The sequence below is a fragment of the Paraburkholderia sp. BL6669N2 genome, from assembly GCF_003387275.1.
Taxonomy (GTDB): domain Bacteria; phylum Pseudomonadota; class Gammaproteobacteria; order Burkholderiales; family Burkholderiaceae; genus Paraburkholderia.
In genome coordinates, this window is sequence record NZ_QUNA01000002.1 from 3,963,086 (window position 1) to 4,076,781 (window position 113,696).

Genomic DNA, 113,696 nt, shown 5'->3' on the forward strand with positions numbered 1-113,696 from the left:
CCGGCGATCAAGGGCGTGAGCGTCGAGCAGGCGCCCGCGCACAGCCAGGACGTGCTGAAGAAATACGGCCGGCCGGAGTACGCGAAGCTGCTGGCCGAGCGTCCGCACGTATTGCCGCTGAATGCCGCGGCGATGGTCGCGGCTTTCAAGAAATGGGACACCGAGGTCGGGGCGCAGAAGACCAAGTAGCCTCCGCACCGGCCATGCACGCACGCAAGCCGTCTCGATCCCCACGTGATCGATGACGGCGCACGCATCGCGCGTATCAGGAAATCGCCATGAAGCATCACTTTGAGCAGTTGCGGCTCGACTCGGTGAGCCGCAGTTTCACGAATGCGGAAGGCCAGGCGATCGCGGCACTGCGGGGACTCGATCTGACCATCCAGCGTGGCGAGTTCATCGCGTTGCTGGGGCCGTCGGGTTGCGGCAAATCGACGGCGCTCAATTGCATCGCCGGATTGCAGCCGTTGAGCAGCGGCGGCATCTGGCTCGACGACAAACGCATCGACGTGCTTCCGCCGGAGAAGCGCGGCTTCGGCATGGTGTTTCAGAACTACGCGCTGTTTCCGCATATGAGCGTGCTCGACAACGTCGGCTTTGGTTTGAAGATGCGCGGCATCGGCAAGAGCGAAGCTGTGCGCCGGGTGCGCGAAGCGTTGCAACTCGTGCAACTCGTCGGGCACGAGCGCAAACTGCCTGGACAACTGTCCGGGGGCCAGCAGCAACGTGTCGCGATTGCGCGCGCGATCGTGATCGAGCCGCCGCTGATCCTGATGGACGAACCGCTGTCGAATCTCGACACCAAGCTGCGCATCGAAATGCGCGCGGAGATTCGTCGCATCCACAGCCAGCTCGAACGCGCGACGCTTTACGTGACGCACGATCAGGACGAGGCGCTGTCCATGGCCGATCGCATCGTCGTGATGAGGGAGGGCGTGGTGCAGCAGGTCGCCACGCCGAAAGAGGTCTATACGCGGCCGCAGAATCTGCACGTCGCGCGCTTCATGGGCTATCGCAACGTGGCCGAGTTCGAACTCGAAGGCACGCAAGGCGAAGGCGTGCTGGTGAGCGCGAACGGTGTGCGTCTGCTTGGCACGCCAATGGCCGGCTTCAACAGCAAACGCGTGAGCGTCGCGCTGCGTCCCGAGGATATGGAGCGCGCCGTGCCCGGCGCGGAGAATGCCTTCGATGCGTTGGTGACGACCGTCGAATACGGCGGCCGCGATTCGCTGCTGCGCGTGAAGACGGCGTTCGGCGATATCTGGGCGCGCGTCGGCGGAGAATTCGAAGAGGGCGAGCGAATCAGCTTGCGGGTGCCGCCGTCGCGCACGCTCGTCTACGACGCGGAGACGGCATGAACACGCCCACGCTGTCGCCGCCGCTCGCGCCGCGCGACGCCAAGGCGTGGCTCGTCGCGCCGGCGTTGCTGTTCATCGTCGCGTTGTTCATCTATCCGTTCGCGTACGGCCTGGTGCTGTCGTTCCGGCCGATGAACGGCGGTGGCCTCTGGGCCAACTATCTGGCCTTTTTCACCGACACGTCGATGTGGCCGACGATCTTCGTCACGCTCAAGCTCTCGGTGCCGGCCACGCTGATCAACGTCGGTGTCTCTGTGCCGGTGGCGTTCGCGCTGCGCCGCTACTCGCGCTATCAGAAGTTCGTCACGACGCTGCTGGTGATTCCCGTGACCCTCGGCACCGTGTTGATCGCCGACGGCATGCTCACGTACTTCGGCCCGAACGGCTGGTTTCCGCAGGCGCTCCACGGCCTGCATCTCTATACGCGCGAAGTGCGCCTCACGCATAACTTCTGGGGCGTGCTGATTTCACTGATCGTGTCGGGCTTTCCGTTTGCGTTTCTGTTGACGCTGTCGTACGTGACCGGTATCGACCCGACGCTCGCGGCCGCGGCCGCGACGCTCGGCGCGAGTCCGTGGCAGCAGTTTCGCCGCATCTATCTGCCGCTGCTGGTTCCGGGGTTGACGATGGCGGCGTGTCTGTCGTTCGTGCAGGCGTTTTCGGTATTTCCGTCGGCGGTGCTGCTCGGCGCGCCAGCCGGGCCGACGCGCGTGATGTCGATCGCCGCCGCCGAAGCCGCGTTCGAAAGTTACGACTATTCGCTGGCGTCCGCGATCGCGATGGTGATGGGCTTCGTGCAGTTGCTGGTGGTTGCCGCGCTGCTCGGCGCGCGCCGCTTCTTCTACAGCGGTCCGGCCACCGGAGGCAAAGGCTGATGACGACCGATCATCGCGCGGCGCAGCCTTCGTGGTCCGCGTCGGCATCAAAGGATCACGACGACGGTGCGCGCGAGCCGGATAAGCGCACCGGTCACACCCGGCAGCGCACCAGCGTGCCAGGTCGCGTCTGGAGCGTGCTGGTGTGGGGCGCGATGGTGTTCTTCCTCGTCAACGTGGTGCTGCTGATCGCGACCGTGGCGGTCAATTCGGTGGCGACGCGCTGGTTCGGCACCTTGTTGCCGCAAGGCTTCACGCTGCATTGGTATGCGCAGGCGTGGAGCGACTTCCAGTTGGCGAGCGTGTTGTGGGTGACCGTCGAGGTAGTCGGCGCAGTCGTGCTGCTGTCGGTGCTGCTCGGCGTACCGGCGGCGTATGCGCTCGCGCGTGTGCAATTTCCGGGCAAGCACATCGCGATGCTGGTCTTTTTGTTGCCGCTGATGGTGCCGCCCGTCACCTACGGCATTCCCATGGCGACGGTGATGTACAAGGTCGGTCTGGCCGGCACGCTGAGCGGCGTGATTCTGGCCAACCTGGTCCCGGCGCTGCCGTTCGTGATTCTCGTGATGACGCCCTTCATCGAACAGATCGATCCGAATCTCGAATCGGCGGCACGTATTTTCGGCGCCAACACGTTCCGCTATTTCCGCTATGTGCTGCTGCCGCTGCTCGTGCCCGGCATGCTGGCGGCGGGCTTGCTGGTGCTGGTGCGCACCATCGGCATGTTCGAGCTGACTTTTTTCACAGCGGGTCCCGCGACGCAAACGCTCGTGGTCGCGCTGTACTACGCTGTATTTTCAACCGGCGTGCGCGCGCCGCAATCGATCGATGCGATGGCGATGATCTACATGGCGATCACGCTGATCTGGGTGCTGATCGCACTGCAATTCGTGAGCCCGACGCAGATCGTGTCGCGCGTGAAGGAACAGAAGCGCTGAACGAAGTCCCCTTCGGGATACGGCGAAAGACATCGTGGAGCTGACGTTGACGAAGAGAAAGAAACCTGAAGAACTGCGCAGCCATCGCTGGTACGGCGTGAACGATCTGCGCTCGTTCGGCCACCGTTCGCGCACCGCGCAAATGGGCTACGACCGCGAGGAATATGCCGGCAAACCGGTCATCGCGATTCTCAACACCTGGAGCGAGATCAACGCGTGCCACACGCACTTCAAGCAGCGCGTGGAGGAAGTAAAGCGCGGCATCTGGCAGGCCGGCGGCTTTCCGGTCGAACTGCCGGTGCAGACGCTTTCCGAGCCGTTCCAGAAGCCCACCACGATGCTGTATCGCAACTTCCTCGCCATGGAAGCCGAAGAAACGCTGCGATCCTATCCTGCCGACGGCGTCGTGCTGATGGGCGGCTGCGACAAGACCACGCCCGCGTTACTGATGGGCGCGATCTCGATGGACCTGCCGGCGATCTTTCTGCCCGCCGGCCCGATGCTGCGCGGGAACTGGAACGGCACGACGCTCGGCTCCGGTTCCGACGTCTGGAAGTACTGGGCGGAGTTGCGCGCGGGCACGATCACGCAGGACGACTGGCAAGGCCTCGAAGGCGGCATTGCGCGCTCGCCGGGGCACTGCATGACCATGGGCACTGCGTCGACCATGACGAGCGCGGCTGAAGCGCTCGGCTTCACGCTGCCCGGTTTCGCGTCGATTCCCGCGGCGGATTCCCGTCATGCGCAGATGGCGGCGAAAACCGGCATGCGCATCGTCGAGATGGTGTGGGAGGACCTCAAGCCCTCCGATCTGCTCACCACGGGTTCTGTCGACAACGCCGTGACCACGTGCCTCGCGCTGTCCGGTTCGACCAACGCGATCGTGCACATGATCGCGCTTGCGCGCCGCGCCGGCATCGAGTTGACGCTCGATCGCTACGACGACATCTCGCGCCACACGCCGGTGCTGGCGAACGTTCGTCCGACCGGTGCGTATCTGATGGAGGACTTTTTCTATGCGGGTGGGTTGCGGGCCTTGCTCGCCGAATTAGGCGAGTTGATCGACCGTTCGCAGAAAACCGTCAACGGCCGCACGCTCGGTGAGAATCTGGAAGGCGCGGAAATTTTCAACGACGACGTGATCCGCCGGCGCGACAAGCCGCTGCTGCCCAATAGCGGACTCGCGGTGCTACGCGGCAATATCGCGCCCGACGGTGCAGTGATCAAACCCGGCGCCGCCGAACCGCATCTGCTCGTGCACACCGGCCGCGCGGTAGTGTTCAAGGACTATAACGACATGGCCGCGCGCATCGACGACGAGACGCTCGACATCGACGAGAACAGTGTAATCGTGCTTCAGCACGCGGGACCGGTCGGCGCCCCGGGGATGCCTGAATGGGGGCAATTACCCATCCCGCGAAAACTGCTGCAGAAAGGCGTGCGCGATATGGTGCGCATATCGGATGCGCGGATGAGCGGGACGAGTTACGGCGCGTGCGTGCTGCATGTCGCGCCGGAGTCGTTCATTGGCGGGCCGCTTGCGTTAGTGGAGAGCGGCGACATGATCGAGCTCGACGTGCCGCAACGCAAACTCAACCTGCTGGTGACGGATGATGAACTCGCGCGTCGCAAGGCCGCGTGGGTCAAGCCGGCGCCGCGCTTCACGCGCGGCTACGGCGCGATGCATCAGGTGCATGTGATGCAGGCGAATCAAGGCTGCGATTTCGATTTTCTGCAACGCGGCGGCGCGCAAGCGGCCCCGGATGCGGACGCCGCGAACAACACGGGCGAGCCGGAGATTCACTGAATCGACGAGGGGCCGCTTGGAGCGTGAAACGGCCGCTGCGGAGCGGCGCCAACGCGCAGAGAAGGCGCGATGCGGCTCAAGCGCATCGCGTGAATCCTTCATTTCAATAGCCGACGCGATACACGCGGCCCGTCTGCGCGCCTTCCACGCTGCGCAGATAAGCCATCGCCGCGCGCTGCGCCGTCACCGGCTCGAAGCCGCGGAAGTAGGGCGCATAAGCGTCCATCGCTTCGGTGAGCACGGTCGGGCTCACCAGGTTGATGCGAATGCCGCGCGGCAATTCGATCGCCGCGCCGCGCACGAAACCTTCGAGTGCCAGATTGACGGTAGTCGCGCTCGCGCCTTGCAGAATCGGTTCGTCAGCGAGGATGCCGCTTGTCAGCGTAAACGAGCCGCCATCGTTCACATATTGCTGACCCGCGAGCACCACGTTGATCTGGCCCATCAGCTTGTCGCGCAGGCCGACCCAGAACTGTTCGACGCTCATCTCGGGCAGCGGACCGAAATGCACCTTGCCGGTCGCAGTGACAACGCCGTCCACTTTGCCGATCTCGTGAAAGAGCCGCTCGACGCTTGCCGGGTCGGTGCTGTCGACGTGGTATTGCCCGCGCGTCGCGCCCACTTCGATCACTTCATGGCGCGCTTTCAGTTCCGCGCTCACCGCCTGGCCCAGCGTGCCGGTGGCGCCGATCACGACGATCTTTTTCATCTGCTGCTCCGTTGAAGGTTGACGTGCAGTCGATTCTGCCGATGTTTGGCAGAGGGAAACAGCCTCGTCCACGCGCAGGTCCTGCAACCCTGAGTTTCTAATCGAAGTAAAAGCGCGCACCGCGAATCAAACGGTGCGCGCTTCGCAATACACGGATTAATTAGGGTCCGCGCGAGAATTCAAACGCGCAGGCAAATGTGAAGACTGCGCGAATGTTTATTTCACCCGATGTAATTCGATCAGCCTGGTAGGGCGCAAATGATTAAGGGCGTAATGAATGCGGCCGCGGTCCTGCCGGCTGCCGACAGGCCGCGGATCGTCGTATAGATGATCCGCCGAATACGCGCCCTGCGGCGCGACCATGCCTTTGTCGATCACCGTGTAGCCCGGTTCGAGCGCGAGCAGCAGATGATTGCCGCCAACCCGGCTGTCGAAGCCGGCCATGCCGTCGAGCGACTCGGGCACGCTGTTCGTGAGGGTCGCATTGCTGGTGGTGATTTCGTCGGGCGAGATGGGGCTGTGACCCGCTATGCGTGCGGCTTCGAGGTTTTTGCCGTCGGTGTCGACGGTGCTGTCGTGGGTGCGGTCGTTGTGCAATTCCGCGGTGTTCTTGCGGCTCGTGGCCGCCGGTTGTGTCGCGGTTGCTGGCTTGTTGATATCGCTGTTCATCATGCATTCTCCTTTGAAGAGGACATGGTGTGACATGCAGCAAAACCCGTTCCGCCTCGCGCAAACCCTGATTCACCTGCTTTCATTGCGCTTTGTCCGCGGTTGCATGGCGCGGTGGCGAGTGAGGTATTCGGCTGGCGATTGCGTCCGCGATTCTTTTCGATTTTTTTAATGGACGCGTATTTTCTACAGAGTATGATCTTACTCCGACGAGCGAAGCGCGGTTAAATTGGAAGACATTCGGTCCGGCTATATCTTGATGGCCGGCAGCACCGTCTGCGCGCCACTCAAAACATTTTACGGGGCCGTCAGGGCGGGTGACACATGCACTTCGATGCTGCATTCACACATCGCGGCTATTTGCTAAATTGCGCACCCGCGCGCGCGAGCGATGGCACTTGGCAACCTTACGTAGTCATCTCCCGTTCGAGCGACGGCGAACTGGTCGCCAATCGTTTTTTTCCCACCGAATTGCGCTTTCGCGAGGAAGCGGCCGCCATCGCCCATGCGCGCGATTGGGCGGTGCGCTGGATCGACGCGAGCAGCGTGACCATCTGAGCACGCCTCCCGGCGGGTCATGGCGCGTAGGCTCCGCCGTCGAGCAGGGCTGCACGAGCCGCGGCAAAACGCGGTAATCTCTCGGCATAATCACTTCGAACCGTGCACCCGCGCGGCGCTGTCCTTTTATGCCTAACGTGCCTACCCAGAACTGGGGCCTCGAACAGATCGTCGCGGACTTGCGCGCGTCGCGTGAACAACTCCATCGCACGCGGCATCCGCTCGGCATTCGCGAGTTGCCGTCGCGCGAAGCGGTGATCAACATCGTCGCCGGACTGCGCGCGGCGCTGTTTCCCACGCATTACGGCGCGCCCGATCTGACCGACGAGACCGTCGACTATTACGTCGGCCATACGCTTGAAAGCACGCTGCGGCTGCTCGCGGAACAGATTCGCCGCGCCCTGCGTTTTTTGCCGGAGTTCGGCGAAACACCGGACGCCGATTTGCAGGCGCGCGCGTTCGGCATCGCGCGTGAATTCGGCACGCAATTGCCGGGCATCCGCGCATTGCTGGTCAGCGACATTCAGGCGGCTTTCACCGGCGATCCGGCCGCGCAGCACATCACCGAAATCCTGCTTTGCTATCCGGGCGTGTGGGCGATGACGCATCATCGCCTCGCACATGCGCTGCATCGCCTGGGTGTGCCGTTGCTGGCGCGTTTCATCAACGAGATCGCGCACTCGGCAACCGGCATCGACATTCACCCGGGCGCGACGATCGGGCCGAGCTTCTTTATCGACCATGGCACGGGTGTCGTGATCGGCGAGACGGCGATCATCGGCGAACGCGTGCGCGTGTATCAGGCCGTGACGCTTGGCGCGAAGAGTTTCGCCGCGGACCTCGACGGCACGCTCGTCAAGGGCAACGCGCGCCATCCGATCGTCGAGGACGACGTCGTGATCTATGCCGGTGCGACGATTCTCGGGCGCGTGACGATCGGCCGCGGCTCGGTGATCGGCGGCAACGTGTGGCTCACGCACAGCGTGCCGCCGGGCAGCAGTGTGTCGCAAGGCAAGATCCGCGAGGGCGAGCGGTCCGACGAGGGGCGGCAGTGATACGCGGCCTGGGTCGCGCGTGGCCGCGTGTCCTCATGCAAAGGCGAGCGTGCCGACAACTGGCGGCGGTGATGCACGACCCGGCTTGCGAACCGTCGCGTGTGCCGATGCGCGAACGTCTTTTTAGCTGCTAAAGGATGACCATGCCGCGCGGCCGCGTCCATATGCCTCGCTGCGCGATTGGCGGCGTCGAAGCCACGGTGGCCGAGACGGCGCATGCGTTTCCGCGTCACTCGCACGACCGTTTCGGCGTCGGCGTGATCGTCAGCGGCGGGCATCGGTCGGCGAGCGGACGTGGGCTCGTTGAAGCGCGGGCCAACGACGCGATCATGGTCAATCCCGGAGAAGTGCACGACGGCAGTCCGCTCGACGAACGCGGGCGCGCGTGGCGCATGTTGTATTTCGAACCGTCGATGCTCGTCACGGCCGCAAGCGAGCTGACCGGCGCCGCGGCGCGCGAGCTCGAACTCACGCAGCCGGTCGCGCACGATCCTTTGCTGAAGCGTCTGTTCGAGCGGCTGTTCGTTGTCGCGGTGGAAGCGCCTATCGTGCCGGACGATCTGGCGCGCGAGGAGGCGTTGCTCGAACTGCTTGGGCACGTCGTGCGCGTTCATGCGACGCGGCCATCACGCTCCCGGTCGACTGATGCATCGGGTCCGATTGCGCGAGCAAAGGCACGCATCGACGACGACCCTTCTTCGCCACTCACGCTGGCCGATCTCGCCGCCGACACCGGCATGAGCCGTTTCCAGTTGTTGCGCGGTTTCGCGCATGAAATGGGTCTGCCGCCGCACGCGTACCGAATGCAGCGTCGCGTGGTGCTCGCCAGACAATGGATCGCGCGGGGCGCGACGCTTGCCGATGCGGCTGCCGCGGCGGGCTTTGCCGATCAGAGTCATATGACGCGCGCGTTCGTGCGCCTGCTCGGCGTAACGCCCGCCAACTACGCGGCTGCGCTGCGCTGAGGTTCAGCCGATCCGCAAATGCTGGAGCAAGGCCGCGCCGTGCACGCCATGCAACCAGACGTGCTGCCCGATAAACCACGCCGCCGCCCACGAAGCCGCCACCACGATCAGATCGCAGTGGCCGCTATTCCAGAGATTCAACGAGTGCCGCCCGGCAATCCATGGCAGGCCTAATGGATTCGGCCAATCGGCGAACAGATGCATCAGGCCTCCGCAGGCGAATCCGAACGCCGGCGCGGCATAGAGCGAATGCCCAAGCCAGTGATACGACACCGCGAGCAACGCGAGCCATCCCACGCCCCAATGCGTCAGCGTGCGATGCGTGATCCACAGACGCCGCGCGCGCGACCACCACGCGACTTCCAGCCAGTCCGGTGCCGTACTGCCGATCACGCCGGTGATGAAACTCAACACCACGCCGACATGAAATGAACCGCCGCCGCCGATGCGCGCGACGATCGCCGCCGCGATGACGCCGGCCGCAAAACCGGTGGCGTGATGTGCTTTGCTGGATGCCATCGCAACTTACGGCAGAGCGCCGCTTCAGGAACAGAGGGCGGCTATGTTCGCAGATGCGCGGATAAAAAAATAGCCGGCACGCGAGTTAAAAAAATCGCGCGTCGGCGTACCTTCGGATCGCAAGCGTGTGGCTGAAGCTCACGTCGAGCAACGTGCAATATCGAAGCGCATTTCCGGTTCCGGCGGATCGTCCGGCGCGTTGGCAGGATGCATCACCTTGATGACCGAGCCGGCATTCGACGGCGTCAGCGTCACGAAATACGAGTTGTTCGAATCGGAGCCGACGGCGATCTCCGTCGTGCCGCCGACGTGCGACGTGCGCACGCGTGACAAACGGCTTTCGAGGCAATCGGCGACATAGGCGGGGGCGCGTTGCGAAGACACGTATATCATCGGCAGGGATGCGTCGCGGGCTGGGCCGCTGGAAGAGCCGCAGCCGGCGAGGGCAGCGAGCGCGGCGGCAGCGGGGGCAAGCAGGAGAAGTCTTTTCATGGTCCGATCGTCGGCGTCCCCGGTCGTACGCGGGAACTTGGGGCGCGGGCGAAGCGCAACGCGATAGAGCGCAACGTCATGCTTCGCGACGAAGCCGCCGTTCAACCGCAACGGCATCGCAACATTGCAACGTTGCGGCAAGGAAGGCAGCCGGGCCCAGTATACCCATCGGGTGCACGCGTCGTCACTATCCGTGGCGGTCGGCATTGTGTCCAAACGTAAAGTCATAAAACCCGCGACGTGAGCGAGAGGTGGCGCCGCTTGTTCGGACAGGGTCCCGAGATTTTTAAGTGGAATTGTTGGGGCAATCAAGCTGCCGATTTTATCGCTGGCAGCGTGGCGAAGTATGCTTCATCCGGCGTCTGATCGGCCAGCCTCGAATGAGGCCGATTCTGGTTATACCAGTTCAGGTAATTGCCGATTGAGCGACGCGCGTGGCCTACCGAGTCGTACGCTTTCAAATAAACCTCTTCATATTTGACGCTGCGCCACACCCGTTCGACGAACACGTTGTCACGCCAGGCGCCTTTTCCGTCCATCGACAGGAGAACCTTCCGGCCGAGAACCGCGTCGGTGAATTCGGTTGCGGTGAACTGGCTTCCTTGATCCGTGTTGACGATCTCAGGCGGCCCGTATTTCGCAAACGCTTCCTCCAGCGCCTCGACAGCATGGCAGCTCTCTCTAGTGTGATCGCCACCCGGTGCGCCAACACCCGGCGGCTCGCCCAGTCCACGACGGCCGTCAGATAGACGAAGCCCCGCGCCATCGGGATATAGCTCGTATCGAGCGCCCAGACCTGATTGGCCCGATCGATTTTCCGGTTGCGCAGCAGGTACGGCCAGATCCTGTGGGCTGCATGCTTGCGGCTCGTGTTTGGCTTGCGATACAACGCCTCGACGCCCATGCGCTTCATCAAGGTGCCAACGTGCCTGCGTCCGACTGTGATACTTTCGCGACGCAGTAGACGTGCCAACATTCGCGCCCCGGCAAATGGATGGTCGAGGTGAAGCTCGTCAATCCGGCGCATCAATTTCAGATCCGCTTCGCTGACCTCACGCGGCTGATAATAGGCACTCGAGCGGCTTATGCCTAACAGCCGGGCCTGCTGCGTCACCGGCAGGGCGTGATCACGATCGATCATCGCTTTACGCCCAGCAGTCCCGCCTTGCTGAGCGCGCTTTCTAAAAAATCATTCTCCAACGTCAACTGTCCGATCTTCGCGTGCAACACCCTCACGTCGATTGGCGGTGCAGCTGGGGGCGCGTTGCCCGCGTCGAACACATCGGCAACCCGCTCCTGCAACTGCTTCTTCCAGTCCGTGATCTGGTTCGGATGGACATCAAATTGCTGGGCCAACTCTGCCAGCGTCTTGTCGCCCTTGAGCGCCGCTAGTGCCACCTTTGCCTTGAATGCCGGTGAGTGTGTCCGTCGGTTTCGTTTCGTCATCTTCTGGTTCCTTGTCGCCGGCCATTATGACCGACTCACGCCCCAGCTTTTCCACTCAATGAACTGTCCGAATTTCCGGAGCCACCTCTGCGTGTCACGCGCGGGTTGTGTGCGCAGCGAATCGAATCATTCGCTCCGCAGGCATCAACTGAAAATACTTAGAAGCGGTGACGCAAGCCGACTGCTGCCGCCACCTGATTGCCGTTCGACGACGGCGCGAGCGTATTGATCGCCGCAACGTTCGAACCGAAGTTGCCGAGTTCGCCCGAGGCATGCTGATACACGCCTTCCACGTACACGTCGGTGCGTTTGCTCAGCGAGTAGTCGCCTTGCAGAGACACCGTGTGCCACTTCGGATCGCCCGAGCCATTCGAGCCGGACATCTTGCCGTCGGTGAACGTATACGAGGCCGCGAGGCTCAGTGCCGGCGTGAGCGCATAGCGGCCGTTCACTTCGTAGTTGTCCAGGTGCAGGTTGGTGCCGGCGACGCCAGGCAGCGTCGTGCCGCCGACGTCCACGCCGGTGATGCCGTCGAGCTGCGTATGCGTATAGACGAAACCGACCGTTGCCGGACCGTACGTGTAGTTGATGCCCGCGCCGTACGTGCGTTGCAGATTGGCCGCGACCGCCGCGGTGCCGTCGCCTTGCGACACTGCGCCGCTCAGGTTCGAACTGCCGGATTGGTTCAGTTGCAGGTAAGCGGCGGCAACGCTCAACGGACCGTTGTCATACGAAGCGCCGACGCTCCATGCGCGGTTGTTGGAGAAATCACCGGCCGAGTTGCTGAAACCGTACAGACCGCCGAACTTCAGACCCGCGTAGTTCGCGCTCGTGTACTTGACAGCGTTCTTGATCGAGAACGAGTTGTCGAGGTTGTCGTTATCGAGCGGGTGCGCCGCGAGGTTATTGCCGTAGCCCGCGCCTGCTTCGGACAGCGGCGCCAGGTAGTCGACCACGGAATCGTACTGGCGGCCGAGCGTCAGCGCACCGTACTGATCGCTCTTCAGACCGACGAAAGCCTGACGGTTGAACATCGTGTTGCTTTCCGTGTCCTGGCCGTTATTCAGGTTGAAGCCGCTCTCCAACGTAAAAATCGCATGCAGGCCATCGCCGAGGTCTTCGCTGCCGCGCAGGCCGAAGTAGGTGTCCGACGCCGAGCCGCTGCCTTGTTGCCAGTTGCTATGGCCGCCCTGGTTATTCGAGTAGACGAGGCCGGCGTCCAGCGTGCCGTATAAGGTGACGCTGCTCTGGGCATGAGCGCTGATGGCAACCGCGCTGAGGACGCCTGCGATGAGGGTTTTTTTCATGGTTAGATAGCTCCGAAACAGTGCATAGGGAATCGCATTCGAGTGCTCACCGCCAATTACGCCGGCGGCCTGACGATCCGCTGCGAAGTGTATTCCTGCTATTCGTGTCTTTAATTGCGGATGGCACAACAATGATTTTTCTAATTCGTAATAGCGAATGGGGAATTGTTTAAGTATGGATAAATAAAGGAAAAATCTATTTGACGATGGATTCGTGGAGGCCGTGTCAACAGCGTATTGTTGCCGGATCGCGACGACTTGCCGCAAGCCATTGGCAGTATGGGTTGGTGTCTATTTTGAGATATTTAGTCGATCTATTCTGTTTCCCGCAATGCACTCTTTCAATTTTCCGGATCTATCTCATTGAATTACGGTTTTACAATTCGTCTCACCCCTTGACCAAGGGTGTCTTTTTCATTTTTATGCGCGGCCTTCGGGCCGCGTTTTTTATGTGTTTTTATGGTCGGTTTATAAGTTCTCGCAAATGCGGAAATAGATTATTTCGATTGCGGTTGCGATTGCCGCGGCTTGTCCGTTCGTCAGAGGGCCGCATCCGCCGTGAGCGGGGCGGGTAGAATTGCGCGCTTGAGATGTGTTTCCGCCCCCGCGAACGTGAGTGAACCTGCAATGACCGATCTACCCCTTCCATCGTCCGACACCGCTGAAGATCTCACGACGGAAGGCGCGTCCGAATTGGGCGAAACCGTGCATGAAGCACGTCTGTGGCGCGACGACGGCTGGACCGCGCGCGTCATCAAGAATGAGGACGACGAAGGCTGGGCCGTCGCGATGATCAAGGACGGCGAAGCGGAACCCGCGCTCGTCGGTCCGTGGACGATGGGCCGCAACAAGAAGGATCCGAAGCCGCTGGACACCTCGGCATTCAACACGCTGGTGAAGACGGCGTCTGAAGTGCTGCGGCGTCATGAGCAGCAACTGCGCGCGCAACTGCATAAGGAAGTGCGCGTGGCGAGCGCGGACGGCAACGACGAACTCGACATCACGCTCGACATCGTTCCCGACGAAGACGAGCCATATGCATTGCTGACCGCGCTCGACACATTCGGCGAGCAACTCGCGCAAGTGCAGGTCGCGGCTAACTTCAAGCTCAGCAAGGCAAGCGCGGCGGCGTGGGTCGAGAACGAGTTTCGCCGTCCGGGTTAGAAGCCGCGCCGCTGCGGCGCGCGGCAGGCTCCGGGGCTCGCCGGCGTCGTCTCTCGACGGCTCGGGTTTAAATTACTAAAGCCTGTCAATATACTTTCATATTCGCTTCATAGAATCCTCGCGTCATAGCGGCGCGAGCGTGAACCATGTGGTTTGGGTCTGAGTGCGTGCCGGCTGTGCATTCACTCACGCTACCCAAACACTGGATCACGACAACATGGCAGAGCCGCTCGACCTTTCCCGCCGCAAGGCCCTGAAACTTCTCGTGGGCGCGCCGATGCTGCCGCTCGGCGGACTCGCCACGGCCTCCATGCTGACCGCTTGCGGCGGCAGCGACGAGCTGGCGACGCCCGCCAAACCGGTCGCCAACTTCGTCTCCGCGGCGTTCGCGAGCATGGCCGCGCCGACGCTGGCCGACCCCGCCGCCATGGCGAAGACCACAGTCGGCTCGACCTTGACGGTACAACTGAGCGACGGCAGCAGCCGCGCGTTCAAGCTGGCGTATCAGCCGTTCTTCGTCACCGGCGACAGCGTGCCGAACGTAAAGGGCGGGACGATTCTTGCCGGCGGCTATTTCGACATCAACAATCAGCCGATCGTCGATAAATCGGTGGCGGGCAAGGAGCGCCAGTTCTACTCGGACTGCCCGGACGGCAGTTCGCTGATCCGCCTCGACAATCCCACGGTGAAGGGCCTCAAGGGCAACGCGGTATTCGCCGTCGTGCAGTTCGAATACACCACGCGCGATCAGAGTCTGGTCTCGATGTACGGCCAGTTGCCGTCGCCGATCGCCGTGCTCACGCTCGACCAGGACCCGGTCACCGGCAAGCTCACGCTGGCGGGCTATTCGAACGTCGATACATCGAAGGCCCATGGCTTGTGGATCACCTGCGGCGCGAGCCTGTCGCCGTGGAACACGCATCTGTCGAGTGAAGAGTACGAGCCGGACGCCACCACGATCGCCAGCAACAGCCAGTTCAAGGGCTTCAGCCGCAGTTTGTATGGCGATGAAATCACCGCCAACCCGTATCACTACGGGCATCTGCCGGAAGTCACCGTGAATCCGGACGGCACCGGCACGATCAAAAAGCACTACTGCCTTGGCCGTATCTCGCACGAACTGATTCAGGTGATGCCGGACAAGCGCACGGTTCTGATGGGCGACGATGCGACCAACGGCGGCCTGTTCATGTTCATCGCGGATCGCGAAGCCGATCTGTCGGCAGGCAAGCTGTACGTCGCGAAGTGGACGCAGGTGTCGGCGAGCGGCGCGGGCGCGGCCACGCTGTCGTGGATCAACCTGGGCCACGCGACCAGCGACGAAATCGAGGCGCTCGCCAATCAGCTGCGCGCCAGCGACATCATGGACGTCGCGACCAAAGATCCGCTCGATCCGGCCTACACGAAGATCAACTACAACGGCACGTTCAACTGGGTGCGCGTCAAGCCCGGCATGACGCGGGCGGCAACGTTCCTCGAGACGCATCGCTATGCGGCGCTGGCCGGCGGCAGCATGGGCTTCACCAAGCTCGAAGGCACGACGGTCAATATCAAGGACAAGGTGCTTTATTCGGCGATGTCGCGTATCGAGAAGTCGATGGTGCGCGGCAATGCCGCATCCACCGACGTAGCCGTCGATAAGACAATCAGCGCCGGCGCGGTCTACGCGCTGAACATGAAGGGCGGCCAGCGCGACCGCGGCGGCGCCGCGATCAACAGCGAATGGGTGCCGGTGGACATGGCCGCGCCTGCAGCGCTGGTCGGCGAGGATCTGTCGACGGCCGACGCGCTCGGCAACACCGCGAATCCCGAGCGCATTGCCAACCCGGACAACCTCAAGTTCTCGGAGAAGCTGCGCACGCTCTTTATCGGCGAGGACAGCGGCATGCACGTGAACAACTTTCTGTGGGCGTACAACGTCGACACGAAGACGCTTGCGCGCGTGCTTTCATGCCCGGCGGGCGCCGAATCGACGGGCCTGCACGCGGTCGATGAAATCAACGGCTGGACTTACGTGATGAGCAACTTTCAGCACGTCGGCGACTGGGAAAGTCCGCTGCACGACAAGATCAAATCGACGCTCGATCCGCTTGTGCGGGCGAACTATAAAGACCGCTTCGGGGCGACGGTGGGGTATCTGACGGCGGAGCCGGCGGGGATTAAGTTGTAGGCCGAACGCGTCGAAGTCGCCTGTCTTAGGCCTTCTGGCTGAGGAGTCAGCGAGGGGGAATCTCGCGATAATTCGCGGTTTCCCCTTTGGCTGGCGTATGCAGTGGATTTCGATTTTGCGACGAGGCTATATCGACGTGGCAAGCGTGCGATATGGCCTTTCGCATCTCGTCGCCAGCTTCTTTACCCTCGCCATTCCCGCTTCGGGGAAGTTTGCTGCGACAACCGCAACCGTCCATGTCGAATACACGTCGCATTGCGTGTCGGTCGGACCGGGTGCGCAAAGCCCGTTGGATTTCGAGGCGCTTGGTAGTGGTCGCAGAATTTTTGACCACCGGCAGGTGGCTCGCGCATTCTGCGCCGACCGGCACCGCTGGTCGCTTCGACTGCCAGCGATCGTTGCCGAACTCGGTGAACGGCGTTGCTATTTCACGGGCCATTCGAACTGGCTCGTGATTGAGGACATCACGGATCGCGGCGAGCCAGTTGAGTACGAAGTGTTTTTTCGTCTTCGCCGCATGGGGGCAAGCGCGCTGCGGCTTGTGATCGAAAGTGCGTATGTGCGCGACGTGACTAGGGGGAAGGCGGGGACTCCGCGCAACCGGCGAAGCATTGTGCGGTTTCGTGTGATGGCGGCAAAGATATTGAGGGGCGAGTCGATTCGCGATCCGAGTCTCAACCGCCGCTAGCCGATGTGGCATCCGCACATAACTGGCTGATTCCGACCTCAAAAACAGGTGAGGCCCCACAAGGGGGCCTCATAACTTCGCGGGTGCGCTTGATCGGCGTGAGCCGACGTAACCAGCACGGCTGGATCCTGTTTCACCAGGAGGCAGATAGACGCCTTTGCAGGCCCCGGAAAATCCATCTGCCGCAATTATAACGCGTAAAACGTCGTCTTCCTATCTGCCCATCGGCCATTCCAGCAGGCAGAGCGGCTGGTCGTGCCGCCTCAACTCCGCTTGCAAAAAATCGCCGTAATCAGCGGCGCTACGCGGTGCACGATCGCCGTGCTGCCGGTGCCGGCAATCGCGTTCCGCACTTTGGCCTCGCTGCCGAACACCACGACGCCGTAGGCCGAACGCGCGACCGGTTCGCCGTCGCCGACACGGAACATGGGGTCGTCTTTTTCGTAGCCGACCACCGCGAACACCCGAAAGCCATATGCCGTCAAATCCGCACCGGACGTCGGCGAAAAGGCGTTGATCGAGTTGCTCTCCACACGCGTGGGCTTCGGGTCGATCAGCTGTTGGTCCGCGAGGTCGGCAATGAACTGATGGCCGCTTTCATTGCAGGCGAGCGGCGCATCGAGCGCGGTGGCGTAACTGGTGAGCGGCAGCGCGGCGGCTGCCAGAGCAAGGAGTACAGACGAAAGAAAGCGTTTCATAAGCGTGGACGGCCACCTGAATCGATGTAGTGTGTTCGCAACGGGCGGTGGCGTGGACTCGAGACCCGAAAAGACGTTGCGCATCGAAGTCATACCCTTGACAGGCGCAACTGGTTTGTACTTTATCGCGATTCGGCAAATCTTGCTTCGCAGGCAGCACGGATCGGGAACCAACGGCGCCTTATGAAACGTACGGGAAGAAAGCAATCTTTTGCGATCCCGTATATATTTCCGGGTTATGAATTCGCGACCCGAAACTCCAATTAACGTTCCGCCGCCCAGAACATGGGACGCGCGGCTCGCCCGCCGGCTCGTGACTCCGCTTGTGAACACGTGGGTCACCCCGAACCATCTGACCACGCTGCGCCTCCTGATCGGGCTGGCAGGTGCGCTCTGCCTCGCTCACGGCGGGTTCGCGTGGGCCAATGCCGGCGCCTTCCTGATCGTGCTGTCGAACTTCGTCGACCACACGGACGGCGAACTCGCGCGCATCAGTGGCAAGTCGAGCCGGATCGGTCATTTTTACGACCTCGCTTGCGACGCGCTCGTGACCGTCATGTTGTTCGTCGGCATGGGTATGGGAGCGGGCGCCTCGCATATCGCGGGCTTGAAAATCGCGCCGGGTGTGCTCGGCGCGGTGGCCGGCGTAGCGATCGCGCTGATTTTCTTCCTGCGCATGCGCATCGAGGAAATGGCGGGCAAGGCGGGCACGAAGCAGGCCTCCGTCGGCGGTTTCGAAACTGAAGATGTTTTGTATCTGCTGCCGATCGTCACGCTGACTAGCGTCGTCTTGCCCTTCGTCGTGGTTGCGTCGATCGGCGCGCCGCTTTTCGCTGTTTGGGTGGTGGTCGACTACTGGCGCGTTGCGCGCCGTGCCGCCAGCCCGGCGCCGGCTGCCGCCGGTACGTCCGAAACCCGTCAAATGTGGGCCAGCGAATGAGTACGCAGGCCGAAAACGACGTGATCGCGTCAGTTCCGTTAGAACGTTCGCCGGCTGCATCGCCCGCGCCGAATGCCGACCGCGCGGTCGCGAGCCGCACGCGCGGGTTCGACAACCCGCGTCTGCGCAAGGATTTCGCGGAGCAGGGCGCGTTTCTTTATCTGGAAGACTTTCTCGCGCCCGAAGTCACGGCGCAGCTCGTGCATAGCGCGCGTTCGCTGCTCGACGAGGTGAACCGCAACTATCTGCCGGGTCACAAGCAGGGCGGCAGTGTCAGCCGTCATACGATCGACCGCCTCGCGCCGTTCATCGCCGAGCTGTACCGCTCGAAGGAATTGATCGGCTGGCTGGAGCAACTGAGCGGCGACAAACTCCAGCTTTCGCCCGCCGACGATCCGCATGCGTACGCGCTTTACTACTACACGCGCCAAGGCGACCACATCGGCTGGCACTACGATACTTCGTACTATGACGGCCGCCGCTATACGTTGCTGCTCGGCGTGATCGACGAATCGTCTTGCCGGCTCGACTACGAACTCCACACGCGCAATCCGGATGTCGCGGATCAGCCGGGGTCGGTGCAGATTCCGCCGGGCGGCCTCGTGTTCTTCGACGGCGACAAGCTGCGGCATCGCATCACACCCGCCGGCGCGAACGAAATGCGCGTGTCGCTCACTTTCGAATACGTCACCGATCCGAACATGCGGCCGTGGCGCCGCTTCATCTCGAACATGAAGGATGCGATTGCGTACTTCGGCTTCCGCCAGGTTTTTCGCCAGATGACCCAACGCGGGAAGGACCGCGCATGAGCCGCGCGGCCCTGATCCTGCTGTCGATCGGGACAGCGCTGTTTGTCGGCCTGCTCGCGTGGCAGGGCTTCGGCTCGGTTGCTTCGACACTGCTTACCGCTGGCTGGGGACTCGCGCTCGTCGCGGCGTTCCACCTCGTGCCGGTGCTTCTCGATGCCGGCGCGATCTCGGTGTTGTTCCATTCTCGTCGCGACGGCATTCATCACGATCTGACATGGCGCGACGCGCTGTTCGCGCGCTGGATCGGCGAGTCGGTGAATAGCCTGCTGCCGGCCGGCCAGATCGGCGGACCCGTGGTCATGGTGCGGCAACTGTCCCAGCGTGGCATGCGTATGCGCGATGCCGCCGCGGCGATCACGGTGAGCACGACCGCGCAGGCGCTCGCGCAAATCATCTTCGCGCTGGGCGGACTTTTGCTGTTCGGCGCTTACGCAGCGCACGGCGCGCTGCACGACCTGCGGACCGCCACGCTGATCGCGACCGGCGTGCTGGGCGCGATGATCGTCGGGTTTTACTATGCGCAGCGGTGCGGTCTGTTTGGGCGCTTGCTCGGCGTGATCTCCAAGGTTTTCGGCAAGCGCGACTGGTCTTCGCTGATGACGCGCGCCGAAGCCGTCGACGCCGCCGTGCAGGCCATGTATCGCGAACGCGGCCGCGTGGCGGCAAGCTTCGCCATGAGTCTTGTGGGCTGGATCGTCGGCACGGTGGAAGTGTGGCTCGCGCTGCGCTTTCTCGGCCATCCGGTCGACTGGGTCGACGCGTTGTTGCTCGAAAGCCTGGGCCAGGCGATTCGCGGCGCGGCGTTCATGATTCCCGGCTCGCTAGGCGTGCAGGAAGGCGGCTATCTGCTGCTCGCGCCGCTGGTTGGTTTGCCGCCGGACGCGGCCTTGGCCTTGTCGCTCGCCAAGCGTGCCCGCGAAATCCTGCTAGGCTTGCCGGGTCTGCTGGTTCTGCACTTCAGCGAACGAAGCTGGCAACGGCGCCGCGCGACAGGGCGCGTGCCGGTTGTCGATTAAACTCCGTATTTTTTCAAAGGACCGCGCATGCGTGCCATCATCCTCGCTGCGGGCCTCGGCCTGCGTCTCCAGCAACCGCCGGAAGCTCAGTTCCCGAAGTGTCTGTTGCAATTCGACGGCATGAGCCTGCTCGAACGGCATCTGCAAATGCTCGAAACCGCCGGCGTGACTGAAGTCGTGCTGGCGCTCGGCTTTCAGCCGGAATCGGTGCAGGCGGAACTGGAGCGCATCAACTGGCCGCACAAGGTGGAAACCGTGCTGAACACGCGTTACGACCTGGGCAGCGTGCTGACGGTGCACACGGTGGCCGAGGCGCTGACGCGCGGCGGCGACGTGCTGTTGATGGACGCCGACGTGCTTTACGACGAGCGCATTCTGGCTGCTCTGGTGGCGGGCGAGACGGTCAACCGCCTGTTGATCGACCGTGATTTCGAAGCTGGCGACGAACCCGTCAAGCTGTGCCTGAAAGACGGCGTGCCGGTCGAGTTGCGCAAGCAGCTCGCGGTCAATCTCGAGTACGACACGATCGGCGAATCGGTCGGGTTCTTCCGCTTCCGGCAGGAAACCGCGCAACGCTTCGCGCAGATCGTGGCCGGTTATGTGGACAGCGGCCGGGCCAACCTGCCGCACGAAGAAGCGGTACGCGATCTGCTGCTGGAGCGCAGCCAGGTGTTCGATACCGCGGACGTGACCGGCGCGCCCTGGATCGAAATCGACTTCCCGAACGACGTGGCTCGCGCAAGCACCGAGATCCTGCCGCAACTGCAGCCGTTGGTCAGCGCATCGCGCTAAGTCATCCGTCTGCCTGTTCGCTGACGTATCGAAGGTTGAGCCGGCTGGATGCCGGCTCAACCTTTTTGCGTTCACGTAAGTTGACGGCTCGCACACTCGCGTTGCGACGCTGCGTGGTTGCGCGTTCAACCATACGTGTCTATCCGAGTGAAAAGACCTCGCGCAACAACATCTGTTGCCGATGCGATGCCATAATCGACGCTTTACACCGGCGGCCTTGCAACCCGTCGCCATGCCAATGCCTCTCGCTTTAGGCACTTTCATTGTTCCGCTGATCGTCGCGTGTGCGATGTTCATGGAAAACGTGGACGGCACGGTCATCGTGACGTCGCTGCCGGTTCTGGCGCGCGATCTCGGCCAGGACCCCATCACCCTCAAGCTTGCCGTGACGGCTTATGTCATCGGCCTCGGCGTCTTCATTCCAATCTGCGGCTGGGTCGCTGACCGCTTCGGTTCGCGCACGGTGTTTCGCGCGGCGATCGGCGTTTTCATGGCCGGCTCGCTGATGTGCGCGGCTTCCACATCGCTCGGCACGTTCGTGGTTGCGCGATTCGTGCAAGGCCTCGGCGGCGCGATGATGGTGCCGGTGGGCCGCATCATTATTTTCCGTTCTGTGCCGAAGTCCGACTTTATCCGTGCAGTCAACTATCTGACGGTGCCGGCTTTGCTCGGACCGGTGGTCGGGCCGCCGCTGGGTGGTTTCATCACCACTTATCTGCACTGGCGTCTGATCTTTTTCATCAACATTCCAATTGGCCTGCTGGGCATCTGGCTCGCGAATAAACACATCGCCAACGTGCGCGAAGCGCATCCGGGCCGGCTCGACTGGACCGGTTTCTTTTTGTCCGCGAGCGGGGCGTCGCTGTTCATGCTGGGGCTCTCGCTAGTGGGCGGCGAGTTGGTGTCGAACCCGGTGTCGGTCGGCATGTGCGTGATCGGCGTGGTGTTGCTGACGCTGTATGTGCTGTACGCGAGCCGCGTCGAATTGCCTGTGCTCGATCTTCGGCTGCTGCGCATTCCGAGTTTTCACGCGAGCGTGGTGGGTGGCTCGCTGTTTCGCATCGGCCTCGGGGCGGTGCCGTTTCTGTTGCCCCTTGCATTGCAGGAAGGCCTTGGCATGACGGCGTTCAAGTCGGGGTCGATTACCTGTGCGTCCGCGTTCGGCTCGATCTTCATGAAGGCGGCCGCGTCGCGCATTCTCGAGCGTTTCGGTTTCCGCACGGTGCTGATGTTCAACGCCTGCTGCGCGGGCCTCGCCATCGCGGTCTACGGTCTGTTCTTTCCTGGCACGCCGCATTGGCTGATCTGGTGCGTCGTGCTGTTCGGCGGTTTCTTTCCGTCGCTGCAGTTCACGTCGTTGAACACTCTGGCATACGCCGATATTCCGAGCCGCGACGTGGGTCGCGCGACGAGTGTCGCAAGCGTGATCCAGCAGATTTCGTTGGGCCTCGGCGTGACGATCGCGGGTATCGTGCTGCAGATTTCGCATAACGTGCAGGGTCATTCGACCATTGTTTTCTCCGATTTCTGGCCGGCTTTCCTGGTGGTCGGGCTGTTCTCATTCATGTCGATTCCGATTACCGCTCGACTGCCACATAACGCCGGCGATGAGATTGCGCGCGGCAGTCGCGGACGCGCGTAAAGCGCTGTACCGCGCGGCATGCCGCATGCCGAAGACGCCTGTCCCGGCTGTTTCGACGAGCGCTTCTCTGCGCCGTCCAACCGGTTTTTTTGTGTGCCGCAGCATGAACCCTACGACATCTGGCGGCTTCGCAAGCGAGTAGTTCACATGTTATAAACCCTCGAGACATCTGTATTCATCGGATAAAAGTCGTCTTGGGGGATATGCAATGAAGTTGTTCCGCAACGTTAAATCGTCGGCCAGCGGATTCGCGCTGGTCGCACTCGTCTCAGTTTCCACCGGCTTTCTCGAAGCCACGCCGGCAATCGCCAAGCCGCCCGCGAAAGCCCAACCGGCTGTCCTCACCGCCTCCGCCATCGCGGTCGCGGACAAGTTCAGCGCCGACGCCGCCGAGCAGATCTTCAAGGAAGGCGGCAACGCCGTCGACGCAGCCGTAGCAATCGCCTTCACGCTTGCCGTGACGTATCCGGAAGCGGGCAACATCGGCGGCGGCGGTTTCATGACGCTCTATGTCGACGGCAAGCCCTACTTCCTCGACTATCGCGAGCGAGCGCCGCTGGCCGCAACCAGAAACATGTATCTCGACGACAAGGGCGAAGTCATCAAAGGCATGAGCCTGTACGGCTACCGCGCGGTCGGCGTGCCGGGCACCGTCGACGGCATGTGGCAGGCGCAGCGCCGCTTCGGCAAGCTCAAGTGGAAGCAGGTGCTCGCGCCGGCCATCCACTACGCGCGCGATGGTTTCGAGGTCAGCCAGCAATTGCAGGAACGCCGCGACGATGCCGCGAAAGAGTTCGCCGGCAAGACCAACTTCGATACCTACTTCGGCAATCTGAAGCAGGGCGTCAACTTCAAGCAGCCGGATCTGGCCGCTGTATTGCAGCGCATTTCAGATCAGGGCGCCAAAGACTTCTATCAGGGCAAGACGGCCGATCTGATCGCGGCGTCCATGCGCGGTCACGGTCTGATCACCAAGGCCGATCTGCAGCAGTACAAAGCAGTGTGGCGTGAACCGATCCAGGCCGACTGGAACGGCTATCGCGTCTACACGGCGCCGCCTCCGAGCTCGGGCGGTATCGGTCTCGTGCAGTTGCTGAAAATGAAGGCCGACATTGCGCCCGACTTCAAGGACGTCACGCCCAATTCCGCTCAATACGTGCACCTGATCGCGGAAATAGAGAAGCGCGTGTTCGCCGACCGCGCGCAATACCTCGGCGATCCTGACTTCTATAAGGTGCCGGTCGCGCAATTGACGGACGACGCGTATATCGCCAGGCGCGCCGGCGAAGTGAATCCGAATGCGCCTTCGGACACGAAGAGCATTCAGGCCGGCCTCGGCACGTCGATGCCGGAGAAAGCGGAAACCACGCACTTCTCGGTGATCGACAAGTGGGGTAACGCCGTGTCGAATACGTACACCATCAACGGCTATTTCGGTTCGGGTGTGGTGGCGGACCGCACGGGCATCGTGCTGAACGACGAGATGGACGACTTCTCCGCGAAGCCGGGCGTTGCGAATATGTTCGGCGTGGTGGGCAGCGACGCGAACGCGATCGAACCGAAGAAGCGGCCGCTCTCCTCGATGAGCCCGACGATCCTGACGAAGGACGGCAAAGTATCGCTCGTGATCGGCACGCCGGGTGGCTCGCGCATCTTCACGTCGATCTTCCAGGTGATCAATAACGTCTACGACTACAACATGCCGCTGCAGCAGGCTGTCGCCGCGATGCGTTTCCATCATCAGTTGCTGCCGCCGAACACGATCTTCTGGGAGCCGTATAAGCCGATCGACGGCGAACTCGCCAAGCAGATCGAAGCCAAGGGTTACACGCTGAAGGGGCAGGATTTCAGCGGCGATATCCAGGCGATCAAGATCAATGGCGATACGCCGGAAGCCGCGGCCGATCCGCGCGGCCGGGGTGTGACGCGCGTGATCCAGTAAGCGTTTTATTGCGGGGCATTGGGCAGTGCATCTTGAGTTGAGATGCGTGGCTTTCTAGCAGAAAGAGAAAGCCTCGCGTTCGTTCGAACGCGAGGCTTTTTTGTGCTCGCAGAACATGCACGCCGCTGTGGTCTCAGCTAACCTGCTCGACCGGCGTCAACGTCAATTCGAGCCGCTGCGCGCCGCGCAACACCGTCACATTGACCGGTCTGTCAATGCGCGATGCGTCGAGCGTGCGCTGCAAACTGTCCACATCCTGCACGGCCTGCGTATCGATCGCGATGATCGTATCGTCGGTGCGCAGGCCGCCGAGCGCGGCTGGGCTGCCTTTGACGATCTCCATGACATGTACGCCGCTTTCCGAGCTCAGGCCGAAATAGCGCTGCACGCGGCGCGACAGCGGCCTGGTGGTGCCCGCCACGCCGATATAGGCGCGCCGCACGCGGCCATGCGCGAAAATCTGCATGATGACCCACTTGGCGGTGTCGATCGCGGTGGCAAAGCAGATGGCTTGCGCGCCGGGAATGATCGCGGTATTCACGCCGACCACCTGGCCCGCCGAATTGATCAGCGGACCGCCCGAATTGCCGGGATTGAGCGCGGCGTCGGTCTGGATCACGTCGTAGATCATGCGCCCCGAATTCGAGCGTAGCGAGCGGCCGAGCGCCGACACCACGCCGGTCGTGACCGTTTGCGCGAGGCCGAGCGGATTCCCGACCGCAATCGCAATCTGCCCGACACGCAGCTTCGACGACTCGCCGAGTTCGACATGCGGCAGCGGCTCGGGCGAGCCGATCCGCAAGACGGCCAGATCGCTGCCGGGGTCGTCACCGACCAGGTCGGCGTCGAATTTCGCGCCGTCGGCGAGCGTCACGGTGATGTGGGTGGCGCCGTGCACGACGTGACTATTGGTGAGCAGGTAACCGTCGGGCGTGAACAGAAAACCCGAGCCGGTACCGCCGCGCGAACCGCGGCCGGACGGCTCGCCGGGCAGGCGCCGTTCGACGGCAATGAAGGCGACGGCTTGCTGAACGCGTTCCAGCGCGCCGATCACGGTGCGGGAATAGGCGTCGAGCAGGGCGTCGTCGGAAAAAGGATTGAGTGTCTCGGGCCCGGGGGCGTCGGATGCGGCGCGCGACAGGTCATCGACGAAGCGTGGGCGGCTTCCCATGGCGATGCTCCGGATAAACGGAATGGGAGATGCGGGGCGCCGCGAAGGTTTTCAAGTGGCCGCGAGGCGCGCCGCGGCGGCGCGCCCTGTGAGACACTTTGCGAGGCCAGCGAGCGCCACAGCCACAGCCACAGCCACAGCCACGGCATGCACCGTGCTGGGCAGATGACACGTCTGGCATGCCAAGGAGAGAGCCGCCATGAACTCAGCCGCCACATCAGCCTCGTCGAGCCGGCCCACGGAACCGCAAATCGAATCGATCAGCGCCATCACGCTCGCCACCCGCGATATGCCGCGCGCCGTGCTGTTTTATGAAGCACTCGGGTTTCCGATGAAATTCGGCGGTCCGCAGGAGGCTTTTACATCGTTTGCGTTCGGCGGTTCGTATCTGAACCTGATCGTCGATACGCGCGCGCCGGTCGCCTGGTGGGGCCGCGTGATCATCTATGTCTCCGACGTCGACGCGCTCTATCGCAAAGCGCTGGCGGCCGGGCTGAAGCCTTCGCTCGAACCGTCCGACGCGCCTTGGGGTGAGCGCTATTTCCACATCACCGATCCGGACGGCCACGAACTCAGCTTCGCAAAGCCGTTGCGCTAGCGCCGGGCGGCCGGGCAAACTCGCTATCATGGGCGTCGAGAAGGCGCGCAGCCGCAGTGGTAACACGGTTGACACCTGACGCTTCGATAATCGAGCGCGTCCGCGTCGCGTTTGCCGCCGCGCGCCTAACCATTTCCGTTGCCAGGAGAGCCGCAATGAAAGAGCAGGATCCGAGACCTGAAGCCGAATTGATGGCCGAGCGGCAGCGCCGTTTCGAAGAAGACCTGATCGACGCCTACGACGAAGAACTCGAGATGGAGGTCGACGACCGCATCATCGACGGCGCGGAGGGCTTCACGGCCGAGCATCGCGAGGCGCGCAAGATGTACTTCCGCGAGCTGTTCCGCTTGCAGGGCGAACTCGTCAAACTTCAGGACTGGATCGTACAGACCGGCCACCGCCTCGTGGTGATTTTCGAGGGGCGCGATGCCGCCGGCAAGGGTGGCGCGATCAAACGCATCACGCAACGGCTCAATCCGCGGGTGTGCCGCGTGGCGGCGCTGCCGGCGCCGAATAACCGCGAACGCACGCAATGGTATTTTCAGCGGTACGTCTCGCATCTGCCGGCCGGCGGCGAAATGGTGCTGTTCGATCGCAGCTGGTACAACCGCGCGGGCGTCGAACGCGTGATGAATTTTTGCAGCGACGAAGAATACGAAGAGTTTTTCCGTTCGGTGCCGGAATTCGAAAAGATGCTGGCGCGCAGCGGCGTGCAGATTCTCAAATACTGGTTTTCGATTACCGACGAAGAGCAGGAAATCCGCTTCCAGAACCGCATTCACGACCCGCTGAAGCAGTGGAAACTGAGTCCCATGGACCTCGAAAGCCGTCGCCGCTGGGAAGCCTATACGCAGGCCAAGGAAGTGATGCTGCAGCGTTCGCACATTCCCGAAGCGCCGTGGTGGGTCGTGCAGGCGGTCGACAAGAAGCGCGCGCGCCTGAACTGCATTAATCACTTGCTGAGCCAGGTGCCGTATCACGAGATCGAGCATTCGCAGATCGAACTGCCCGCTCGCGTCTATCACGACGAGTACAGCCGTCAGCCGGTGCCGGCTTCGATGATTGTGCCCGAGGTGTACTGATCGGCGAGAAAGTACGGTGCGGTGAAATGAAAAAGCGCGGAACGAGCCGCGCTTTTTTCATGCCTTTTTCAGAAGCGGCGACCGGTTGAGGAACCGGCCGCCGCGTGAACTCAAAACACCGCCCGGAACACCCAGTACAAGCCGGCTGCCAGCGCGATCGAAACCGGCAACGTCAGCACCCAGGCCAGGACCAGGCTGCGCACCGTGCCCCATTGCAGGCCTGAACCATTGGCCGCCATCGTGCCCGCCACGCCCGAGGACAGCACGTGCGTCGTGGAGACCGGCAGGCCGTACATGTCGGCCGCGCCGATCGTGAGCATCGCCACCAGTTCAGCCGATGCACCCTGGCCGTATGTCAGATGCTGCTTGCCGATCTTTTCGCCGACCGTCACGACGATGCGCTTCCATCCCACCATCGTGCCGAGACCCAGCGCGATCGCCACCGCGACCTTCACCCACGTGGGAATGAATTTGGTGGCGTGATCGGTTTGCGTCTTGAAGTTGCCGATCGTTTTGGCGTCCTCCGGCGAGAACGCCGGCTGCTTGTTTTTGGCCATCAGGCGAATCGCTTCAGAGGCTACGTACATGTTGTTGCGCACGTTATCGACGATGCCTTGCGGCACCGCCGCCATCGAGCCCGACTTGCCGACCTGGCCGGCAATGAGGTCGGTCAACTGCTGCAAGGCCGGCAGGGTGGCGGGCGTCAACTGGTGCGTGCGCACGTACGCTTCGACATCGGCGCGCGGATTGGCCGAGGGCGTGGCGCCCTGGGTGTACTTGGCGAGCGTCGCCGAGGTTTCGTGCGCGACGGCGAGGAAGGTCTGCGTTTCCGCGGGCGTCACCGCCTTGTTCAGCGCATAGGCCGTCGGCACCGTGCCGATCAGGATCAGCATGATGAGGCCCATGCCTTTCTGGCCGTCGTTCGAGCCGTGCGCGAACGACACGCCCGTGCAGGTCAGGATCAGCAGGCAGCGGATCCAGAACGGCGGCGGCTCCTTGCCCTTGGGTTCGGCATACAGCGCGGGAACGCGCACCACCGCTTTCAGGATCAGCAGCAACAAACCCGCTGCGAGAAAACCGACCAGTGGCGAGAGCAGCAACGATTTGCCGACGCCAAGGGCCTGATTCCAGTCCACGCCGCTCGTGCCGTCGGTGCCGTGCATCAGCTGGTTCATCAGGCCGACGCCGATGATCGAGCCGATCAGCGTGTGCGAGCTCGACGACGGCAGTCCGAACCACCACGTGCCGAGATTCCAGATGATCGCGGCGATCAGCAAGGCGAACACCATCGCGAAGCCGGCGCTGCTGCCGACCTGCAGGATCAGTTCGACGGGCAGCAGTTGCAGCACGCCGAAAGCCACCGCGCCGCTCGACGTCAACACGCCGAGAAAATTCCAGCTGCCGGACCACACCACGGCGAAGTTCGGCGCAAGCGAATGCGTGTAGATCACGGTCGCGACCGCATTGGCCGTGTCGTGAAAGCCGTTGACGAACTCAAAACCCAGCGCGATCAACAGTGCAATGCCGAGTAGCACGTAAGGCAGAACCGAGCTTTCGCGAACGGGTTGCAGATCGTCCAGTAAGTGCACAGCGCAATACACCGCGCCCACCAGAATCACTGCGAGGAAAATGACGAGGCTGATGTTGCGCCCCTTTCCGGCAGCAGTGCCTGGCTGTGGATACGAAAGTTCCGGCATGACGTGAGCCCCAGGGAGTTTGTCGGGAGTTTCCGATCCTGCGGGGCGTGTGTGTCGTAATGATGACAGTGGCGTGACGCAGCGCTGCGCCGTCGTGGCGCGCGAGCAGGGGCGCGGCCACTGGCGGTGCGTCGCCTTCAGAGTACGGGTTACAGGTTGTCGGATGAGGATGCTCAGATGTCCGAAAAGGCCTGGCCCGCACGATCCGTCATGAGGCGGAGATCACTTCGCCGCTCGCGCCGCCACCGAGACTGCGTTTGTAGGCCTGCGCTACCAAGGCAACTGGCACGCCTTGCGACGGATCGCGGCCCATCGACTCGAGTGTCTCGGCGACCCAGCCCGGGCTGACCACGTTCACGCGGGCTTTGCCGCGCAGTTCGAGCGCCGCCGAACGTGCGAACGCTTCCACGCCGGCATTCACGACGCTGACGGCCGCGCTGCCTTCCATCGGCTGCTGCGCGAGCGTACCGCTCGTCAGCGTGAAGCACGCGCCTTGCGACACGTGTGCCGCGCCGCAGCGCACCAGATTGACCTGGCCCATCAACTTGTTGGCAAGACTGAACGAGAAATCGTCGTCGGAGAGCGAGGCGAGCGGGGCGAACTTCGCTGCGCCCGCCGTGCAGACAACCGCGTCGAGTTTGCCGGCTTGCTGGTACATCGATTCGATGCTGGCTTTGTTCGACAGATCCACGTGAAGATCGGAACCCTTGCGGCTCGCGGTGACGATGTCGTGTTCGGCGGCGAGCAGCTTGACCACCTCGCCGCCGATCAGACCTGTTGCACCGACAATCAGTATTCGCATACCAAGCTCCTGAAAGCTGTTCGTGTTTGCGCCGATCTGGGTTGCGGCGCCAGTGCGCGGCCGAACGGCCTCGCGTCAGTTAAAGATAGTCGCTTCGTGGTCGCGATGTCGACGAACACAGAAAAAAGACCATGCTCGCTGCGAGGCGAGCGAGGCTTGCGTTGGATCATGCGTGCGGCCCGTCGAAGCGACACAGTCGTCACGTCAATTTTAGTTGGGCGCTTTTTTTGCTACTGTGTTGATAGGGTGTTCTCAAAGGGGCTTTGATGAAGCGCGAAAATCCGAAAGGCGAGAAACAACCCGTCGACAGCGACCCCGCGGTTAAAGCGCGCTCCGCGCAAGAGGCCTTCGCGTCGTATGCGGCGCCTCTTGTCGATCACGCGATCGAATACGCCAACGCGGTGCACGAAGACCCGTCGCCGGAAGCGCTGCACAAATTGCGTGTCTCGCTGCGGCGTTTGCGCTCTTTGTGGTGGGCCTTCGAACCCTTGCTGGAGAAAGGCGAAAACACCCGGCAACGGGCGCTCTATAAGTACCTGGCCACGGCCGCCGGCAAAACGCGCGACTGGGACATTCTGATCGAATTGCTGACGCGCGACGATAACGGCGCACGCAGCGGCGCGAGCGAAATAGCGCCCAAACTCAAGGACGCTCGCGGCGCCGCGTTGACGACGAGCCGCGAGACGCTCTCGAACGCCGACGTCAAGCATCTGCTGCGCGAAGCCTTGTCCAGCGCGTCCAAAGAACTGAATACCGCACATGAACGCATGCCGCTGCAAAAATTCGCGGACCAACGCGTGGCCGCTTCAGAGCGCTCGTTGAAGAAGCGGTTAAAACGAGCGCGACGTGCGAAGCGCTCCAACTACATTGCCTTCCACAATGTGAGGAAGGCGGGCAAGAAACTGCGCTATCTGCTCGAGTTTTTCGAGCCCGTCCTGAGTGGTGGCCGCAAACGCACCCTCAAACGTTTGAAGCAGATCCAGAAACGTTTCGGTACGCTGAACGATGTGGTCGCAAGTGAGATGTTGCTGCGCGACAATACGACCTTGCTCGCCGGCGTCGGCGATCCTGAAGCGGCGCTTCACTGGCTCGGCAAGGAGCGCAAGCGCCGGATGCGTTCGGCGGCCGGACTGCTGCGCAAGCTGTAATACAGCTACGGCGGCGAGAAGGTCGCTGTGATCGTGCCGGCTCAGCTGCCTTGCGTGCCGCGCGGCGCGAACCCGCGCAACGTGATCGCCCCGAGCGCTTCGCCGCGCGATGCCGACGCGCGGCCGGCGGTGCCCGGCTCGTCGATCAAGGCAAGCGGTTCGACCGGAAAGCCGCGCCGCTGCCAGGCATCGAGGCCGCCTCGCAGCGCGCGAATCCGCGTGTAGCCGTTATCGCGCATGCGTTGCGTGATTTCGAACGCGGTGGCGCTGTCCGGGCAAATGCAGTAGATCACCATGTCGTGCGCCCGCAGCGCCCCGTCAATCTGCTCCCGCGAATGCGGATCGAGCGCGAGCGCGCCGGGAATGCGGCACGGCGCTTCGAGCGAGGGCGCCTGCGGACGGGCATCGAGCACCTTGGGCGGTGGCGCGAGCCGGCGCCAGCCGTCGGCGGCCGCTTGTGCCGCCGCGGCGTCCCTGAAGCGGCGGCGTTCGCGTCGTCGTTGCTCCAGACGGAAGACCAGATAGAGCAGTGCGGTGGCCAGCAAAATGTCGATGACTGTGCCGCCACGCGCTTTGACGAATTCGAGCAGCATATGCAGCTGCCGTTCCGCCGCAGCGCCGCCTAGCAGCCAGAAGGCTGCCCACGCGAGGGCGCCGGCGAAATCCCAGACCGCATAGATGCGGACGTCGACGGCGGTCGTACCCATCAGCGGCGGGGTGACGAGCGCGAGTCCGGGGACGAATTTCGAGATCGACACGAGCGGCACACCGAAGCGCTCGAACAGCGCGCGCGCCTTGTCCACTCTTGAATCGACGGCGGGCGAGAGCCGCCCTAGCGCCGCGATCAGCTTGCGGCCATACAGGCGGCCGGCCGTAAACCATGCGCCGTCGCCGATCAGCGCGCCGAGCACGGCGGCGCCGAGGACCGGCCAGAACGACAGCGTGCCGGCGGCAATCGCGGATCCCGCGAACAGCAGCATGGGCACTGCCGGGATCGGCACGCCGAGGCGCGTCAACAGAACGTTGAGGAACACGACCGCGCCGCCCCAGGTCGACACCGCCGAAGACGGAAATGCTACCAATTGAGGAGCTCCTGTTTTTTGCGGTTGAGCCGGCGTGCTTCCGGGGTTTCTACAGACGGTTGCAAAGCGTGTACCCGAACGGCCTGCCGGCGGCTGCCACGTGAGCGGCGCTCCGTTCGCTCAGGATACTCGATGGATTTGCCGCCGGGCCAGCATTGACGGCGTCGTCGTGAGCGAGCTGACCTGGTTCATTGACTCGCTTTTTGACTTGCCCCGTTTTGCAATTTCGTTCAAGACCGCCACTTGTCGTGCCTTTACTCTGCGTGCTCGATCCAACCAACAGGACAGCACCATGAACTCGCGGTATGCCGGATATCTGTTTTGCGCGCTGGCGATGGTCGGCGTCGGCAGCACGGTGGTGGTCAGCAAATCCATCGCGGCCGGACTGCCGCCATTCAGCGCGACCGCGTTGCGCTTCGCGATTGCCTTTCCGCTGTTCGTGCTGGCGATGCGCTGGCGAGGCGTGCGCTGGCCGCGTCTGGACCGGCGCGATACGCTGCTCGTGATCGCCCAGGCGGGCGCGGGGAGCGTCGGCTATACGGTATTGCTGATCAGCGGGATGAAACTCGCCTCGGCTGCCGACGCCGGGGTGATTGCCGGCACCTTGCCCGCCGTGTCGGCCGGCGTTGCCATGCTCGCGCTCGGCGAGCGCCCCGCGCCCGCGTTGATCGGCGCGATCCTGCTAGCGACGGCGGGCGTGCTGGCCTGCACCGTGCACACCGTGCATCCCGGCGATTTTGCCGCGCCGCATATGGCCAGTTCGCTGGCGGGCAACGCGCTGGTGTTTCTCGCGATCGTCTGCGAGGCGTTGTTCATTCTGCTCAATCGCAAGCTGCGCACGGCGGTGGCGCCGTTGCCGCTGTCGGCGCTGATGTGCGGCATCGGTTTCGCGGTGGCGATCGTGCCGGCCTGCTTCGAAAAGCCGTGGACCTTGCCGGTGGATGCGAGCGCACTCGGCGGCGTGCTGTATTACGCGCTGGTGCCGACCGTGCTGGGCTTCGTGCTCTGGTATGCGGGCGCCGCTCGGTTGAGCGGCGCCGAAGCGGGATTGATGACCGCGCTCGTGCCGGTGAGCGCGGTGGCATTGGCTGCGATGGTGTTGGGCGAGTCGGTCAGTGCGGCGCAACTGGCCGGTGTCGCGTGCGTGCTGGGCGCGGTGTTGCTGGCCACTTTCGGCCAGCTGCGCGTGAGGCGGAGCGTGGCATGAGGCAGGCATGCCCCGCTTGCGCGCAACCTGGGTCTAGGTATTGGCGACCGCCATCACGCCCGGATTGCCGACGATCGACAGAAACTCGCGACGTGTCGACGGATCCGTGCGGAACGTGCCGAGCATGCGTGAGGTGACCATTGTCACGCCGGCCTTGTGCACGCCGCGCGTCGACATGCATTGATGCGCGGCTTCGAGAATCACGCCGACGCCCGCCGGTTGCAGCACTTCGTTCAAGGTGTCGGCGATCTGCACCGTCATCTTTTCCTGGATCTGCAAGCGTTTGGCGAACGCATCGACCAGCCGCGCCAGCTTGGAGATGCCGACCACGCGATGCCCCGGCAGATACGCCACGTGCGCGCGTCCGATGATCGGCACCATGTGATGTTCGCAGTAACTTTCGAAGCGGATGTCTTTCAGCACGATCATTTCGTCGTAGCCGTCCACTTCGGAGAAGGTGCGGGCGAGGATCTCGCGCGGGTCGACCTGATAGCCCGCGTAAAACTCCTCATAGGACCGCACCACGCGCGCCGGCGTGTCGATCAGGCCTTCACGCGCCGGGTCGTCGCCGGCCCAACGCAACAGCACGCGAACCGCTGCTTCAGCTTCTTCGCGGCTCGGGCGCTCGGTTGCGGTTATCGGTTTGGTTTTCTTCGCCTTGCTACTGGTCATCCGTCGCTCCTACGGGATCGCGCGTCGACTCTGTACGGAGCGCGCGGGTTCAATGAGTGCGGCCATTGTTCCATGTTTTGCAACGTGTCGTGCCGATGTCCCTGTGTGCCGTCAGGGCAGCTCATTTGGGCCATTCGTCCAGCGCGTCGTTAAACAGTTCGGCCACCACGCTGCGCAGCCAGCTTCCACGCGGATCGTTATGAAACTTGCGATGCCAATGCTGGCGCAGATCGAAATGCGGCAGCGGTAAAGGCGGCTCGACCAGCGTGATCGACGCATGCTCCGACACGTACGCGAAGCCGATCGCATGCGGCACGGTGGCGAGCAGATCGGTGCGCGCGAGGATGAACGGCAGGCTCATGAAGTGAGGCGTTTCGAGCACGGCGCGGCGCTTGATGCGCTTCTTCTCCAGGTACTGCTCGAGCACTTCCTGGCTGCGTCCTTCCGCGCGCACCACGGCGTGACCCGACGCCACGTACTGCGCCAGCGTGAGCGGCGCCTTCGCCAGTGGATGTTGCGCGCGCATCAGGCAGATGAAGCGATGCGTGAAAAGACGCTGCTGGAAGAAGTTATTGCCCGCCAGGTCGGGGAAATAGCCGATCGCCAGATCGACGTCGCCCGATTCGAGCCCGCGTTCCACCTGCGACGGCGAGACCGTCACCGAGCGCAGGTTCGCAAACGGCGCGCGTTCGGCGAACAGTTGCAGGAGCCGCGGCAGAAACACGATCTCGCCGACGTCGGAGAGCGCGATGGAGAACGTATGGGTGCTGGTGGCCGGGTCGAATTCCTGCACGTCGAGCATGCCTTTCTCGATGCGCGAAAGCGCGTCGCGCGCGGCGGGCAGGATGGCGAGCGCGCGCGGCGTCGGCTCCATGCCTTTGGACGTGCGCACGAACAGCGGATCGTCGAAGTACTCCCGCAGCTTGCCTAGCGCGGTGCTCACGCGCGGCTGGCTGACGCCGAGCTGCTCGGCCGCGCGGCTGACATTGCGCGTGTCTTCCATCGCGACGAGGTAGGGGATCAGGTTCAGATCCAGGTTTGTTTCAGACATGCTCGATGACCTGCCGCGCGGAAAGCGTATTCGATAAGTGGATAGAGGTTAGCCCAATAATCTCCTGTTTGGATAGTGCCGCTCTTCGCCCCGACCGGCCGACGCCAACAACAAACCGCCATGTCAGGCAGCAAGAACCTATGATTAAGGGGAATTCCCTGCCTTGACAACCTGCACGATGGACTACCATAATCGCCTCAGCGTTCGCTAAACGAATCCATGTTCATACAACGAACAAATTTGAAGCGAGCAAACCAACGGCGCCAGCTTCGCATCGCACTTGGCGAGCCGCCGCCAGCATTGGCCGGAGACCGTCCCGCTCAAGCCCTGCCCGCATGGCAGCAAGGTTGACGGCACGCAGCGCCTTCAAAGGAAATTCGACATGATCAACAAGATTTTCGAGTCACTTCAATCGGCGGTCGCCGATGTCAACGACGGCGCAACCGTCATGATCGGCGGCTTCGGCACGGCCGGCATGCCGTCGGAGCTGATCGACGCGCTGATCGAACAGGGCGCGCGCGAACTCACCATCGTCAACAATAACGCCGGTAACGGCGATATCGGCCTCGCCGCGTTGCTCAAAGCCAAACGCGTGCGCAAGATCATCTGCTCGTTTCCGCGCCAAAGCGATTCGTACGTGTTCGACGCGTTGTATCGCGCTGGCGAACTCGAACTCGAACTGGTGCCGCAGGGCAATCTGGCGGAGCGTATTCGCGCGGCGGGCGCGGGCATCGGCGGCTTTTTCACGCCGACCGGCTATGGCACCAAGCTCGCCGAAGGCAAGGAAACCCGTCTGATCGACGGCCGGCATTACGTGCTGGAGGCGCCGCTGCATGCGGACTTCGCGCTGATCAAGGCGTATAAGGCCGATCGCTGGGGCAATCTCACGTATCGAAAGACGGCTCGGAACTTTGGACCGATCATGGCCAGTGCGGCAAAAACCGCGATCGTGCAGGTGTCGCAAGTCGTACCGCTCGGCGAACTCGATCCGGAAAACATCGTGACGCCCGGCATTTTCGTGCAGCGCGTGATCGAAGTGCCGCAAGCGGCCCACGCCCCGATGCCCAATCCTCACGACGCTGCCGCCTGATTCGGAGACCGACATGAAAAAACTGACCCGCGATGAAATGGCCAAGCGCGTTGCGCTGGATATCCCCGAAGGCGCGTACGTCAACCTCGGCATCGGCGTGCCGACGCTGGTGGCCAACCACCTCGCCGCAGACAAGGAAATCTTTCTGCACAGCGAAAACGGCCTGCTCGGCATGGGCCCGGCGCCCGCCAAAGGCGAGGAAGACGACGAACTGATCAACGCCGGCAAGCAGCACGTCACGTTGCTCAAGGGCGGCGCATACTTCCACCACGCGGATTCGTTCGCGATGATGCGCGGCGGCCATCTGGATTTCTGCGTGCTCGGCGCCTTCCAGGTGTCGGCGAGGGGCGATCTGGCAAACTGGCACACTGGTGCACCCGATGCGATTCCGGCAGTCGGCGGCGCGATGGATCTGGCGATCGGCGCGAAGCAGGTGTATGTGATGATGGAGCACCTGACCAAGCAGGGCGAGAGCAAGATCGCCGCTGAATGCTCATACCCGGTGACGGGCGTGGGTTGCGTCAACCGTATCTATACGGATCTGGCGATGATCGATGTGACCGACAAGGGCCTCGTGGTGCGCGAGATTTTCTCGGACATCGATTTCGACGCATTGCACAAGCTGACCGGTGTGCCGCTGATCGACGGCACGCAAGCGGCTTAACGCGCCCGCAACGCGCCGCGCGACGCTGGCCCAGGAGCCGGCGTCGCCGCGGCGCGAACTTCACTTCCGACACCCTCGATCATCGACGTCATCATGCTCGACTCCAGCGCCCGTCTCACCGGACTTCTTTGCGGCACGCAGCCGATGAACGACATCTGGGCGCCGCGCGCCACGCTGCAACGGATGCTCGACGTGGAAGCGGCGCTCGCGCGCGCTTCGGCCGCGCACCAAGTGATTCCGCAAACGGCGGTGGCCGCGATCGAAGCCGCTTGCCAAGCCGACCAACTCGACGCCGACGCACTCGCACGCGACGCCGCGCTCGGTGGCAATCTCGCGATTCCGCTCGTCAAGCAACTCACCGCGTGCGTCAAGGCCGCCGACGCCGAAGCATCGAAATACGTGCATTGGGGCGCCACGAGCCAGGACATCATCGACACGGCGACGGTGCTGCAACTGCGCGACACCTTCGATCTGCTCGACAACAGTTTGCAAGCCACCTGCGACGCCGTGGCGAAACTCGCGGCCACGCATCGCGCCACGCCGATGATCGGCCGCACCTGGTTGCAGCAGGCGCTGCCCATCACGCTCGGCCTGAAATTCGCGCAATGGCTCGACGCACTGCTGCGTCATCGTGAGCGGCTCGATGCGTTGCGCGCGCGCGTGCTGGTGCTGCAATTCGGCGGCGCGGCGGGCACGCTGGCGAGCCTGCGCGATGCGGCGCCGCAAGTCACGCACTCGCTCGCTGAAGAACTCGGCCTTGCCGTGCCGACGCTGCCGTGGCATACGCAGCGCGATCGGATTGCCGACACGGCGTCGATGTTCGGCATGCTGATCGGCACACTCGGCAAGATCGCGCGCGACATCTCGCTGCAGATGCAAACCGAAATCGACGAACTCGCCGAACCGGCCGCGGCCGGCAAGGGCGGTTCGTCGACCATGCCGCACAAGCGCAATCCGGTCGGTTGCGCCGCCGTGCTGACGGCCGCCACGCGAGCGCCGGGGCTGGTCGCCACGGTATTCGCCGGCATGGTGCAGGAGCACGAACGCGCGCTCGGCGGCTGGCAAGCCGAGTGGGACGCGCTGCCGGATCTCGCGCGTCTCGCGGGCGGCGCGCTCGCCAACATCGAGCAGATCGCAACGGGGCTGAACGTCAACGTGCCGCGCCTTGCCGCCAATCTCGACGTCACGCATGGCCTGATTCTCGGCGAAGCGGTGATGCTCGCGCTCGGCGACAGCATCGGCCGGCTCGACGCGCATCATCTGGCGGAGCGCGCGTCGAAAGCCGCGATCCGCGACGGCCAGACGCTGTTCGACGTGCTCGCAGCGGACCCGGCCGTCACCACGCATCTTCCGCTCGAGCGCCTGAAGCAACTGCTCGATCCGGCCCAATACGTCGGCCAGGCGCACGCTTATGTGGACGCCGCGCTGGCACTTCACACCACGCGCTCGCAGCGCGACCATTCCAGGGAGTAACCGGCATGCCTTACGCCGCAGTCAATGGGACCGAGCTTCACTATCGGATCGACGGCGACCGTCACGGCAACGCGCCGTGGATCGTGTTGTCGAATTCGCTCGGCACGGATCTGTCCATGTGGGCGCCGCAAGTCGCGGCGCTGTCGAAACATTTTCGCGTGCTGCGCTACGACACGCGCGGTCATGGCCATTCGGAAGCGCCGAAGGGCCCGTACACGATCGAACAACTGACCGGCGACGTGCTCGGCCTGATGGATACGCTGAAGATCGCCCGCGCACATTTCTGCGGAATTTCCATGGGCGGCCTGACCGGCGTTGCGTTGGCAGCGCGTCACGGCAACCGGTTGGAACGCGTCGTGCTGTGCAATACGGCGGCGCGCATCGGTTCACCTGAAGTGTGGATCCCGCGCGCCGCGAGAGCGCGCACCGAAGGCATGCGCGCGCTCGCCGATGCCGTGCTGCCGCGCTGGTTCACGGCTGACTACGTCGAGCGCGAGCCGGTGGTGCTCGCCCTGATTCGCGACGTCTTCGTGCATACCGACAAGGAAGGCTACGCGTCGAATTGCGACGCCATCGACGCGGCCGACCTGCGCCCTGAAGCGCCGGGCATCAAGGTGCCGGCGCTGGTGATCAGCGGCACGCACGATCTGGCCGCGACACCGGCGCAAGGGCGCGAACTGGCGCAGTCGATTTCCGGCGCGCGCTACGTGGAGCTGGACGCCTCGCACATTTCCAACATCGAGAAAGCCGACGCTTTCACGAAGACTGTGATCGACTTCCTGACGGAGCAGAAATGAACGACGAAGATCGCTACGAAGCCGGCCTCGATGTGCGCCGCGCGGTGCTGGGCAGTGCGCACGTCGACCGGTCGCTTGCGAACCGCAATGAGTTGACGGAAGAGTTTCAGAATTTCATCACCCGCTATGCGTGGGGCGAAATCTGGACGCGTGACGGCTTGCCGCGCCACACGCGCAGCCTGCTGACCATCGCGATGATGGTAGCGCTCAATCGCAGCGAGGAACTCGCACTGCATCTGCGCGCCGCGAAGAACAACGGCGTGACGCGCGAGCAGATCAAGGAAGTGCTAATGCAAACCGCGATCTATTGCGGCGTGCCGGCGGCGAATTCGGCGTTTCATCTGGCGGATAAGCTGTTCCGCGAAGACGACGCAGCGGCAGCTCAGCCGTAGGCATGTAATCGCGATGGCGCGTCAGGCAGCGTGCGAATGCACGCTGCTTCTGAACATCGACGATGTCTGATTTCATCCAGCCTGCAATGGGCTGTGATAAGAATGCCAGGTATTCCATGGCGTTCGACCTGCGCGCCGCGCAGCGTGGGATCTGACCGTAGATCTCACAAGTCTGTATCTCTTGTCGAATTCCCTGACGTTTTAGGGCGTGCGTTCCTACAAGAGTTCCGCATATTCCTACCTGAATGCCATCCCTTTCGTAGAGTTTTTCCGCTGCGTTGGCTTTAACATGAACGGCAATCCGCGTCGGATAAAATATTCCAAATACATTTCGGATTCCTATAGGTGAGGACCTTTTTATAAAGACGCTTCCATAATCTTGTCGGGCCATCAAATGAAGAAGGTTGCGGTAATTTGCGGAGCGCTGGCGTTCAGTCCGACTAGGGTGCGGCCATGAACTCGCGTGCGCCAATCGGCGCACAGGGCAGCGGCTTGATCTATTTCTCTTCGGTCCCGTTCGACAGTTACGCCCAGCGTCCACATTTCATGGCGTCGGCGTTCGCCGATCACGGTTTCGACAAAGTAATGTGGATCGACCCGTACCCAACCCGTTTGCCAACTTTCGCCGACTTCAGCCGGCTAGGCACACGCCCACCGGCGCCGTCGCATGCCAACGACTCGCGCATTCTGGTACTACGTCCATCCGCGCTTCCGATCGAACCGCTTCCCATGGCCGGCCTTATCAATCGCATCGTTGCGTGGAGGCCAGTGCTTGTGCAAGTGATCGAGTTCGCACGCGGGACGGAGCATTGCGTGCTCGCGATCGGGCGTCCTAGCAAACTCGCGGAATGGGCGCTGACTCACGTTCCGCACCAACGATCGTTCGCCGACATTCTGGACAATTTTCCAGCGTTTTATCGGGGAATTTCCCGCTGCGCGATGCGCATTCGGATGCGGGCGATCTGCCGGAAAGTCACCGATGTGTATTGCTCCTCGTCACAACTAGCGCTCGATTTGAGCCCGATAAGACGGGACGCCCTAGTGGTTTTGAACGGCTATCGTACGGACAACCTGCCTCTGCCGTCCCCATCAGGAAAACGGAAATACATCGGCTACGTCGGCACGATCGGCGAGTGGTTCGATTGGCCGCTTGTGCGCTCGCTGGCAGCAGCCTTGCCGGATGTGCCAATACGGCTAATTGGCCCGGAATTTGTCGCTCGCCCGGCCGATTTGCCGGCAAATATCGAATGCCTGGGCGAACGGCCACAAGATGAGATCGCCGCGCTCGTAGGCGAATTCGCAGTGGGATTGATTCCATTTCGGATCAACGATCTGACTGCGGGCGTAGATCCCATCAAGTTCTACGAATATCGTTGCATGGGAGTCCCTGTCTGGTCGACTCGGTTCGGCGAAATGCGCACGAGAACCGCTGCGGACGGCGTCCATCACATCGCCCACGATTCGCTCTGGCAGCATCTCTGGGACGCCGCGAATCGGAGCGATCACGGTTTTCCGGGGCTTGCGGAATTTCGCGCAAATGTATCCTGGAGCAAGCGGTTCGAGCCAATTCTTGCGCGCGCCCGCATGGCTTCGGCAGAGCGCGACGCCGCGCAACCTTTTGTACACGGCGGGTTTCCGGTCACGCGTGACAGCCACTCGACCCAGACCTCTCATCTAACTCGACAACACAATGGCAGAGAGTAGTTTTATAAAAAACGGGGTGGAGTTCACTCATCAGACGGCTCCGCGTGCGGTTGTCGCCGATCTGTTCGCGCACCGCCATTTACTGTTTCAACTTGTGCGCCGTGACATAGAAGGTCGTTATCGAGGTTCGCTATTCGGCATCTTTTGGGCGTTTCTCAATCCGTTGCTGATGTTGTCGGTCTATACGATCGTGTTCGGCGTGTTCCTTCACACACGCTGGGCCGGTACGTCCAGCAGCCTACAGTTTTCGGTCGTCCTGTTCGCTGGCCTGGTCGTGTTTAACTTCTTTTCCGAATGTGTGAATCGCGCGCCCGCATTGATTCCCAGTAACGTCAACTTCGTGAAGAAAGTGGTATTTCCGCTCGAGCTTCTGCCATGGGTGATCGTTGGCACGGCACTCTTCCACGCCTGTATCAGTCTGGCAGTGTGGACGGTGTTTTCGGCTTTCGTGTATGGCACGGTCCATTGGACGCTGGTGTTATTGCCGCTGATTTTCGTACCGCTTATTTTTTTGGTGCTGGGATTCAGTTGGATCATTAGTTCGCTCAGCGTCTACTTGCGCGACATCGGCCAGGTGATAGGCGTGTTGACTTCGGTCGTCATGTTTTTATCGCCGATCTTCTATGCAATCGAGTCATTGCCCAAAGCATTTCAGACGTTGTTGCACGCTAATCCGCTGACCTTCATCGTCGAGCAGGCGCGTCAGGTCATGATTCAAGGCGGCCTGCCAGATTTCGCTTCTCTAGCAATGTTTACCGCCGTCAGCGCCGTATTCGCGTGGCTGTCACTGCGTTGGTTCCAGAAAGCAAGGGACGGATTCGCGGATGTACTCTGAACCCACCATCACACCTATGCAGAGGCCGGATGGCGAGGTTGCTATCCACATCGAAGACTTGTCGAAGCGCTTCGGCGTCTACCATTCGCCGCTGGAACGCCTGAAACACATCGTTTCGCCACGCAGGACAAAAGGCTTCAGCGAATTCTGGGCACTCAGCCATGTCGACCTGACTATCGCCCGCGGCGAAACGTGCGCGATCATCGGCCGCAATGGTTCAGGGAAGTCCACGCTGCTGCAGATTCTCTGCGGCACGTCGCGCGGCACCTCCGGACGTGTCGCTGTAAACGGCCGGGTGGCCGCCCTTCTGGAGCTAGGCGCCGGCTTCAACACCGATTTCACAGGGCGTGAGAATGTCTATGTCAACGGCGCCGTACTCGGACTCTCGCATGCTGAGATCGATGAGCGCTTCGCTGACATCGAAGCTTTCGCAGAAATCGGCGATTTCATCGATCAGCCCGTCAAGACCTATTCGAGTGGCATGTACGTGCGTCTGGCGTTTGCCATTGCGATTCACGTCGATCCGCAGATTCTGATCGTCGACGAAGCACTCGCTGTCGGCGACGCGCGTTTTCAGGCGAAATGTCTGAACCGAATCAAGAAAATGCAAGCCGATGGCGTCACGCTCCTGTTCGTGTCCCATGACATCGGCGCCGTTCGCACGCTATGCGAACGGGCGCTGTGGCTCGATCAAGGCAAGGTGCGGATGCTTGCCGACGCGTTTTCGGTGACGGCGCAATATAGCCAGTTTCTTTTCGAGGGCGCGGATGGTGCCGCCGACTTGACGGGCATTGAAAGCAGGCAGGAACCCTCTGTGGAGGGCAAAAGCGAGGCCTCGCAGCATGTGCTCGAACCAACCTCATTTCGCGAACCGGTACAGCCACATACCAACGTCAGCAGCGACGAACTGATGTTAGCGAAGCGGCCAATCAATCACTGGGGCAGCCACATTGGCTCGATTATCGAGGCGGGCATTTACAACTGCCGGGGCGAGCGGGCATCTGTTTTTCTTGATCGCGAGTTGATCGAAGTGAGGGTGAAATTCTGTCCGCCTTTGAACGCCGATTTGAGCACCATGAGCGTTGCTTTCTCGCTGAAGGATTTGCGCGGCACGGATCTGATCGTGTCGACGACGTGGGATCAGCGGCGGTTGAACTTCGACCAGGCAGGCGGCGCGGCGTGCGTAACATTCCGATTTCAGAATCGGTTGAACAAGGGCAGCTATTTACTGGCGGTTGCGCTGGAGGACCGGGCTGGCGTCACACCTCAATATTACGAGTACATCGAAGGCGCGCAATATTTTGCGTCTTTTGTCGAGGAGAACGTCTTCGGATCGTTCCTCGTCGACGTTGAGCAGACGCTTAAGCCGTCACGTAACGCCCATTCAGAAAAACGAGCATTTGTATGAGACAGGACACGATCAATAGCAATGCATATTGGGATCAACGTTTTAGCCACGATTGGGAAAGTAACGGTGGCCAGGAGCAAAGCCGTTTCTTCGCCGAAGTCGCGATCGAGGCGATGCCTCAGTGGCTTTCAAACGAGATCAAATGGAACAAGCTAACCGTTTGCGACTGGGGATGCGCGCAGGGTGATGGCACGGAAGCCTTGGCACAATCCTTATGTTGGGACGTGACCGGCATCGATTTCTCCGGACCGGCAATCGAGACGGCACAACAACGCTATAGCCGCGCCAGGTTCTTGCAGGAGAACTTGCTAGATAATCCCACGCGGCCACGATTCGACGTGGTCTTCTCTTCGAACACGCTTGAACACTTCGCCAATCCTTGGAGGGTGTTCGATCAGATAGCGGAGTACGCGTCGCGGTTCGTCGTTTTGCTGCTGCCCTATCGGGAGTTCAACCGGCATGCCGAGCATGAGGTCACTTTCGACGGGCGCAATATTCCGGTCGCTCCCAATCCTGCATGGTCTTTGGTGTATCACTCAGTAGTCGATACGCGGCTTCGCGAACCGAGCTATTGGCTCGGCGAACAAATATTGCTGGTCTTCGCCCGCACCGAATGGCTCGCGGCACGCCACTTCTCGCTGGCGGACCTGACGTTATACGAGACGCGCGAGGCGGCCCGCGCATGGGCCCTCGATTCGCGAAGAAGCCTCGAACATCCGTTTGCAATGGCCGAAGTGCATGCAGAGCGTGTCGGGGAGCAACTGCGCACCGTGCTTGCGGCCAAAGAGGCGCGGCATGCCAGAGAACTCGAAATTGCCTGTGAGGAATTGAAGCGAGAACAGGCGCGCGCCGGCGAGCTGGACGCTCAACTCATTGGCGAGCGAAGCCGCGCCACAGTGGCGGAACAGCGCGTTGTGGTGGAGGAAGAGCGTGCGGCGCAGTTACACCTTGAGATAAATATGCTGCGGGCGCAACTGGAAACGACGCGCGCGCAGGTTGAAAAAGCGAAGTCGGCGGCTTCCCTGCAAGATTCGCTTGACGACGAGCGCGACAAGACGCGTCAGTTGTCGGAGGAAAACGCGACACATCTCGCGAAGGCGCATCAACTGGAAGAGCGCTTACATTTTCTTCAGTATCGCGAGCGAGCGTTAGCGACCGAAATCAGCACTTTGCTCGCAACAAAAAGCTGGCGAATGACGGCGCCACTGCGCGCACTTCGCGGTTCCCCGGACTGGATGAAGCGGCGTTTACGCGATGTGAATTACGCCTATGTCCACGGCGGTGCGCGCAACGTGCTTTACCGGTCTGCCGGCTGTTTCGCCAAGCATCTTAAGCGATCGCGACAACAGCCCGCTGTCGTTTTGCCAGCCGCCTCATCCGCTGTCACGATGGCGACGCCCGTTACCACTGCCTCCGGCCCTGCGTCGGTAGTGGCGAGATCCTCCCCGCGCGCGCTGGCGGATGTCTTTGTATTCAGTATTATCGACTGGCACTTCCGGATTCAACGCCCTCAGCATCTTGCCCGGGAATTTGCGCGGGCCGGGCACCGCGTGTACTTCTTCTCGAATCATTTCGAGGATGCGAAGGAACCCGGTTTCTCGGTTGAGCAACTCGACGAGACGCTACCGCTCTATCAGATCAAACTCAAGGTCGACCAAGCCCCGGCTATCTATTTTTCCGTGCCCGCGCCAAAGGTTATCGAACAAATTCTGGAAGGGCTTCGGTTGTTTCGGCAATGGAGCGGCACCACGCGGTCGTATGCCCTGGTCCAACACGGATACTGGGCGCCGGTCGCCACACGCCTGCAGGCCGAATGTGTGGCCTATGACTGCATGGATCATCACGAGGGCTTCGGCAATGTGCCGCGTGAGCTGCTCGATCTGGAAGAAACGATGATGAGACGCGCCGACTTACTCGTGGCCACGTCTTCGTGGCTAGAAGACCACGCTCGTCAATACAATCCTCATGTCGAGGTGATCCGCAACGCCGGGCAGTACCAGGATTTCTGTCATCCACCGGTTGACCGCTTTGTGGACCGGCGCGGTCGCCGCGTGATCGGCTATTACGGCGCGATTGCCGAATGGTTTGATGCAGAACTCGTGGCACGCGTCGCCGAGGAGTTTCCTGATGCGCTGATTTTGCTGGTCGGGGCCGATACAGCCGGCGTCGCGGCCCGACTTAGCGTATTCACCAATGTGGAAATGGTCGGCGAAGTGCCCTATGCACGGCTTCCGTACTACCTGTACGCCTTTGACGTCTGCATGCTGCCGTTCAAGGTGATGCCGCTCACACTCGCGACCAACCCGGTCAAGATTTATGAGTATCTCGGTGCGGGCAGTTCGGTTGTTTCGATCGATCTGCCGGAGATGAAGCAGTTCGGCGACCTGGTGAGAATCGCAGCGACGCATGACGAGTTTCTGGAGCAAATCAGGCGCGCCGTCACCGCGTTGCCCGATGCGAAACGGATTGTGGACCAGCGCAAGGCATTTGCGGCCGGTCAGACGTGGGCCCACCGGGTCGAAAGCTTCCGCCGTGCTATCGACGCATTGCCGCGAGCCAAGGTCAGCGCGATCGTTCTGACCTATAACAATCTGCCACTAACAAAAGATTGTCTGGAAAGCCTTGAACAGCAGGACAGCGGCGTCGATCTGGAAATTGTTGTCGTCGACAACGCGTCAACCGACGGATCGGCCGACTACCTCGTGTCGTGGGCGGCGTCGCGACCGAACGCAAAGCTCATCCTGAATGCGGAGAATCGTGGTTTTGCGGGCGGTAACAACGTGGGTCTTGCCGCGGCCACCGGCGATTATCTGGTAATTCTGAACAACGACACCGTCGTCACTCGCGGCTGGGCACGGCGCATGGTCAATCATTTTAGAAATCATCCTCGGCTCGGGATCCTTGGTCCGCTGACGAACAATATCGGCAACGAGGCCCGAGTCGAGACGAACTACGTTGATCTGCCGTCGATGCATCCCGAGGCCGCCGTGCTCACCGAGCCTAATCTCGGTATGTTGTTCGAACTCGACACGGTCGCATTTTTCTGTGCGATGCTGCCGCGCTCGACCTTTGAGCTGTGCGGTCCGCTATGTGAGGACTACGGTCTCGGTTTCTTCGAAGACGACGACTACTGCCGGCGCGTGCAGGCGGCAGGGCTGGTTGTCGGTTGCGCGGAGGACGTCTTCATCCACCATCATCTGTCGGCGTCGTTCAATCAGTTGGGGGCGGAGCGGAAGCGGCAACTGCTGGAAACCAATCGCGCAATCTATGAATCGAAATGGGGCCCTTGGACGCCGCACCAGTATCGGCGTCACGGTGCTAAACGTGCATGGCGTACATTCGCATAACAGCAACAATTGAATGCTTACTGGATGAAGGGTATCGGCAGATACCCTGAACTCAAAATCGGAACGTCAGCATCACTCGCGCTAAACCTCGCTCCTCTGACCAGGCTCGTCCACCGCGCCGGCCGCGGCCTCCACCGGCAGACCCGACCGCACCGCCCGCAACACCGTGTCCTTGATAACCTCGCGCCAATGGTCGAGCGACGCCTTGTCCATCAAAGGCTCGCCGAGAAACGCGCCCAGCGTGTACTGATTGGCGTTATAGAAATAACCGAGCGACGCGATCATCAAATACACGTCGCGCGCTTTCACGTCGGCACGAAACACCTGTTGTGTCTGACCCGCATCCAGTAACTTCTGCACCACCGAAATCGCATAGCCGGAAATCTCCTTCAGCTTCAGCGATTTCTTCGCGTGCTTGCCCTGGTGCAGATTCTCGCTGGAGAGCAGCGTGACGAACTCGGGATGATCGAGGTAATACTGCCAGACGAATTCGACCATCTGTTCGAGTCCGTGCACGGGATCGTCCAGATCGAGATCGAGTTTGCTTTCCGCCTCGTTGAATTGCGTATAGATCGTTTCAAGAACTTCGACGAACAACTGCTCCTTGCTGCCGAAGTAGTAATAGATCATGCGGTCATGCGAGCGCGCGGCCTTCGAAATACTTTCCACGCGTCCGCTCGCATAGCCCTGCTTGGCAAAGACCTTGATGGCCGCTTTCAGAATCTTGGCGCGCGTGTCCTGCGCCTGTTTCGCACGGATGCCGGTAGCGCCCCGTTTGCGGGCGGCGGTGGGACTCATGGCGGTCTCGGATCTCTTGTTAGCGTCGGGTTGAACGGCATGCGCCGCGGCCGGCCAGGCGGGAGCACGCCTTCATCATACAGCCCGCACGGACTGCTGCGGCATGCGCTGCGCGATCATTCACTACGGCGTAGATTCAAGCTTGACGAGCTATCAACAAAGCGGCTATGTCGCATTGCACCAATCACGCGCACGCCTGTAAACACGTTGCGCAGACTAAATTGATCGAGTAGATTTCTAACGAGTTTGGTGTAGCGGATACTACACGAACGGTGAGTGACCGCAACATGGAAATCGGCGGATCACGCGAAAGTGCCTGCAAACAGGCACTATTCGTCAGCCGGAGCGGGACCGATTGTAATGTCGTCGCATGGGAACCCCACCATGACAGAACATACGAAGGTCGATTTCGGTGCGGACAGCGTCGACGGCGAAACCGCCTCGACGCCGGGTCCGACCGTGCTCGAGAAGGCCGCGCCGCGCAGCGAGCGCATGGCGTCGAACAAGATCGAATGCAATGCCTGCCCGGTGCTGTGTCAGATTTCCGAAGGACGCACCGGCGCGTGCGATCGTTATGCGAATGCGGACGGGCGGCTGATTCGCGTCGATCCGGTGGTGTTTTTGTCGCGCGCGTCTTCATCTTCAACGTCAGAAGCGAATGCCGCGATCGAATTTGGTACGTCTTCTGAAGTGCGCGATCGTACCGCTGCGGAACAGGCGTTGTTCGTGACCGGCGTCGGCGCGTCCTCCACTTATCCCGACTACAAACCCGCGCCTTTTATCGTTGCCTCGAAGCTCGACGACGTCGACATGATCACGGTCGTCACGGAAGGCATTTTCAGCTATTGCAGTTTCAAGGTGAAGATCGACACCGACCGCTTCCTCGGGCCGGAGCAATCGAACGTGCGATGCCACGGCGAGATTGTCGGCCATGTGACGACGGCGGAATACGGCTCGCAGATGCTGAGTCTCGGCGGCGTGCATCATCTGACCGGCGGCAGCAAGAAGGAAGGCCGCGTGACGTGCGACATGATGCTCGCGCTCGGCAACAAGGAAGCAGTGGAGTTGAGCATCGACGGCGGCGCGAGTCTCGTGATTCGCGCGGGCGCGGCGCCGATCGTCGACGGCGTCGAGGAACAGCGCATGCGCGTCGGCTGCGGCTCGGCCACCATTGGCATCTTCGCGAAGCAATGGTTCGGTCACGCCGACGAAGTGGTGGTCGTCGACGACCACATCACCGGCGTGCTCACCGAACATCAGGCCGGGCGTTGTCTCGGCATGACACGCTCAGGTGTGAAGATTCGCGGACGCAAGTCGACACCCGGCCGCTATTTTCAGGTGGCGAACCCGGGCACGGGCTGGGGCGGCACGGACATTCAGGACCCGCTCGCGATTGTCGAGGGCTTCGACCCCGCCGTCGCCAAACCCGGTATGCGCTTATTGATGGTGTCGACCACCGGCGAACACGCGCAGTGGTACGAACTGGATCACAACCTCGTACCGCGCGTCGCGGCGATGCCGGATACGGTGCGCCGCACGGTCGAGCGGATCGGCGAGAACTGCGAGCCGTCGCTTGCCACCGTGCTGTTTCTCGGCGGCGCGGGCGGCAGTCTGCGAGCGGGCGCCACGGAGAATCCCGTGCTGCTTACGCGTGCGATCAAACAGAAGCTGGTCAACGTGACCTGCGGCGGCGCGCCGGCTTATGTGTGGCCGGGCGGCGGGATCACCGTGATGGTCGATGTCGCGCGCATGCCGGACCATTCGTTCGGCACGGTGCCGACGCCCGCGATCGTCGCGCCGATCGAATTCACCATGACGTACGACGCGTATCGCGATCTCGGCGGCCATCTCGATGCGGTGCGTTCGTTGGAGAGCGTGCTCGCCAACGGGCCGGAACATACGGAAGGCGCGCCGCTCGCGCGCCGCACGCTGGCGCGCAATCCCGACAACCCGTGGCCGCCCGCCATGCCGCCGATGCTCGGCTGACCACGCGGACAGCGCTAACGCAGCCAACGCAAAAACCAACGCAAAAACCAACGCAACGGACACGATGAACCCCACCCGCACCCGACTCGATGCGACCCGCTGGCACTGGCAGCATGGGCCGATCGATCTGATCCTCAGCGCGGACGGCACGCCCTCGGCGGTGCAGGCCGCGTATGAGGCGTGCTGGGCGCGCTTTGTCGACGTGCTGCCAGAACTGGTGGGTGAACTGAAGCGGCTCAAGCAGCCTGTTCCCCCGCCGGCCGCATTGAACGATACCGCACTGCAAGGCCCGGTTGCCCGCCGTATGTGGTCGGCCTGCCATCCTCACCGCGCGCGCTACATCACGCCGATGGCGGCCGTCGCGGGCAGTGTTGCCGATGAGCTGATCACCGCATTCGCACGCGAAGGCGTCTCGCGCGCCTTCGTCAACAATGGCGGCGACATCGCGTTGTATCTGACCGAAGGGCAGCAATACCGCGTCGGCGTGTTCGCGGACCTGGCGTCGTTTTCAGCCGTGCGGCTGCCGCTTGATCACGCGCTCGACGCCAATCTGACGCTCGACGCCGGCATGGCCGTTCGCGGCATCGCGACGAGCGGCTGGCGTGGCCGCAGCTTCAGCCTCGGTATCGCCGACAGCGTCACGGTGCTGGCGCGCAACGCCGCCGCCGCCGACGCCGCCGCAACCGTTGTCGCCAACGCGGTCAATCTGGAACATGAGGGTATTCTGCGGCGTCCGGCTTCGTCGTTGAAAGACGACAGCGACCTGGGCGATATGCTCGTCACTGTCGACGTGCCGTCCTTGCCGCAACCGCTGATTGATCTCGCGCTGGCACGTGGTGTCGAAACTGCGCGGCGTCTGCTCGACCAAGGCTTGATCGAAGGCGCCGCGCTTTTCCTGCAAGGGCGGGTGCGCGTCGCCGGCATTCATGACGCAAGCGGTCTGCTCTCGCAGAACGCGCAAACTAAAACGGAGGCTCCGTGTTCGAAATACGTCGCGTGCTGACGCACGTCGAAGATATCTTCCACGAGTTCGGCCCCGCGCCCGCGCAGCCGCTTAGGCGTGGCGCGATTGCCGCGGTGATGACGAACCCGTTCGCCGGCCGTTACGAAGCGAAAATCGAGCACGCGATGGAAGCGCTCAAGCCGATCGGTTTCGATATGGCACAACGGCTGCTGGCGGCGATGGCGGTGCCGCATGCGTCGATCGAGAGTTACGGCAAGGGCGCGATTGTCGGCGCACGCGGCGAACTCGAGCATGGCGCGTTGTGGCATGTTCCCGGCGGCTATGCGATGCGTGAGTTGCTGGAGAAAAACGGCGTGCCCACCAACGCCATCGTGCCGTCGACGAAGAAAGTCGGCGCGCCGTCCACCGCGCTCGACGTGCCGCTCACGCACGTCAACGCGAGCTACGTGCGCAGCCATTTCGATGCGATCGAAGTGCGCGTGCCCGGCGCGCCCGCCGCGGACGAGCTGGTGTACATCCTCGTGATGAGCACCGGGCAGCGCGTGCATGCGCGCGTCGGCGGGCTCGCGAAAGAGGCGATCGTGGGCAAGGACGGTTTGCGCTGAAGCATTGAAACGAAGCAGAGCAGGCATCGAAACTCGGAGAGCGAAATGGCAATCAAGCTTCGCAAGCTGGTCGTGCAAGTGGATGAAACACGCATTGAGATGGGTCAGGCGGTCGAGCCGCCGGCACGCCGCGCGGTTGCGATTGCGGTGATCGATAATCCCTACGCCGGCCGTTATGAAGCCAAACTCGACGCGCTGATCGAAGCCGGCGAAGAGTTGGGCGCGTTGCTCGGCAACAAGTGCGTTCAAGCGCTGGGCATCGCGCCGGGCGAGGCGCAAAGCTATGGCAAGGCCGCCATAGTCGGCGAGGCGGGCGAACTGGAACACGCGGCGGCGATTCTGCATCCCAGGCTCGGCGCGCCACTGCGGGTCGCAGTCGAAAAGGGCGCGGCGCTGGTGCCGTCGGCGAAAAAGATGGGTACGCTCGGCACCGCGATCGACGTGCCGCTCGGCCATAAAGACGCCGCCTTCGTGCGCAGCCATTTCGATGCGATCGAAGCGCGCGTATCGGACGCGCCGCGTGCGAACGAAATCGTCGTGGCCGTCGCGGTGACGGCCTCGGGGCGGCCGCTGCCGCGCATCGGCGGCTTGCAGGTGAGCGAGATCAAAGGCGAAGACGGTTTGCGCTGAGGCGTTTGCATTCGGCGTTTTCGCCGGCGCCCGAAGGGATTTTCATCGGGGGTATTGTATTGTCCTGCCGTTGACGCGTGCGCGCATGGTGCCGCACGCGCTGCAATGTCTGCCGGTCGTGTCGAATGCGCCTAAGCCGCGCCTTCGCTGTTCGGCAAGCTGCCAAGGGTCGCGATGCTTTCGAATTTGCTGGTACAGCTGGTCAACGGACTCGCCGACGCGTCGACGCTGTTTCTTGTCGCCGCCGGTTTGTCATTGATCTTCGGTGTGACGCGCATTGTCAACTTTGCGCACGGCTCGTTCTATATGTTCGGCATCTATGTCGCGTACAGCATCGCGAGCCGCTTCGGACATACGACGGGCGGCTTCTGGTTGTCGGTGCTGGCGGCGGCGCTGGTGGTCGCCGTGCTGGGCGCGCTGGTCGAGATGGTGGTTCTGCGGCGCATCTATCAGGCGCCCGAGCTGTTTCATCTGCTCGCCACGTTTGCGCTGGTGCTGATCTTTCGCGATGCCGCGCTATGGCTGTGGGGTCCGGAAGACCTGTTCGGACCGCGTGCGCCGCATCTGGCGGGCGCGGTCGATTTCCTCGGCCATCCGTTGCCGACCTACGATATCGCGTTGATCGTGATCGGGCCGGTGGTATTGCTGCTGCTCTGGTATGCGCTGACGCGCACGCGCTGGGGCACGCTGGTGCGCGCCGCGACGCAGGATCGTGAGATGCTCGGCGCGCTCGGGATCAATCAGGCGTGGCTGTTTACCGGCGTGTTTTTTGTCGGTGCGTTTCTCGCGGGATTGGGCGGCGCGTTGCAAGGGCCGCGCATGTCGGCGAATCTGTCACTGGATCTGGAGACGATCGGCAATGCGTTTGTCGTGGTGGTGGTCGGCGGGATGGGGTCGATTCCGGGGGCGTTCATCGCCGCGCTGATCATCGCGGAGATCAAGGCGCTGTGCATCGGCATGGGTCACGTGACGATCCTCGGTGTCGGGTTGTCGTTGAGCCGCTTTACCTTGGTGGCTGAATTCGTCGTGATGGCCGTCGTACTGGTGGTGCGTCCGTGGGGTTTGCTCGGCCGCGCGAGCGCTGCGGTGCGTGGCATGGCGGCGCCGGAAACCCCTTTGCGTCCGGCGGGCAAGCGCCTCAAGTGGCTGGCCGCGATGGCGTTGCTGGTGCTCGTGCTTGCGCCGTTGGCGGCCAACTCGTTTCCGTATATGCCGGTGCTGCTGGTCGAGATACTGATCGCCGTGCTGTTCGCCACGAGCTTGCACTTCATCATGGGACCGGGCGGCATGCACTCGTTCGGCCATGCGGCGTACTTCGGCCTGGGCGCATACGGCGCCGCGCTGTTCCTCAAGGTACTGAATCTGCCGATGGAAGCCGCCTTGCTGCTCGGCCCGCTTTTGGCGGTAGCCGGCGCGCTGGTGTTCGGCTGGTTCTGCGTGCGCCTGTCCGGCGTGTATCTCGCGATGCTGACGTTGGCGTTCGCGCAGATCGTCTGGTCGGTCGTGTTCCAGTGGGACGACGTGACGGGCGGCAGCAACGGCATTCTCGGCTTGTGGCCGTCGAACTGGTTGTCCTCGCCAGTGGCCTTTTACTACGTGACGCTCGTCTGCGGCGTGGTCGGCGTATGGCTGTTGCGCAAGATGCTGTTCTCGCCGTTGGGTTACGCGATGCGCGCGTCACGTGATTCGGTGCTGCGCGCCGAAGCGATCGGCATCGACGCGAAGCGCGTGCAGTGGGCCGCGTTCGTGATCGCGTCGCTGTTCTGCGGGCTTGCCGGATCGTTGTATGCCTTCTCCAAGGGCACGATTTCGCCGGAAGTGATCAGCGTGAGCCGTTCCGTGGACGGCCTCGTGATGGTGCTGCTCGGCGGCTTGCAGACGCTCACCGGGCCGATCGTGGGCGCGGCCGTGTTCACGTGGCTGCAAGACACGGTCGCGCGCCAGACCGATTATTGGCAGGCGTTGCTAGGCTTCGCGATCCTGCTGCTGGTGATCGCGTTTCCGCAGGGGATCGTCGGCTTCATTCGCGAGCGCTTCGGCGACGACAGCGCCGATCAGGCGGAAAAGAGCGCTCTCTCGCCTTCCCAACGCGCCGCGATCAAGGAGGGGCTATGAGCTTGCTGCGTGTCGCCGGTCTCTCCAAATCGTTCGGCGGCCTCAAGGCGGTCGACGATGTCTCATTCGATCTCGAAGCGGGCCAGTTGCTCGCCTTGCTCGGTCCGAACGGCGCGGGCAAGTCGACCTGTTTCAACATGGTCAACGGGCAGTTGCCGCCTTCATCGGGTTCGATCCGTCTCGACGGTCAGGAACTGGTCGGCATGCGTCCACGCGACATCTGGCGTCTTGGCGTGGGCCGTACCTTTCAGATCGCCGCGACCTTCAATTCCATGACCGTGATCGAGAACGTGCAGATGGCGCTGGTCTCGCGCGAACGCAAAACCTTCGGGCTATGGAAACCCGCCGGCTCGCGCTACGCCGACGAAGCCCTCGCGCTGCTCGACCAGGTGGGCATGGCCGCGGACGCGAACCGCGCTTGCGGCGTGCTCGCTTATGGCGATGTGAAGCGCGTCGAACTCGCGATCGCGCTGGCCAATCGTCCGAGGCTGCTGCTGATGGACGAACCGACCGCCGGCATGGCGCCGAAGGAGCGCAACGAACTGATGGCGCTGACCAAACGCCTCGTCACCGAACACAAGATCGGCGTGCTGTTTACCGAGCACAGCATGGACGTCGTATTCGCCTACGCCGATCGGCTGATCGTGCTCGCGCGCGGCAAGCTGATCGCCGAGGGCGACGCCGACACGATCCGCAACGACCCGCGCGTGCAGGAAGTCTATTTCGGCACCGGTAAGACCTTCCAGCCGCACGCGCCATTGCATGAAGCGGCTGGTGGCCAACAGGGACAAGGAGCGCTGCAATGAGCGAGCCGATGCTGAAAGTCTCCGGCCTCAACGCGTTTTATGGCCGCGCGCATATTCTGTTCGACGTGGGTCTTGAAGTTGGGCGCGGCGAAGTCGTCGCGCTGATGGGCCGCAACGGCGCGGGCAAATCCACCACGATGAAAGCGGTGATGGGTTTGCTGCCACGCCGTCAGGGCGAAGTGAGTTTTCGCGGACAGAACATCACGGCGCTGCCGCCGTACAAGATCGCTCGCATGGGCATGGGCTTCGTGCCCGAGGACCGGCGCGTGTTCGCGGATCTGACCGTGATGGAAAACCTCGCCACCGGCCGCCAGCCGCCGCGTGACGGCGCACCGCAATGGACGCCGGAAAAGCTGTTCCGCCTCTTTCCCAACCTCGGCGAAATGCCGCAACGTCCGGGCGGGCAGATGAGCGGCGGCGAACAGCAGATGCTCACCGTGTCGCGCACGCTGATGGGCAATCCGTATCTGGTGCTGCTCGACGAACCGTCCGAAGGCGTGGCGCCCGTGATTGTCGAACAGATGGCCAACATGATTCTCGAACTCAAGCGCGAAGGGCTGTCGATTCTGTTGTCCGAACAGAACCTGCACTTCGCCGAGCTGGTTAGCGACCGCGCCTATGTGCTCGAAAAAGGGCAGATCCGTTTTAGCGGCACGATCGGCGAACTCGCACAAAACGAAACAGTGAGGCGCGCTTATCTGAGCGTGTGATTCCTTCCATCGGCGCGCGCGAAGTGCACGCTGTGGCACTTCGTGGGCGCCGGGCAGTCGTTGCGAAAGGAGAGGCAGATGGCAGCAGAAACGTTGACAGGCTTGTCGGGCAAGGTCGCGGTAACGAACATCGGGCTGCTGTTATCCGGCGACATCGATCAGCCGATTCTCGACGCCGACACGCTCGTGATCGACGACGGCTTGATCGTCGAAGTCGGCCGGGAAAAGGACTGCAATCTCGAAGGCGCGCGCACGACGGTCGATTGCAAAGGCACGACGGTCGCGCCCGGCCTGATCGACTCGCATGTGCATCCCGTGTTCGGCGACTGGACGCCGCGCCAGAATCAGATGGGCTGGATCGAATCGAATCTGAACGGCGGCGTCACCACGATGATTTCTGCCGGCGAAGTGCATTTGCCCGGCCGCCCGAAAGACGTGATCGGCGTGAAAGCGCTCGCGATTACCGCGCAACGTTCGTTCGAAGGCATGCGCGGCGCGGGCGTCGGCGGCGGCGTGAAGGTCATTGCGGGCGCGCCGGTGATCGAGAAGGGCATGGTCGAAGAGGACTTCAAGGAGCTTTCGGAAGCGGGCGTGAAACTGCTCGGCGAAGTCGGCCTCGGCAGCGTGAAAGGCGGCGAGGAAGCCGCGCAGATGGTCGCGTGGGCGCGCAAGTACGGCATTCAGAGCACGATCCATACAGGCGGCCCGTCGATTCCCGGCTCGGGTCTGATCGATCGCGATGTGGTGCTCGCCGCCGATGCGGACGTGATCGGCCACATCAACGGCGGGCATACCTCGCTCTCGTACCGGCATGTTTGCGATCTGTGCGAGCAGTCGAGCCGCGCGCTGGAGATCGTCCACAACGGCAACGAACGGATCGCCTTGCTGACCGCGCGTCATGCGATTGAATTGAAGTGCCCGCACCGGATCATTCTCGGCACCGATAGTCCCGCGGGTTCCGGCGTGCAGCCGCTCGGCATCTTGCGCATGATCGCGCTGATTTCCAGTCTCGCCGATGTGCCCGCCGAAATCGCCTTCTGCTTCGCGACGGGCAACACCGCGCGTCAACGTAACCTGCGCCAGGGGCTGATCGAAGTGGGCCGCCCCGCGGACCTCGTGTTCATGGACCGCGCGCAACACACGGCGGCCGACACGCTGCTCGAAAGCGTGCAGCTCGGCGATATTCCCGGCGTGGGCATGGTGATGATCGACGGGCTGATCCGCTGCCGGCGCAGCCGCAATACGCCGCCGGCTACCGAAGTGCCGGTGGTGCTGTGAGTACGTGTTGCATCGCCACGCCGGCACAATCATGAACCGTCCCGCGCCTCTTCTGCTGCATGTGAACGGCGCGATGCATCTCGTCAGCGCCGACGCCGACACGCCGCTGCTCTATCTGCTGCGTAACGACCTCGCGCTGAACGGTCCGAAATTCGGCTGCGGACTCGGCGAATGCGGTGCGTGCACTGTGTTGCTCGACGGCATGCCGACGCGCGCGTGCGTCACGACCGCGAAGGTCGCCCTGGGCCGCGAAATCACCACGCTAGAAGGACTGGGCACGCGCGCCGCATTGCATCCGGTGCAGCAGGCGTTTATCGAAGAACAGGCCGCGCAATGCGGCTATTGCCTGAACGGCATGATCATGACGGCCAAGGCGCTGCTCGATCGCGACCCGCACCCGAGCGTTGAGACGATCCGGCGCGAGTTGTCGCGCAATCTGTGCCGCTGCGGCACGCATGTCGAGATCGTGCGCGCGGTGCGACGCGCCGCTGAATTGCTTGCCGCGCAACCGGCTGCGCAATCCGCGGTGCACGAAGGAGAGCGCGCATGACCGGGCCGGATTTCAGCGTGGATCGACGCGCCGCGCCATCGTCCCGGCAACAGCTTTACGATGCGCAGAGCGTGCTGATCGTCACGCGTGCGCCGCAAGCGCCGGTCAAGCCGGCGATCGGTCAGCCGGGCTCGCGTTCGTCGTTCGTGCCGACTGAGGCGGATATGTTCCTCGTGGTGCGTGACGACGGCAGCGTAGTCGCGTTCAACGGTCACGTCGATTTGGGCACGGGCATCGGCACGGCGCTCGCGCAGATCGTCGCGGAAGAACTGGATGTGCCGTTGACGCGCGTGTCGATCGTGCTCGGCCATACGCGTGAAGCACCGAATCAGGGGCCGACGATTGCCAGCGCGACGATTCAGATTTCGGCGGTGCCATTGAGGCACGCTGCGGCGCAAGCGCGGCAATTTTTGCTAAAGGAAGCGGCGGCGCGCTTCAATGTGGGCGTCGAGCAACTCGATGTGCGTGATGGCACCGTTTATCAACGTGACGGCAGCGCGTCTGCGAAGGGCATTGGCTACGGCGAGCTGATCAGCGGAAAACGCGTCGAATTGCAGCTCGCCACCGATGCGCCGTTGAAGTCGCCGGACACGTACAAGATCGTCGGCAAGAGCGCGCCGCGCGTCGACATTCCCGCGAAGGCGACCGGCGAGTTGAGTTTCGTGCATGACGTGCGCGTGCCCGGCATGTTGCATGGACGCGTGGTGCGGCCGCCGTATGCCGGAGTCGCGCAAGGCGACTTCATGGGCAATAGTCTGCTGCGGGTGGATGAAGACTCCATTAGCGAATTGCCCGGCATCGTCAAGGTGGTGGTGATTCGCGATTTCGTCGGCATCGTGGCTGAGCGCGAGGAAGTCGCGCAGCAGGCCGTGAAGCGGCTTCGCGTGCAATGGAAAGCGGTCGCAGGGTTGCCGTCGCTCGAAACCAGCGAGGAAGTGGAAGCGGCGTTGCGCGCGAACCCCGCCGCAAGACGCGATCTGGTGATCGAAGGCGATGTGGACGCGGCGCTCGCACAAGACTCCGCTCGCACGCTGGAACGCACCTACGTATGGCCGTTTCAGATGCATGCGTCGATCGGACCGTCATGCGCGGTGGCCGACTATCGCGAGGGCGCGCTGAAGGTCTGGTCGGGTACGCAGAACCCGCATTCGCTGCGCGCCGATCTCGCTTTGCTGATGGGTATGGACGAAGCGCACATCGAAATCGTGCGAATGGAGGCTGCGGGCTGCTACGGCCGCAATTGCGCGGACGATGTCGCCGCCGATGCCGCATTGCTTTCGCGTGCCACCGGCAGTCCGGTGCGCGTGCAACTCTCGCGTGAAGACGAGCACGCGTGGGAACCGAAAGGCGCCGCGCAATTGATGGACGTGCGCGGCGCGCTGAATGCCGAGGGCGAACTGGCGGCGTACGACTTTGCGACGCGCTATCCGTCCAACGACGCGCCGACGTTGGCATTGCTGTTGACCGGCACGATCTCCGCGCAGCCGCAGGTGTTCGAAATGGGCGACCGCACGGCGGTGCCGCCGTACGACTACCGCACCATGCGCATTGTTTGCGACGACACGCCGCCGATCGTGCGGGCGTCGTGGTTGCGCGGCGTATCTGCGTTGCCGAACACGTTCGCGCACGAGTCCTTCATCGACGAACTCGCGGCGGAAGCGGGTGTCGATCCAGTCGAGTTTCGTCTGAAGCATCTGACCGATCCGCGCGCGATTGACCTGGTCAAAGCCGTGGCGGAAAAGGCCGGCTGGGAGCCGCGTAATACGGAGCGCAAAGAAGAAGACGACATCGCGCGCGGACGCGGCATCGCTTATGCCCGCTACGTGCACAGCAGATTTCCCGGCTTCGGCGCGGCATGGTCCGCTTGGGTAGCCGACGTCGAAGTCAATCGCAAGAGTGGCGAACTTGCGGTGACGCGCGTGGTGGTCGGCCAGGATACCGGCACGATGGTGAATCCCGACGGCGTGCGTCATCAGATACACGGCAACGTGATCCAGGCAACCAGCCGTGCGGTGAAAGAGCGCGTGACGTTCGGCGAGAACGCGGTAACGAGTCAGGAGTGGGGCGCGTATCCGATCCTGACTTTCCGCGAAGTACCCGTGATCGATGTGGTGATGATGCCGCGTCACGGCGAGCCGCCAATGGGCGCCGGCGAATCCGCGTCGCTGCCCGGTGCGGCCGCGATTGCCAATGCGCTTTTCGATGCCACGGGCGTGCGTTTTCGGCGGCCGCCATTCACGCCGGAAACGATCCGCGCCGCGCTCGCCGATGCGCAAGCCGAGGACAAGGCGGCGCGTAAAAAGAAGCGCTGGCGGCTGGGTTTTCTAGGCACTTTCGCGGCAGGCGCGGTGGGTTGGCTCGGCGCGTTGTCGCTCGCGCCGCACGCTATCGCGCCGATCACGCCGCCGCTCGCGAGCGCGCTTGCGCCGGATCTCGTGGCGCGCGGCAAGCTGCTGGCATCGCTCGGCAATTGCGCGGTTTGCCATACCGCGCACAATGGCGTGCCGAACGCCGGCGGCAAACCGCTCGATACGCCGTTCGGCACCGTGTACAGCACCAACATCACGCCGGACGGTCAGACCGGCATCGGCAACTGGTCGCTCGAAGCCTTCGTGCGGGCGATGCGCCAAGGCATCAGCCGCGATGGCCATCGCCTCTATCCGGCCTTTCCATACACATCGTTTCAGAACACGTCCGACGACGATCTGAAAGCGCTCTACGCCTACCTGATGGCGCAAACGCCAGTGCGCTCGCGTCCGCCGGAAACGAAGCTGGCGTATCCGTTCAGCGTGCGTCCGCTGATGGCCGTCTGGAACGCTTTGTTTCTCGGACGCACGACGTTCACGGCCAGCGCGACGCAAAGCGCGCAATGGAATCGCGGCGCGTATCTGGTGAACGGGCTCGGCCATTGCAGAGCATGCCACACGCCGCGCAATGCGTTTGGCGCCGAAAAAACCGGCACGGCATTCATGGGCGGCGGCATGGCGGACGGCTGGGAAGGGCCGGCGTTGTCGACGCTCTCGAACGCGCCCGTGCCGTGGAGCGAGGGCGAACTCTTCAGCTATCTGCGCAACGGGCACGCGCCGCTGCACGGTGTCGCGGCGGGGCCGATGGCGCCGGTCGTCGGCGATCTGGCGGCGCTGCCCGACAGCGATATCCGCGCGATGGCCACGTATCTCGCGTCGCTCAATCCGTTGGAACCCAATGCCGATCCGGCTGCGGTGGCGCGTCAGTACGAACAGGCCAGCGCGATTTCCGGTGCGCCCGCTGGACTCGGCGCGCGACTCTTCGACGGTGCGTGCGCCGCCTGTCATCACACGGGCAGCGGGCCGCAACTGTTCGGCGCGCATCCTTCGCTGGCGCTTAACACGAATCTGCACAGCGCGACGCCCGATAATCTGATTCGCGTGATTCTCGACGGCATCGGCTCGCCTGCACGGCCTGAACTCGGTACGATGCCGGCTTACCGCGACAGTTTCAACGACGCCCAGGTTGCCGAACTCGTGTCTTACCTGCGTCGGCAATTCGCCGGTGGCAAGCCGGCATGGCAGGACGTCACGGCGAGCGTCGCCCGGATTCGCGCGACGCCGCCGAGAGCCGACTGAAGCGCGAACTGCTTTCGAAACACCCGATAACAACGACCGCATTCCCGCAATCCTTTTGATAACGGAGAAACGCATGACCACGCGCGCAGGATGGATCTCTCGCCTCATGGTGCCCACGGTGCTGTCGCTCGCCGCGTTGAGCGCGAGCGCACAGCAGACCATCAAGATCGGCGAGATCAACAGCTACAAGGCGCAGCCCGCCTTTCTCGGGCCTTACAAGAACGGCTGGAATCTCGCGCTCGACCAGGTGAACGCCGCGGGCGGCGTGCTCGGCAAACAGCTCGAAGTGGTGTCGCGCGACGACAACGCGAATCCGGGTGACTCGATTCGCGTCGCGCAGGAGTTGATTGCGCGTGAACAGGTGCAGTTGCTGTTTGGCGGCTTTCTGTCTAACACCGGCCTCGCGCTGACGGACTTCGCGAAGCAGAAGAAGATTTTCTTCCTCGCCGCTGAACCGTTGACCGACAAGATCGTCTGGGCCGACGGCAACAAATATACATACCGTCTGCGGCCGTCCACGTATATGCAGGTGGCAATGCTGGTGCCCGAAGCGGCCAAGCTGAAGAAGAAACGTTGGGCGCTCGTGTATCCGAACTACGAGTACGGGCAATCGGCGGTGGCGACCTTCAAGAAGCTGCTGACGGCGGCGCAGCCCGACGTGCAGTTCGTCGCCGAGCAGGCCACGCCGCTTGGCAACGTCGATGCGGGCGCGGTGACGCAGGCAATCGCCGACGCCAAACCGGACGCGATCTTCAACGTGCTGTTCGGCGCCGACCTCGGCAAGTTCGTGCGTGAGGGCAATACGCGCGGGCTCTTCAAGGATCGCAGCGTGGTCTCGCTGCTGACGGGCGAGCCGGACTATCTCGACCCGCTAGGCGCTGAAGCGCCGACCGGCTGGATCGTCACGGGCTACCCGTGGTATTCGATCGATACGGCAGCCAACAAGAAGTTCGTCGATGCGTATCAGGCCAAGTATCACGACTATCCGCGCCTTGGCTCAGTGGTCGGTTATTCGGCGCTGATGTCGATTGCCGCGGGCATCAAGAAGGCGGGGTCGGTCGATCCGGACAAGCTTGCTGCCGCCTTCAAGGGCTTAGGCGTGGATACGCCGTTCGGGCCGATCACTTATCGCGCTCAGGACAATCAGTCGACCATGGGCGCATATGTGGGCGTGACGGGTTTGAAGGACGGCAAGGGCGTGATGACCTCGTACCGGTATATCGACGGCGCGAGCGTGCAGCCGTCGGATGCCGAAGTCAAGAAGCTGCGGCCTGCCGAGTAAGGTATCGATGCCTGCGGCGCACGGCGTCGCAGGCATGTAGAGCAATGAATACCGTGTCGCCGCGCGGCGATCCACGGTGACCCGCCGCAGCGCGCGGCGGTGAGCGGAGAACTACTCCTCCGCGTCGTGCTCGATCACGAATCGTTTCAGATAAGCCAGCACGGCGGCTTCGACCGCGCGATGATCCGCGGTGCTTTTGGAGCCCGCATTTTCCTCGTCGCCGAACAGGGTGGACGGCGCATTGTGCACATCCACTTCCTGGCCTTCGCGAAAGACGCGAATCTCATGAACGTCTTCGGCGTACTCGGCGATCCAGTGCACGCCCTCGATATGCGCGCCGGCGCGTACGGTAGGTATCTTCATGGACGTCTCCCGTCGGGCCGGACCACACGCCGACCCTTACCAGCACCATACGCCGTCCGGATGAACGGCGCGAGTCCTGTTGCACGGTTGTCCGAGGAAAGATTTTTCGCGCCCGCCACAATATTCGCGCGCCTGAAACGTCTTCAGGCTCATGGAACCGCTACCCACTTCGCAGACGATGACCGAACGAGACACCGACATCACCGCGACCGTGGTGCGTGAGCGCACGAGGCTCGTCAATTTTATCCGGCGTCGAATACGCGACCCGGACGATGCCGAGGACATCCTTCAGGATGTGTTCCACGAATTCGTGCAGGCGTATCGGCTTCCCGCTCCGATCGAACAGGCGAGCGCGTGGCTGTTCCGGGCGGCGCGCAATCGCATTGTCGATCGTTTTCGCAAGAAGAAAGAGCAGCCGCTGGCAGATCTGTCCGCGGCTGGGGACGACCCCGACGGTGAGTATCGCCTCGACCTCGACCTGCCGGCGCACGACGCGGGCCCCGAAGCCCTCTATGCGCGCGCGCTCTTGCTCAAGGCCTTGCAGGATGCGCTCGATGAATTGCCGGCGAATCAACGTGAGGTATTTGTCGCGCACGAACTGGAGGGCCGGTCCTTCAAGGACATGGTGGCGGAAAGCGGCGTCACGCTCAATACGTTACTCGCGCGCAAACGCTACGCGGTCTTGCATTTGCGCGCCCGGCTGCAGGCCATTTATGACGAACTGGGTATCTAAAGGAGTTGACGGATGAATTTTCGAATCAGATGTGCGGGTAAGGCACTGCTTGTGGTGGTCGCTATCGGCGTGCTTGGCTGGGTGGTCATGACGCTATGGAATTGGGTGATTCCGGCGCTATTCGTCGGCGCTCGTGCTATCGACTTCGCCCATGCGTTGGGCTTGCTGGTGTTGAGCCGCATCCTGTTCGGCGGATTCCGCGGACACGGCGGCTGGCGCGAACGGCGTCGCTGGCGCAAATGGGAAGCGATGACGCCCGAAGAGCGCGAGCATTTCCGGACGGCATGGCGATCGGGTCGCGCCGGGCGCACGGGAGATTGAACATGCGCGAGCAATCACCGGACGAGTGCAAACAGACGCCGGGCGTGATTGCGCCGGTTGTCGACCTGACGCGTTGTGAGGGAAAGGGCGATTGCATGGAGGTCTGCCCCGAGAATGTGTTCGAGATCCGGCGTATCGACGAGGCCGACTATCGCAGCCTCGATTTGATGCATCGGCTCAAGCTGCGCGTGCATGGAATGAAAGTCGCCTACACGCCCAACGCGCTCGCCTGCCGGTCATGCGGTCTTTGCGTGACGGCGTGCCCCGAACGCGCGATCAAGCTGGCCAGAACGGCGTAGCACCACACGTTTTAGCTGATGGCGGAAAGACAGTGCCTGCCTGAGGCAGCGGTCTGTCGTTGGTTGCGTCGTCAGCGTTTTCGGTCTCGTCAAGGAGCGCACATGCCTTCATCAACCACAGGTCTTTTGCAACGGCTTCATGAACAGAGCCAGACAGAAGTCATAGCCCGCGCACGGGCGCAGTTTCAGGGATCGAGCCAGGAGTTTCAGGACCTTGCGGAAGAATACGACATGCTCGCGCCGCGACTGCGTGGACGGTTTCTCGAAACGCTCGGGCTCTCCAGCGAGGACTTCGAATCTTCGCAAGGCACGCCGCTATCTCTCGCGGTGTCGGCGGAAACGGGAAGGTTTTTGCGCAACATGGTGCTTTCGCACAAACCGGCCCGAATCCTCGAACTCGGCAGCTCCTGCGGTGTGTCCACGCTGTATTTCGCCGAGGCGCTTCGCACGCTAGGCAGTGGCATGGTTGTGGCGACCGAACTCGACGCTGTTAAATGCGCATATCTTCGGGATCACGTCAGAACAGCGGGCGTGGATGCGTATGTCGAACTGCGGGAGGGTGATGTATTCCAGACCATTTCCGAACTGGACGGCACGTTCGACATGGTGTTCATCGACGTATGGGCCAGCACCTACCTCGAACTGTTCAAGCAGATTGAACGGCTGCTGCGTCCCGGATCTATCGTTTTCGCCGACAACATGTACACAGCCGAAGACGCCGTTCGGCCATACAAGCACTACCTTGACAGCAATCCGCGCTTCTCGACCACGACGCTGGACTTTGAATCAGGGGTCGAGTTTACGGTTGTTGTCTCCTAGGCTCGCGAAGAGCCGGGGCACCGTACTCATCAAAAGCCGCTAGGACAGGCGCTTCCGTCACGTGATCCACCGGGATTGCAGGCGGAAAACTTGACGAAATGTTGCCGGCCTTTGTCGAAGCCGGCCGGTTCCAAAAGGCGTTTTTTCAGCACGATTCTCCTGCCAGACGCCACGCGGCACACGTGTTGCTGCATGACACAGGCCATAGCCAACTGGAGAACCGTCATGCCTGAAAAGAAAACGATCGAGCGTGCTAAGTCCGACAAACGCGCCGGCAAAGCATCGAGCACTCAAGCAGGTGAATTCGTCAAGGAACAGGTCGACAAGGTGCGGGCCGGCAAGCACGGCGTCAGGTCCGCCAAGCAGGCGATTGCGATCGGCCTCTCGGAAGCGCGCCGCGCCGGCGTCGCTGTGAAATCGCCGAAGAAGGGCACGGCTAGCGAGGCCACGCGGAAGAAGGCCGCCACCGATAACGCCGCAGGCCAGCACAAGAGCACGACGAAGAAGAGCACGGAGTCGACTGCGAAGCGCTCGCGCGCCGCTACCGATGCATTGAAGCGGGAAGGTACGGCCGGCGCATCTCGCACAGCGCTGTCGAAGCAGACCAGGACTGCGGCAGCCAAACGCCCGGCGGCCAGCCGTTCGGCCGCGGCAAAGAAGGCCGCCGCGACGAAGGGGGCTGCGGGACGGTCGGCGGCTGCGAAGAAGGCGGCTCATACGCGGGCTTCGCGTACGCATCATTGAGTCGTGCCGCAGGCGCGCGCGGCGCGGCGGTGGTCAGCTTGGTTGAGCTACGTCGGCAGGTTGCCGCTCGCCAGCCGTTTCTCGCCGCGCCCGGCGGCTGCAGCGCTGCGTTCGCGCTGCAATGGCGCGCGACGGCGGCCAGCCTCGCTGAGCTAAGCCGGCGGGTCGTCGTTCGCGCGCCGCGTCCGGTGGTGACCGCGCTACTGCGCTACGTTGCACGATGTTGCCACCGTCGGCATGCTTTGTTCGAGCGCGTCGTAAGACATATGCCGCGCTAAAAAAAAGCGGCGCATTAACGCGCCGCCTTCTTCCTGTTACTTATCGCGAACCGGTTACTGCACCGTGGCCAGCACGTCGCCCACAGTCTTGAAGATGTGCGCGATCTGCTCTTCGTTGATGATAAGCGGCGGCGAGAACGCAAGAATATCGCCCGTAAAGCGCACCAGCACGCCCGCTTCGAAGCACTTGACGAACGCCTCGTAAGCGCGCGCGCCCGGTGCGCCGTCGCGCGATTCGAGTTCCACGCCGGCGATCATGCCGAGGTTGCGCACGTCCTTCACGTGTTTTGCGCCGCGCAGCGAATGGGCGGCGGCTTCGAACGTCGGCGCGAGCGTCGCGGCGCGTTCGAACAGACCTTCGCGCTTATACAGGTCCAGCGTCGCGACCGCGGCAGCCGTCGCGGCCGGGTGGGCCGAATACGTGTAGCCGTGGAACAGCTCGATCGCGCCTTGCGCGCCGCTGTTCACGATGCTGTCGTGCACCGTGCGGCTCGCGGCCACCGCGCCCATCGGGATTGCGGCATTGTTGATGGCCTTCGCCATCGTGATCAGGTCAGGCGTCACGCCGAAATATTCGCTCGCCGTGGCCTTGCCGACGCGGCCGAACGCGGTGATCACTTCGTCGAAAATCAGCAGGATGCCGTGCTTCGTGCAAATCTCGCGCAGCTTTTGCAGATAACCCTGTGGCGGAATCAGCACGCCCGTCGAGCCGGCCACCGGTTCGACGATCACGGCGGCAATGGTCGATGCGTCGTGCAGCGTGACGATGCGCTCGAGTTCTTCGGCGAGATGCGCGCCCCAAGCCGGCTGACCCTTCGTGAACGCGTTGTGTTCGAGGTTATGGGTGTGCGGCAGATGATCGACCGCCGGAAGCAGCGCGCCCGAGAAGGTCTTGCGGTTCGGTGCGATGCCGCCGACCGAAATGCCGCCGAAGCCCACGCCGTGATAACCGCGCTCCCGGCCGATCAGACGCGTACGCTGCCCTTCGCCGCGCGAACGGTGATACGCGAGCGCGATTTTCAACGCGGTGTCGACCGATTCCGAACCCGAGTTCGTGAAGAAGATGCGGTCGAGGCCTTCCGGCATCAGTTCCGCGACTTTCGTGGCCGCTTCGAAGGCGAGCGGGTGGCCCATCTGGAAAGTCGGCGCGAAGTCGAGCGTGGAGAGTTGCTGAGTGATCGCCGCGACAATTTCCTCGCGGCCGTGGCCGGCGTTCACGCACCACAGACCCGCGCAACCATCGAGCACTTCGCGCCCGTCCGTGCTGCGGTAGTACATGCCCTTGGCCGATTCCAGCAGGCGCGGCGCGGCCTTGAACTGGCGGTTGGCGGTGAAGGGCATCCAGAAAGACGACAGATCGTCGATGACAGGGCGCGAAGTCATGGTATCTCCTCGAATCGAAGTAGTCCCCCAAAAGGACTTCCTTCGGGGCATGGCGAAACTGTAGCGTTCGCGGTTTAATGGCGGCATAAACAGTTGACGCGGTGTGGCGCTAACTGTGTTGGTGGATCTGCGTCAACTGTGTCGATGCGTGCCATGGCGGGTCGGCACGCTCGCCGGCGCCGCGTTTCGCACATATTCACATGTTCAGCCGCCCCGCGCGGCCCGCTTTTTTCGTCCAGACCATGATCGAACTACAACTCGAGCGCGACCGGCGCGCCGCTCCCACGCTCGTCGAGCAGGTGGTGCAAGGCTTCGCGCGTGCCATCGAGGGGCAATCGCTGCGCGCGGGCGCGCTCCTGCCGTCGGTGCGGCAACTGGCGCAGAGCCACGACCTGAGCACCTTCACCGTCACCGAGGCGTACAACCGGCTGGTGTCGATGGGCCTCGTGGTCGCGCGGCGCGGCTCTGGCTATCGCGTGGCGCCGCGCTCGCAGTCCGCGCGAGTCGCCGCCACCGACTGGCAGCCGCCGAGCCTCACCGCGACCTGGCTCCTGTCCGACGTGTTCGCCGACCATTCGGTGCCGATCAAGGCGGGCGGCGGCTGGCTGCCGAACGAGTGGATCAACGAAACCGGTTTGCAGCACGCGCTGCGTGCCATGAGCCGGGTCCCGGCGGCGCGCCTGGGCGATTACGGGCATCCATACGGATTCGCGCCGTTGCGCGAGCGGATCGCCGAGCAGCTCGACCGGCGCGGCCTGCCGGTGGAAGTGTCCAACATCCTGCTCACGCAAGGCGCGACGCAAGGGCTGGATCTGATCGTGCGCACGCTGCTGCGAACGGGCGACGCCGTGATCGTCGAAGATCCCGGTTATTGCAATCTGCTGCAGATTCTCAAGTTGGCCGGCCTCGTGGTGCACGGCGTGCCGCGCACGCCGGCGGGCGTCGATACGGACGTGCTCGAAGCGCTGGTTGCCGAGCACAAGCCGAAGGCGATCTTCGTCAACACGACGCTGCAGAATCCGACCGGCGCGACCTTCGGCATGTCGGCGGCGTTCCGCCTGCTGCAGATCGCCGAGCGTCAGCGCATGTGGGTGATCGAGGACGACGTGAGCCGCGAACTCGCGCCGTCCGGCGCACCCTTGTTCGCGGCGATGGAAGGCTTGCAGCGCGTGCTGTACGTCGGCGGTTTTTCGAAGACGGTGACGCCGGGGCTGCGCTGCGGCTACGTGGTTGCCGAGCGCGCGGTGCTGCGCGAACTGGCGCGCACGAAGATGGCGGTGGGATTGACGTCGTCGGAGGCGATCGAGCGGATCGTCGACAAGGTGCTGCTGGAAGGGCGCTACGCGCGTCACGTGGAAGCCGTCAACGAGCGCCTCAAGCTCGCGCACGCGACCGTTGAAGATCGGCTCGATTCGCTGGGTCTGGAACTGTTTCACCGGCCGCGCGCCGGGCTGTTTTTGTGGGCGCGCTTGCCGATCGAAGCGGAGCGGGCCGGCGAAGTCGCGACGGCCGCGCTCACCCACGGTATCTGGCTCGCGCCGGGCTCCTACTTTCGTCCGGACGATGCCCCGAGCGCCTGGTTCCGCTTCAATGCACCGTACTCGACCGATGATGCGTTGTGGCGGTTCATCGAGCGGGTGGGACAGGGAACGTTATAGCGACCGCGTTCAGGCCGCCTGGCCGATCAGCTTCAGCGCGATCGGGTACAACGACAGCACCAGCAACAGCGCCATCGCCACATTGAAGATGCGCAGCCGCTTCGGGTCCGACAGCACCTGCCGCATGGCGGTGCCGAAACCCGCCCATAAGCAGATACACGGAAAGCCGATCACGTAGAAGATCACCGCCATCGCGATGGCGTTCATGCTGTAGCTCTCGCTGAGGTGGATCGTCGTGGCGGCGGTCAGCACCATCATCCATGCCTTCGGATTCACCCATTGGAAGGCAATCGCTTCGTAGAACTTCATGGGCCGGCGCTCGCCCTTCTTCACCTTCAACTCGCCCGAGGTGCCGATTTTCCACGCAAGGTACAGCAGATAAGCAACGCTCGCGACCTCGAGCACCGTGTACAGCACCGGGAAATGCACGAAGGCTTCGCCCAGACCGATCCCGACCGACAGCATCAACAGCACGACGCCGGCGCTGATACCGGACAGATGCGGCAACGTGCGACGGAACCCGAAATTGACCCCGGAGGCCAGCAGCATCGTGTTGTTCGGACCGGGTGTGATGGTGGTGACGAGCGCGAACAGGATGCCGGCAGGCAGCGCGCTGAGACTGAGATAAGACATGGCAAGCTCCGGTGTCGGTCGAAAGGACGTTGGAGCATTCTAGCGAGAGTCGCCGGTACAGTACCGGTACGCTTTGTGAGATGGTGTCCGGTACGGGCGGGCGCGTGAAAAGCTGGGGACTCGGTGTCATTTCCCATATCACGACAACCGCCTTCCCGCATGCGCCGCGCGCCTGATCCCGCTTACGCGGCGGGCGCAACCGACGCGCCGGCAATCTTGTGCCGCGCGAGAGATTGGGCGACGAGCCCGGATGCTTTCGCTTCCTCGACAAACGCATGCAATGCGTGCGCTGCCGCTGCGCCACGGCTTTTCGGCACGCCCATCGCCTGGCGGATCACCATGAAGCGCCCGTCGAGCAGACGCAGGCCGGGCGCTTGACGTGCGTCGGCTTCGAGCTGCTGCCTCACGCCTGCCGCGACTTCGAGGTTCTGTTCGAGGAATATTCGGACCACCGTCGGCGACGTCGGCGCGCGCACGATCTGCGCGTGTTTCAGCTCGCGAGTCAGGAACAGGTCATAAGCGCTGCCCTCGCCAACGGCCACACGCACTGACTGCTGATCGACATCCTCGTTACGGCGAATCGGCGATTCATCGCGCACGAGATAACAGCCTTCGATCAACACGTAGGGCTCGGTGAACGCGATGGTTTCTCCTCGTCGCGGATCTACGGCGAAGAAGCCGAAATCCGCTCGTTCCTCGCTGACCGCCTGCACGGACTTGCCCGCTGCATCGAATACCACGAGTTCCAGTTCCACACCGAGCGAGGCCGCGAACGCGCGCGCCAGATCGACGGAAACGCCGGTCGGCTCACCTGATGCGTCCTTGCCCGCGAGAATCGGATTGCCGAGATTGATCGAGGCGCGCAGCTTGCCGGTGGGTGTGAATGCACGAATGATGGACGGGTCGGTTTTCATGGACGAGTGGAGTCAGGAATCGGGTTTTGCATATCGACACGGACGTTCAGCCGCAGACACGCGCACTGCTCGACTCGACGCGAGTCGATGATCGCGGCCGCAGCAGTATCGTCACGGCGAGCACGCTGGCGAGCGCTATGCCGCCAGCCAGGACGAAAGCGCTGAAGAACGTATGACTCTGCTGGACCAGAAATCCGGTTGCAGTCGGACCGACGATGCCGGCACAGTTCGCGATAGCGTGCACGCACCCGCCCACTCTGCCGAGTTTCGGACCGGGAATCGTGTCCTGAATCAGCGCCCAGTAGGTACTGCCGCTCAAATATAAAGCAAACACGGCAATGGCCATTAGCACCAGCGCGCTGACCGTTGTGGTCACGGCGCCGGCAAGCGCGACGCAGACACCCGCGGTGCCGAGGCATACGATCAGCACCCACTTGCGGGCACGCAGCGCATTGCCTGTGCGGCGAAAGATCAGATCGGACAGCACACCGCTCAATCCGTACCCGACGAATCCCAATACCCACGGCAACACCGTCGCCAGACTCATGCTTTTCAGGCTCAAATGACGATCCATAGTTAGAAAGCTCGGGAACCAGGTCAGGAAGAAAAACAGAATGTAGCTGTAACCGAAGTACGAAATCATCGCCGCGAGAATGGCGGGTTGCTTGAGGTAGAAGCCAAGGCTCCGGACTTCCGAAGGATCTTCCGGGACGCTGCGATCTGATTCGATCAGTTGTCGTTCTTCATCGGATATGCGGGGATGCTGGTGCGGCTTGTCGGTCGCCATGAACTGCCAGAAAACCAGCCAAAGCAATCCGAAACAGGCGATTCCCGCGAACGCGACGCGCCAGCCATAGGCCGCTGTCAGCAACCCGACCACCGGCCCTGCAACCGCGCCACCCAGCGGTAGACCACAATTTGCGAAGCCGAATGCCGTCGCCGATTCTTTATGCGGGAACCAGTTGTTCACGATCTTGTTGATCGTCGTCGCAAGCGGGCCTTCGGCCATGCCGAAAAGAGTGCGGATCGCGAGCAGCGACCCGAAGCCGGTCGCGAGGCCGGTCGCGCCGCAAAACAGCGACCACGTCAAAATTGCCCCTGAAAACACGCGCTTGCCGCCCCAGCGGTCCGCCGCCCAGCCGCCGATGAAATTGAAGGCCGCGTAGCCGATGAAAAACGTCGAGAACAATAGTCCAAGGCTGCCCGGCGACATGTGCAATTCCTGCATCACGGCGGGCGCCGCGACGGATAAAGCCGACCGGTCGAGATAGTTGATGAAGCCTGCGATGAACAGCAGCAAGACGATACGCCAACGAATGTTTGTCACCTGTCCCTCCTTGAGTCTTTTATGTTTTAGACGGCCCGCGCGCTCGATAGCGCTGCCCGGTCCGTTGAGTCTCCTTGCTCGCCGCAACCCGCCTTGGAAGCTCGCAGGGCGCGGCGTAGCTGACGAATCGCCGCTTCAGTTGTGTGGCCGCGCGGCGGCTCGCAGCATGGCGAGTTGCGCCGCGCCGATGTCGATGCCTGCCGCCATCTGACGTTCCAGAAGACCGAGTTCGATCTGGCCGGGCACGATCACAGGCGCATTCGGATCGGCAGGCCGGGAGCCGTGCAGAATTGCCGCGTAGTCGGCCATACGCGCGGCGAGCCACGCGCCGCTGCCAAGCCTGGTCGTATCGATCAGGATAAAGAAGTGGCCGAGATTCTGCGGCTGTTCGGGGTCGTCCTCCCACGACTTCACGTGCGTCAGATAGGCCGCTCCGGAAAGCATTCCTGCGAACAGATCGACGACCAGTGCGAGGCCATAACCCTTGTGGCCGCCGATCGGGAGCAGGAAGCCATCGAGCGCGGCTTTCGGGTCGGTGGTCGGCTTGCCTTGGGCGTCGGTTGCCCAGTCGCCGGGAATCGGTTCGCCGCGCTTGAGCGCGTTGCGAATCTTTGCGCGCGCTGCGACGCTGATCGCCATGTCCAGAATAAACGGATGGCCTTCCGGGTTCGGGACGCCGAAGCCGACAGGACTGTTGCCCAGGCGCGCGTCGGTGCCGCCCCACGGCGCGATCGTCGTCGTTGCGTTGCTGCCGATGATGCTCGCGAACCCGTTCATGGCGGCGAGGTACGAATACGGCGACACCGGGCCGAAGTGATTGCTGCCTCGCACGAACACGCACGCGATGCCGTGCTCGCGCGCGGCCGTCATCGCCAGATCGAGTGCGCGAAAGCCGACGAGCGGACCGATACCGTTGTCGCCGTCGAGACGATGAAGCGCCGGGCCCACTTGTTCGGAGCTGATCGACGGCTTGGGATTGATTCCGCCGATGCGCAGGCGAGAGCCGTACGATTCGATTCGGCTGGTGCCGTGCGTGCGCAAACCGAACAGGTCGGCGAGTACGAGGATGGTGGCGGTGTCGGTGGCGTCGGCGCGATCGAGGCCGAGCGCGCAGAGTGCTTCGATTGTCAGTTCGGTCAATTGCGCCTTGCTGACCATACCCTGAGTGGTGGTGGATTGAGTCATGGAACGGGTCGTCTCCTTCGATCTAAAAACTGTGCGGGTCAAGCGACTGCGACAGCACAGCGCTTGCGTTTCACACATGATCGGTCAGGCGTCACCCGCGTGACAAACGCATATTTTCGTTCGATTGGTGCGTCGAATGCACGAATCGGGCTGCAACTGGCGCAACGGCAACGTGGTCGCCTGAAGCGATTACAGCGCTTCAGCGCATAGCATTGCTTAAGCGCCGGCGTCTACGGGCAGCGCGTCGGATGCGCGAAGCTCCGTCAACAGCTGAAGGAAGAAGCGTCCGGCAGAAGACAAGCCGCGCCCGCGACGCTGGAGTACGCCCAGCGTGCGCCGGATAGGCGGATCGACGAGCGCGACGCTCGTGAGTGCTTTGTGAGGGCCACGAGGCATGGCGAGGCGAGGCACGACGCCCACGCCGAGTCCGGCTTCCACCAGGCTCACGAGAGCCGGCACATGGCGCACTTCACAGAACCATTTGGGCCTGTCAACGACGCCGGCCAGCGCTTCGTCAATGACCGCGCGATTGCCGCTGCCCTGTGCCACCGCCAGATAGTCGAGGTTGGCGAGTTCCGCCCAGGCGACCGATTTGCGCCTGGCGAGCGGATGGGCGCGCGGACAGGCGAGGACGAAAGGGTCGTCCAGGAGCGGCGTGAACTCGATGTCCGGCTCCTGTGTGCCGACGTAAGTAAGACCGAAATCGGCTTCGCCGCGCGCCACAGCCAGAAAAACCATCGACGACGGCTCGTCGATCAAGCGCAGGCGGATGCCGGGATAACGCTCGTGATAGAGAGCAATGGCTTCAGGAAGGAAATAGCGCACGGCCGAGGGCACGCACGCAATGGTGAGCTCGCCGGTCATCTTGCGCGCGAAATCGTCGAACTCGAGCATCGAGTTGTCGATCTCGTTGAGGATTCGATATGCCCGATCCAGAAACCCGCGACCCACGATCGTCAGATCCATCTTGCGCGTGGTTCGCTCGAAAAGCCTGACGCCGAGTGCGTCCTCCAGTTTCTCGATGCGACGCGAGAGCGCCGACGCTGAAAGGTGCAACGAGTCGGCAGCAGCGCGAAAACTGCCGAGATCGGCTGTGGCGACGAAGGCGCGCAAGTCGGATATCTCGAAGTTCATTCCAGAGGTCGCAACGATGAAGAGAGTCGCTCAGTGTCGATGCACCGCCGCGCGTTGTCAATTCGTGCGCGCGACACAATAATCGACCGCCGATGCCGTCTCCGACGCCGCCGGTCCATTCCCGCGCGCGAAAGACTTTCACAGCTAGAAGCGGTAAAGGACCGACGCCATCCCGTTGAGGTCGAGCCGACGCTCGGTGATCGGACTGCCTGCGGCGTAACGCTCGAGGCGTCCCGCGACTACGGCAACGTTCGCCGACCAGTGCGGATTGATTTTGTAAGTCGCATTCACGTTGAAGTGAATATCACGCAAGCCGGAACCGGTATCGTAGTGTGGCAATCCCGATGCCGCACTTTCCTGCGGCGTGATGCCGAACAAGGTCTGCGTATAGGTCGCGTTGGCCCAGGTAAGGCCCGGACCCATCGAAATGAGCCAGTTGCCGACCGGCGCCGATACGAACAGATCGGCCATCGCCGTGAGACCCTGTCCGGTTCCGGCGATGTCCTGATAGGCCGCCAGCGCGCCGGTGAACGCCCACCACGTGTAATCGCCGAAGAGCCGCAGCTTCGGTCCATGGTGCACATCGGGCAGGCCTCTGAGCCGCGCATCGTCGGACGACGATCTCGACTGGAAGTCGAAACTCACCGACATACCGAAGTGATAGTTCTCTCCATGCAGTACGTTGACGCCGAGCACATCGGGACCCTGCGAGAAAAATCGCTCCTTCCATGAAATGTCCTGCACGGGGAAGGGAAGCTTTTGAAGCTTTGAGGAGCCAGGGAACTTCGGGAACACGTACATGCCGGGCCCGACCGAAATTTTCCAATCGCTGTCCGCCTGCGGTTCATCGGCGTGCGCGACGCCCATCGTGCAGCATGCTGTGACCGCTGCGAGCGCCAGATAACGGCGTGCAAAAGTTGTAATGTCCTGTCTCATGCTTTCCTCGCCACGGCGGCCAACTGTCTCAGGCGCCGCGCGAGCGCCCGTGATACGACAGGCGTCGGATTGTCGCAACTCGCCGACGCCGCAGCGCTTTCGCGCATGAAGAGCGCGCATTCTCGCGCGACGACCTCACGCTCGTTGTCCGATGTGATCATGTGGTACGAGTCGTCGAGCCAGATGGTGCGAAGAAACGACGCCCCCACGTTCGCCATGACGTAGCGCGCGTTGTGCGGGCTAGACGTCTCGTCGTCGATCGCATGAATGATGAGGCAGTCGGTGCTGATGCTCTTTAGCTTTTTGCGCACTGAACTCGTTAGCCGGCCCGCTTCATGAAGCGCGGGCACCCCAATGGATGCGGGTCCCACTTCGCTGATTTCGCCTCTCTGCATCACGCGTGCAATTTTCGAGCGCAGCGCTTCGTTGCGCAGCCCATAGGGTTCGTGCTCGCGATAACGGTAGCGCGAGCGCAGTGGCGTGTAATAGACGTAATCGAGCAAAAATCGATACCAGGGAATCGCCCAGCCGTCGTAACTAAGTGTGATCGACAACAACAGCAACGCGCGCGCGGCCGGGCGCTGCTGAGCGACGGCGGCGGCCAGCGTCGCGCCCATGGAGAGGCCGCATACCGAAACATGTCGGTGCCGCGATGCAAGCGCGTCAAATTCGGCGACGGCTGCGCTGATCCACTCTTCCATTGGGACGTGCCCCGCACCGGCGCTATAGCCACGAATTTCTGGCGTGTGAGTCACAAACCCTTCTTCGACTAGCGCGCGAGAGAGGAACCGCAATTCCGCCGGAGAACTCGACAGGCCGTGCAAGAGCAGGACAGCGTGATCGTTGCCCGGAGCAGTGTGAAATGGAGATGTGTTCATGGTCAGTCTTCCGCCCGGAGGATCAGAAAGTCGCCTGACGGCGTAGTAAAGCGTTCGCACACACATTCGACTGCGCGCCAACCGTGTCCAGTTGATAGAAAACGCATGCGGTGATGACCCGGCACCAGCCGGTCGTTCACGCGCGCGAGATCGTCCTGATGTACTTGCGAATGCCTGGCGCCGTAAGCGATGCCCGTAAGAAGCGTTTCGTCGTCAATGATGCCGGTGGCCGTGGAGGTTGCCGCTGCCGCGACGAAACTGCCAGGCGGCGCGCTCGTTGCCGGATCGAGCGCTTTGATGAGAATGAGCGACCGGTTGTGCTGCGCGATGTGATGCAGCATGCGATGCATTTCATCGGTGGCACGACGCGCGATCAGGCGTTCGTTATCGCCGCGCAGCAGCATTTCATAGCGCGAGAGCGCGACAGACGCCAGCAGTTCGGCGCGATACTGCGCGCGTTTCAGTCGCTCGACCAGCGTGATGACTAATACCGTGATGAGCGAATACGAGACAAGCAGACGGATGTCCGATTCATCAATGATGTCGATGCGTCCGTACGGCGGCACGAACAGATAATCCGCGAGGCAGAGTCCCGCGAGCATCACGCTCACTGCGGGCGCGAGGCCGCAATAATATTCCACGAGCACGGCGGCGATAAGAAAGGCGGTGCCCGGCATGATCGGGCCGAGCAGCGGGTGAAGTATCGTGCGAATGGCAGCGGCGGTAAAAAGTGCCGCCGCTGCGATGATCCACCGTTTGCGGCCTCGCGAAGCCCATCGCCGGGAGTTTTTTACTTTCATTTGTTTTGTACAGCGAGATGACGTTTACGCAAAAACCGGTGATTGTGCCAGACACTTTTGTGGCCTCAGCCGCTATATCGGTCAAAATTTTTTGACTGGACGGTATTTCCGTCAGTGCAATGGCGGCAAACCAAACGTGGCGAATGGCGCATCGAAGCGCTGATAGTCTTTATACTGGCGCCGAAACTAATAAGCTTACCGTGCGAGCCAAAGCATGCGCCTGCTCACCTATGCCTTATGCTTCGTTATGGTCGCCTATCTGGCGGCGGCACTGGCGCTGTATCTGATGCAGGACCGCCTGCTGCTTCCCTCCACGCCCGACACAGCCGATCTGCGCACGGTCGTGAACAAAGTTAGCCATATTGAAGCGTGGAAAGCGCAAGGCTCGTTCGCGGGTTATGTCGTCACGCCGACCGATCACGAATCCCGCGGCACGTTCATCCTTTTTCACGGCAACGAAGAGTCGGCGGAAACCAAGCTGCCGCTCGCCGAAGTATTCGTGCGCGCCGGGTATCGGGTCGTGATTGTCGAGTATCCGGGGCACGGCAGGCGGGGAGGTGAGCGCACCATGAAAGCGGCGACCGTTGCTTCGCGCGAGGCCTTGTCGGCCGTACTCTCACAATGGCGCGGGCCGGTCTATCTGGTGGGCGAATCTCTGGGCGCGGGCATGGCATCGCAAGTGGTCAAGGGCAACGAATCGGCGATTGCGGGCGTCCTGCTCATTACGCCGTGGGATTCGCTGGCCGATGTGGCCGCCGAGAAGTATCCGATTTTCCCGGTGCGGTGGCTGCTGCACGATGGTTTTGATTCGGTCGCCGCCGTATCGCGCTACGGCGGTCCGCTTGTCATTGTCGGCGCGCAGCGGGACGACGTGATTCCGGTCGCACATGCACGGCGTTTCGCGAGCGAACACGATCACGCGCGGCTCATGCTGTTGCCCAGCGCCGATCACGATAGCTGGTTCGGCGCCATGACGCCGCAGGACTGGCGACGCGTTCTGCAATGGCTGAATGCCACATGACGCGTCGCCTGATTTGAAGCGCATCCGAAAGTCTAGCGGGTCGAGAACACTGAGATGCCCCCGTTGGGAAATCCTGCCGCGCCAGGCTGGAACGGCACGTACACTTGCCCAAGCGCGCTGTCGATGGCGACAGAATGCGCCCCGGTGCCTACCGGTACCTTAAAGAGCAATTGCCGTGAAGCGCCATCGATTACGCCCATCTGCGGGCTAAATCCTGAAGCCGCGGCGATACCGCTCGTGACGTAGTGCCGGGCCGGCAGGAAATAGCGGTTGGAAGTCGGATCGTAGTTGACCTGATCCACCCCGCCAAACGGCAGGCTGGCCTGGATTGCGCCACTCGCACGATCGAGGATCAGCGTGATGAGCGGGTCGCCGGCCGGCGGATCGCATCCAACGAGCACGTCGGTATTCGGGCCAAGCACGATCCCCGCCGGTCCGCATTTCCCTAGTGGAAACGATTTGCTGACAGAAGGACTGCCCGCCGCTGCGGAACTGCCGGTGATGACATCGAGTTGGCCTTCGGGATTGGCAGCGGTCCCGTCGTTGTTGATCAAAAAGCTCTTCGAGACAGGGTCGTATGTGCACGCTTCGAGCCCCGACGAACCGTTGAAAGGCAGTTTTACCACCGCCTTTTGTGTCAGCGTCGAAATGAACGTGACGAACGGGGGCGAGTCTCCGGGGCTCGCATACATCACGAGATGATCGTCAGGATCGTAGCAGCCCTCATCGACGCGCGATCCGGAATTACTGATGGCGATCGTGTTGACCGTCTTTTGCGCCGCCGTATCGATCACCTTAACCGAGTCGACGTCGCCGACGTAGATCGTGTTCGTGCCGGTGATACCTACAATTCCGTCTGGACCGGACTCATTTGTTGTGGCGCCGGCACCGATGAACGGCCCCGGAATCTGTGCGATCAGCGTGTTCGATTTAGTGTCCACGACGTCGACCGCCTTGTTATTGCGGTCGGCAAGAAAGTACTTGCCGGCCTCCACGTAGCCAATATCGAAACTGAATGGTGGGCTCGAAGCGTTGGGCACGGCGATGTTCGTCAATAGCTTTGGCGGCGTCGGGGCGCTGACGTTATCGCCACCTCCGCAGCCGGCCAGTGCGGCCGCAGCTAGCAAAACCAAAGTCGTTATGCGCGTTCCCATCGATTTGTCTCCTTTCCGTTTATTGGCTCGAGCGCCGGTCCGGAGATCGGCTAGAGCATTGAACTTATATCCACTTCTGAACAAGTACGATCATTGAACAATTCTTAAGGAAAGCTTAAGAATATGATCGTTTGAAGAGACCGCCACGTCTCCCACAGATGCCGCCTCGCAGCGCAAGGATTGTGGCCATAGACTCGGCGTCTGGCTCACACAATGGCGGCGCGACGAAGAATCGGAAAGTAAAACTTATTTATGGTCTGCATTACGTGGACGCTATACCCGTAATGAAACTGAAGCTTCCACAGCGGTGATGGTGACATGCCGGCCGCAACTTTTGCGCTGCAGATTTTGACGGTACTGCGCGACATCGCCGGAGTTCAGTGAGCCACGCATGTTGGGCCGCACGGGCGCTCGGAGCAGCAGAGACCCGTTGTCTGTTTCCCAGCACTTTTTAATCACCTGTTATGTAACCGCCGGGCCGCACCAGTGTGCGTTTTCGGCCGATTTTTTCACGATCAGCAGGCACTCCAGGATGAGGTAAGAGGCAATCGACGCAGAGCGTAACTGCGCCGGGCTTTCGCATCCGGCGACGGCCATCTCATGGAAATCCCCGAGTCGACAGGCTGTGCCGTGAAAGCGGAGAGAAGGATTGGTGCTTCCATACTTGCGCCATCGATCCAGACAGGCAGCACTTCGCGGCCGACAATAACGGAGACTATCGATGCAACCGAAAACTACGGCGTTTCGCCACATTGCTGGCGCCTGCTGCCTGCTGTTTGGTCTTGCCTCACAACCAGCGACGGCCGCCGATAGCGGGAAGATCACAATCATGGTCGGCGGCATTACCAAGCTGATCTATCTGCCGGCGCGACTGACCGAGCAGCTCGGCTACTTCAGGGACGAGGGGCTCGACGTTGAACTGCTGTCGCAGCCTGCTGGTGTCGACGCAGAGAACGAACTGCTGGCTGGTGCCGTCCAGGCTGTCGTAGGGTTCTACGACCACACGATCGATCTGCAGACCAAGGGCAAGGACGTCAAGGCGATCGTCGTGTTCGGCCAGGTGCCGGGCGAGGTCGAAATGGTATCGACCAAGGCGGCCGACACGATCAAGTCCATGGCCGACGTCAAGGGCAAGACGCTGGGCGTGACGGGCCTCGGTTCGTCGACCAGCTTCCTGACGCAATACCTCGCCGGACAGCACGGGATCCAGTCGACCGAATACACGATGCTGCCGGTAGGCGCCGACGCCAGTTTCATCGCGGCAATCAAACAGAACCGTATCGACGCTGGCATGACGACGGAGCCCACGATATCCGCATTGCTCAAATCGGGCGAGGCGAAGGTGCTCGTCGATATGCGCTCGGTCGAGGGAACGAAGGCGGCGCTGGGCGGTACCTATCCCGCGTCGAGTCTCTACGTGCAGGCAGCATGGGCTGTTTCGCACAAGACGGAGGCCACGAAGCTCGCTCATGCATTTGTTCGCACGATGCAGTTCATTCACACGCATAGCGCCGAGGAAATCGCGGCGAAGATGCCCAGCGACTATCAGAAAGACAAGCCGCTGTACGTGAGCGCCCTGAAGGCGTCCCTGCCAATGTATACCGCCGACGGCAAGATGCCGGCTGATGGCCCGGCGACCGTGCTCAAGGTGCTCTCGGCGTTCAATCCGTCGGTCAAAGGCAAGCATGTTGAACTGGACAAAACCTACACCAACGAGTTTGTCAGTGCGAAATAGGTCATGTTGCGACGGGCAAGGCGATCCCGGAAACGATGTGATGGAAAGAGTGTTCAGTCTGGATGTCGAGCCGGATGCGGACGCCATCGGCATCTAGATGCCGATGGCGCGCTCCGTCGGCGGTATTCCGATTAATGGACCGGAGCGCTGCCCGTATATCAGTGAATGCACTGAGTTGTTCGAGCAATACGGGAAAGGAGCGTGAAGGATTGAGGTAAGTAGGATTGCGTTCATTCGCATGCCGGATCGGACATCCGACAGGCGGAGCGCAGCAGTCGCACGCAGAACAATCAGATTTTCAATGCAGCAATCGGAGGAGACGATCTTGAAGAAAAAGTATCTTACGCTGGCCATCGCGGCCAGCGCACTTGGAGCGACAGCCGCGCACGCGCAGTCGAGTGTCCAGCTTTATGGACTGATGGACCTGAGCTTTCCGACCTACAGAACGCACGCGGACGCCAACGGCGATCACACCATCGGCATGGGCAACGACGGCGAACCGTGGTTCAGCGGGAGTCGCTGGGGCCTGAAGGGCGCCGAGGACATCGGTGGCGGTTCAAAAATCATTTTCCGGCTCGAGAGCGAATTCGTCGTCGCCAACGGCCAGATGGAAGATCCGGGCCAGATCTTCGACCGCGATGCATGGGTCGGTATCGAGAACGACACGTTCGGCAAGATCACGGCGGGCTTCCAGAACACCATCGCGCGCGATTCGGCGGCGATCTATGGTGACCCCTATGGCAACGCGCGGCTGACCACGGAAGAGGGCGGCTGGACCAACTCGAATAATTTCAAGCAGATGATTTTCTATGCGGCCAGCGCGACGGGCACGCGTTACAACAACGGTGTCGCCTGGAAGAAGCTCTTCAGCAACGGGATCTTCGCGAGCGCCGGTTACGCATTCGGCAACTCAACGAGTTTCAGCTCCAACTCCAATTACCAGGCGGCGCTCGGTTATAACGGCGGCGTGTTCGACGTGTCGGGTTTTTATAATCACGTGAATCGCGTTGGCTTTACCAACCAGACATGGTCGGTGGGCGGCAACTATAACTTCGGCATTCTGCGCGCCAATGCGGGTTATTTCCGCTACCTCGGCAATCAGGGCTCGCTCGGTCAGCGTCAGGATAACGCGTGGACCGTGTCGCTCAAGCTGTCGCCGAAGGGCCCGCTCGACTACCAGCTCGGCTATCAGCAAATGCGCGTGAAGAACGCAGCGTACAACGGCGATGGCGACATTCCGAACGCGAACATTGGCGCTTTCGATCCGGCATCGGGCCTTCACAACGGCTTCAAGGAAACGCTGTACGGGTCGGTGTTCTATCACCTGTCCAAGCGTACCGAACTGTATCTGGCCGGCGACTACATGAGGCTTCATGGCGGCTATACGGTCGGCAGCACGTTTGGCGCGACCAACCAGCTTGAACTGACGACAGGCGTGCGCACCCGCTTCTGATCCTCGAAGGCGTGCCTCCCGGCTGATTCATCGCCGAAATGTGCTCCTGTTTGCGGCGACGGAAATCCGTTCGCCGCTTTTCAAGCTCGCTATTCGCGCACGCTTCAACCAGCAGAAGCGGTCATACGGTCTGATTTGATGGCACGAGTCAAGGGGCTCCAGTTCCGCCGACAGCGTCGCCAGAGCGCTTGGTCCGGGCAGTTTCTTCATCTACCGGGCCTCGTTCGAGATGACAACTTTCAAGGCCCGTGAATTCCTCGCATCGGAGAACGTGGCGTAGGCATCCATGATCCGGTCGAGCGTGAAGCGGTGCGTGACCAGCTTCTTCGGTTCAAGACGTTTCGACTCCACAGTTGAAAGCAGCATAGGGGTGGTGTACGTATCCACAAGGCCGGTTGTCAATGTGATGTTGTGTGACCAGAGCCGCTCCAGATGCAGGTCCACCTTTGTGCCATGAACGCCTATGTTCGCGATCGTCCCGCCTGCGCCAATGATGGACTCGCAAATGGCAAATGTCGCCGGGATACCGACTGCCTCTATTGACACATCCACACCGCGGTTGACGGTGAGCGCCATCACCTGTTCGACGGCATTGCCTGCGCCGCTGTTGACGAGGTCTGTGGCACCGAACTGCTTCGCGACCTCCAGCCGGTTGTCGTCGACATCGACGACGATAATCTGCGCCGGCGCGAAGAACTGAGCCGTCATCAGTGAGGCGAGACCGACCGGCCCCGCGCCCACGATGGCAACGCTCTGACCCGGTTTGAGCTTGCCATTGAGTATCCCGCATTCGAAGCCCGTCGGCAGGATATCGCTGAGCATCACGAGAGCCTCCTCATCGGCGCCGGCGGGCGTGTGATAAAGGCTTGAGTCGGCATGCGGGATGAGGACCTTCTCGGCCTGCGTACCGTCAATGAGATGCCCAAGAAGCCACCCACCTGTGGTGCAATGGGAATACATCTGCCGTCGGCAGAATTCACATTTTCCGCAAGAACTGATACATGAGATCAGTACAAGGTCGCCGATCATGAAGTTGGACACGGCGTTGCCGACCGCTTCGACGACACCGACACCCTCATGACCCAGCGTCGTGCCGGGCCGCACCTTTGGGACGTCTCCTTTCAGAATGTGCAGGTCCGTGCCGCAGATCGTCGTCTTCGTGATACGCACAATCGCATCCGTGGGCTTCGCGATTGTCGGTTCCGGCTTGTCCTCGAGGGCCTTCTGGCCCGGACCATGAAACACCAATGCTTTCATCTCCACCTCCCGACGGCATTGCACTGCCAGTACCCGGTCAACCGAACGCGATATTCTCCGGCCGCGGTCATCATGATGTCCCTGACTACGCCCCGTAGGAACCCGATATGCTGCGCTGCGACCACAAAGCACAGACCGACATTGCGGACGTCAACTGGAGGCTTGTCTTGTGGCGCTGTCCGAGCAAGTGAATTCGCGTGCCTCAGCTGCCCGACGCGGCAAGGTAACTATGAATCTGATGTACCACAGCCGCGCCTTCACCTACTGCGGCCGCGACACGCTTGATCGAGCCGGAGCGAACGTCGCCGATCGCGAACACACCCTCGATGCTTGTCCGCAAAGGTGACGCTGCAAGGCCCGCTTCGGGAAGGTCGGTGCCCGTCAAGACGAATCCTTTGCTGTCCAACGACACACCACATGTCTTCAACCAGGCTGAATTCGGTTCGGCGCCCACGAACACGAACAGATGGTGCGCCGTCATCGTCCCCTCGATACCGCCGGCGCCGCGGAAATGCACGCGCTCCAGACGTGCGTCACCTTCGAGTGCGGTTAGTTCGGTACGCGTATGAACCGTCACGTTCTCCAGCCCGGTAACACGCTCGATCAGATAGTGCGACATGCTCTTTTCGAGGCTCGAGCCGCGGATAAACAGGTGGACGTGTTCCGCGTGCGTCGCCAGAAACACCACAGCCTGTCCCGCGGAGTTGCCGCCGCCCACGAGCAGCACCGATTCTTTGCGGCAAAGCCTCGCCTCGATCGGCGAGGCCCAGGAATAGACGCCATGGGATTCGAGACGCGCTAGTCCTTCGACACTGAGACGCCGGTACTCCGCGCCGCTCGCGATCACGACGGTACGGGCGGAGATGCGCCGCGCGTCGTCAAGCTCCACGATGAACGGGTGCCGATCGCAGTACAGCATCTTGACTTCACAGGGAATGCCGAGATGCGCGCCGAACTTTTGCGCCTGAGCGAACGCGCGGCTCGCCAGCGCATGTCCGGTGATGCCGGTGGGAAACCCCAGGTAATTTTCGATACGCGAACTCGTACCGGCCTGGCCGCCTGGCGCCCGGCCGTCGAATGCGGCCACCGATAGCCCTTCGGATGCGGCATAGACCGCCGTCGCGAGCCCCGCCGGTCCAGCGCCGATGATCGCCACATCGTAGACGTGAGTTGAATCGAACTCGGGAACGAGTCCTAGACATGAAGCCAGTTGACCCTCGTCGGGGTTTCTCAGCATCGTGCCGTTGGGGCACAGCACCAGCGGGAAATCGTCGGGCTGCGTCGTCAGCCGGTCGAGCAGCGCGACAGCTTCCGCATCGCTCTGCGCATCGATCGTCGTTTGCGGACAGCCATTGCGGTGAAGAAAATCCTGCAAGGCTACGAGCCGCGCGTTACCGGGCGGTCCGACGAGAACGACGCCCTGCCCGCGCTCGATGATCAAGGCGCGCCTCAGGATCAACGCACGCATGATTTTTTCGCCGAGGTCGGCTTCGCTCATCATCATCGCGGTGAGTCCGTCGGGCCGCAGCAACAGCGCTTCGACATCCTCTACGACGTGCGCGTCGAGCAGGGCGGGCTTGCGCGAGAGCTGTGCGACATCGGAGGTAAACTCGCCGTACCCTGTCTGAGTCCGAACGACGCGTTCGCGGCCCAAACCGTCGCGTCCGACGATGCGAACCTTGCCTGAAAGCAGGATGAACACACCCGGGCTGATGGTTCCGGCGCGATAAAGCAGTTCACCCGCGGCGTAGCGGCAACGGCTGGCAAAGCGCCGCAGCCTGTCGACCTCGGCTTGAGTCAGGACCGGAAACATCTGCTGGAAACGCGGATGGTCGCGCACAGTCGGATCTTCGGCCAGTTCGCCCTCCCGCGCACGCTGCGCCTCGCCCACTGGTTCGCGGACTAACGCGCTGCCCGATGTTACTGACTCGTTGTCCATCTGAGATTTCCCTCGCGACAATCCTCAACGAGCGGTGTGGCCTCGATTGGCTTCGACACATGAGGCGAGTCGTCGATGAAGCCGGTTTTTACCCTGTCGCTCCGTGCCAGACGACGGACAGCTTCATGCGAGTTGGCCAAGATAGTATCCGAGCCGATCTTCAACATCGCCCGGCTTGTGGAAACCGCGTGCGAGCAGCGCCTTGATGCTTTTCTGCGCGGCTGGTCGCCCTAGCGACGCCATGCACGCGTCCCACCCGGCGGCGATTTCGACATCCGGTGGCAGGCTGGTGTTGACAAGGCGCTTGGTGTTGGCGATTGCCAACTTGTCGAAGCCTGCGATCCGGGTCGCGAGCGCGTCCACGAATGCGTCGAGGTCGGTATCGGGGAGCGCCCGGTTGACGTAGCCATAGGCTTCGGCCTGGTCGCCACTGATGTCTTCCGAGCTCAACAGCACCTCCATCGCGCGATTGCGGCCGATGAGCCGCGGCAGCCGGGCCATCGGACCGCCTCCGGCGACCAGCCCCACGCCCACCTCCCATTGCGAGAGGATCGTTCTCTCGCGGCTGGCGAAACTCATATCGCAGGCGAGCGTCAGTTCACTGCCGTTGCCCGTCGCGCGCCCGCGAATGAGGGCGATGGAGACAACGGGTGCGCGTGTCAGGCGAACGAGGCAATCCGGCCACTGCGGCAAGCCTGTGGGGCCGGGCGGCATGGCGGCGAGGTCCTCGAACCTGGCCAGAAAATCTGAGTGATTCAAAAAGTAGCCGTCCACCGCGCTGTCGAAGACTACGACTCTGACCTGCTCGTCGGCTTCGAGGGCGCCGATGAGCTCGTGGAACTCGGCGATCATGGGAGGGCCCATGACGTTGATCGGCGGGTTGTCGATCGTCACACGCCAATACGCTGGGGACTGCCGGGCAACTTTGATTTCAACAGGGTTCGTCGCCGCTGTCATTTTGGGGCTCCTATCACCGATAGTAAGGATGCTTTGGGCGACGTCCGCGCGAGGATTTCTTCGCGCTTTCCGCTCCTGATTCAGGACATTCGCTACCCGGCAGCATTGCGTTGGACGATCTCGTTCAAGCATCGAGCGCAGCTAGCGCGGCCTGCGCGACTGCAATGTCCTGCTCGATGGTTCCTGCGCTGGTTCCCACGGCACCGATAACGTGTCCGTCGAAGACGACGGGAATGCCGCCGCCAAAAATGACAACTTCACCCGCGATGCTTTCCTGGATCCCGAACAGTGGCATCCCCGATTGCGCGAGCCTGGCGAGATCAGCGGTGGTTTTCTCCAAGATTCTCGCTGTCACTGCCTTGTTGATGGCAAGGTCGATGCTGCCGATAATCGCGCCATCTTGACGCAAGAAAGCGACCAGATCGGCGCCGGCGTCAACCACAGCGATGCTGTACGCGACCCTGAGACTCGCAGCCTTTGCCTCTGCGGCGGACACCATCCGCTTTGCGTCCTCGAGCGTAATGCTGTCGTATGTTCTCGGCATCTCATCCTCCGCGTGATCGAAGCGTTCCGCCCCTGTCCCTCGAGAAAGCGGTCCCACAAGCTCGCCGACTTCAGGGGCCCCCGCCGGACTGAAACTAGGCCTGCAGAACCTTGAGCAACTCCACGGCAGTCGGGCCGGACGAGGCTGGGTTCTGGCCGGTGATCAGGCGTCCATCGACAATGGTCAGTACGCCCCAATTCGCCACCTTTTCAAAATGGCCGCCCAGGCGTTTGAGTTCATCCTCGACGAGGAAGGGCATGACTTTGGTCAGTCCTACGGCTTCTTCCTCGTCGTTGGTAAAGCAGGTGACGCGCTTGCCCTTGACGATAGGTTGTCCCTCGTAAGTGGCTTTCAGCAGAACACAAGGGCCATGACAGACGGCGGCGACCGGCTTGCCCGCGTTGTAGAAATCCTCGATCAAGGCGATCGAGTGTTTGTCATTGGTCAGGTCCCACATCGGGCCATGACCGCCGGCATAGAAGATCGTGTCGTAGTCGGCCGCCTTGACGTCAGCGAGCTTGACGCTGTTGGCCAACACTTTCTGCGTCGCAGGGTCTTTCTTGAACCGCAGCATCGAGTCGGTCTGATTGTCCGGATCGTCACTTCTGGGATCGATCGGTGGATGGCCCCCCTTGGGCGAAGTCACGGTGACTTCCGCACCGGCGTCTGTGAACGCATAGTAGGGAGCGGTGAACTCTTCCAGCCAGAAGCCGGTCGGCTTGCCGGTGTCTCCAAGCACATTGTGCGAAGTCAAAACCAACAGGATTTTCATTGCCAATCTCCGTTCATTGAGGCAAGTGCCTAAACGCGGCATTGCCGGGGCAAACTCTCGAAGTCTTTGTTCAGGTCAGTTGTCCGGAGTCCCCTCGTGCCGCGAAAATGGCTTGATCAATTCTCGAGACGGAGGCTGCCACCACGTCAAGCGGACACTGTCGTAGGGCATCGTGTTGGAGACGCGTTCAACGAACACCTCTATTCAAGACCGGCTTCCAGGTGCGCGCCATCCGGCGAAGGTATTGCTGGAGCATCCGATGGTATGAGGGACTTCGCCGTCCGCCACAGCAGGCTGAAACGAGTGCGTTCCGGGCGCGGATCTCGCTTTCGAAGGGGCTGCGGCGCGTCGCCTCGGCGTAAGGATGATCCATAGCGGAACGCTACTTCGAACACCGAAACGTGCCAGGCACTTTGACGCAATGACGGCTAAATCGTCGTGTTCCTGCTGGAATCAATACAGGAAACTGTGTCGCCACTTGCCATGTTTTTGCGTTTCGTTTTCACCTATCGTGTGTTCACCTACCCGAAGCGGTAGAAGGGGAACCCGTAGCCAACGCCTCCAAGGAGCCAGACATGAGCAACAACCCAATGCAAAGCGGGCACGCAGTTGAGACTTCGCGCGCCGGCATGTACGACACGAAGCTCGAGATCGTCGTCATCCCCGTCTCGGACGTCGATCGCGCCAAGCGCTTTTACGGCGATCTAGGTTGGCGACTTGATATCGACTTCAAGAGGGACGACTACCGCGTGATCCAGTACACACCGCCCGGCTCCGGATGTTCGGTGATGTTCGGCAAGAACATCACCAAGGCCGCGCCCGGCTCGGTCCAGGGGCTGCACCTCATCGTGTCCGACATTGTGGCCGTCCGTAACGACCTGCTCCGTCGCGGCATCGAGATCAGCGAGCCATTCCACGATACGGGCGGCGTGTTCCATCATGCTGACGGGAATAACGTGGTTAGCGGCTTGAATCCCACACGACAAAGCTACGCCTCTTACGCTTCGTTCACTGACCCTGACGGCAACGGTTGGCTGTTGCAGGAAATCACCGTGCGATTGTCCGCGGACGTCGAAGTGGGAGACCCAAGGTTCACGAGCGAGGTTTTGAAGGCGATTCATTCGACGACACCCGATTGATCGTCGCGGCGCATCCGTCGATAACGGCGAAATCGGGCACCTGCCACTGATGACGGTAGCACTGGAGGGCGCCAGCGCGTTGGAAGACGCTGAGACACCATGCCAACTACGAATTTTGCGAGCTCGGCCCGCGCGACCATCTCCTGCACCGGGCCGGCAACCTACCCTTTATCAGCGCGGTTATATAGGTGGTATTCGCGCTGAACGACTTGCTGGTGGATCTCTTCCGCCCTAACCTGAACCTCACATTCAACCACCCTCCAGCAGTTTGCTGGACCGGCCATCTCATGCAATCCATACACCGGCGAACTTCCGATTAAGGAAGGCGGAGGTCATATTGGAGAAGACATGCACGACAAACTCCTCTCAGTCGTCGTTACCCGGAAATGGCAACTTGCCGAGAGTTACCATGCTGTCGAGCTTCAAACCAGATGCAGATCGGAGCTTCCGCCGTTTGACGATGGATCTTGCGTCACGCTCGTTCGCGACGACGTCGTCCGCAAAGAGAAAATATATCCGCTGTGCCGTTCCACGTCCCGGCCGCGTGCCTATGTCATCGCTGTGAGACAGGATGATGGCAACGCAGATTCAAAAACAGCAGACATTACGTTGAGCCAAGGCGACGAGGCGTTTATCGTAACGACACGGAGTCCTTCAGTTATTTTGGACGGTCGTACACAATCGATACTTTTTTCCGGCGGCATTGGCGCTGCATCGATTGCGGGAATCGCAAAGCGGCTGGCGTTGGCAGGGCAAAAATTCGAGCTGCACAACTTCGCTCGATCGCCCGAACGTGCAGTCTTTCGGGAAGAACTCGATGCGCTCAAAAGCGAAAGCAGGGTTTATCATCATTTCGGTTTGGGTGCTGACCGATTGGAACAGGCAACTTCTCACGCGATGAGTCCAGCGCATGCGAACACTCAGATCTACTGCAGTGGTCCGCCGGCATTTATGGATCTCATCGAGCGCCAGGCGCACGACTGGGTGTATCCGGCCAATATCCACAGAATTTTTCTGGGCGACAGAGGCGATGCGTAGTCGACGGACATTCGTGAATGTCCGCTTCGAAAAACGTCGGCAAAGCCGGGGTGCCGGCTAGTCTCCAGAACAAGTCTCCTCAACGTAGCTTCAGCGCGTCAAGACTCGGCCCGATTTTCGATTTGTTCCCGCTGCGCAAGACTGTTTGTACGGTGCGGGTATTCGAAACTCGAGTCAATGCGCCTACATTCGGCTCTATCGGACCATGACGCGGATAAAGACGAATGGTGCGGATATCAACGTGATGTAGCAAGGCGCCCGCGAGCCACGAAGTTCGTCGAGCGCGAAGCAGGTCGTGGCGGCGGGCTGTATGAACGTTATCTAGTGGAGAAATGAAAAGTGAAATTCTCGGTTAAAGATGAAATTCGCTCCGACGATATTCCGGCTATCGAACATGCGATGAGGACCGTCGACGCCGACGCGAAGGTCAACGTGGACATTGATACGAAGACGGTCAGCGTTGATTCGTGGCTGATGCCTGAAGAGTTTCTCGTCGCTTTCGTCGATGAAGACTATGACGCGACGATTGTTGAAGCGTAGACAGGAGCTACGTGATGTAAGAAAAGCCCGTCATATTCACGTTCACCACTGCGGCATAGTTTTCCGTAGTGTGTTCGGTGAAAGGCTTGCCGATGTAGATGCCGGCGTTGTTCACCAGCGTGTCGATGCGGCCAAATCGTGCGACGCCTTCGGTAATGACACGATGAGCGTCGCCCGGTCGCCGATATCGCCGGCGACGGTGAGGATGTTCGCGCCGTCCGACGGCTTGATCGAGCGTGAGTTCGCGACAATGCGGTAGCCGAGCTTGCGAAACGCCCTGACGACTTCGGCACCGATGCCTTGCGACGCGCCGGTCACGACGACAACCTTCTATGACATGCTCATCTTTCCCTAGAAAAATTCTTATTCCGTTTCGACGCCGATCGGGCCGACGGCGCCTATCAGGCCACGTACGGACAGGCTGATTCAGATTTCGCTTAAACCTGCAATCAAGCCGTCCTGGAGCGCGCGAGCCACTGGTCGAGACTGATGCGGCCGATCCGCGCGTCACCGAGCGGCACGAGCGATTGTTCCTCGACGCGGCCGCCGTAATACAGCGCATCGCGGTCCGTTACCACCGGGCGCGCGTCGCCTACCGATTTCAGATAACGCGAGACGATCTCCGCGAAGGGCGCGCGGTCCGGGCCGGCAATCTCGACCGTGCCGTTTTGCGGCGCAGCAGGCGCGATCTGCGCGAGGTTCGCTACGACATCGTCTACGGCGATCGGCTGAAACAGTCCTTCGCCGACACGTACCGTGCCGTCGACCGTGCTGAAATCCGCGATACCGCCGATGAACTCCATGAACTGCGTCGCGCGCACGATCGTATACGGCACGCCGGCCGCTTTGATCAGTTCCTCCTGCGCGACCTTGGCGGCGAAGTACGCGTTCTCCGGCGAGCGGTCGCAGCCGACGATGGATAGCGCCACGTGATGCCGCACTCCCGCAGCCGCTTCGGCCTTGCCAAGATTGCGCGCCGAAGTACGAAAGAAATCGAGTACCGCCTGCGGCTCCCATGACGGAGCGTTTGTCACATCCACCACGACGTCCGCGCCTGCGAGCGCATTATCCAATCCCTCGCCCGTCACAGCGTTGACACCGGTACGCGGCGATGCCGCGAGCGCTTCATGGCCCGCTTCGCGAAGCAGCGTGACAAGACGCGATCCGATCAGGCCGGACCCACCGATTACGACGATTTTCATGGCACATTCTCCAGATGAGAGTAAATGAACGCGCGGGAGCCGGGCGAGGGTCGTATCGCGCGAAAGTGTTCGCCGCCGTCTCATCGCGTGAGGCCATTGTGGAAGAATCATGGCCAATCGGAAAGTGCCAGGAATCGACGATCCGACTAGTACAAATCGTCTGCCGCTTCCCTTGTCCGCGAGACCGTCACGACCGTTCCGACTTCCGCTTTGACCATTGAAATCGACAGGCAGCAGCAGTTGCCGATCTATCTGCAGATCTGCGCAGGTGCGACGGCTTCAATGTCGCTGCATAGCCTGTGCTCATACAGGCTCGTAAGCGATGAGCCATCGTTGTCACTTTCGACCTCGAATCAATTTGCATAATTTTCGAAGATTTACCAATTTTTCACCTTTTGGCTCATCCGCGCGATGGAATAGCGCTGATCTCCCGCCCAGAAAGCGACAGCGCTGCATCAACGTGAACCCCTTCTGGCAGATTGGCAGGGGGAAAAGTCGCCGCCATTTAAACCGCGGTGCGTAGGACCACCAAATCTCAAAAACACATTCTCCGGCTGATCTGTTATTTTGCATGCTCGCACGCCATCATCTAAATGCTACAGACTCTTCGTCACTATGCCGATTAAGGAAGAAAAGCTAAATCGAATTTCAAAAAACGCTATATTTTTCGCTGGCGGCGTATTTTTATTGGTTGCAGCGAATTTTTTATACTCACGGACTACGGATTTTATAAACAACTCCGTAGTTGTGAGTGGCAAAGTCACCCGGCTTAATCACGGCGGCCACCATGTTCAGGTGGAATTTGACACGCAAACAGGCGAGCATATTTCCTCTTCGCAATCGGCATTTATATCCGCAAATGTCGGCGACACACTACCCATCCGCTACAGGCCAGATGACCCCACTCACACTTCAGAGATTGATCGTTTTATGGATATCTGGGATTTACCGCTTGTGTGTTTTGCACTTGGAATGGTCTTCTTGTGCTCTACCTTGGTTGATTGTTTGTTCTGGAAACGCAATCTGTTCGAAAGGAGAAGTGGCAAATGATATCGTTGCGTAAAAGCGGATGGTCGTTCAATACGAGCGCAACGGGCGGGCTTGGCATTGAGTTACTATCCATCTCGGGCGGAAAAATTATTCTCGATGATCCGCAGAAACAATCTCACGATTTTTCTTATTTCGGATTTGGAATTGGCTACTCACGAGGACTGCCGAAAATCAAACTTCCGCCTATTCCAATATTGAACAGGGAAATGTCTGGCACGGGCTCTACGAAAGATTTTACGAGCGACGGCGTACTCTATATGGCCAGCTATTTTCACAGGCAAGAACTATCGACATCCGATATTAAGGGTGCAACAATATATTTCGACGGTGGCGCGGGATTGCTAGCGGGATACGGTGGATCAATTATGTTGCTCGGCATTAATACGGAATTAATTGCTCCCTGGCTGGTAAATCCCGGCATTTTCGCAAATATGGCAAAGAAGGCCCTGGATTGCGCTCCTGCCGTTCTTCTATTGGCGGGCGAGGCAGAAGGATTAATCGCCGGTGGCGGACTCAGCGCAATGATCGGTCATCTCCAGTAAACAATATCCAAACTTTTAATTATGGCGCAAGATATTTTTATTGATATCAACGGCATTTCGGGAGAATCTCAAGACTTCGAACATCTCGACGAAATTGATGTCCAGTCGTGGAGTTGGCAAGTCGCACAAAATTCCTCCATGCTTTCGGGATCAGGCGGCGGCGCGGGCAAGGCTTCAGTGTCAGACCTTGGATTTTTCCACGCATATGATCGAGCTAGTCCGAACCTGGCTAAATACTGCTTTACTGGAAAGCACATTGAAAAAGCTGTATTAACCATGCGTAAGGCAGGCACCGTACCTCATGAGTTCGCTCGCATCACCATGTATGACGTGGTAATTACCAACGTCTCACCGGTTGCTAATGGTTCGATATGTCATGAGCATGTGACGCTTTCTTTTGCAACCATGAAGCATGAATACATACTTCAAAATCCGCTTGGCGGTAGCGGTGGAGCGGTAACAGCTATGATGTATATCAAGGAAAACAGTACTGTCAAATAGTGTGGTGGCCGATGCTGCGTGCCGTTATCTCGGAAGATGCGTTGGAGAAAATGCCACACAGCACGTACACCCGCCAACAATCGTGATGAGAGTGAATATTGCGAATTTCGGCGCGAACGGCGGGCACCGGATACGAATCGAAGAATGTCATGATGCCCCGTTCACCGCGGGTCGGGACGCTGTTGCTCGCGGCGTGCGGGCGGTAGCGCCACCCCCGCCGTGCCCCCTTGTGTCTTCTATGTGGTCGGAGTTGCCGTTGATGTGCACGAAGGTGCAGGCACCCGGCGCAAGCGCCGCAAGCACCGTCAACACCAGGCACATGAGCCGAACCACATGCCCGCGAATAGCGGCTTCATGCCGGTAGCTCAGGCCACTCGATAGCGAGCGGAAAGCCTGCCTGCTGCGGCACGTCGCGAAGCGCCGCCGGTACGTTTCCCACACGTCCGCGCCGGTCTACAGCGTGACGGGCGCATCAGGTGGCACCATCACCTTGCTATCGCGCCACGCGTGGCATTCGTTACGGTAGGCGCGCACGAACATCGCACGGTGACGTTTCTCGTCGGCCCTGAAGCGCGCGAGAAAACGTGAGCAAGCCCCGCGCGAGTTGGCATCGCACGTCCGGAAACGGCCGTAGCACGGGCCTGCGTGGGCGATAGCCCGAGCCGGGTGATGCAAGTATGGAATGCGAGCTTTTACTCCGACATCTTCCGTACGGAACGCAGCGAGCGAGCCGATTCAACGGAGATCGAGATGACCGATATCATGACTGCCATGAAGCTCAATCACGTCAGCTTCCCTTCATCCGATGTGAGCGCCACCGCCGCCTTCTTCGAGGACCATCTAGGCTGGACGGTTGCCGCGCGCGAGGGACGAGCTGGTTTCTGAAACGCCCCGGTTTCGACATCGTGATCGATGACGCCGCCGACCATCTGGTCGAGTGGCCGCGGAACTTTCACAACGGTTTCGAGCTGGCGTCCGTAGAGGAGGTTCGCGCGCTATACGAACAGATGGCTGGCGCCGGCGTCGTAATGAAAAGCGGCGTGTGCAAGTATGAACGCGGCTCGCGGTTTTTCTGCGAGGCGCCCGGTGGCGTTCTCGTCGAAATCAATACGTGTTCGGCCGCCGACGAGAAATATCGCGGCACCTTCGACCTCTGATGTTTTCGCCTGCCGCACCGCCGAGCCAAACCACGCGACCCACGCCGACCCACGCCGGAATCAGAAGCTGACGAACGCCTGCACGAGCCTGTTAAAAGCACCGGCGTTCGACACATTCATGCCGTGCGACGCACCGGCGATGGTTTGCCGCTCCGCATAATCGATCCACTCCGCGAGCTTTTCGACGTTGTTGCGGAACATGCGCGGACTGCGCTGGCCCTCGATCAGCAGCGTTCTGCATTTCACGTCACGCGCGGTTTCACGGGAATAGGCGGGCAACGGATCGCGGAGTTGCTTGGGCAGCGTGCCCGCGTTGTCGATCGCCATGGTGCGGAACGCGACCGGGCTCTTGCGCCACGCTCCCGGCATGCTGACCGAATCGACGAAAAGCTCCAGGCCCGCGTCGATCTGCTCGCTCTCGATGAGTTCAGCGACGCGCGCGCGCAACACATTCGTCGTAGCCGGCAGCGCCGCCTCCGGCATACCGTCGGTCTGCAGCGGACCGCCCGGGTCCGCGAGCGTGAGCGTCTTCACGAGCCGCGGATTGTCGCGCGCAACATGGAACGCCACGCAGCCGCCGCGCGAATGGCCGACCAGATGCACGGGCCCAACGTCGATCGCCTCGATGAACTCGGCCAGTTCGCCGACGTGCGTCTGCCAGCCGAACTCGCCCTGAATGCACGCCTCGCTCGCCGGCCAGTAGTGGCTCAGGCTCACCGAGATGCAGCGGAAATGCTGCGAGAGCGCGGCCGTCTGCGCATTCCAGTAGCGATAGTCGCACAGCGAGCCGTGCACGAACACGAGCGGCTCGCCTTCTCCGCACTCGACGTACGGCACGCAGATGCCCGATGCGATGGTCGCAAACGACAGTTCGGGTACGGCAAGCACTGAGAGGTCGGTACGGGCATTCATGGACTGGCTCCTTTGCGCCCACTATGCCCCATGTCGCAACTTTAGAAAATCGCGTAATATTGATCGAATCTATCTACTTTTCTGATACCAGACTCCTTGAAAGCCCTCGACCTGGACGTGATGACCATGATCGTCGCCGTCGCTGACACCGGCAACATCAGCCGGGCGGCGGAGGTCGTGCATCGGTCGCAATCGGCGGTGAGCATGCAGATCAAGACGCTCGAAACCGCGCTGGGCAAGCCGCTGTTCGTGCGCAAGCCGAGAAATGTGGTGCCGACTCAGGACGGCGAAGTCCTGCTGACCTACGCTCGCCGCATGCTCGCCTTACGCGACGAAGCGTGGGCGGCGGTAGTTCGGCCGGACGTGACGGGGCGCGTAAGCATCGGCGTGCCGGACGATTACGCGTCGTCGCTGCTGCCGCCGATCCTCAAGAAGTTTTCCGCGACCTATCCGAAGGTGGAGATTCAGGTCGTCGGTTTGCCGAGCGTCGCGCTTGCGCCGATGGTGAAAGACGGATCGGTCGATCTGGTGTGCGCGACGCGAGTCAAGGGCTTGTCGGGCGAGTTCATTCGCCATGAACCCATGGAATGGGCGGCCGCGCCGAGCGCCGATGAGATATGGCGCGAACGGCCGCTGCCGATCGCCGTATTCCTGCCGGGCAGCGTCGCGCGCGAGAACGCGATTCGCAGCCTGGAGCGCGCGAAGATTCCGTACCGCACCTCATATGAAAGTCCGAGTCTGCTGGGCCTGCTGTCGATGGCCGAAGCAGGTCTCGCGATCGTGCCGCTCGCGCGCTGCGCGGTGCCCGCACACTTCACGCTGCTTGGGCGCGCGCACGGCTTGCCCGAAATCACCGCGCTGGAAATGGTGCTGGCCCGCAGCACGGCTTCGAATCGTCCGCCGTGCGATTTTCTGGCGGAGAAGATTGTCTCCGAGTTGAGGCGCTAGCTTTCTCGACGTGCGTCCGGTTGGCCGGAGTCATAGTCCGATTTCCGCGGCTTTGAGCGCCGCGCGCGCAGTCAACTCGTCTTCGCGGTCGAACATGCCGATCAGCACGATCTGTGATTGGGCGGATGTGCAAGCCGGCGACTCGCTGATTACCACGCGGTTGCCGACCACATGCAATTCATGCACCGCGCCGTCGCTCTCCAGTCGGACAAAACCTTTCGCACGCAACAGCTTTGCCGAGAAACTCCGCAACGCGTCCTTGAGTTTCTTGCGGCTCAGGTACGCGTCGGTGACAAATGAAAAGCTGCACAGATCGCGCGGGGTGGGCGAGGCGGCCAGTGGCATCGCGCCGATAGGGCGCGCGGGTAGTGCATGCGCCTCCTCGAAGATCAAACCGAGCGGCACGGCCGCGTGTGTGGCCTGAACGATGACACGGCTATTCGCAAGCGCTTCAATGCGCGCTTTGACAGCCTCGCGTGCAGGCTCGCCAAGCAGATCCATCTTGTTCAGCACGATGGCCGTGGCGCCCGCGATCTGCCGCTGCGCGATATCGCCGACATAAGGATCGGCCAGCGTCTCTTCGACGCGCTCCGCATCCACAAGCACGACGATGCCGTCCAGACGAAACGCGCGATCGAGCAAACCGATCTGCGCGATACGCACCGGGTCGGACACGCCGCTCGCTTCGATGATCAGCAGATCGGGTGCGTCAGTGCGCGAGCTTATGGCCAGCAGCGCCTCGACCAGCCGGCCGCCGATCGAACAGCAGACGCAGCCGTTTTCCAGATTGATCACGTCGTCGGTGCGCTGGCGAATCAGCGAAGCGTCGATATTGATCGAGCCGAAGTCATTGACGAGTACGGTGATGCGCCGCGATCCCGCGTTGCTCAGAATATGGTTGAGCAGTGTCGTCTTTCCGGCGCCGAGATAGCCGCCAATCACGACGAGCGGAATCGCACTCATCCCGCCGGCGCCTGGAAAATGCGGCCGCCCAGCACCGTGCCCCACACTTCCAGATCCTTCAGACGTCGCGGCGCGACTTCGGCGGGGTCTTCGGCGAGCACCGCGAAGTCCGCGAATTTGCCGACTTCGATACTGCCCACCAGGTGATCCATCTTGAGTGTGTAAGCGGCGCCGAGCGTGATTGCGCGCAATGCGTCGGCAATCGGCACGCGTTCGTTCGCACCGAGCACTCGGCCCGATGCGGTCTCGCGTTGCGACGCGCACCATGCAGTAAAGAGCGGATTGAGCGGCGTAATGGGCGCATCGGAATGAAACGCAAACGGAATGCCCAGGCGGCGCGCCGATTCCGCGGCGTTCATCCGATTCGCTCGATCCGCGCCCATGGTCTGCGAATAGTGCGCATCGCCCCAGTAGTAGATGTGGTTCGAAAAGAAATTGATGCACAAGCCAAGGCTCGCCGCGCGCGCGAGCTGCCTCGCGTCCGCCATCTGACAGTGCTGCAGCGTATGCCGATGATCGCGTCGCGGATAAAGCGTGAGAAGCCGTTCGAACGCGTCGAGCACGAGTTCAGTCGCCTCGTTGCCGTTGGTGTGCACGTGCAGTTGCAGGCCGGCTTCGTGAAACGGCCTGAACACCTCGACAAACTGGCTCGGCGGAATCAGCCACAAACCGTTGGGCTTGCCGTTCAGATAGCCGGGCCATTTCAGGCGTGCCGTGAAGCCCTGGATCGACCCGTCGACGATAAATTTGACGGGCCCGAAGTGCAGCTTCGGCGTCGCGGTTTCCATCGCCGAGAGCACGCGTTGAGCGCCGCCTTCAGGACTGCGTTGCGGCGCGAACGCGGGCACGATGCGCACGGGAAAATCGGCATTCCCCGTGATTTCACGCAGATTGCGATTGCCCTGTTCGGAGAAGTCGTTGACCAGATCGGTGGCGGTCGTCACACCGGCGAGTTGCGCGACGCGGCCGAAATTCCAGATGGCCTTCGTGCTTTCGCTCGCGGCGATCGAGAGGCCGGCGCCGATCACGCGGTAGACCGGGAACATTGCGGCGAACTCCTGCAACTCGCCGGTGGGCTGTCCGCTTTCGTCCTTGTCGATGCCGTCGATATCCGTTTCCTCGTCTATCCCGGCGCGCGCGAGCATCGGCGAATTGACGTTCATCAGGTGCACGCTCGCATGCAGGATCACGATGGGCCGCTCGGCCGACACCTTGTCCAGTTCGCGCACGCTCAGGCGCTGGGTGCCGAAGAAGATCGGATCGAAGCCCCACGCGAGCAGCGGAGCGTCGGCCGACGTCATTTCGGCTTGCGCCGCCGTCAGGCGCTCGATCACGGCGTCCAGCGATGTCAGGCCTGGCCAGCGCCGGCCGTCGGGGCCACGGCGGTCGTAGTAGCCGACGTAGACGGCGTCCCACATCGCGCCTTCCATCAAGTGGCAATGGCCTTCGACGAAGCCGGGCATCAACACTTTATCGCTGAACGTATCGACGATTTCGGCATCGCCCCATTGCTTGACGTCGTCAGCGTCGCCCACCGAGAGAATCTTGCCGTCGCGAATCGCAACATGCGTCGCATAGGGTTGCATGGGATTCATCGTCACGATCTTTTTCGCAACGAAGACTTGTGTCGCGTGCTTCTCTTCTCGTTGAGTCATAGGGCAGTGATTGAAGTTCGTTTCAGCTCAGCGCGTGCGCGCGGCTCGGTTTCGCGGTGAGATTCACGGCGGTAAGCACCAGCAGGTTCACGCCGAGGCACACGAGTCCCAGATTGAAGCCGCCCAGGTCGATCTGCAACACGTACAGGATGATCGCCAGGACCTGTCCGGTCAACATGCCGGACGCGATGGCGGACGGCCGCACGCGCAATCCGAACAGCACGACCATCACGCCGGGGAAGAACTGCGTCACGCCGTAATACGTGGTATTGATTAGCGTGAGCATCAGATTCGGCGTGAGCAGCGTCATCACGATCGACACCAGCAGATACAACACGATCACTACCTTTGCGCCGGTCTTCTGGCGAGCTTCCGGCATGCGCGGCAGAAGATTGCGCGTCACGATCGGGCCGATCGCGAGGCAAATGCCGGCCAGCACGAGCAGACCGGAGAGCGAAGCGCCGGCCGCCACGAGTCCAAGAAGCCAACCCGGCAACAGGCGGATCGCGGCAGCGAAGAACGCTTCGTTAGGCGACGCGAGATGCAGGTTCTGACTGATCGCATAGTACGACGCGACCACGAGAAACGGATACATCAGCATGTACAGCGGCATCGCGACCTGCGTGCGGCGGATCGTGTTCGCGCTTTTCGCGGTAAAGAAGTTCTGCACCGCGAACGGCATGACGTAGAAGCCGAGCGACTGGAACAGCATGGTGCTCATCGAGAAGGTTAGCTGATGCGGATTCATCAGGTTGCTCACATGCTGGCTGGCGGCATGAAAGACCTCGGTCACGCCGACTTCCATCGACACGGCAACGCCGGTAACGACGATCGCGACGACCATCAGGATATCTTTCAGCACGGCGATATAAGCCGATGCCCGCACGCCGGCAATCGCGATGTAGGTGAAGGCGAGCAACGCCGCGAACAGAATCAGATACAGCGGTTTGAAGTTCCAGCCGAGCCCGTTCAACGCGGCAACGAGTCCGGTGAACTGCAACTGCCCCCACGGCAGCAGAAAGATGATCGCGGAGCCCGCGACGATCAGTTCCAGCGAGCGGCTCTGAAAATGCCCTTTGAACAGATCGGGCAGAGTGATCGCGTTATAGCGCTTGCCGGCCTGCCAGATCTTCGGGCCGATGAAATAGCCGACGGGATAGGCGAGCAGAATGTAGCCGAGAAACCAGACGCCGTACGTCGGACCTTTGGCATAGATGCCGCCTGGAAAACCGACCATCGTGCCGATGCTGTAGATCTCGCCGGCCGCGAGAAAGAAGACCAGGTAGGCGCCGAACTGCCGCGACGCCACGAAGAAGTCATGCACGCTTTGCGGACCGCGTCCCTTGTTCGAACGGATCGCGAGGTAAAGCGAGAAAGCGAGGAAGCCGAGAAAGACTGCGGTGGCCATCCGGACACTCCTTTAGCTGTTTTGCGGGTGGGACTCGTCGTGGCGGCAGTCGAACACGCGCCAGCAGATCATCAGGCACCCGGAGGTGAGGATGAACCACGCGAAGATCCAGGCATAGATGAACGGCACGCCCAACACGAAGCGATCGACGGACGCCACCCACGGCAGCAGGCCGACCACGCCAAGATAGGGAATGCCGAGTCCGATAAACAGTTTGAGCACGTCAACTCCTCGCAGCATGTGGCCAATGCCCTCAGTGTTGCCGAACAAAAAAATAGAACCATAGAGCCAGTTCACGGGAGTCGATGAGTCCAATTCAGCACTTGCCGCAAACGTCGCGAAACCCGCGTCACGAGGCGCTGCACCAGGCGAAAGCACCGCACTGGACCTACCGGCTAAAAACCCCCCTGCCTACAATTTCCTCACGGATCGCCAGCCACCGGCGGCGTCTCATGCCTTATCGAAACGAACGCGAAAGCGAAAGTCATCCAGGAGGAGAAAGCAATGGCTCAAACACAGACCCCGCTGCAGCACGTCACGGCCGAGACACTGGCCGCGTTTTCCGATGCGTTCAATCGTCATGACGCAAACGCGTTGATGACCTTCATGACCGACGATTGCGTGTTCGATGCGGCAGGCGGTCCGGAAGTCTTCGGCGCACGCTTCGTGGGTCGCGAGGCGACGCGCGCGGCCTTCGAAGCCGTCTTCAAGACCTTTCCCGACGCGCATTGGGGCAAGGGCCGCCATTATGTGATCGGTGAACGCGGCGTGTCCGAGTGGGTGTTCACGGGAACGCACGCGGAAGGCTGGCGCATCGAGGCGGAAGGTTGCGACCTGTTCGAGTTCCGCGATGGCCTCATCGCGGTCAAGCGGGCTTTCCGCAAGGAACGTCCGAAGCAGAACCTCGCACGCTGATCGGGAGCTTCACATGGAGTACAGTGAAATCGAACGGGTCGCGCAAGGCATGCCCTCCGGCCGCGAAGGCGACACGCGCTACGATCCGGCGTACGACCCGCTGGTGTCGCCGGGACCGGGCTGGGGCAAGCAATATGCGCCGACCTACTGGGTCGCGACCGCGGGCACGCCGCCCGAAGACGACGGCCCGATTACGGCGGACGTCGACGTGGATGTGGCGATCATCGGCGGCGGCTATACCGGGCTCGCCACGGCGCTCTGTCTGGCGCGGGAGCACGGCATCAAGGCGGTCGTGCTGGAAGCCAACAAGACGAGCTGGGGCTGCAGCAGCCGCAACGGCGGGCAAGGTCAGAACGCCTCGGGCCGCCTGTCGCGTTCGCAATGGATCGAGCGTTGGGGCAAAGACGTCGCATTGAAAATGCACGACGAGATTCAGGAAGGCTTCGACAACTTCAAATCGCTGGTCGCGGAAATCGATTGCGATCCGCAACCCGGTGGCCACTTTCTCATCGCACACCGTCCGCGCATCATGCAGAAGCTCGCCGCCGAGGCCAAGGTCTGGAAGGACGTGTTCGGCTATCCGTCCGAGCTGATCGACAAGCAGACCTTCCAGCGCGAATACGTCAACGATCACGAAGCAGCCGGTGCGCTGCACGAGCCCGAGGGTATCGGCATTCATGCGTTGAAGCTCGCTTTCGGCTATCTGCGGCTGGCCCGCGAGGCGGGCGCCAAGGTGCATCCGGCGAGTCCGGTGCTCGGCTGGGAAACGATCAACGGCGTGCATCATTTGCGCACGCCTGGCGGCATCGTGCGTGCGCGCGCGGTCGGCATTGCAACGGGCGCGTATACGTCGCAAACGCTGCACGACTCGCTGCGCAGCCGCGTCATGCCGATCCTGTCGAATTCGATGGTCACGCGCCCGCTCACGAAGCAGGAAATCGACGCGTGCAACTTTCGCACGACCCAGGTGCTGACCGATACGCGCACGCTGCGTTTCTACTATCGCTTTCTGCCGGACAATCGCTTGCAGATCGGCAGCCGCTCCGCGATCACTGGCGCCGACGCACCCAATACGCGGCACTACGATCTGCTGGTCAACGGCATGCTGCGCAAATTTCCGGCCTTGCGCGGCGTTCCGATCGATTACTCGTGGTGGGGCTGGGTGGACGTCAGCCATGACATGATGCCGCGCGTGTATCAGCCGGATCCGATGCAGACGGTGTATTACGCGCTCGGCTACGGCGGCAACGGCGTGTCGTACTCGCAGCAGGCCGGGCGGCGGCTCGCTGAACGCATCGCGGGAAAGGGTGCGAAGCAGACGTTGCCGATCTTCACGTCGCCGTTGCCGGGGCACCCGTTCGCGCCATTCCGGCGCATTGGCCAGCGGATGCTGTATCAACTGTATTTCCGGCGCGACGAAAAACCCTGATGCAGCGGGCGGAGAATCGCCCGCGCGCCGGGTGGCGCTGAACCTGCAACTCGCAACTCGCCGCGCGCGCTGTGCAACCGCGCACCCAACGGCGCACACTTGCACCATGCGCGAGAGTCGCGCGGTGCTTCATCAAAAATCACAGGGCGAGACGCATGGGCGTCCTCGCCCCATCCAGTATTGACGACGATAGGACCGGGGCGGCCGCGAAAGCGGGCCGGCCCGGTCCGCGATCGGATAACGGAATTGGAGGTGACATGCAGCGATCTACAGACACAACGGAATTGAAGGCGGGCCTCAAACAGCGCCACATGACGATGATCGCGCTCGGTGGCGTGATTGGCGCGGGGCTTTTCGTCGGCAGCGGCGTGGTCGTGCAACAGGCCGGCCCCGCGGCGGTGCTGTCGTTTCTGATTACCGGCGCGCTGGTCGTGCTGGTCATGCGGATGCTCGGCGAAATGGCCTGCGCGATGCCGGCCGTCGGTTCGTTCTACGAATACGCGCGGCTCGCGTTCGGCGGCAAGCGCGCGTCGGGCAACCTCGCGGGTTTTCTGACCGGCTGGATGTACTGGTATTTCTGGGTCATCGTCGTGGCGGTCGAGGCCGTGGCCGGGGCGAAACTCGTGCAGTTCTGGCTACCCGACGTTCCCGCGTGGGCAATCAGTCTCGTGCTGCTGGTCACGCTCACGGCGACCAACCTGGTATCCGTCGGCAGCTACGGCGAATTCGAGTTCTGGTTCGCGTCGATCAAGGTCGCCGCGATCATGGTGTTCCTGTTTCTCGGCGGCATGTATGTGCTGGGTCTGTGGCCCGCCGCGAAGCATGTCACCGCCGTGCTGCCGACGCTGCTCTCGCACGGCGGCTTGATGCCGAAGGGAATCGGACCCGTACTGAGCGGCGCGGTCGCCGCCACGGGCTTTTACTTCGGCGCGGAGATCGTCACGATCGCGGCGGCCGAAGCGCAGGAACCCGCCAAGGCGGTCGCCAAAGCAACCAACTCGGTGATTACGCGCGTGCTGGTTTTTTATGTCGGTTCGATTCTGCTCGTCGTCGCGCTGGTGCCGTGGAACTCTCCGAAGATGGCGACGCCGTACGTGAGCGCGCTCGATGCCATGGGTATTCCAGCGGCCGCCAGCGTGATGAATGCCATCGTGCTGACCGCAGTGCTGTCGGCGCTCAACTCAGGGCTGTACGCCGCGTCGCGGATGATCTTCGCGCTGACGCGCCACGGCGACGCGCCCGCCGCGCTCGCCAGGGTCAACCGTCGCGGCGTGCCGGTTCGCGCGATTCTGATCGGCACCGTGTTCGGCTATGCGTCGGTAGTGATGTCGTATGTGTCGCCGGATACCGTGTTCGCTTTCCTCGTGAATTCGTACGGCACGGTGGCGATTTTCGTGTACGTGCTGATCGCCATTTCGCAACTGAAACTGCGTGCTCGCATCGAGCGCGATGCGCCTGAGAAACTGCGCGTCAGGATGTGGTGCTACCCGTACCTCACGTGGGTCGCGATCGTCGGCATGGTCGGCATTCTGGTGGCGATGGCGTTCATTCCCGAGCAACGTCAACCGTTGTGGTTTGGCGTAGCGAGCCTCGGCGTGTTGCTTCTTGCTTATCTGCTGCGCGTCCGCAAGGCCGGCTCCGGGTTCAGCGAACCGGACACGCTGGAATACAGGCATCACCATCGCTGATATCAGTGATGCACTGCGGCTGTAAAAAACGAGATGATTTGTATCGAAAAAAGAAAGTGCGTATGATGGACCGGCAAGGTCGCGCCGCCAACCTGTTGGCCGCCGGCCTTCGTCGTGACGAAGCGCGAGGAGACCGTAGTGACCGATATCGTGACAGGCAAGCCGGACCGGATGGTCTCGGTGCGCACGTTGTTTGGCATCGACTCAGACTTGATGGTGCCGGCCTTCAGCGAACGCGACGACCACGTTCCGGAAATCGACGAGGTATATCGCTTCAATCCAGAAGTGACGCTGGCGATTCTCGCTGGCTTCATGCGCGAGCGCCGCGTGATGGTGCAGGGCTTGCATGGCACGGGCAAATCGACGCATATCGAACAGGTCGCGGCGCGTCTGAACTGGCCGTGCGTGCGGGTGAATCTCGACGGCCATATCAGCCGTCTCGATCTGGTGGGCAAAGACGCGATCATCGTGCGCGACGACGTGCAGGTCACCGAGTTTCAGGAAGGCATCGTGCCGTGGGCGCTGCAACGGCCCATGGCGTTGATCTTCGACGAATACGACGCGGGCCGTCCCGACGTGATGTTCGTGATCCAGCGCATTCTCGAGCGCGACGGCAAATTCACGCTGCTCGATCAGAACCGCGTGATTCACCCGCATCCGTATTTCCGCTTGTTCGCTACGACCAACACGGTTGGCCTCGGCAATCTGAACGGGTTGTACCACGGCACGCAGTTGTTGAACCACGCGCAGCTGGACCGTTGGAATGTGGTCGCCACGCTCAACTATCTGCCGCGTGCCGAGGAAGCCGGCATTGTGCTGGCGCGTGTGCCCGAACTCGCCGACGACACCGGCCGCGCGCTGATCGAATCGATGATCAGCGTCGCGGAACTGACGCGCAAAGGCTTCGCGACCGGCGATCTCTCCACGCTGATGTCGCCGCGCACCGTGATCGACTGGGCGGAAAACTGCCAGATCTTCCGCGATCCGGCCATGGCGTTTCGCCTGACCTTCGTCAACAAGTGCGACGAGGCCGAACGGTCCGTCGTGGCCGAGTATTTCCAGCGCTGCTTCGATAGGGAACTGGAAAGCACGGCGGAGCGCGAGATGCGCTCGACGGTGCCGCAATGACGCCTGCCGAGCGGCAAGCGACACGCCGCGCCGAACAGCGTCAGAATCTGTGCGCGGCGGCGGTGCGCGCATTGACCGGCGACGCCGAGCTGCATTACCGAGCCGGCCGTTTGTACCGTGGTCTGCGTCCGGTGCCTCTGCATGCGCCGCATCTGCGCACTGACCCGCAGCTGGATGATTTGCGTTCCTTGCGCGGTGCCGCGGACGGCGCCGCATTACGCCTCACGCATTCCGACGCGAATCTCCACGCGAGTCTATGTCCCACTGAGCAGGCCGACCCGGTCGAGCGACTCCTGTTCGAACTGTTCGAGCAGCTACGTTGCGAAGCGCTTGCGCCGGCCGGCATGCCGGGACTCGCGCAGAATCTGCGCCATCGTTTCGAAACATGGTCACGGGCTTTCTATCGCACGGGACTGACCGATGGCCACCTCGGCATTCTGCTTTACACGGTGGCCCAGATCGTCTGGTCGCGTCTGTCGGGTTGGCCGGTGCTGGAAGAAACAGAAGGTCTGATTGAGGCCACCCGCGCAGCGATCACGCCGATCTTGGGCGTGTCGCTCGCGGCGCTGCGGCGGCATAGAACGGAGCAGGGCGAGTTTGCACTTCATGCTCTCGAATTGGCCCGTCTCGTTAGTCAGATGATGCGTGACGCGCGTGCGGAGTCAGTCGAAGATGCAGAAGCCCAGACGCCGGAAGACGACGAAGCGGTGCGTGCCATGTTCGCACTCTGGTTCGATACCGACGACGGCGAGCAGGTCGACATGGGTCTCGCCGCCACCGGCGAAAGCCGCGTGCTCAGAGAGGCCGAGCATCGCTACCTGGCGTACACCACGCGCTACGACCGTGAGTTCGTGCCGGGCTCGCGCATCCGCGGCGAATTGCTGGCGCAATACCGCGACCAGCTCGACAAGCGCATTGCCGCGCAGCGCATCAACGTGCCGCGGCTCGCGTATGCGCTCAAGGCCGCGCTCGCCGTGCCGCAGCGCGACGGCTGGTCGTTCGGCGAAGAGCACGGCCGTATCGACGGCCGGCGTCTGTCCCAACTGGTCAGCTCGCCGGCCGAGCGGCGCCTGTTTTTACTCGAACGGCACAAGCCGATTGCTGATTGCGTGGTGAGTTTTCTTATCGATTGTTCGGGGTCCATGCGAACCTATATCGAACCGGTGGCGATGCTGGTCGACGTGCTCACCCGCGCGCTCGATCAGGCTGGTGTCGCGAGCGAGGTGCTGGGTTTCTCGACCGGTGCCTGGAATGGCGGCCGTGCGCGGCAAGACTGGCTGGCCGGCGGCCGGCCGTCGCATCCGGGGCGGCTCAACGAGGTCGCCCATCTCGTCTTCAAGGACGCGGCGACTAGCTGGCGGCGCGCTCGCGCCGACATCGCGGCGTTGTTCAAGGCCGATCTGTTCCGCGAAGGCGTGGACGGCGAAGCGGTCGACTGGGCTTGCACGCGGCTGCGCGCGCGTGCCGAGGCGCGGCGGATTCTCGTCGTGATTTCAGACGGCAGCCCGATGGACAGTGCGACCGCCCAGGTCAACGATGCCTACTACCTCGACAATCATCTGAAGCAAGTGGTGGCACGCAACGAAGCCGCGCGCGATGTCGAGTTGCTGGGCCTTGGCGTCGGACTCGATCTCAGTCCGTATTACCGCCGTTGCCTCGCGGTCGATCTGTCCACGCCGCCTGACATGTCGCTGTTTGCCGAACTCGTCGGCTGGATCGGCGCGCGGCGCTAGGGCGCATGTGTCCGCGGCGTCTTAACGGAGCAACTGCTGCAACGCATGCAGAATCAGCGAGCCGCCGATCACCACCAGAATCGCATACGCGATGCGGCGTGTCATCACACCCGACAGTGGCGGCGGATACTGCCGCGCGACGAGCGTCATCAGCGCGACGACCGGGACCGCGAACGCGGCCTGCATCCAGATATCGGCGTCGAGTTGGCCCTCATACGCGCTGAACAGCGTACGAGTGATCGAAGTCACTGTGAAGATCAGAATCAACGCGTAGCGGATCTGCATGAGCGAGAGCGGCTGGCGATAGAACTGAAAAATCAACGGCGGCCCGGATACGCCGAACATCCCGCTCAGCAGACCGCCGAACAGGCCGCTCACGAAGAAACTCCGGTCGCCCGAGCGGCAAGCGAGCGGCGCCGGCCGCAGCGCCGCGCTTAAGCCGCCATACAGCACCACGGCGCCCAGCAGCAGTTGCAATACGCTGGAAGCCGAATTGCTCAACAGATCCAGCACCAGCACGCCCGCCACCACCGACGGCAGAATCCCCAACGTGGCGGCGCCCACCGCGCGCCAGTCGATGTGATGCAGTTTGCCGGGCAAGGCGGCTGCGCTGTTGGCGAGCGTCACGAGGCTGAGCAAAGCGGCGAGACTCGTGACCGGCGCCAGGTCCAGGCCGCTGGCAGCGCCGATCACGATCATGCTCAGACCGAAGCCGGTGATGGTTTGAAAATAGCTCGCGACGCCCATCAGCGCGAGCAGAGGCAGCAACTTCTGAACGATCATGAACGAGACGGCGTGAGGAGGGCGTCGGGATGCGTGAGCGCGGCTTGCGCCTGCACCGCGGTGACGGCGGTGACGTAGTAGATGTCGTCCGCGCTGCAACCGCGCGAAAGGTCGTTGGCGGGCTTGCGCAGGCCTTGCAGCAGGGGGCCGATCGCCTTCGCGCCGCCGATCCGCTCGGCCAGCTTGTAGCCGATATTGCCCGCCTCGAGACTCGGAAACACCAGCACGTTGGCGTGGCCTTCAACTTGCGAATGCTTGACCTTGCGCAGCGCGATTTCGGAGACGATGGCCGCGTCGAGTTGAACGTCGCCGTCGATCGCGAGATGCGGGCGGCGTTCCTGCACGATGTGAGTTGCGTTGACCACTTTGTCGACTGCCGCATGATGCGCGCTGCCGCTCGTCGAAAACGAGAGCATGGCCACGCGCGGTTCGTCCATCAGCAGGCTTTTTGCGCTGTCCGCCGCGGCCATCGCGATCTCGGCGAGTTGGGCGGCATCGGGTTCCACCACGAGTGCGCAATCGGAAAAGATCAAGCCGCCTTTGAGCGTGTGGAACGGCTCGCACAACATCATCAGAAAGAAGCTCGAGACGAGCTTGAATGACGGCGCAATGCCGATGATCTGGATCGCGGTGCGCACCACGTCGGCGGTGGTGTTGACCGCGCCGGACACGGAACCGTCGGCCTGGCCGAGGCGCACCATCAGGTTCGCGAAGCACAAAGGGTTGAGGATTACCTTCTGCGCCTGTTCGAGCGTCATGCCCTTCTTGCTGCGCAATGCGAACAATTCGTCGGCATATAACGGTGCGAGCGCCGAAGCGGCGGGGTCCACCAGTTCCATACCGTTTAGATCGATGTCGAAGCGGGCGGCGGCCTCGCGGATGCGCGCGGCGTCGCCCACCAGCAGAATGCGCGCAATGCCTTCGCGGCTCGCGCGTTGCGCGGCCTGCAACACGCGCGGGTCCTCGGCCTCGCTTAGCACGATACGCATCGGCGAACGGCGCGCGTGTTCAATGATGCGGTTGATGGCTTTCATAAGCGTGGCCGATGGCAGAGGTAGTGAGATCTGGAACGAAGAAGCCGGAGACAGCGCGCGTGAAAAGAATGCGCGCTGTTTCCGGCCGGTGAGCGCGGCGGCCTCGGTCCGCTTGAACACGGAGGCCGCCCGCGCCGCATGACACGCTCAGACGTAATCCTTGTACTTGTCGAGCATGCGCACCGGCTTGGAGAGCGCGTCGCGGCGGAACGGGTCGCCCAGTTCACGCGTACACATGATCTCGATGATGGTGGTCTTGCCGTGATTCATCTGCGCGTCGATCGCGCGCTTGAGCGCCGGGCCCACATCTTCGAGACGATCCACCACGATGCCTTCGGCGCCCATCGCGCGGGCAATCGCCGCGAAGCTCTGGTTGTCGAGTTCGCCCGCCACGAAGCGGCGATTGTAGAAGTCCACCTGGTTCTTCTTCTCCGCGCCCCACTGACGGTTGTGGAACACCACTGCCGTCACCGGAATGTTGTGGCGCACACAGGTCATGGTTTCCATCAGGCTCATGCCCCATGCACCATCGCCTGCATACGACACAGCCGGACGGTGCGGCGCGGCAACCTTCGCGCCGATGATGGTCGGAAACGCGTAGCCGCAATTGCCCCAGCTCATCGCCGCGAAGAAGCTGCGCGGCTTGTTGAAGCGCAGATAGCTGTTGGCCACCGAGTTGATGTTGCCGATATCGGTCGAGACCATCACGTCTTCAGGCATGGCCTTTTCCAGTTCGCGCAGCACCTGGCGCGGATGCAGATAAGCGCCGCCACCGGGCGTGCGTTCGTGCTTTTGCTCCTCGATCATGTCGAGGCTGTAGGCGTCGCGTTCGTGCGTCCAGTCGTCGAGTTCTTTTTCCCAGGCGGCTTTCTCGGATGCGATCTGAGCGCCGCGTTCCTCACGCGTGGCGTCGCTTGCGAGCTTGCGTCCCGCAAGGCGTTCGGTCAGCGCGACGGCGGCGGCCTTCGCGTCGCCGCAGATGCCCACCGAAATTTTCTTCACCAGGCCGAGCATCTTGTGGTCCGCATCGATCTGGATGATCTTTGCGTTGGTCGGCCAGTAGTCCATGCCGTGCTGCGGCAACGTGCCGAACGGTCCGAGGCGCGAGCCGAGCGCGATCACGACGTCGGCGCGCGACAGCAGCTTCATCGCCGCCTTCGAGCCTTGATAGCCGAGCGGGCCGCACCACAGCGGATGGTTGGCGGGGAACGAATCGTTGTGCAGATAGCTGTTGACGACCGGCGCGTTCAGCCGCTCAGCGAGCGCCTTGCATTCTTCGATCGCATCGGCCATCACCACGCCGCCGCCGGAAATGATCACCGGGAATTTGGCTTGCGCGAGCAGTTCAGCCGCTTCGTTCAGGCTCTGCTCACCGCCCGCGCCGCGATCGAGACGCTGCGGCTGGGGGATTTCTACCTTGACCTGACCGTAGAAGTAATCGCGCGGGATGTTGAGCTGGGTGGGTCCCATTTCCGCCATCGCGCGGTCGAAGCAGCGGCCCGTGAATTCGGCCATACGCGCCGGATGGGTGACGTGGCCTTGATACTTGGTGAACTCCTGGAACATGGGCAGTTGTTTGGCTTCCTGGAAGCCGCCCAGACCGATGCCCATGGTGCCGGCCTCCGGCGTGACGATCACGACCGGGCTGTGCGCCCAATAGGCCGCCGCAATGGCGGTGACGCAGTTGCTGATGCCGGGGCCGTTCTGGCCGATCACCACGCCGTGACGTCCCGAGACGCGCGAATAACCATCGGCCATGTGGCCGGCGCCTTGCTCGTGCACCACCGGAATCAGACGGATGCCGGCGGGCGCGAAGATGTCCATGGCGTCCATGAAGGCGGAGCCCATGATGCCGAACATATCGGTCACGCCGTTGGCCGCCAGGGTTTCGACAAACGCTTCCGACGGCGTCATGGCCTGCGGGCCGCTGGCACGGTTGTCGGCGGTAGCGTCACGCGGGGAAGGATTCTGCTCGCTCATGGGGTGTCTCCAGCTCTTTGAGATAAATGGAACAAAAAATACCGAAAAATGCTTGGTGTCTGAAATGTAGGCCAGTGGTTTCTGGCAGTCAACCAAAATTCAAATAAATGGAACGTTTTGTATCAAAAAAATGTGATGTTTTGTGGGGTTGCGGCTTGCGCCGTGGCAGCGGTGGCCGCTCACGGCCTTACTGCCACGGCAACGAGTACGTTTTGACGTTGGTGAAGCTCTTGATCGCTTCCTGGACACCTTCCTTGTAGCCGAGCCCCGAATCCTTGATGCCGCCGAACGGCGTCAGTTCGAGCCGGTAGCCCGGCACCTCGCGCACGTTCACGCTGCCCACCTCCAGCTCCGCGATAAACCGCGTGATGTAGTCGAGCCGGTTCGTGCAGACGGAAGAGGACAGGCCGTAATCGGTGGAGTTGGAGAGTCGGATCGCTTCGTCGATATCGCGGAAGCGGATGACCGGCGAAATCGGCCCGAAGGTTTCATAACGAACGAGCGGCATATCCGGCGTGACGTGATCGACCACGGTCGGCGAATAGAGCGCACCGCGGCGCACGTTGCCGACCAACAGCTTCGCGCCGCGGCTCACGGCGTCGTTGACTTGCGCTTCGAAGAATTTCGCGGCGTCTTCGTCGATCACGGTGCCCATGTCGGTGGCGGGATCGGCCGGGTCGCCGTAGCGTATCGCGCTGGTCTTCTCCACCAGCAATTCGACGAAGCGGTCCGCCACCGCTTCATGCACGAGCATCCGCTTGATCGCGGTGCAGCGCTGTCCCGAGTTCTTGTACGAGCCGGAAACGGCCAGCGTGCTCGCTTCGTCGAGATCCGCGTCTTCCATCACGATGATCGGATCGTTGCCGCCCAGTTCTAAAACCGCGCGCCGATACCCCATTGTGTTCGCGATGTATTTGCCAATGGCGACGCCGCCCGTGAACGTGATCAGGTCCACGTGCCGGTTCGTGATGAGTTCGTCGGCGATGTCTTTGGGGTCGCCCGTCACCACCTGGAGCATTTGTTGCGGCAGGCCGGCGCTGTAGAGAATGTCGGCGAGCAGGCAGGTGGACAGCGGCACCTTTTCCGACGGCTTGACGACGATCCGATTATTGGTCGCGATGGACGGCACGATCTTGTGCGCCACCTGGTTCATCGGATGATTGAACGGCGTGATCGCGCAGATCACGCCCAGCAGCGGTTCGCGCTGCGTGTAGACGCGGCGCTGTTTGCCGTGCGGTGTCAGATCGCAGGAGAAAATCTGGCCGTCGTCTTTCAGCGCTTCATTGGCGCCGAAGACCAATACGTCGCTGACGCGGCCGGCTTCGTAGAGCGAATCTTTTTTGCAGAGCCCCGATTCCGCGGTAATCAGGTCGGCGATTTCGCCGGTCCGCTCGCGCACGATATCCGCCGCGCGTCGCAGGATCTGTGCGCGCTCATAGCGTGTGAGCCGGGCGCGATACGCGTGCGCGTATTCGAAAGCATGGCGCACGTCGTCCACGGTGGCCTTCGGAACGGTGCCGACCAGTTCGCGCGTGAAAGGGTTGAATACTTCGATGACCTCGGCGCGCGTGACCCTTTCACCGCCGATGCGCATGGCCTCGTGGCGAATCGCAGTAGGCATCCGTGGTTTGAAGATGGCGTTCACGCGGCCCCCTGACTGGATTGACGATCGTGGAAGGTAAATGTCTTACCGTTGAGGTCGATAGTGCCGTTGGGCACGCCGACGGGGTAGAGCCAGCGTGGGGGAGTCGCTGAGTCCAGCGCCGTGTCACCACGTGACGCAAAGAGGAAAGGGCCCGAAGAAGGGCCCTTGTCAACGAACTGAACTGCGGTGAAGCCTCGTCAAACCTTCCCTTTCCAAGGCACCAGCACGCGCTCGATATAACGCATCAGCAAATCGAAGCACAGCGCAAAGAATCCGATCACGATGATCCCCATGATCACCACGTCGCTCGCGAGAAATTCCGCGGCGTTGAGCACCATGAAGCCGAGCCCGCTGGTCGAGGCGACCATTTCGGCGGCTACCAGCGTGGTCCAGCCCACGCCGATGCCGATCCGCATGCCGGTAAAGATCTCCGGCATCGCCGACTTCAGGATCACGTACAGCACCACTTGCGTGCGCGAGGCGCCCATCGAATACGCGGCGTGAATCTGCTCGATCGACACCGACCGCACGCCCGCGCGGGCCGCGATTGCGAGCGGCGCGAAGATCGCCAGGTAGATCAGCAGCACCTTCGAGAATTCGCCGATGCCGAACCAGATGATGATGAGCGGCAAGTACGCGAGCGGCGGCAACGGCCGGTAGAACTCGATCGGCGGATCGAACGCACCGCGCGCGAAGCGCGACACACCCATCATCACGCCGACGGGTATCGCCGTGAGACAGGCGAGTGCGAACGCGCCGAACACCCGCAGCAAGCTGATGCCGGTGTGCTGGGCGAGCGTCGAATTGGCGAAGCCTTCCGTCGCGACGTAGATGAACTTCGCGTAGACGGCCTGTGGCGATGGCAGGAACAGCGGCTTGATCCAGTGCAGATTGGTCGCCGCAAACCAGAGCGCAAGGAATGCGGCCACGGTGATCAGGCTCGTGGCGACGCTGCTGCCTT

At 61.9% G+C, this 113,696-nt stretch carries 102 protein-coding genes and 4 pseudogenes (2 of these 106 running past the window's edge); 63 read left to right on the forward strand and 43 right to left on the reverse strand.

Going from position 1 to position 113,696, the window contains the following annotated elements:
* The 5 genes from B0G80_RS40410 to araD form a co-directional block, all read left to right on the forward strand.
* Positions 1 to 189, forward strand: the 3' end of a protein-coding gene (locus B0G80_RS40410; RefSeq protein ID WP_116123148.1) for an extracellular solute-binding protein. 981 nt of this gene lie to the left of the window's left edge; 189 of the gene's 1,170 nt are visible here — the last part of the coding sequence; its start codon lies off the left edge, out of view; its stop codon occupies positions 187 to 189.
* A gap of 89 nt (positions 190 to 278) precedes the next feature.
* Positions 279 to 1,358 carry an ABC transporter ATP-binding protein gene (locus tag B0G80_RS40415; protein ID WP_116123149.1) on the forward strand — a complete coding sequence of 360 codons (1,080 nt, stop codon included), beginning with the start codon at positions 279 to 281 and terminating at the stop codon, positions 1,356 to 1,358.
* Positions 1,355 to 2,233 carry an ABC transporter permease gene (locus B0G80_RS40420; RefSeq protein ID WP_116123150.1) on the forward strand — a complete coding sequence of 293 codons (879 nt, stop codon included), beginning with the start codon at positions 1,355 to 1,357 and terminating at the stop codon, positions 2,231 to 2,233. The genes B0G80_RS40415 and B0G80_RS40420 overlap by 4 nt, the downstream gene beginning before the upstream one ends.
* Positions 2,233 to 3,171 (forward strand): ABC transporter permease, encoded by a 939-nt coding sequence (locus B0G80_RS40425; RefSeq protein ID WP_116123151.1) that lies wholly within the window; start codon positions 2,233 to 2,235, stop codon positions 3,169 to 3,171. The genes B0G80_RS40420 and B0G80_RS40425 overlap by 1 nt, the downstream gene beginning before the upstream one ends.
* 46 nt (positions 3,172 to 3,217) lie before the next feature.
* Positions 3,218 to 4,978 carry an L-arabinonate dehydratase gene (gene araD / locus B0G80_RS40430; RefSeq protein WP_116123928.1) on the forward strand — a complete coding sequence of 587 codons (1,761 nt, stop codon included), beginning with the start codon at positions 3,218 to 3,220 and terminating at the stop codon, positions 4,976 to 4,978.
* A 103-nt stretch (positions 4,979 to 5,081) separates the two neighbouring features.
* Here araD and B0G80_RS40435 read toward each other — a convergent pair whose 3' ends face one another.
* Both B0G80_RS40435 and B0G80_RS40440 read right to left on the reverse strand, forming a co-directional pair.
* Entirely contained in the window at positions 5,082 to 5,687 is a 606-nt protein-coding gene (locus B0G80_RS40435) for a short chain dehydrogenase (protein WP_116123152.1), read from the reverse strand.
* Positions 5,688 to 5,903: 216 nt separating this feature from the next.
* Entirely contained in the window at positions 5,904 to 6,356 is a 453-nt protein-coding gene (locus tag B0G80_RS40440) for a DUF3005 domain-containing protein (RefSeq protein ID WP_116123929.1), read from the reverse strand.
* A 324-nt stretch (positions 6,357 to 6,680) separates the two neighbouring features.
* Here B0G80_RS40440 and B0G80_RS40445 point away from each other — a divergent pair, with 324 nt between their 5' ends.
* From B0G80_RS40445 to B0G80_RS40455, 3 genes are all read left to right on the forward strand, one after another.
* On the forward strand, positions 6,681 to 6,914 hold the full coding sequence (locus B0G80_RS40445; RefSeq protein WP_116123153.1) for a hypothetical protein: 234 nt from the start codon (positions 6,681 to 6,683) through the stop codon (positions 6,912 to 6,914).
* A gap of 128 nt (positions 6,915 to 7,042) precedes the next feature.
* Positions 7,043 to 7,969: a serine O-acetyltransferase EpsC gene (gene epsC / locus B0G80_RS40450; protein ID WP_106276820.1), complete on the forward strand. Its 927-nt coding sequence runs from the start codon at positions 7,043 to 7,045 to the stop codon at positions 7,967 to 7,969.
* A 143-nt stretch (positions 7,970 to 8,112) separates the two neighbouring features.
* On the forward strand, positions 8,113 to 8,934 hold the full coding sequence (locus tag B0G80_RS40455; RefSeq protein ID WP_116123154.1) for an AraC family transcriptional regulator: 822 nt from the start codon (positions 8,113 to 8,115) through the stop codon (positions 8,932 to 8,934).
* 3 nt (positions 8,935 to 8,937) lie between these two features.
* Here B0G80_RS40455 and B0G80_RS40460 read toward each other — a convergent pair whose 3' ends face one another.
* The 4 genes and pseudogenes from B0G80_RS40460 to B0G80_RS40475 all read right to left on the reverse strand — a co-directional run bounded on the left by B0G80_RS40460 (position 8,938) and on the right by B0G80_RS40475 (position 12,698).
* Positions 8,938 to 9,453 (reverse strand): metal-dependent hydrolase, encoded by a 516-nt coding sequence (locus B0G80_RS40460; protein ID WP_116123155.1) that lies wholly within the window; start codon positions 9,451 to 9,453, stop codon positions 8,938 to 8,940.
* Between the two features lie 138 nt (positions 9,454 to 9,591).
* Entirely contained in the window at positions 9,592 to 10,062 is a 471-nt protein-coding gene (locus tag B0G80_RS40465) for a hypothetical protein (RefSeq protein ID WP_116123156.1), read from the reverse strand.
* A gap of 191 nt (positions 10,063 to 10,253) precedes the next feature.
* Positions 10,254 to 11,391, reverse strand: a pseudogene (locus tag B0G80_RS40470) (IS3 family transposase).
* 158 nt (positions 11,392 to 11,549) lie between these two features.
* Positions 11,550 to 12,698: a porin gene (locus B0G80_RS40475; protein ID WP_116123157.1), complete on the reverse strand. Its 1,149-nt coding sequence runs from the start codon at positions 12,696 to 12,698 to the stop codon at positions 11,550 to 11,552.
* 627 nt (positions 12,699 to 13,325) lie between these two features.
* Here B0G80_RS40475 and B0G80_RS40480 point away from each other — a divergent pair.
* The 3 genes from B0G80_RS40480 (at position 13,326) to B0G80_RS40490 (ending at position 16,720) form a co-directional block, all read left to right on the forward strand.
* Complete coding sequence (locus B0G80_RS40480) at positions 13,326 to 13,862, forward strand: hypothetical protein (protein WP_116123158.1); 537 nt, start codon at positions 13,326 to 13,328, stop codon at positions 13,860 to 13,862.
* A gap of 217 nt (positions 13,863 to 14,079) precedes the next feature.
* Positions 14,080 to 16,032, forward strand: a complete 1,953-nt coding sequence (locus tag B0G80_RS40485; RefSeq protein ID WP_116123159.1) for a PhoX family phosphatase — start codon at positions 14,080 to 14,082, stop codon at positions 16,030 to 16,032.
* Between the two features lie 97 nt (positions 16,033 to 16,129).
* The gene (locus B0G80_RS40490; protein WP_116123160.1) at positions 16,130 to 16,720 is read left to right on the forward strand and encodes a hypothetical protein; all 591 of its coding nucleotides are present in this window, start codon (positions 16,130 to 16,132) and stop codon (positions 16,718 to 16,720) included.
* 263 nt (positions 16,721 to 16,983) lie between these two features.
* On the opposite strand, the gene B0G80_RS40495 is transcribed toward B0G80_RS40490, so the two are convergent.
* Complete coding sequence (locus B0G80_RS40495; RefSeq protein WP_106276833.1) at positions 16,984 to 17,418, reverse strand: hypothetical protein; 435 nt, start codon at positions 17,416 to 17,418, stop codon at positions 16,984 to 16,986.
* A gap of 238 nt (positions 17,419 to 17,656) precedes the next feature.
* On the opposite strand from B0G80_RS40495, the gene B0G80_RS40500 reads away from it, so the two are divergent.
* The 6 genes from B0G80_RS40500 (at position 17,657) to ggt (ending at position 24,559) form a co-directional block, all read left to right on the forward strand.
* Entirely contained in the window at positions 17,657 to 18,358 is a 702-nt protein-coding gene (locus B0G80_RS40500; RefSeq protein ID WP_116123161.1) for a CDP-alcohol phosphatidyltransferase family protein, read from the forward strand.
* Positions 18,355 to 19,167 (forward strand): 2OG-Fe(II) oxygenase, encoded by an 813-nt coding sequence (locus B0G80_RS40505; RefSeq protein WP_116123162.1) that lies wholly within the window; start codon positions 18,355 to 18,357, stop codon positions 19,165 to 19,167. The genes B0G80_RS40500 and B0G80_RS40505 overlap by 4 nt, the downstream gene beginning before the upstream one ends.
* Positions 19,164 to 20,183: a lysylphosphatidylglycerol synthase domain-containing protein gene (locus tag B0G80_RS40510; RefSeq protein WP_116123163.1), complete on the forward strand. Its 1,020-nt coding sequence runs from the start codon at positions 19,164 to 19,166 to the stop codon at positions 20,181 to 20,183. The genes B0G80_RS40505 and B0G80_RS40510 overlap by 4 nt, the downstream gene beginning before the upstream one ends.
* 27 nt (positions 20,184 to 20,210) lie before the next feature.
* Positions 20,211 to 20,975, forward strand: coding sequence for an NTP transferase domain-containing protein (locus B0G80_RS40515; protein WP_116123164.1), 765 nt, complete (start codon positions 20,211 to 20,213; stop codon positions 20,973 to 20,975).
* 238 nt (positions 20,976 to 21,213) lie between these two features.
* On the forward strand, positions 21,214 to 22,617 hold the full coding sequence (locus tag B0G80_RS40520) for an MFS transporter (RefSeq protein ID WP_106276843.1): 1,404 nt from the start codon (positions 21,214 to 21,216) through the stop codon (positions 22,615 to 22,617).
* Positions 22,618 to 22,825: 208 nt separating this feature from the next.
* On the forward strand, positions 22,826 to 24,559 hold the full coding sequence (ggt, locus tag B0G80_RS40525) for a gamma-glutamyltransferase (protein WP_116123165.1): 1,734 nt from the start codon (positions 22,826 to 22,828) through the stop codon (positions 24,557 to 24,559).
* Between the two features lie 133 nt (positions 24,560 to 24,692).
* Here the strand turns inward: ggt and B0G80_RS40530 are convergent, their stop codons facing one another.
* The gene (locus B0G80_RS40530) at positions 24,693 to 25,730 is read right to left on the reverse strand and encodes a S1C family serine protease (protein ID WP_116123166.1); all 1,038 of its coding nucleotides are present in this window, start codon (positions 25,728 to 25,730) and stop codon (positions 24,693 to 24,695) included.
* A gap of 199 nt (positions 25,731 to 25,929) precedes the next feature.
* On the opposite strand from B0G80_RS40530, the gene B0G80_RS40535 reads away from it, so the two are divergent.
* Both B0G80_RS40535 and ppk2 read left to right on the forward strand, forming a co-directional pair.
* Positions 25,930 to 26,328, forward strand: a complete 399-nt coding sequence (locus B0G80_RS40535; protein ID WP_106276851.1) for a VOC family protein — start codon at positions 25,930 to 25,932, stop codon at positions 26,326 to 26,328.
* A gap of 155 nt (positions 26,329 to 26,483) precedes the next feature.
* Positions 26,484 to 27,410, forward strand: coding sequence for a polyphosphate kinase 2 (gene ppk2 / locus B0G80_RS40540; RefSeq protein WP_116123167.1), 927 nt, complete (start codon positions 26,484 to 26,486; stop codon positions 27,408 to 27,410).
* A gap of 110 nt (positions 27,411 to 27,520) precedes the next feature.
* Here the strand turns inward: ppk2 and B0G80_RS40545 are convergent, their stop codons facing one another.
* On the reverse strand, positions 27,521 to 29,107 hold the full coding sequence (locus tag B0G80_RS40545; RefSeq protein ID WP_106276854.1) for an inorganic phosphate transporter: 1,587 nt from the start codon (positions 29,105 to 29,107) through the stop codon (positions 27,521 to 27,523).
* 208 nt (positions 29,108 to 29,315) lie between these two features.
* Positions 29,316 to 29,951, reverse strand: a pseudogene (locus B0G80_RS40550) (short chain dehydrogenase); the annotation flags it as partial.
* A gap of 224 nt (positions 29,952 to 30,175) precedes the next feature.
* Here B0G80_RS40550 and B0G80_RS40555 point away from each other — a divergent pair.
* Positions 30,176 to 31,057, forward strand: a complete 882-nt coding sequence (locus B0G80_RS40555; RefSeq protein ID WP_116123169.1) for a CHAD domain-containing protein — start codon at positions 30,176 to 30,178, stop codon at positions 31,055 to 31,057.
* Between the two features lie 41 nt (positions 31,058 to 31,098).
* Here B0G80_RS40555 and B0G80_RS40560 read toward each other — a convergent pair whose 3' ends face one another.
* The gene (locus B0G80_RS40560; RefSeq protein WP_116123170.1) at positions 31,099 to 32,139 is read right to left on the reverse strand and encodes a VTT domain-containing protein; all 1,041 of its coding nucleotides are present in this window, start codon (positions 32,137 to 32,139) and stop codon (positions 31,099 to 31,101) included.
* 292 nt (positions 32,140 to 32,431) lie between these two features.
* On the opposite strand from B0G80_RS40560, the gene B0G80_RS40565 reads away from it, so the two are divergent.
* Positions 32,432 to 33,346, forward strand: a complete 915-nt coding sequence (locus tag B0G80_RS40565) for a DMT family transporter (protein ID WP_116123171.1) — start codon at positions 32,432 to 32,434, stop codon at positions 33,344 to 33,346.
* Between the two features lie 33 nt (positions 33,347 to 33,379).
* On the opposite strand, the gene folE is transcribed toward B0G80_RS40565, so the two are convergent.
* Complete coding sequence (folE, locus tag B0G80_RS40570; RefSeq protein ID WP_116123172.1) at positions 33,380 to 34,018, reverse strand: GTP cyclohydrolase I FolE; 639 nt, start codon at positions 34,016 to 34,018, stop codon at positions 33,380 to 33,382.
* A 121-nt stretch (positions 34,019 to 34,139) separates the two neighbouring features.
* Entirely contained in the window at positions 34,140 to 35,069 is a 930-nt protein-coding gene (locus tag B0G80_RS40575) for a LysR family transcriptional regulator (RefSeq protein WP_106276866.1), read from the reverse strand.
* Positions 35,070 to 35,451: 382 nt separating this feature from the next.
* Here B0G80_RS40575 and B0G80_RS40580 point away from each other — a divergent pair, with 382 nt between their 5' ends.
* The 9 genes from B0G80_RS40580 to B0G80_RS40620 all read left to right on the forward strand — a co-directional run bounded on the left by B0G80_RS40580 (position 35,452) and on the right by B0G80_RS40620 (position 46,779).
* Complete coding sequence (locus B0G80_RS40580) at positions 35,452 to 36,159, forward strand: 3-oxoacid CoA-transferase subunit A (RefSeq protein ID WP_106276868.1); 708 nt, start codon at positions 35,452 to 35,454, stop codon at positions 36,157 to 36,159.
* Positions 36,160 to 36,172: 13 nt separating this feature from the next.
* The gene (locus B0G80_RS40585; RefSeq protein WP_106276869.1) at positions 36,173 to 36,823 is read left to right on the forward strand and encodes a 3-oxoacid CoA-transferase subunit B; all 651 of its coding nucleotides are present in this window, start codon (positions 36,173 to 36,175) and stop codon (positions 36,821 to 36,823) included.
* Between the two features lie 93 nt (positions 36,824 to 36,916).
* Entirely contained in the window at positions 36,917 to 38,296 is a 1,380-nt protein-coding gene (locus tag B0G80_RS40590; protein WP_116123173.1) for a 3-carboxy-cis,cis-muconate cycloisomerase, read from the forward strand.
* A 5-nt stretch (positions 38,297 to 38,301) separates the two neighbouring features.
* Positions 38,302 to 39,093 (forward strand): 3-oxoadipate enol-lactonase, encoded by a 792-nt coding sequence (gene pcaD, locus B0G80_RS40595; RefSeq protein ID WP_116123174.1) that lies wholly within the window; start codon positions 38,302 to 38,304, stop codon positions 39,091 to 39,093.
* Complete coding sequence (gene pcaC / locus B0G80_RS40600) at positions 39,090 to 39,485, forward strand: 4-carboxymuconolactone decarboxylase (protein ID WP_116123175.1); 396 nt, start codon at positions 39,090 to 39,092, stop codon at positions 39,483 to 39,485. Before pcaD ends, pcaC begins: the two co-directional genes overlap by 4 nt.
* A 453-nt stretch (positions 39,486 to 39,938) precedes the next feature.
* A complete protein-coding gene (locus B0G80_RS40605) occupies positions 39,939 to 41,189 on the forward strand; it encodes a glycosyltransferase (protein ID WP_116123176.1) in 1,251 nt (416 codons plus the stop codon).
* Positions 41,176 to 42,024: an ABC transporter permease gene (locus B0G80_RS40610; RefSeq protein WP_181920168.1), complete on the forward strand. Its 849-nt coding sequence runs from the start codon at positions 41,176 to 41,178 to the stop codon at positions 42,022 to 42,024. Before B0G80_RS40605 ends, B0G80_RS40610 begins: the two co-directional genes overlap by 14 nt.
* Positions 42,014 to 43,432, forward strand: coding sequence for an ABC transporter ATP-binding protein (locus B0G80_RS40615; RefSeq protein ID WP_116123177.1), 1,419 nt, complete (start codon positions 42,014 to 42,016; stop codon positions 43,430 to 43,432). The genes B0G80_RS40610 and B0G80_RS40615 overlap by 11 nt, the downstream gene beginning before the upstream one ends.
* A complete protein-coding gene (locus B0G80_RS40620; protein ID WP_116123178.1) occupies positions 43,429 to 46,779 on the forward strand; it encodes a glycosyltransferase in 3,351 nt (1,116 codons plus the stop codon). The genes B0G80_RS40615 and B0G80_RS40620 overlap by 4 nt, the downstream gene beginning before the upstream one ends.
* Positions 46,780 to 46,860: 81 nt before the next feature.
* Here B0G80_RS40620 and B0G80_RS40625 read toward each other — a convergent pair whose 3' ends face one another.
* On the reverse strand, positions 46,861 to 47,577 hold the full coding sequence (locus B0G80_RS40625; RefSeq protein WP_116123179.1) for a TetR family transcriptional regulator: 717 nt from the start codon (positions 47,575 to 47,577) through the stop codon (positions 46,861 to 46,863).
* A gap of 384 nt (positions 47,578 to 47,961) precedes the next feature.
* Here B0G80_RS40625 and B0G80_RS40630 point away from each other — a divergent pair, with 384 nt between their 5' ends.
* The 11 genes from B0G80_RS40630 to B0G80_RS40680 all read left to right on the forward strand — a co-directional run bounded on the left by B0G80_RS40630 (position 47,962) and on the right by B0G80_RS40680 (position 62,108).
* Positions 47,962 to 49,563 (forward strand): 6-hydroxynicotinate reductase, encoded by a 1,602-nt coding sequence (locus B0G80_RS40630; RefSeq protein ID WP_116123931.1) that lies wholly within the window; start codon positions 47,962 to 47,964, stop codon positions 49,561 to 49,563.
* Positions 49,564 to 49,627: 64 nt separating this feature from the next.
* Positions 49,628 to 50,566, forward strand: a complete 939-nt coding sequence (locus tag B0G80_RS40635; RefSeq protein WP_116123180.1) for a UPF0280 family protein — start codon at positions 49,628 to 49,630, stop codon at positions 50,564 to 50,566.
* Positions 50,542 to 51,132, forward strand: a complete 591-nt coding sequence (locus B0G80_RS40640) for an amino acid synthesis family protein (protein WP_012426218.1) — start codon at positions 50,542 to 50,544, stop codon at positions 51,130 to 51,132. Before B0G80_RS40635 ends, B0G80_RS40640 begins: the two co-directional genes overlap by 25 nt.
* A gap of 45 nt (positions 51,133 to 51,177) precedes the next feature.
* The gene (locus B0G80_RS40645) at positions 51,178 to 51,762 is read left to right on the forward strand and encodes an amino acid synthesis family protein (RefSeq protein WP_116123181.1); all 585 of its coding nucleotides are present in this window, start codon (positions 51,178 to 51,180) and stop codon (positions 51,760 to 51,762) included.
* A gap of 174 nt (positions 51,763 to 51,936) precedes the next feature.
* Entirely contained in the window at positions 51,937 to 53,877 is a 1,941-nt protein-coding gene (locus B0G80_RS40650; RefSeq protein ID WP_116123182.1) for an ABC transporter permease, read from the forward strand.
* Complete coding sequence (locus tag B0G80_RS40655; RefSeq protein WP_116123183.1) at positions 53,874 to 54,683, forward strand: ABC transporter ATP-binding protein; 810 nt, start codon at positions 53,874 to 53,876, stop codon at positions 54,681 to 54,683. The genes B0G80_RS40650 and B0G80_RS40655 overlap by 4 nt, the downstream gene beginning before the upstream one ends.
* Complete coding sequence (locus B0G80_RS40660; protein ID WP_116123184.1) at positions 54,680 to 55,393, forward strand: ABC transporter ATP-binding protein; 714 nt, start codon at positions 54,680 to 54,682, stop codon at positions 55,391 to 55,393. Before B0G80_RS40655 ends, B0G80_RS40660 begins: the two co-directional genes overlap by 4 nt.
* Before the next feature lie 78 nt (positions 55,394 to 55,471).
* The gene (locus B0G80_RS40665; RefSeq protein ID WP_116123185.1) at positions 55,472 to 56,671 is read left to right on the forward strand and encodes an amidohydrolase family protein; all 1,200 of its coding nucleotides are present in this window, start codon (positions 55,472 to 55,474) and stop codon (positions 56,669 to 56,671) included.
* A gap of 31 nt (positions 56,672 to 56,702) precedes the next feature.
* The gene (locus B0G80_RS40670; protein ID WP_116123186.1) at positions 56,703 to 57,221 is read left to right on the forward strand and encodes a (2Fe-2S)-binding protein; all 519 of its coding nucleotides are present in this window, start codon (positions 56,703 to 56,705) and stop codon (positions 57,219 to 57,221) included.
* The gene (locus tag B0G80_RS40675) at positions 57,218 to 60,826 is read left to right on the forward strand and encodes a molybdopterin cofactor-binding domain-containing protein (protein WP_116123187.1); all 3,609 of its coding nucleotides are present in this window, start codon (positions 57,218 to 57,220) and stop codon (positions 60,824 to 60,826) included. Before B0G80_RS40670 ends, B0G80_RS40675 begins: the two co-directional genes overlap by 4 nt.
* A gap of 73 nt (positions 60,827 to 60,899) precedes the next feature.
* The gene (locus B0G80_RS40680; protein WP_116123188.1) at positions 60,900 to 62,108 is read left to right on the forward strand and encodes an ABC transporter substrate-binding protein; all 1,209 of its coding nucleotides are present in this window, start codon (positions 60,900 to 60,902) and stop codon (positions 62,106 to 62,108) included.
* 111 nt (positions 62,109 to 62,219) lie between these two features.
* Here the strand turns inward: B0G80_RS40680 and B0G80_RS40685 are convergent, their stop codons facing one another.
* On the reverse strand, positions 62,220 to 62,471 hold the full coding sequence (locus tag B0G80_RS40685; protein WP_007178046.1) for a hypothetical protein: 252 nt from the start codon (positions 62,469 to 62,471) through the stop codon (positions 62,220 to 62,222).
* A gap of 151 nt (positions 62,472 to 62,622) precedes the next feature.
* On the opposite strand from B0G80_RS40685, the gene B0G80_RS40690 reads away from it, so the two are divergent.
* The 5 genes from B0G80_RS40690 to B0G80_RS40710 all read left to right on the forward strand — a co-directional run bounded on the left by B0G80_RS40690 (position 62,623) and on the right by B0G80_RS40710 (position 65,387).
* Positions 62,623 to 63,204 carry an RNA polymerase sigma factor gene (locus tag B0G80_RS40690; protein WP_181920169.1) on the forward strand — a complete coding sequence of 194 codons (582 nt, stop codon included), beginning with the start codon at positions 62,623 to 62,625 and terminating at the stop codon, positions 63,202 to 63,204.
* A 12-nt stretch (positions 63,205 to 63,216) separates the two neighbouring features.
* Positions 63,217 to 63,525, forward strand: a complete 309-nt coding sequence (locus B0G80_RS40695) for a hypothetical protein (protein WP_106276900.1) — start codon at positions 63,217 to 63,219, stop codon at positions 63,523 to 63,525.
* A 2-nt stretch (positions 63,526 to 63,527) separates the two neighbouring features.
* Positions 63,528 to 63,824: a 4Fe-4S dicluster domain-containing protein gene (locus B0G80_RS40700; RefSeq protein ID WP_116123189.1), complete on the forward strand. Its 297-nt coding sequence runs from the start codon at positions 63,528 to 63,530 to the stop codon at positions 63,822 to 63,824.
* A 102-nt stretch (positions 63,825 to 63,926) separates the two neighbouring features.
* Positions 63,927 to 64,643, forward strand: a complete 717-nt coding sequence (locus tag B0G80_RS40705; protein WP_116123190.1) for an O-methyltransferase — start codon at positions 63,927 to 63,929, stop codon at positions 64,641 to 64,643.
* 225 nt (positions 64,644 to 64,868) lie between these two features.
* A complete protein-coding gene (locus tag B0G80_RS40710) occupies positions 64,869 to 65,387 on the forward strand; it encodes a DUF6496 domain-containing protein (protein WP_116123191.1) in 519 nt (172 codons plus the stop codon).
* Positions 65,388 to 65,719: 332 nt separating this feature from the next.
* Here B0G80_RS40710 and B0G80_RS40720 read toward each other — a convergent pair whose 3' ends face one another.
* Positions 65,720 to 67,048 carry an aspartate aminotransferase family protein gene (locus tag B0G80_RS40720; RefSeq protein WP_116123193.1) on the reverse strand — a complete coding sequence of 443 codons (1,329 nt, stop codon included), beginning with the start codon at positions 67,046 to 67,048 and terminating at the stop codon, positions 65,720 to 65,722.
* A 242-nt stretch (positions 67,049 to 67,290) separates the two neighbouring features.
* Here B0G80_RS40720 and B0G80_RS40725 point away from each other — a divergent pair, with 242 nt between their 5' ends.
* Entirely contained in the window at positions 67,291 to 68,706 is a 1,416-nt protein-coding gene (locus B0G80_RS40725) for a PLP-dependent aminotransferase family protein (protein ID WP_116123932.1), read from the forward strand.
* A gap of 9 nt (positions 68,707 to 68,715) precedes the next feature.
* Here the strand turns inward: B0G80_RS40725 and B0G80_RS40730 are convergent, their stop codons facing one another.
* The 8 genes from B0G80_RS40730 to B0G80_RS40765 all read right to left on the reverse strand — a co-directional run bounded on the left by B0G80_RS40730 (position 68,716) and on the right by B0G80_RS40765 (position 76,513).
* Positions 68,716 to 69,339, reverse strand: coding sequence for a LysE family translocator (locus tag B0G80_RS40730; protein WP_116123194.1), 624 nt, complete (start codon positions 69,337 to 69,339; stop codon positions 68,716 to 68,718).
* A gap of 182 nt (positions 69,340 to 69,521) precedes the next feature.
* Complete coding sequence (locus B0G80_RS40735) at positions 69,522 to 70,253, reverse strand: ABC transporter substrate-binding protein (protein ID WP_116123195.1); 732 nt, start codon at positions 70,251 to 70,253, stop codon at positions 69,522 to 69,524.
* A gap of 46 nt (positions 70,254 to 70,299) precedes the next feature.
* Positions 70,300 to 71,580 (reverse strand): MFS transporter, encoded by a 1,281-nt coding sequence (locus B0G80_RS40740; protein ID WP_116123196.1) that lies wholly within the window; start codon positions 71,578 to 71,580, stop codon positions 70,300 to 70,302.
* A 135-nt stretch (positions 71,581 to 71,715) separates the two neighbouring features.
* Complete coding sequence (locus tag B0G80_RS40745; RefSeq protein ID WP_116123197.1) at positions 71,716 to 72,765, reverse strand: Ldh family oxidoreductase; 1,050 nt, start codon at positions 72,763 to 72,765, stop codon at positions 71,716 to 71,718.
* Positions 72,766 to 72,981: 216 nt separating this feature from the next.
* Positions 72,982 to 73,899 (reverse strand): LysR family transcriptional regulator, encoded by a 918-nt coding sequence (locus B0G80_RS40750; RefSeq protein WP_116123198.1) that lies wholly within the window; start codon positions 73,897 to 73,899, stop codon positions 72,982 to 72,984.
* A 144-nt stretch (positions 73,900 to 74,043) separates the two neighbouring features.
* Positions 74,044 to 74,835 (reverse strand): MipA/OmpV family protein, encoded by a 792-nt coding sequence (locus B0G80_RS40755; protein WP_116123199.1) that lies wholly within the window; start codon positions 74,833 to 74,835, stop codon positions 74,044 to 74,046.
* Positions 74,832 to 75,713: a carboxylesterase gene (locus B0G80_RS40760; protein ID WP_116123200.1), complete on the reverse strand. Its 882-nt coding sequence runs from the start codon at positions 75,711 to 75,713 to the stop codon at positions 74,832 to 74,834. Before B0G80_RS40760 ends, B0G80_RS40755 begins: the two co-directional genes overlap by 4 nt.
* A 2-nt stretch (positions 75,714 to 75,715) precedes the next feature.
* Positions 75,716 to 76,513, reverse strand: coding sequence for a DUF4118 domain-containing protein (locus tag B0G80_RS40765; protein WP_116123201.1), 798 nt, complete (start codon positions 76,511 to 76,513; stop codon positions 75,716 to 75,718).
* A gap of 214 nt (positions 76,514 to 76,727) precedes the next feature.
* On the opposite strand from B0G80_RS40765, the gene B0G80_RS40770 reads away from it, so the two are divergent.
* Positions 76,728 to 77,534, forward strand: a complete 807-nt coding sequence (locus B0G80_RS40770; protein ID WP_116123202.1) for an alpha/beta hydrolase — start codon at positions 76,728 to 76,730, stop codon at positions 77,532 to 77,534.
* Between the two features lie 32 nt (positions 77,535 to 77,566).
* Here the strand turns inward: B0G80_RS40770 and B0G80_RS40775 are convergent, their stop codons facing one another.
* On the reverse strand, positions 77,567 to 78,772 hold the full coding sequence (locus B0G80_RS40775; protein ID WP_258879182.1) for a hypothetical protein: 1,206 nt from the start codon (positions 78,770 to 78,772) through the stop codon (positions 77,567 to 77,569).
* A gap of 637 nt (positions 78,773 to 79,409) precedes the next feature.
* Here B0G80_RS40775 and B0G80_RS40780 point away from each other — a divergent pair.
* On the forward strand, positions 79,410 to 80,423 hold the full coding sequence (locus B0G80_RS40780; protein ID WP_116123204.1) for an ABC transporter substrate-binding protein: 1,014 nt from the start codon (positions 79,410 to 79,412) through the stop codon (positions 80,421 to 80,423).
* Positions 80,424 to 80,724: 301 nt separating this feature from the next.
* Positions 80,725 to 81,876, forward strand: coding sequence for a porin (locus B0G80_RS40785; protein WP_181920170.1), 1,152 nt, complete (start codon positions 80,725 to 80,727; stop codon positions 81,874 to 81,876).
* Positions 81,877 to 82,086: 210 nt separating this feature from the next.
* Here the strand turns inward: B0G80_RS40785 and B0G80_RS40790 are convergent, their stop codons facing one another.
* The 5 genes from B0G80_RS40790 to B0G80_RS40810 form a co-directional block, all read right to left on the reverse strand.
* The gene (locus tag B0G80_RS40790) at positions 82,087 to 83,133 is read right to left on the reverse strand and encodes a zinc-dependent alcohol dehydrogenase family protein (protein ID WP_116123205.1); all 1,047 of its coding nucleotides are present in this window, start codon (positions 83,131 to 83,133) and stop codon (positions 82,087 to 82,089) included.
* 202 nt (positions 83,134 to 83,335) lie between these two features.
* Complete coding sequence (locus tag B0G80_RS40795; protein ID WP_116123206.1) at positions 83,336 to 85,072, reverse strand: FAD-dependent oxidoreductase; 1,737 nt, start codon at positions 85,070 to 85,072, stop codon at positions 83,336 to 83,338.
* A gap of 123 nt (positions 85,073 to 85,195) precedes the next feature.
* Positions 85,196 to 86,029 carry an enoyl-CoA hydratase/isomerase family protein gene (locus tag B0G80_RS40800; protein ID WP_116123207.1) on the reverse strand — a complete coding sequence of 278 codons (834 nt, stop codon included), beginning with the start codon at positions 86,027 to 86,029 and terminating at the stop codon, positions 85,196 to 85,198.
* A 124-nt stretch (positions 86,030 to 86,153) separates the two neighbouring features.
* Positions 86,154 to 86,573 carry a heme-binding protein gene (locus B0G80_RS40805; RefSeq protein WP_116123208.1) on the reverse strand — a complete coding sequence of 140 codons (420 nt, stop codon included), beginning with the start codon at positions 86,571 to 86,573 and terminating at the stop codon, positions 86,154 to 86,156.
* Positions 86,574 to 86,667: 94 nt separating this feature from the next.
* Complete coding sequence (locus tag B0G80_RS40810; RefSeq protein ID WP_106276935.1) at positions 86,668 to 87,345, reverse strand: type 1 glutamine amidotransferase domain-containing protein; 678 nt, start codon at positions 87,343 to 87,345, stop codon at positions 86,668 to 86,670.
* A 575-nt stretch (positions 87,346 to 87,920) separates the two neighbouring features.
* On the opposite strand from B0G80_RS40810, the gene B0G80_RS40815 reads away from it, so the two are divergent.
* The 3 genes from B0G80_RS40815 (at position 87,921) to B0G80_RS40825 (ending at position 90,062) form a co-directional block, all read left to right on the forward strand.
* Positions 87,921 to 88,484, forward strand: coding sequence for a VOC family protein (locus tag B0G80_RS40815; protein WP_116123209.1), 564 nt, complete (start codon positions 87,921 to 87,923; stop codon positions 88,482 to 88,484).
* A gap of 348 nt (positions 88,485 to 88,832) precedes the next feature.
* Entirely contained in the window at positions 88,833 to 89,522 is a 690-nt protein-coding gene (locus B0G80_RS40820; RefSeq protein ID WP_116123210.1) for an oxidoreductase, read from the forward strand.
* Between the two features lie 339 nt (positions 89,523 to 89,861).
* The gene (locus tag B0G80_RS40825) at positions 89,862 to 90,062 is read left to right on the forward strand and encodes a copper chaperone (RefSeq protein ID WP_116123211.1); all 201 of its coding nucleotides are present in this window, start codon (positions 89,862 to 89,864) and stop codon (positions 90,060 to 90,062) included.
* Between the two features lie 10 nt (positions 90,063 to 90,072).
* Here B0G80_RS40825 and B0G80_RS40830 read toward each other — a convergent pair.
* Together B0G80_RS40830 and B0G80_RS40835 are read right to left on the reverse strand one after the other, a co-directional pair.
* Positions 90,073 to 90,359: pseudogene (locus B0G80_RS40830) on the reverse strand (SDR family NAD(P)-dependent oxidoreductase); the annotation flags it as partial.
* A gap of 152 nt (positions 90,360 to 90,511) precedes the next feature.
* The gene (locus tag B0G80_RS40835) at positions 90,512 to 91,264 is read right to left on the reverse strand and encodes an SDR family oxidoreductase (protein WP_116123212.1); all 753 of its coding nucleotides are present in this window, start codon (positions 91,262 to 91,264) and stop codon (positions 90,512 to 90,514) included.
* 615 nt (positions 91,265 to 91,879) lie between these two features.
* Between B0G80_RS40835 and B0G80_RS40840 the strand changes: the two genes are divergently transcribed.
* Genes B0G80_RS40840 through B0G80_RS40850 form a run of 3 tightly spaced genes read left to right on the forward strand, consistent with a single transcriptional unit; the run spans position 91,880 to position 93,357 of the window.
* Complete coding sequence (locus B0G80_RS40840) at positions 91,880 to 92,314, forward strand: DUF3592 domain-containing protein (protein ID WP_116123213.1); 435 nt, start codon at positions 91,880 to 91,882, stop codon at positions 92,312 to 92,314.
* Entirely contained in the window at positions 92,311 to 92,856 is a 546-nt protein-coding gene (locus B0G80_RS40845) for a hypothetical protein (protein ID WP_116123214.1), read from the forward strand. The genes B0G80_RS40840 and B0G80_RS40845 overlap by 4 nt, the downstream gene beginning before the upstream one ends.
* Before the next feature lie 21 nt (positions 92,857 to 92,877).
* Positions 92,878 to 93,357 carry a type VI secretion system tube protein Hcp gene (locus B0G80_RS40850; protein ID WP_116123215.1) on the forward strand — a complete coding sequence of 160 codons (480 nt, stop codon included), beginning with the start codon at positions 92,878 to 92,880 and terminating at the stop codon, positions 93,355 to 93,357.
* 352 nt (positions 93,358 to 93,709) lie between these two features.
* Here B0G80_RS40850 and B0G80_RS48350 read toward each other — a convergent pair whose 3' ends face one another.
* Positions 93,710 to 93,796: a phage tail assembly chaperone gene (locus B0G80_RS48350; protein ID WP_106276950.1), complete on the reverse strand. Its 87-nt coding sequence runs from the start codon at positions 93,794 to 93,796 to the stop codon at positions 93,710 to 93,712.
* Positions 93,797 to 94,107: 311 nt separating this feature from the next.
* Between B0G80_RS48350 and B0G80_RS48355 the strand changes: the two are divergent.
* Positions 94,108 to 94,514: pseudogene (locus B0G80_RS48355) on the forward strand (VOC family protein).
* A gap of 60 nt (positions 94,515 to 94,574) precedes the next feature.
* On the opposite strand, the gene B0G80_RS40865 reads toward B0G80_RS48355, so the two are convergent.
* A complete protein-coding gene (locus B0G80_RS40865) occupies positions 94,575 to 95,426 on the reverse strand; it encodes an alpha/beta fold hydrolase (RefSeq protein WP_116123216.1) in 852 nt (283 codons plus the stop codon).
* A 126-nt stretch (positions 95,427 to 95,552) separates the two neighbouring features.
* Between B0G80_RS40865 and B0G80_RS40870 the strand changes: the two genes are divergently transcribed.
* Positions 95,553 to 96,374: a LysR substrate-binding domain-containing protein gene (locus B0G80_RS40870; protein WP_181196480.1), complete on the forward strand. Its 822-nt coding sequence runs from the start codon at positions 95,553 to 95,555 to the stop codon at positions 96,372 to 96,374.
* A gap of 30 nt (positions 96,375 to 96,404) precedes the next feature.
* On the opposite strand, the gene B0G80_RS40875 is transcribed toward B0G80_RS40870, so the two are convergent.
* The 4 genes from B0G80_RS40875 to B0G80_RS40890 are packed head-to-tail and all read right to left on the reverse strand — an operon-like array spanning position 96,405 to position 100,622.
* Entirely contained in the window at positions 96,405 to 97,337 is a 933-nt protein-coding gene (locus B0G80_RS40875) for a GTP-binding protein (protein ID WP_116123217.1), read from the reverse strand.
* Positions 97,334 to 98,992, reverse strand: coding sequence for an amidohydrolase (locus B0G80_RS40880; RefSeq protein WP_116123218.1), 1,659 nt, complete (start codon positions 98,990 to 98,992; stop codon positions 97,334 to 97,336). Before B0G80_RS40880 ends, B0G80_RS40875 begins: the two co-directional genes overlap by 4 nt.
* A 22-nt stretch (positions 98,993 to 99,014) precedes the next feature.
* The gene (locus B0G80_RS40885) at positions 99,015 to 100,400 is read right to left on the reverse strand and encodes a sodium:solute symporter (protein WP_116123219.1); all 1,386 of its coding nucleotides are present in this window, start codon (positions 100,398 to 100,400) and stop codon (positions 99,015 to 99,017) included.
* Between the two features lie 12 nt (positions 100,401 to 100,412).
* Positions 100,413 to 100,622, reverse strand: a complete 210-nt coding sequence (locus B0G80_RS40890) for a DUF3311 domain-containing protein (protein ID WP_012426254.1) — start codon at positions 100,620 to 100,622, stop codon at positions 100,413 to 100,415.
* A 282-nt stretch (positions 100,623 to 100,904) separates the two neighbouring features.
* Between B0G80_RS40890 and B0G80_RS40895 the strand changes: the two genes are divergently transcribed.
* From B0G80_RS40895 to B0G80_RS40915, 5 genes are all read left to right on the forward strand, one after another.
* A complete protein-coding gene (locus B0G80_RS40895) occupies positions 100,905 to 101,315 on the forward strand; it encodes a nuclear transport factor 2 family protein (RefSeq protein WP_116123220.1) in 411 nt (136 codons plus the stop codon).
* A gap of 13 nt (positions 101,316 to 101,328) precedes the next feature.
* Positions 101,329 to 102,744 (forward strand): FAD-binding oxidoreductase, encoded by a 1,416-nt coding sequence (locus tag B0G80_RS40900; protein ID WP_181920171.1) that lies wholly within the window; start codon positions 101,329 to 101,331, stop codon positions 102,742 to 102,744.
* A 257-nt stretch (positions 102,745 to 103,001) separates the two neighbouring features.
* Positions 103,002 to 104,432 (forward strand): amino acid permease, encoded by a 1,431-nt coding sequence (locus tag B0G80_RS40905; RefSeq protein ID WP_116123221.1) that lies wholly within the window; start codon positions 103,002 to 103,004, stop codon positions 104,430 to 104,432.
* A 138-nt stretch (positions 104,433 to 104,570) separates the two neighbouring features.
* Complete coding sequence (locus tag B0G80_RS40910; protein WP_116123222.1) at positions 104,571 to 105,560, forward strand: AAA family ATPase; 990 nt, start codon at positions 104,571 to 104,573, stop codon at positions 105,558 to 105,560.
* Positions 105,557 to 107,293 carry a cobaltochelatase CobT-related protein gene (locus tag B0G80_RS40915; protein WP_116123223.1) on the forward strand — a complete coding sequence of 579 codons (1,737 nt, stop codon included), beginning with the start codon at positions 105,557 to 105,559 and terminating at the stop codon, positions 107,291 to 107,293. The genes B0G80_RS40910 and B0G80_RS40915 overlap by 4 nt, the downstream gene beginning before the upstream one ends.
* 21 nt (positions 107,294 to 107,314) lie before the next feature.
* On the opposite strand, the gene B0G80_RS40920 is transcribed toward B0G80_RS40915, so the two are convergent.
* The 5 genes from B0G80_RS40920 to B0G80_RS40940 all read right to left on the reverse strand — a co-directional run.
* Positions 107,315 to 108,076 (reverse strand): sulfite exporter TauE/SafE family protein, encoded by a 762-nt coding sequence (locus B0G80_RS40920; RefSeq protein ID WP_116123224.1) that lies wholly within the window; start codon positions 108,074 to 108,076, stop codon positions 107,315 to 107,317.
* Positions 108,073 to 109,110, reverse strand: a complete 1,038-nt coding sequence (pta, locus tag B0G80_RS40925; protein WP_116123935.1) for a phosphate acetyltransferase — start codon at positions 109,108 to 109,110, stop codon at positions 108,073 to 108,075. Before pta ends, B0G80_RS40920 begins: the two co-directional genes overlap by 4 nt.
* A gap of 147 nt (positions 109,111 to 109,257) precedes the next feature.
* Positions 109,258 to 111,090, reverse strand: a complete 1,833-nt coding sequence (gene xsc, locus B0G80_RS40930) for a sulfoacetaldehyde acetyltransferase (protein ID WP_181196469.1) — start codon at positions 111,088 to 111,090, stop codon at positions 109,258 to 109,260.
* A 187-nt stretch (positions 111,091 to 111,277) separates the two neighbouring features.
* Positions 111,278 to 112,711 (reverse strand): phosphonoacetaldehyde dehydrogenase, encoded by a 1,434-nt coding sequence (phnY, locus tag B0G80_RS40935; RefSeq protein ID WP_116123936.1) that lies wholly within the window; start codon positions 112,709 to 112,711, stop codon positions 111,278 to 111,280.
* Positions 112,712 to 112,932: 221 nt separating this feature from the next.
* Positions 112,933 to 113,696, reverse strand: partial view of an ABC transporter permease subunit gene (locus B0G80_RS40940; RefSeq protein ID WP_241974999.1) — the 3' portion only. The gene runs 52 nt beyond the window's last position; only the last 764 of its 816 coding nucleotides appear in the window; its start codon lies beyond the right edge, outside the window; its stop codon occupies positions 112,933 to 112,935.

What these genes read in the sequence shown, in the direction of transcription:
- B0G80_RS40415 (WP_116123149.1), top strand. Translation starts at nt 279, where the DNA reads ATGAAGCATCACTTTGAGCAGTTGCGGCTCGACTCGGTGAGCCGCAGT.
- B0G80_RS40420 (WP_116123150.1), top strand. Translation starts at nt 1,355, where the DNA reads ATGAACACGCCCACGCTGTCGCCGCCGCTCGCGCCGCGCGACGCCAAG.
- B0G80_RS40425 (WP_116123151.1), top strand. Translation starts at nt 2,233, where the DNA reads ATGACGACCGATCATCGCGCGGCGCAGCCTTCGTGGTCCGCGTCGGCA.
- B0G80_RS40435 (WP_116123152.1), bottom strand. Translation starts at nt 5,687, where the DNA reads ATGAAAAAGATCGTCGTGATCGGCGCCACCGGCACGCTGGGCCAGGCG.
- B0G80_RS40440 (WP_116123929.1), bottom strand. Translation starts at nt 6,356, where the DNA reads ATGAACAGCGATATCAACAAGCCAGCAACCGCGACACAACCGGCGGCC.
- B0G80_RS40445 (WP_116123153.1), top strand. Translation starts at nt 6,681, where the DNA reads ATGCACTTCGATGCTGCATTCACACATCGCGGCTATTTGCTAAATTGC.
- epsC (WP_106276820.1), top strand. Translation starts at nt 7,043, where the DNA reads ATGCCTAACGTGCCTACCCAGAACTGGGGCCTCGAACAGATCGTCGCG.
- B0G80_RS40455 (WP_116123154.1), top strand. Translation starts at nt 8,113, where the DNA reads ATGCCGCGCGGCCGCGTCCATATGCCTCGCTGCGCGATTGGCGGCGTC.
- B0G80_RS40460 (WP_116123155.1), bottom strand. Translation starts at nt 9,453, where the DNA reads ATGGCATCCAGCAAAGCACATCACGCCACCGGTTTTGCGGCCGGCGTC.
- B0G80_RS40465 (WP_116123156.1), bottom strand. Translation starts at nt 10,062, where the DNA reads ATGCCGTTGCGGTTGAACGGCGGCTTCGTCGCGAAGCATGACGTTGCG.
- B0G80_RS40475 (WP_116123157.1), bottom strand. Translation starts at nt 12,698, where the DNA reads ATGAAAAAAACCCTCATCGCAGGCGTCCTCAGCGCGGTTGCCATCAGC.
- B0G80_RS40480 (WP_116123158.1), top strand. Translation starts at nt 13,326, where the DNA reads ATGACCGATCTACCCCTTCCATCGTCCGACACCGCTGAAGATCTCACG.
- B0G80_RS40485 (WP_116123159.1), top strand. Translation starts at nt 14,080, where the DNA reads ATGGCAGAGCCGCTCGACCTTTCCCGCCGCAAGGCCCTGAAACTTCTC.
- B0G80_RS40490 (WP_116123160.1), top strand. Translation starts at nt 16,130, where the DNA reads ATGCAGTGGATTTCGATTTTGCGACGAGGCTATATCGACGTGGCAAGC.
- B0G80_RS40495 (WP_106276833.1), bottom strand. Translation starts at nt 17,418, where the DNA reads ATGAAACGCTTTCTTTCGTCTGTACTCCTTGCTCTGGCAGCCGCCGCG.
- B0G80_RS40500 (WP_116123161.1), top strand. Translation starts at nt 17,657, where the DNA reads ATGAATTCGCGACCCGAAACTCCAATTAACGTTCCGCCGCCCAGAACA.
- B0G80_RS40505 (WP_116123162.1), top strand. Translation starts at nt 18,355, where the DNA reads ATGAGTACGCAGGCCGAAAACGACGTGATCGCGTCAGTTCCGTTAGAA.
- B0G80_RS40510 (WP_116123163.1), top strand. Translation starts at nt 19,164, where the DNA reads ATGAGCCGCGCGGCCCTGATCCTGCTGTCGATCGGGACAGCGCTGTTT.
- B0G80_RS40515 (WP_116123164.1), top strand. Translation starts at nt 20,211, where the DNA reads ATGCGTGCCATCATCCTCGCTGCGGGCCTCGGCCTGCGTCTCCAGCAA.
- B0G80_RS40520 (WP_106276843.1), top strand. Translation starts at nt 21,214, where the DNA reads ATGCCTCTCGCTTTAGGCACTTTCATTGTTCCGCTGATCGTCGCGTGT.
- ggt (WP_116123165.1), top strand. Translation starts at nt 22,826, where the DNA reads ATGAAGTTGTTCCGCAACGTTAAATCGTCGGCCAGCGGATTCGCGCTG.
- B0G80_RS40530 (WP_116123166.1), bottom strand. Translation starts at nt 25,730, where the DNA reads ATGGGAAGCCGCCCACGCTTCGTCGATGACCTGTCGCGCGCCGCATCC.
- B0G80_RS40535 (WP_106276851.1), top strand. Translation starts at nt 25,930, where the DNA reads ATGAACTCAGCCGCCACATCAGCCTCGTCGAGCCGGCCCACGGAACCG.
- ppk2 (WP_116123167.1), top strand. Translation starts at nt 26,484, where the DNA reads ATGAAAGAGCAGGATCCGAGACCTGAAGCCGAATTGATGGCCGAGCGG.
- B0G80_RS40545 (WP_106276854.1), bottom strand. Translation starts at nt 29,107, where the DNA reads ATGCCGGAACTTTCGTATCCACAGCCAGGCACTGCTGCCGGAAAGGGG.
- B0G80_RS40555 (WP_116123169.1), top strand. Translation starts at nt 30,176, where the DNA reads ATGAAGCGCGAAAATCCGAAAGGCGAGAAACAACCCGTCGACAGCGAC.
- B0G80_RS40565 (WP_116123171.1), top strand. Translation starts at nt 32,432, where the DNA reads ATGAACTCGCGGTATGCCGGATATCTGTTTTGCGCGCTGGCGATGGTC.
- folE (WP_116123172.1), bottom strand. Translation starts at nt 34,018, where the DNA reads ATGACCAGTAGCAAGGCGAAGAAAACCAAACCGATAACCGCAACCGAG.
- B0G80_RS40575 (WP_106276866.1), bottom strand. Translation starts at nt 35,069, where the DNA reads ATGTCTGAAACAAACCTGGATCTGAACCTGATCCCCTACCTCGTCGCG.
- B0G80_RS40580 (WP_106276868.1), top strand. Translation starts at nt 35,452, where the DNA reads ATGATCAACAAGATTTTCGAGTCACTTCAATCGGCGGTCGCCGATGTC.
- B0G80_RS40585 (WP_106276869.1), top strand. Translation starts at nt 36,173, where the DNA reads ATGAAAAAACTGACCCGCGATGAAATGGCCAAGCGCGTTGCGCTGGAT.
- B0G80_RS40590 (WP_116123173.1), top strand. Translation starts at nt 36,917, where the DNA reads ATGCTCGACTCCAGCGCCCGTCTCACCGGACTTCTTTGCGGCACGCAG.
- pcaD (WP_116123174.1), top strand. Translation starts at nt 38,302, where the DNA reads ATGCCTTACGCCGCAGTCAATGGGACCGAGCTTCACTATCGGATCGAC.
- pcaC (WP_116123175.1), top strand. Translation starts at nt 39,090, where the DNA reads ATGAACGACGAAGATCGCTACGAAGCCGGCCTCGATGTGCGCCGCGCG.
- B0G80_RS40605 (WP_116123176.1), top strand. Translation starts at nt 39,939, where the DNA reads ATGAACTCGCGTGCGCCAATCGGCGCACAGGGCAGCGGCTTGATCTAT.
- B0G80_RS40610 (WP_181920168.1), top strand. Translation starts at nt 41,176, where the DNA reads ATGGCAGAGAGTAGTTTTATAAAAAACGGGGTGGAGTTCACTCATCAG.
- B0G80_RS40615 (WP_116123177.1), top strand. Translation starts at nt 42,014, where the DNA reads ATGTACTCTGAACCCACCATCACACCTATGCAGAGGCCGGATGGCGAG.
- B0G80_RS40620 (WP_116123178.1), top strand. Translation starts at nt 43,429, where the DNA reads ATGAGACAGGACACGATCAATAGCAATGCATATTGGGATCAACGTTTT.
- B0G80_RS40625 (WP_116123179.1), bottom strand. Translation starts at nt 47,577, where the DNA reads ATGAGTCCCACCGCCGCCCGCAAACGGGGCGCTACCGGCATCCGTGCG.
- B0G80_RS40630 (WP_116123931.1), top strand. Translation starts at nt 47,962, where the DNA reads ATGACAGAACATACGAAGGTCGATTTCGGTGCGGACAGCGTCGACGGC.
- B0G80_RS40635 (WP_116123180.1), top strand. Translation starts at nt 49,628, where the DNA reads ATGAACCCCACCCGCACCCGACTCGATGCGACCCGCTGGCACTGGCAG.
- B0G80_RS40645 (WP_116123181.1), top strand. Translation starts at nt 51,178, where the DNA reads ATGGCAATCAAGCTTCGCAAGCTGGTCGTGCAAGTGGATGAAACACGC.
- B0G80_RS40650 (WP_116123182.1), top strand. Translation starts at nt 51,937, where the DNA reads ATGCTTTCGAATTTGCTGGTACAGCTGGTCAACGGACTCGCCGACGCG.
- B0G80_RS40655 (WP_116123183.1), top strand. Translation starts at nt 53,874, where the DNA reads ATGAGCTTGCTGCGTGTCGCCGGTCTCTCCAAATCGTTCGGCGGCCTC.
- B0G80_RS40660 (WP_116123184.1), top strand. Translation starts at nt 54,680, where the DNA reads ATGAGCGAGCCGATGCTGAAAGTCTCCGGCCTCAACGCGTTTTATGGC.
- B0G80_RS40665 (WP_116123185.1), top strand. Translation starts at nt 55,472, where the DNA reads ATGGCAGCAGAAACGTTGACAGGCTTGTCGGGCAAGGTCGCGGTAACG.
- B0G80_RS40670 (WP_116123186.1), top strand. Translation starts at nt 56,703, where the DNA reads ATGAACCGTCCCGCGCCTCTTCTGCTGCATGTGAACGGCGCGATGCAT.
- B0G80_RS40675 (WP_116123187.1), top strand. Translation starts at nt 57,218, where the DNA reads ATGACCGGGCCGGATTTCAGCGTGGATCGACGCGCCGCGCCATCGTCC.
- B0G80_RS40680 (WP_116123188.1), top strand. Translation starts at nt 60,900, where the DNA reads ATGACCACGCGCGCAGGATGGATCTCTCGCCTCATGGTGCCCACGGTG.
- B0G80_RS40685 (WP_007178046.1), bottom strand. Translation starts at nt 62,471, where the DNA reads ATGAAGATACCTACCGTACGCGCCGGCGCGCATATCGAGGGCGTGCAC.
- B0G80_RS40690 (WP_181920169.1), top strand. Translation starts at nt 62,623, where the DNA reads ATGGAACCGCTACCCACTTCGCAGACGATGACCGAACGAGACACCGAC.
- B0G80_RS40695 (WP_106276900.1), top strand. Translation starts at nt 63,217, where the DNA reads ATGAATTTTCGAATCAGATGTGCGGGTAAGGCACTGCTTGTGGTGGTC.
- B0G80_RS40700 (WP_116123189.1), top strand. Translation starts at nt 63,528, where the DNA reads ATGCGCGAGCAATCACCGGACGAGTGCAAACAGACGCCGGGCGTGATT.
- B0G80_RS40705 (WP_116123190.1), top strand. Translation starts at nt 63,927, where the DNA reads ATGCCTTCATCAACCACAGGTCTTTTGCAACGGCTTCATGAACAGAGC.
- B0G80_RS40710 (WP_116123191.1), top strand. Translation starts at nt 64,869, where the DNA reads ATGCCTGAAAAGAAAACGATCGAGCGTGCTAAGTCCGACAAACGCGCC.
- B0G80_RS40720 (WP_116123193.1), bottom strand. Translation starts at nt 67,048, where the DNA reads ATGACTTCGCGCCCTGTCATCGACGATCTGTCGTCTTTCTGGATGCCC.
- B0G80_RS40725 (WP_116123932.1), top strand. Translation starts at nt 67,291, where the DNA reads ATGATCGAACTACAACTCGAGCGCGACCGGCGCGCCGCTCCCACGCTC.
- B0G80_RS40730 (WP_116123194.1), bottom strand. Translation starts at nt 69,339, where the DNA reads ATGTCTTATCTCAGTCTCAGCGCGCTGCCTGCCGGCATCCTGTTCGCG.
- B0G80_RS40735 (WP_116123195.1), bottom strand. Translation starts at nt 70,253, where the DNA reads ATGAAAACCGACCCGTCCATCATTCGTGCATTCACACCCACCGGCAAG.
- B0G80_RS40745 (WP_116123197.1), bottom strand. Translation starts at nt 72,765, where the DNA reads ATGACTCAATCCACCACCACTCAGGGTATGGTCAGCAAGGCGCAATTG.
- B0G80_RS40750 (WP_116123198.1), bottom strand. Translation starts at nt 73,899, where the DNA reads ATGAACTTCGAGATATCCGACTTGCGCGCCTTCGTCGCCACAGCCGAT.
- B0G80_RS40755 (WP_116123199.1), bottom strand. Translation starts at nt 74,835, where the DNA reads ATGAGACAGGACATTACAACTTTTGCACGCCGTTATCTGGCGCTCGCA.
- B0G80_RS40760 (WP_116123200.1), bottom strand. Translation starts at nt 75,713, where the DNA reads ATGAACACATCTCCATTTCACACTGCTCCGGGCAACGATCACGCTGTC.
- B0G80_RS40765 (WP_116123201.1), bottom strand. Translation starts at nt 76,513, where the DNA reads ATGAAAGTAAAAAACTCCCGGCGATGGGCTTCGCGAGGCCGCAAACGG.
- B0G80_RS40770 (WP_116123202.1), top strand. Translation starts at nt 76,728, where the DNA reads ATGCGCCTGCTCACCTATGCCTTATGCTTCGTTATGGTCGCCTATCTG.
- B0G80_RS40780 (WP_116123204.1), top strand. Translation starts at nt 79,410, where the DNA reads ATGCAACCGAAAACTACGGCGTTTCGCCACATTGCTGGCGCCTGCTGC.
- B0G80_RS40785 (WP_181920170.1), top strand. Translation starts at nt 80,725, where the DNA reads ATGCAGCAATCGGAGGAGACGATCTTGAAGAAAAAGTATCTTACGCTG.
- B0G80_RS40790 (WP_116123205.1), bottom strand. Translation starts at nt 83,133, where the DNA reads ATGAAAGCATTGGTGTTTCATGGTCCGGGCCAGAAGGCCCTCGAGGAC.
- B0G80_RS40795 (WP_116123206.1), bottom strand. Translation starts at nt 85,072, where the DNA reads ATGGACAACGAGTCAGTAACATCGGGCAGCGCGTTAGTCCGCGAACCA.
- B0G80_RS40800 (WP_116123207.1), bottom strand. Translation starts at nt 86,029, where the DNA reads ATGACAGCGGCGACGAACCCTGTTGAAATCAAAGTTGCCCGGCAGTCC.
- B0G80_RS40805 (WP_116123208.1), bottom strand. Translation starts at nt 86,573, where the DNA reads ATGCCGAGAACATACGACAGCATTACGCTCGAGGACGCAAAGCGGATG.
- B0G80_RS40810 (WP_106276935.1), bottom strand. Translation starts at nt 87,345, where the DNA reads ATGAAAATCCTGTTGGTTTTGACTTCGCACAATGTGCTTGGAGACACC.
- B0G80_RS40815 (WP_116123209.1), top strand. Translation starts at nt 87,921, where the DNA reads ATGAGCAACAACCCAATGCAAAGCGGGCACGCAGTTGAGACTTCGCGC.
- B0G80_RS40820 (WP_116123210.1), top strand. Translation starts at nt 88,833, where the DNA reads ATGCACGACAAACTCCTCTCAGTCGTCGTTACCCGGAAATGGCAACTT.
- B0G80_RS40835 (WP_116123212.1), bottom strand. Translation starts at nt 91,264, where the DNA reads ATGAAAATCGTCGTAATCGGTGGGTCCGGCCTGATCGGATCGCGTCTT.
- B0G80_RS40840 (WP_116123213.1), top strand. Translation starts at nt 91,880, where the DNA reads ATGCCGATTAAGGAAGAAAAGCTAAATCGAATTTCAAAAAACGCTATA.
- B0G80_RS40845 (WP_116123214.1), top strand. Translation starts at nt 92,311, where the DNA reads ATGATATCGTTGCGTAAAAGCGGATGGTCGTTCAATACGAGCGCAACG.
- B0G80_RS40850 (WP_116123215.1), top strand. Translation starts at nt 92,878, where the DNA reads ATGGCGCAAGATATTTTTATTGATATCAACGGCATTTCGGGAGAATCT.
- B0G80_RS40865 (WP_116123216.1), bottom strand. Translation starts at nt 95,426, where the DNA reads ATGAATGCCCGTACCGACCTCTCAGTGCTTGCCGTACCCGAACTGTCG.
- B0G80_RS40870 (WP_181196480.1), top strand. Translation starts at nt 95,553, where the DNA reads ATGATCGTCGCCGTCGCTGACACCGGCAACATCAGCCGGGCGGCGGAG.
- B0G80_RS40875 (WP_116123217.1), bottom strand. Translation starts at nt 97,337, where the DNA reads ATGAGTGCGATTCCGCTCGTCGTGATTGGCGGCTATCTCGGCGCCGGA.
- B0G80_RS40880 (WP_116123218.1), bottom strand. Translation starts at nt 98,992, where the DNA reads ATGACTCAACGAGAAGAGAAGCACGCGACACAAGTCTTCGTTGCGAAA.
- B0G80_RS40885 (WP_116123219.1), bottom strand. Translation starts at nt 100,400, where the DNA reads ATGGCCACCGCAGTCTTTCTCGGCTTCCTCGCTTTCTCGCTTTACCTC.
- B0G80_RS40895 (WP_116123220.1), top strand. Translation starts at nt 100,905, where the DNA reads ATGGCTCAAACACAGACCCCGCTGCAGCACGTCACGGCCGAGACACTG.
- B0G80_RS40900 (WP_181920171.1), top strand. Translation starts at nt 101,329, where the DNA reads ATGGAGTACAGTGAAATCGAACGGGTCGCGCAAGGCATGCCCTCCGGC.
- B0G80_RS40905 (WP_116123221.1), top strand. Translation starts at nt 103,002, where the DNA reads ATGCAGCGATCTACAGACACAACGGAATTGAAGGCGGGCCTCAAACAG.
- B0G80_RS40915 (WP_116123223.1), top strand. Translation starts at nt 105,557, where the DNA reads ATGACGCCTGCCGAGCGGCAAGCGACACGCCGCGCCGAACAGCGTCAG.
- B0G80_RS40920 (WP_116123224.1), bottom strand. Translation starts at nt 108,076, where the DNA reads ATGATCGTTCAGAAGTTGCTGCCTCTGCTCGCGCTGATGGGCGTCGCG.
- pta (WP_116123935.1), bottom strand. Translation starts at nt 109,110, where the DNA reads ATGAAAGCCATCAACCGCATCATTGAACACGCGCGCCGTTCGCCGATG.
- xsc (WP_181196469.1), bottom strand. Translation starts at nt 111,090, where the DNA reads ATGAGCGAGCAGAATCCTTCCCCGCGTGACGCTACCGCCGACAACCGT.
- phnY (WP_116123936.1), bottom strand. Translation starts at nt 112,711, where the DNA reads ATGCCTACTGCGATTCGCCACGAGGCCATGCGCATCGGCGGTGAAAGG.